A 111,442-nucleotide genomic window follows, 5' to 3' on the forward strand; every position below is an offset into this window, starting at 1 on the left:
AGTCGCCTATCGGTATCCGAGGGCGAAAGCGTACTGGACATTGGGAGTGGCCCGGGTTTCTTAACGACTGCCTTGGCAGAAGCGACGGGTCCATCTGGCAAAGTTGTTGGTGTAGACATTTCAAAGCAGATGGTTGACCGCGCTGCATCAAAATCAACCCAGCCGTGGTTGTCCTACGAGGTTGCTGACGCAACTGCATTACCATTTAAAGACGAGAGCTTTGATGTCGTCGTGAGCACCCAAGTCGCGGAATACGTGCCTGATATTGATGCTTTTTGTTCGGAGGTCTTTCGCGTTTTGAAACCAAGTGGACGCGGATTGATACTTGCGACAGACTGGGATGCAGTCTGTTGGCATAGCGAAAACCCTGAACGTATGGAGCGCGTCTTGAAAGCCTTTGCTCCACATTGCGCGAACAGCCGCCTACCCAGAACTCTCGCCGCAAGAATTAGGAAAGCAGGCTTGGTAGTCGATGAAGTAACCTATTTCTCTATCGTGAACGTCGACCGATATGAAGGTTGCTATGGAGCGATGGTCGTACCCTTCATCAAGGCTTACGTCAGTTCGCAAAATTCGGTGCCAGAAGAAGAATTGGAACAGTGGGCCGACGAACAAAGCGAACTTGACGCGCGTGGCGAACATTTCTTTTCAACTGGGAGATTTAGTTTCTCTATATCGATGCCTTGATAGTCCAATTTCGAGCGTTGCTAAAAACGCTCTGCCGACATTGGGGATCGGGTCATCACCTTTCAAACCTGACTTAAATCGTCGGATGACCGCAGAGAGCCCAGACTTACCGTTTTAGGTTTTTGGTAGTTTCATCATCATTTCATGCCACTGGACCCCGCCGTGGGCCGATGTAGATGGCTGAGTGTAGCGATAGCCAAACTTCTCATAAAGGGAAACGTGGTGCTCTTTGCACATGAGATGAATTGATTCTTTTTTGGATTCCGTCATGCGCCGAACGAACTCTGACATTAATTTAGTGGACAAACCGCGACCCTGATATGCTGGATCAACCACCACTGACATGATCACGACATTGGGGGCAGCGGGGTCATGTCCGATGAGTTCCTTGAAGTCTTCATCAGACATTTCAACCTCACAGGCGCACCCGCTGTTTATAAAGCCAACAATTTCTTTGCCTACTTCGAGGATCAAAAACCCTTGAGGATACTCAGCGATCCGCTTTGAGATCTTTTCTAGCGTTGCGGCTTCATCCTCATCGTAAGCTAACGTCTCTACATCAAAGCAGCGTTTTGCATCCGATGGCGAAGCATAGCGGAATTCACAGTCGTCCATCTTTTTTGCCCAATCTGCAAAACCATTAGAGTTCAAAGATATTCGATTGTTCGATCCAACGCCAGTATGTCGGAAACGGTAGCTGTCCGCAGAGCCGACCTTTGAGGCACCACCAATCTTGGCGCCAATACAAATTTAAGGACGTTCACATAAAACGCATTACCTGGCTTGCCGTTACCGAGACGGCGTAACTCTACCTTTTTTGCCACACGCTGCTCGCTAAGCGGCAGTTTTGACCCTGGGTTTGTGCCACCGGCAGAAAGGACCATTTTTGACCAGCTCACTTTCTTGAAGCAGCCATTGGCGCAGGGCAGCGAAATGGCGCTATGTCCCGCAGTCTGTGAATTCGACTTCTGAACCTTGCTGCACTCTGCACGAATGGCTGGTTTTCCCGCTACGCGGCAGCACCGTATTTTGCGCTGACGCAGCATTTTCCACGCTGGGAGTGCACTCAGCAGGAAAACCGAACTCACAGAATGGGCTCAAAGCGGACATACACACTGCACAGGCGCATTGCCTCACCTTCCAAAATCCCGTCCGTCCCTTGAAGCAACACTCACCTTGACCCCATCCAGCAAAATCCCGCTTATGGCTGAACGCCGCGCTTGGCAGACATGCGAGGCGCAGCTATCCCAATTTTCATGATACGTGCATTTCTCATCCTCATGCTGCTGGCCCTGCCCGCCTGTTCAAGTTCCGCCCCGAAAGAGAGTGCGGAGCAGCGGCAGGCGATTCCGCTCCACCCGAACGAGACACCGGAGCTGCGCGTGCTCATCAACAAATACGCCGACCTCTACGAGGTGCCGCGCGCGCTTGTGCATCGCCAGATCATCCGCGAAAGCACCCATCGCCCCGAGGCGCGCAACGGTCCCTATTACGGCCTGATGCAGATCCTGCCCGCCACGGCCCGCTCGATGGGGCATCGCGGCTCGCCTCAAAGCCTGCTGGATGCGGAGACCAACCTGAAATACTCGGTCAAATACCTGCGCGGCGCGTGGCTGCTGTCCGATGGTAACTATGACGAGGCGGTAAAATGGTATTCGCGCGGCTACTATTACGAAGCCAAGCGCCGCGGGATGCTGGTCGAGACCGGCTTGCGGGCCGGCTAAGGGCCACGGCGAGCATCACCCGAGGCGCGTTAACCTTTTGACGCCTTGCCCGACATAGCCCCGTTCAATGCCCGACAGAAAGCCGACGCATCGCCGACGCTTTGCAGACAGCACAAAACCCCTGTGCAGCCTTGGTTAACGCAGGTCTCAACGGGTCGCGTCGCCACCGCTCGAAATCCACCGTTCACCATGTTAACCCTTGCCCCCATTCCGCCGTTCCCCTAAACGCGCCTCCTGAACCACAAGTCTCCGCTACCTTGTCAAAACGGAATTACATTATGACACGTCTTCTCCCCGGCATCCTTGCCATGGCACTCACCGTCGTGGCGTCCAACATCCTCGTCCAGTTCCTGTTCGGCAACTGGCTGACATGGGGCGCCTTCACCTACCCCATCGCCTTTCTAGTGACCGATGTGATGAACCGCCTCTACGGCCCGCAAGCCGCGCGGCGCGTTGTTTTTACTGGCTTTTTCGTAGGCATCGCCTGCTCCCTCATCGGCTCGCAAGTCATGCTGGAATACGGACCCGCCGTCCCGCTGCGCATCGCCGTCGCGTCCGCCATCGCGTTCCTGACCGCACAACTTCTGGACGTGTCCATCTTCGACCGCCTGCGACAGGGCGTTTGGTGGAAAGCCCCGCTCGCCTCGACCCTCATCGGCTCTGTTGTGGACACCGCGCTGTTCTTCACCATCGCGTTTTCGGCCTCGGTTACGCTATTTGGCGCGGGAAATGATGCAGCAATTTCATGGGCTTGGGAGGGTGTTCCGCTCTTGGGCCAGGGCACTGTATTACCGCTTTGGGTGTCCCTGGCAATCGCCGATTGGGGCGTGAAACTGGCCATCGCTTTGATCGCTTTGGTCCCGTTTCGCCTGGTCGTTGCAAAACTTTCACACAAAACTGCGTAGAAAACTCTTGAGTTATCCACAAGATGTGGCACCTTTCCATTGAACAGCAACCATTGAAAGGAGGTGTCCATGTCTAGAGTGATATTGGAGCAAGGTGTCAGGCAAGGTACGGAGGTGCGTGTCTAGGGGCAGCCCCCTAACCCACACCGAGGTATCGGTCACGGATCAACCTGACCCACCTCCATCAGATCTCGTCAAAGGGCGCCCGTGCTGTGGGCGCCCTTTGCTTTTCAAATCAGTCGTAGGCGGCGTCGACGATAATTTCGACCAGCAGTTCCGGCCGCGCCAACCGCGCCTCGCCACAAGCACGCGCAGGGGCGTGGCCTTCAGGCACCCACGCATTCCAAACCTCGTTGAGCCCTGCAAAATCAGACATATGCGCCAGCCAAACCGTGGCCCGCAGCATTTTTTCGCGTGAGGATCCCGCCAATGTCAGCATGGCATCTACGCGGCGCAGGCATTCTTCGGTCTGCTCCTTGATGCCATTCCCTTCACCAACCTGACCGGTGATATAAGCCACGCCGTTGTGCTTCACGACCTTGCTCGACCGCACACCTGTTTCAATTCTTTCGATCATTTCAAATGTCTCCTGTTGCTGTCGAGAACCCTATTCGCTGTGCCCTTTGAACGCACCCCCTATACAACAACGCCCAACCAGCGTATTGCCGCCCACTTGCGGTGCGCGCTCAGGGCACGGGCCGCGTTTGTGGCCAAATAGGGGTGGCTGCTTTTTCCTTTTTGCCCTGATCAGAAAGACGTGACCCGTGATACAATCCATTCAAGACGCGCTGACCGAGCGCGGCTACACCGACCTGACTCCAGTTCAAACAGCAGTAACCGACGACGAATACGGCAACGCGGACCTTCTGGTCTCGGCGCAAACAGGTTCTGGCAAGACAGTGGCATTTGGCCTTGCCATTGCACCCACCTTGCTCGGTGACGAGCTGAAATTCGGCCGCGCCGCAGCACCACTTGCCCTCGTGATTGCCCCAACCCGCGAGCTGGCGTTGCAGGTCAAACGCGAGCTGTCGTGGCTATATGCCAAGGCTGGTGCTGTCGTGGCGTCCTGTGTCGGCGGCATGGACATGCGCGACGAGCGCCGTGCACTGGACCGTGGCGCGCATATCGTCGTCGCGACACCGGGCCGCTTGCGCGACCACATCCAACGCAGCTCGATAGATCTGAGCGAAGCGCGTGCTGTCGTTCTTGACGAAGCCGATGAAATGCTGGACCTCGGATTCCGCGAAGATCTGGAGTTCATCCTGTCCGAAGCGCCGGAAAGCCGCCGCACCTTGATGTTCTCGGCAACGGTTCCGGCGTCCATCGCCAAACTGGCGAAGAGCTACCAGAAAGATGCGATCCGCGTTTCGACAAAAGCCGAGAACAGCCAACACTCTGACATTGAATACCGTGCGATGGCCGTAGCCCCGCGCGACGCAGAGAACAGCCTGATCAACGTACTGCGCTATTACGAAGCACCTACCGCGATCGTGTTCTGCAACACCCGCGCCATGGTGAACCGCCTGACGACCCGCTTCTCAAACCGCGGCTTCTCGGTCGTCGCTTTGTCCGGCGAGTTGAGCCAGAACGAACGCACCCACGCATTGCAATCCATGCGTGATGGCCGTGCGCGCGTTTGCGTGGCCACCGACGTCGCGGCACGCGGGATCGACCTGCCCAATCTTGAGTTGGTCATCCACGCCGAACTGCCAAACAACCACGAGACCCTGTTGCACCGGTCTGGCCGGACGGGCCGTGCTGGTCGCAAAGGCGTCAGCGCGATGATCGTGCCTGCTAAAATGCGCCGCAAAGCCGAGCGCCTTTTGCAGGGCGCGAAGGTAAAGGCCGAATGGGGTGAAGCCCCATCTGCCGATGACGTAAACGCGCGGGATGAAGAACGCCTGTTCAACGATCCGGTTTGGGTCGATACGGCTACAGATAGTGAGGCCGGTCTGGTCGCAAAGCTGGTCGAGCGTTTTTCCCCTGAGCAAATCGCAACCGCCTACACCCGCCTGTTCCGCGAGCGCCAATCTGCACCAGAAGATCTGGCTCCATCAGGCTCCGACGCTCCGAAAGCCCGTCCAGCCTTTGGCGCAAGCGTTTGGTTCTCGATCTCGGTCGGGCGCAAGGACAATGCCGAGCCTCGGTGGTTGCTACCGGCCATGTGCCGCGCGGGCGATCTGACTAAAGACGACATTGGCGCAATCCGCATCCAGCAGAACGCAAGCTTTGTTGAAATCTTGAAGACCAGCGAAGAAGGTTTCTTGAAGGCTCTCGGTGACGGCATGAAGTTGGAAGACGGCGCGATAGTAACCCGTCTTGATAAGGCACCCGACTTTACCTCAATGCCACGTCCGGAGGGCGGCAAGAAGCCGTACGAGAAGAAATCGTATGACAAAAAACCTTACGAGAAAAAACCATACGATAAGAAGCCACATCGCGACAACTACGACACCCCGCCCCGCCCCGCTGCAACCGAGCAGCCTAAATCGGGCAAAAGCATCAGTGACGCGCGTCCCGAGGGTGCAGTAACGGGCCACAAATCGCGCCCTGCCGGCGATAAGAAACCGTATGAAAAGAAAGGCGATAAGCCTGCCTTCGACAAGAAACCCGGCGGCAAGAAACCTTTCAACAAGACAGATGGTGACAAACCATTCCGTAAATCTGAAGGTGACAAGCCTCGTTTCGACAAAAAGCCCAGCGGCAAAAAACCGTTCAACAAAGCGGATGGCGGCAAACCCGCAGGCAAACGCCCTGCTGCAAGCGCGAATGATACGTCCAAACGCTTCACGCCTCCGGGTGGCAAAGTGAAACCGCGCGTAAACAAGGGCGCTGGCGCCACACCAAAGCGCGGTAAAGGCAAGCCTTAATCCGGCGTATTCAATACGCGGATCATGGGGTATCAATGCCTCATGATCCGCGTGAACGACACCATTATCATTGAAGACTGGGAGTTGACCGAAAGCTTCACCCGCGCCCAAGGGCCGGGCGGGCAGAACGTCAACAAGGTCGCCACCGCAGTTGAATTGCGCTTTGAAGCCGAGCGATCCCCGAACCTGACTGCGCCGGTGAAGGCACGGTTGAAACGGCTCGCCGGACGGCGCTGGACGACCGAGGGTGCGTTGATCATCTTCGTGCAAGAGACGCGTTCTCAAGCCCGCAATCGCGAAATCGCAGAAGTTCGCTTGCGCGAGCTGATTCTGAAAGCACTGGAAACCCCAAAGCGAAGGATCAAGACCCGCCCCACTCTTGGGTCGCAACGCCGCAGAATAGCGGCCAAGAAACAGCGCGGAGAAGTCAAATCACTGCGCGGGAAGGTCAATGATGACGACTGATCTACTGGCACGCCGAGAGCGCCTGCTTGGCCCGAATGTTCCGATTTTCTATGACGAACCAGTCCATTTGGTACGCGGCGAAGGCGTGTGGCTTTGGGACGCGGATGGGAAGAAGTATCTCGATTGCTACAATAACGTCCCGCATGTCGGGCATTGCCACCCCCACGTGGTGGAAGCGATCACCCGTCAGGCCATGACACTAAACACCCACACGCGGTATCTGCACGAAGGCATACTGGATTACACCGAGCGATTGACGGCTACCCTGTCCCACGACCTGAGCCAATTGATCATGGTTTGCACGGGTTCGGAGGCCAACGATATCGCCCTCCGCATGGCACAGGCCATGACCGGAAAAACTGGGATCATTGCAACCGACAACACCTATCACGGCAACACGCTTGCGACATCGCAGCTATCTACTCGTCGCCCGCCAATCGGGGGCTATCCTCGCCATGTTCGTCTGGTTCCGGCACCTGATAGCGTCCGACCTGTCGGTGGCACGCTCGAGGGGCAATCGCAAGCATTCGCCGAAAACGTCCAGCGCGCGATTGAGGAATTGGAAGCCGAGGGATGTGGCTTTTCCGGCTTTATGCTGTGCCCGAGTTTCGCCAATGAAGGTATACCCGCTATCGCACCAGGATTTCTCGATCCGACTGTCGAAGTTGTGCGCCGTGCTGGGGGATTGCTTCTGTGCGACGAAGTCCAACCTGGTTTCGGCAGGATCGGAGTTAATTTCTGGGGTCACGACTGGCTGGGCTTTTCACCGGACGTCGTGACCGTCGGTAAGCCCATGGCGAATGGCCATCCGGCTGCAGCGGTCGTGGCGCGCCCGGACATCATGGCAACCTTCCGTACCGCTTTTGGTTACTTCAACACGTTTGGCGGCAACCCTGTCAGCTGCGCCGCGGCGATGGCGACAATGGATGTGATCGAAGCTGATGGGCTACAGGAAAACGCGCGGGTGGTAGGGGCCTACGCGCTCCAGAGACTCAAGCGTATCGAGCACCCACTAAAAGCAGAAGCCCGAGGCTTGGGACTTTTCTTCGGCATAGAGTTTGTCTTGGACGATGGAACACCCGCGACGGATTTCGCAGCACAAGTGGTGGAGCGTATGCGCGAGGGTGGCGTCTTGATGAACCGCATCGGGCGCGACATGAACACGTTGAAAATGCGCCCACCGATGCCCTTCGGGATCGAGCACGCCGACCTAGCGATGGACCTGTTGGAAGAAACACTTCGCGAGGTGCCATGTGACACCTGAACAAGCCACCGCAAAAGCAATCCTCGCCGCCGAAGTCTGGGGTGGTTTGGAAACGCCCCCACGCCTAATCAAGAACCGCGAAAACGCCGTGTTTGAGGTCAGGCTAATTCACGGCGGGCACGCCGCGTTGCGCCTGCACAGGATGGGCTATCAGCCCAAGGCCTCGATCGAAGGCGAACTTATCTGGACCGACCGCCTGCGCAGCGTAGGCTTTACTTGCCCGGCTCCGATACCGACCAAAGACAGCCAACTGACCGTCGAGTTACCTGATGGCCAGATCGCTTCCTGCGTAGCGTGGCTTGATGCAACGCCAATAGGCGAAAACGGAGTGGCCTTTGCTGGCAGCGTTCAGGAGCATTGCGCCCTCTACCATCGCGTTGGCCGACTTATCGCACAGCAGCATAAGGCAACCGAAGCAATCGACACGTCGGATATTCAACGCCCCGCATGGGATTGTGAGGCCTTGCTCGGAGACACCCCCCATTGGGGCCGGTTCTGGGAAAATCCGTCGCTAGAGCCAAACGAAGCGGTGTTGCTACTCGAAGCTCGCGACAATGCTGCTCGGCATCTCGCGGCTCTTAACCCGACGATCAATCTAATTCATGCTGACCTACTGCAAGAAAACATACTCGAAAATGAAGATGGACTTTGGCTCATCGATTTTGACGACGGGGGGTATGGCTACCGAGGGTATGACTTCGGGACGGCCCTTATTCAACATGCTGAATTGCCCTATCTCGACGCGTTGTCAGACGCCACTATAGAGGGCTATGAAAGCCTCTGCGGTCCACAACCCTCGCTAGCTGAAGCTTTGCCGTTGTTTATCATGCTGCGCAGCATGGCATCGTGCGGTTGGACGATCTCCAGAGCGAGCGCCGATGATCCGAGCCAACGGAGATACGCCGAGCGTGCATTACGTTGCGCCCGGCATTACCTTCAAACCACGACTTCGATGTCTTCCTGATCGCCGACGCCGAACACCCGCTTGTAGCGCTCGATCTCGGATGCTGGCCCCATGGCCTTGCGCGGGTTGTCGGACAGCTTAACGGTCGGGCGACCATTGGCGGACACCGCCTTGCACACCAACGAGAACGGCACGAGACCGTTATCGGGAACAAGCCCCCGGAAGTCATTGGTGAGCAATGTGCCCCACCCGAACGAGACGCGAACCCGCCCGCGGAACTGCGTCTGAAGTTCGATAATTTTGTCAACGTCCAGCCCGTCCGAGAAAATCACAAGCTTTTGCGTCGGATCTTCCCCGCGTGACTTCCACCAATTGATCGCGCGTTCCGCGCCCTCGGCAGGATCACCACTGTCGATGCGCATGCCAGTCCAGCCTGCCAGCCAGTCGGGTGCCTCGGCAAGGAAACCGTCAGTGCCGTAGGTGTCTGGCAAAATAATTCGCAAGTTTCCCTCGTGCTCTTCTTGCCAGTCAGCCAGAACGTCGTAGGGGGCTTGTCGCAGGGCCTCATCGCTCTCAGCAAGCGCCGAGTAGACCATGGGCAACTCGTGCGCATTGGTCCCGATCGCTTCAACTTCGCGGCGCATGGCGATCAAGCAATTCGAAGTGCCGACGAACTTGTTGCCAAGCCCCTCCTGCATCGCCTGCACACACCAATCCTGCCACATGAAGCTGTGACGGCGGCGCGTGCCGAAATCTGCGACACGCAGATCGTCTACACCTTGCAGCTTCTCGACCTTTTCCCAAAGCCGCGTCATGGCGCGGGCATAGAGAACCTGAAGCTCGAAGCGGCCCATGTCTTTCAACACAGCCCGTGACCGCAGCTCCATCAAAATGGCCAGCGCGGGAATTTCCCAAAGCATGACCTCGGGCCATTTGCCCTCGAAGGTCAACTCGTACTGGCCGTCACGTTTTTCCAAATGGTAGGCTGGCATGGAGACATTTTCGAACCACTCCATAAAGTCCGGGCGGAACATCTGGCGTTTGCCATAGAAGGTATTACCACGAAGGAACGTGCTTTCGCCACGCGATAGCGACAGTGACCGGATGTGATCCAATTGCTCACGCAACTCGCCCTCATCCACCAAATCTGCCAGCCGGATATCCTTGCTACGGTTGATCAGGGAGAACGTGACATTGGTATCGCGATTGTTGCGAAACACCGACTGGCACATCAGAAGTTTGTAGAAATCGGTGTCGATCAGGGACCGCACAATCGGGTCGATCTTCCACTTGTGGTTATAAACCCGCGACGCAATATCAACCATTGAGCTGCACTCCAGCATCAGTCATTCCAAGAAGGGCAGCCTCTAGCGATCCGTCCAGATCAATTGCGCGGCACAGGCTTTGGTCAACACTCACGTCAAAGCCCAGCTTCGCGCCATCCACTGCCGAAAAGTTCACGCAGAAATCCAACGCCAAGCCCACCATAGTCAGTTTTTTGACCCCACGCGTGCGTAGATAACCTTCAAGCCCCGTTGGCGTGACATGGTCATTCTCAAAGAAGGCCGAATAGCTATCGACGGCGGGATTGAACCCCTTCCGCACGATCATCTGCGCAGAATCGGCATGCAGGTCTTGATGAAATTCAGCGCCATGGCTTCCCTGCAAACAATGATCCGGCCACAACACTTGTGGGCCATAGGACATGTCGGTCACAGAAAACGGTTCTAGCCCGTCATGAGAAGACGCAAAAGACGAGTGCCCCGCAGGGTGCCAATCTTGGGTTAAGACAACAATCTGGAACTGACTCATCAAGCCATTGATCGCTCCGACAATTTCGTCGCCTCCTGCCACAGCAAGCGCCCCGCCCGGACAGAAATCATTCTGTAGGTCGATGACAATTAGGGCCTCATCGGCTGCGCGCATATCTCATCCTTTCAGGATTTCGCCTAAACTTGCTAGGCGCATGCCCGCCTTGCGTCAACAGCCCGCACTTGATCCTGCTTTTGCACGGTCGTAAAGCGTCACCATGTTTACAGTTGCAGCACTCTACCATTTCACCCGTTTCCCCGACCCAGACAACCTGCGTCCCGCCTTGGTCACCCTGTGCGAACGCGAGGGCATACGCGGCACCTTGCTGGTCGCCAAAGAGGGGATCAATGGAACTGTGGCGGGCAATCGTGCGGGCATTGATGCCTTGCTTGCTCATCTACGCGCTCTGCCCGGCTGCGCTGACTTGGAGCATAAGGAATCCGTCGCCTCCGAGATGCCGTTCAACCGTATGAAAGTTCGCCTGAAGCGCGAGATTGTGACGATGGGCCAACCCGACGTCGACCCGCTGGCGCGCACCGGACACTATGTGAAACCCGCCGATTGGAATGATCTGATACAAGCAGGCGACGTTGCTGTAATCGACACCCGCAACGACTACGAAGTGGCAATCGGCACATTCGAAGGTGCCATCGACCCGAAAACCAAAAGCTTCGGCGAGTTTCCTGCTTGGTGGGAGGCCAACAAAGACCGTTTCCACAACAAGCGCGTCGCCATGTTTTGCACTGGCGGTATCCGCTGCGAGAAATCAACCAATTACCTCCTCGGGCAAGGCGTTGAAGACGTCTATCACCTGCAAGGCGGCATTCTAAAGTATCTAGAGGAAGTGCCCGAAGCCGAGAGCACTTGGAACGGCGAATGCTTCGTCTTCGATGGCCGAGTTTCCGTGGGTCATGCGCTAAAAGAAGGCGATCTTAAGCTATGCTACGCATGTCGCCGCCCCCTGCAGCCAGAAGACCTGCGCCGCGACGAATACGAGCTTGGGGTTAGCTGCCATCATTGCCTGCAGGAAACATCCGCTGACGATCGCGAGCGATTTCGTGAACGCCAAAAGCAAATTAAGCTGGCGACCAAACGAGGCGAAAAGCACATCGGTTAACGTCCGCGTAACGCTCTGCTAATCTTACGAGTTATCGATTGCGCACCACGGTGCAATATCATGCGAGCGGAGAAATCATTTCTGAAGAAGCGCAGCAATTCCTCTGGCGACAGAGTACGCATTCGCGCGACGGATCGGTCCCAATCTTGGGGGGTGTAGGCAGCGGCGCGGCGGTTCGCTTCGAACCCAATACGGTATTGCAAGGCCAGCTTACGACGGACCATTCGCTCCCAACGCCTTAGCGCATCCGGTGACCCGTCCCCCAAGGCAGCACCTAAATTCCGTCCCTGTTCGATGCAGATTCGGATACCCTCACCCAATGTTGGAGTTGCCATATTTGCGCTGTCGCCAACACGCACAACACCGTCGAAAACTAGGTTAGATGTGAAAGGAATGGACGGTAAAATTCCTGCATTCACATGGAAGTTTTCGGGCTTAGGGAGCTCCATCTTTTCCAACGCGCCACCCTCAAGAAGCCCTTGCATAAGGGTTTTGGGTGATTGGTCAGAATCCGGCTCGATCACCCCCACGCCGAGCCGTAAATTCCCGGAAGTTGTTGGGAAAGCCCAGCCATAGCCTGTCGGCGTAGCAGAACCAAAGAAAAGTGCCGCACGGTTTGGATCATGAAATGGGGCTGCGAATTCATATTCGATCCCGATGCCGCGCCTGTCGGGCGGCGCCCACAAACCCAAGTCTTGCAACACGGCGCAGTGCCAACCGGAAGCATCCACAATGATGCGTGAAACCACTTCATACTCTTCCCCGTTTTTGCGCAGCCGGGAAACGAACTGCCCGCCTTTCCGACACGTTCCCAGATATTTGGTCGCACAGCGGATGTCCGCGTTGGATTGCACCGACAACCATCGGTAGAGATCAGTGACATTCAAAACAGCCACGGGATCTGACGACATATCGACCGTCAGATGTTCGTTGTCCGAATAGATATCCGCATGGTTTACCGGATGAGCAAACTCAGGTGGAAGTCCCAGCGCGTCAACGTCCCGCATCCAGCAGCCGCCAGACGTACGAACCGGCTTACCGATTTCGCGATCTTGGTGCACCAGAATGGCTGAAACGTGGTCTGGTAGTGTTGACGCAACTGACAAGCCCGCCGGGCCACCACCAACAATTAGAATTTCTGTATCGACACGTTCCAGCATACCCTACTTCTGACACAGCTTGCTGCTGCTATGCCACGGAGAAAACGGCACCTACTTCTTGAGTTCCGCTACATAGGCAGCTACCTGCCGCGCGGTTTGACCCCGCAACCTGCGCAATGCTTCAAGTTGCGATGCAGTCGGCAAGTCGATCAGGTGCTTTGCAATCAAAGCTGGATGCTGTGCCAATATATCTGCCGCTTTTTCCTGCGGTGGGTCGACTTGTGGTAGCGCTGATCTTTCAGCTGCCTTACGTGTCATCCCAGTTGCGGCGGTCTGTTGCGGTTCAGCCAGCCGGCGAACCAGATTCGCCAGCGCCCTGCTCATATCAGGGGGCGTAGAGTTCTGCCCCAACGGTCGAACTGCAGTTCTGGCAAGGTCTTTAAAAAACGGGTGCGCGGATGTTTTGGCAAAGTCCGCCCCCAGCATTGAAACAAGCATTCGGGCTTTCTTGATCTGGGCGAACGTCGGTGACGCCCCGTTTTGCTGAGGTGTTGAAGGCAATGGCTGGGCTGGGTGGGGCATCTACATATAACTCCTTACAAGGGCGCTAGAGATCAGGCTCCAGCCGTCAGCAACGACAAAAAAGGCAAGTTTGAACGGTAATGACACGATAGCGGGCGGCACCATCATCATCCCCATCGACATGAGCACCGCAGACACCACTAGATCGATAATCAAAAAAGGCAGGAAAACCAAAAAGCCAATTTGAAATGCGCGCTCGATCTCGCTCAACATGAAAGACGGGATCAAAAGCGACAATGATGCATCGCTTGGGGAACCGCCCCCGGCCTGCGCTGGTCGAAGCTCTGCCAGGGTTAAGAATGTGTCCATATCCAACCGAGCAGACATAAATCCGCGAAACGGCTCCAGCGCTTTGGGTATGGCCTCTTCTATCGTCAGCAGACCATCGTTCAGCGGTTTGAGCCCTGTTTCCCAGCTAGCTGTAAAAACAGGGTCCATTACAAAATACGTCAAGAAAAGCGCAAGGCTTACGATCAACATATTGGGCGGCGCAGATTGCAAGCCAATCGCCTGTCGCAGAATGGATAGAACGGTCACGACAAACGGGAAGCAAGTGATCATTATCGCAATGCCCGGGGCGAGGCTTAGAACGGTCATCAACGCAATTAGCTGCATCGCCCGCGCGCTCAAGGATGCATCATCCCCAAGAGAAATTGACAGGTCTTGGGCGTCCGCGGGTATCGCCCAAAGTGATCCGGCTGACAGGACCAAAACCGCCAAAAAACAACGTAAGAACGGATTTATCATTTCAATCCAGTCGTAGGATCGCCAACCGCAGTAAGGCGTACCGAAAGGCTGCCATCTTCAGAATCCGCAGGCGTTTCCAGAAATCCAGTGGCAATAAGTTTTTCGCCGACATAAAGCTCCACCGGATCGTCAATTTGAGTATTCAGCGGCAACACCGAGTCTGGTCCAAGCTCCATTAGATCCTTGATCGTAGGGGACGCAGACCCAACGCAAACGCGCAGATCAACACTCACACCCTGCAGCAAATCTTCTTTCAGGTTTGTCGGGTCAGGCATGCTTGGCCTCCATCAATTCGGGTGTTTCAAAGAACGCGTTTATGCTGTCGCGCAAAGATTGGAGCGTTTCATCCAGATCAATGCGCGCCTGCCCGTCATCGAGGTGCAAGATCGCCTGTGACGTCGTCAAAGTCGTTTCGGGTTCTACAGTCACTGGAAATTTTATGGTGTTCGCAACCAGTTCCCGAAGCATCTCAACGCTCTCAGGCGCACATGCTATCGTAACCGAGGGCTCTCTGCTTTCCGCGACTTCATCAAGCACTTCGACGACCCGCCCTCCCAAGCTCTTTGCCAATAGCTGTGGTAAGACAGCTTCGACCATCGCTTCCAACACCGGACGTACCGATTGCATGGTGTGCTGCCTTGCCTCAAAATACGTGAGGTTCAGCGCTTGAAGGGCCGAAGACAGCGACTCTCTGACTTCGCGATCTTGATCTTCAGTTGCGGCAGCCGCATCCTGCCAACCGCATTTGTAGCCTTCATCAAATGAGGCGCGAAGTGCGCTCGCGTCTGTACCAGCCACTTGTTTTGATGAGGGCGGGCGCGCATCAGCTAAAGAAAAGTCCTCAAAAAATTGCGAATGCGTCATTGTGCGGTCATTTCCGGTGCCTCAATCCAGCTTTTCAAAACCTCGACAGTCTCGTCCTGCCGTTCATCAATGAGAGCCTTCAGGCGTTCCACGGGATCCTCACTGGGCGCAGGTGCGCTCAAGCTTTGAGGCGTAAGCTGGGTTAGGTCTTGCGAACCTGCATTTACCCGGGTTCGCGACATCGGCTCGCCGCCTGGCGCATTCGTCAAAGCCGGAAGAGCTTGAGGACCCGAAATGAGATCGGTTGGAGGCATGTCATTTAGCGGGCGTTCAGCAGTTTTTGCAGCCAGCACAATGGGGCGAATAACAAATAGGCCAAGAGCCAATGCAACAAAGGCTGCGACGCCAATTTGCGTCAGTGCCATGACATTCAACGGACGAGACGTCACCCATCCATTCTCCGGAGTCTCGATCAGAGACGGATCTGGCGACAAATCCATTGAGCGCAGAGTCACAGAATCCCCGCGCGCTTCATCATACCCAATCGCGGACTTGACCAAAGCCTCCAGCGCGCGAAGCTCATCTTCACCCCGAGGCTCCCAAACCTCTAGGCCAGCGTCATCCACACGCCTCGATCCATCCACGAGTACCGCGACGGTTACCCGTTTGATTGAACCTGCGACCCGTCGGATCTCTCGTGTCGTTTCGGAAATCTCGTAGTTAACGATTTCTCTGGTGTCCGAGTTCTGACCAGATTGCTCGCTACCGCCCTGACCGTTCCCTTCAGGTAGATTGCTGGCGACCGTTACATCACCGCCGCCCTGATTGCGTGAGGAACTTGATGTTTCTTGTGTGTTCGTGCTGATTGCCACGCGGCTTTCAGGATCTACTTTCCGCTCAACGATTGTTTCGGCATCTGTCAGCGTATCGACATTCACCTCGACGACCGCCCCACCCATACCAGTTCGCGCTAAGATCAATCTCTCGACGTTTTGCTTCAGGCGCTCGCCATGCGCTAATGCAGTGCGCGCAGGCGTTTCTTTGCCTGATTGGGCCATCACGACTCCAAGGTCTGCGTTGATGATCGATACATCCTCCGGTCGAAGTCCGGCCACAGCAGATGCAACAAGGAAGCGAATGGCCTCTGCGGCGGGATTCGGTATTTGGCTACCATCACCGCGGATAGACACAGAGGCAGTCGACTCGGCGGAACGACGAAACGGGCTTTGGGTGGACTGCGCGATATGAACTCTCGCCGCGCTCACTTGTGGATTGGCGACAATCGTCCGAGCAAGCTCGCCCTCTTTGGCGCGCAAGTATGCAGCGTCGAACATCTGCGACGTAGTACCGAATCCGCTTAACTCATCAAGCAGTTCGTAGCCGTCGCCACTATTGGCAGGCAAGCCTTCCCCGGCAAGCGTTAACCGCAACTGATCGCGGCGCATTTCGTCAACGTAAATCGCGCCCCCCCTAACCTCGAACGGAACACCTTCCGCTTCTAGTTGCGCGATAATTTCACCCGCCGCGTTAGGAGCCAGACCACTATAGAGAAGGCCCATATTTGGTGTCGCAGCCATCCGGGTCAGGAACAAAACCCCCAACATGACGAGAACCGCCGACCCGACAACTATCACGCGTTTCTTCGCATCCAAGGCGTTCCAAATATCCTGGAATTGCTGCACGTCTGAACCTCTCACAATCACGAGTCGTTCTAACCCGCTGAACACCACTTAAAGTGATGAGCCTTAACAATCAGTTAGTCGGTTGAGCTGTATAGCTGAAAAAAATCTGTGAGAATCAAATGGCCGACGATACCACTATTGAACCCCAAGAAGAGTCTAAGAAAACAAGCAAAATGGGGCTGGTGATTGGGCTAATACTGGCCTTAGCCGGCGGCGGTGGTGCGTTCTTTGCGATCTACTCCGGACTAGTATTTGCGCCAGGCGCTATTCAAGAGACGAAAGCTACACACGAGGAAACTGAACCGCTTCCAGCAATCAGCTTCGTCCCGATTTCTCCAATCGTCGTTACCGTGGGGCGCGCAGGGTCACGCCAACTTCGCTTCCGCGCCGAGCTGGAAGTCGACCCAGAGCGAACCGAAGACGTCTCTCTCCTGATGCCGCGTATCTTGGATGTTCTGAACGGGTATCTACGGGCTGTTGATCTTGCCGAACTTGAAAACCCGGCGTCCCTTATCAAGCTCCGGGCACAAATGCTGCGCAGGGTGCAAATTGTGACAGGCTCCGGTCACGTTCGCGATCTCTTAATCACTGAATTTGTATTCTCGTGAGGACAAAAATTGAATTTTATATCTGATATTCTCCTTGGCTTCGGCGCGATCGCCGCCGCAGTCTATTGCTTTGTGCTGTCCCGGAAACTCTCCAAACTTAAAGGCTTGGATCAGGACTTGGGGTCCGCCATTGCTATCCTGTCACGGCAGGTTGACGAGATGACCAAAGTTCTTTCGTCGGCCCAAGACGCCACCAACAATTCGGCATCTGAACTGGAGAACAAAACTGAGGTCGCAGCAAATGTCGCTGAACGGTTAGAGTTGATGATTGCTGCACTTCAGGACTTGCCCGAAACGGAACTCGATGCTGATGCCCGGCTCCTTGAAGAAGCAAATGCCGAACGGCCGGATGTAAACCTCTTCGTCCGAAATGCGTCTCGGAGGGCGTCTTGATGAAAGCTACACAAAAGGGGCGTTCCCCGCGGGGAATACTGGCGTTCGTCGTCGCCATGCTACTTCTGTCAGGCAGCCTTAGACTTGGCTCCATTGGGATCGCGGTCGCATCAAGCACAACGGATGTCGATCCAAAACTAGGAAACGTCGAGGCAGTCTCAGAATGCGTAACCGATGCCGAAACCCACGAGTTGATGGAGCTCCTCAAAGCACGGTCTGAGCAGATCTCTGCCTTAGAAGCCGAGCAAGAGAAACGACAGATCGAACTCGCCAACGCTGAAGCCACTATTCTGGAAAATCTCAGTAGAGTTGAGGAAGCCGAAACCCGTCTGTCCCAAACCATTCAGCGCGTCGACGGGGCTTCGTCGAAAGATGTCAACAAGCTGACCTCCGTGTACGAGTCGATGAAGCCAAAAGACGCGGCCCTTCTTTTTGAACAAATGAGCCCCGACTTTGCAGCCGGATTCCTTGCGCAGATGTCGCCGTCGGCAGCAGCTGGAATTCTCTCAGGCCTGACATCCGAAAAGGCCTACACCGTGAGTGTGGTTCTAGCCGGCAGAAACGCCAACGCCCCGAAGCAGTAACCTGCGCTTATTGCGCGATTAATGGAGCATCTGGAAATGGTGGGAATAGTTGGCATAGTGGTGGTCTTCGTGATGGTTTTTGGCGGCTATCTTGCCGCCGGCGGGAAGATGGGAATCATTCTCAAATCTTTGCCATTTGAGGCCACCATGATCATCGGCGCGGCAGTCGGCGCATTCCTGATTAGCAACGACTTCTCTGGCGTCAAACATACGGTCAAGGACATCGGGAAGGTCTTCAAAGGACCGAAATGGGTAAAGCAGGATTACCAAGACCTTCTGTGTCTACTTTCAGAACTTCTACGTGTTGCGCGTCGCAGCCCGGTAGAGCTAGAGCCGCATATTGAAGCACCAGAAGAGTCGTCAATCTTCGGAAGCTATCCAAAAATATTAGCTGATGAGGAGTCGGTGAACTTGATTTGCGACACTTTGCGATCAGCAGGGATGAACTACGACGATCCACACCAAGTCGAAGAAGTTCTCGAAAAGCGAATAGAGGGCAATGCGCACCACGCCATGCATTCAAGTCACGCCATGCAAACTATCGCAGACGGGTTGCCGGCGTTGGGTATCGTCGCCGCCGTTTTGGGGGTCATAAAAACCATGAGTTCAATTGATCAACCTCCTGAAATCTTGGGCAAACTCATTGGCGGCGCATTGGTAGGAACGTTTTTAGGGGTTTTCCTAGCGTATGGCTTCGTTGGTCCATTTGCTGCGAAAATTAAAACTGTCATCGAGGACGAGAGTCACTTCCAATCCCTTATCCGTGAAATACTGGTCGCCAACCTTCACCAACATTCAGTCAACATGTGCATAGAAGTCGGGCGACAGAATACACCAAGCTTTCTTCGCCCAACCTATTCCGAGTTAGAAGAGGCCCTGAAGGGCGCGCGGAAAGACGCGGCTTGAGGGTAGTTTTTCTAATATCCGCACTCCTCGTCGCCGGTTCAGTTTGGGCAAAACCTGCGTTGATAAAGTCGGGAGAGCACGAACGCTTCTCTCGGCTGGTCTTGTACACAGGCACCGCGCAGACATGGTCGCAAAGCCGCGCCGCAGATTTGGTAACCATAACTATTTCTGGGTGGTCACTTGGCTTCGACACCTCGCAGGTTTTCAAAATGATTCCCCCGGATCGGATTGCCAAACTGGAAGCGACCAAAACAAGTTTGAAGGTCACTCTTGGCTGCGATTGCCCAGTTGAAATTCAAGCGGTTGATCAGATTGGCCTAGTGATCGATGTCCTGGATGAGCGCCTGCCGGTTGATGTCCCAGATCAAATCACCCCTCCCACTCATTATTGGCCTGAACCTGAGGGGTTCGTTCGCAACAGTCAAAACCTGGCTGCCGTGGCTGCATTTAGGAAGAATCTTTCAGAAGGTGTTGGGCGGGCTGCGACCCAGCAGTTGTTGGACGTTGCTAAAACAATCGAAATACTCGGGCCAGAGTCTTCAGAAAAACCCAGAACTCACGATCCAATAGTACCGGTAGCTAGGTTTCGAACCACATCCGCCTCAGAACGCGCTGCACGACGTGACCAATACACTCTGCCCGAAGAACTGGCCTGCCCGCCCCAGAATTTAGGCGATATCGAAAACTGGGGCTCCGCATCCCCGTTCACCGAACAGCTTGGAGACATCCGCAATTCTTTGATGGGTGAATTCGATGCTTTGGACAACACTGAAGCCCTACGCCTTGCACGGCTCTACGTCCACTTTGCAATGGGAGCCGAGGCATTAGCGACAATAGGTACGCTGGAACAAGCTGGTTACGAGGCCCAGTTTTTGAAACCAATAGCCAAGCTTCTAGATGATGCGGATATGCAAAAACCGGCCATCGAGCTTCCAACCAATGGGTGCTCCGGAACACATGCGATCTGGGGTGCATTGCTAAGTAGCGATCCGGAAGCCATCACCGAAGCTCAGGCCAAAACAATCACCGAAAGTTTCAGCCGCCTCCCCCAACACCTTAAGTCAATACTAGGCCCCAAACTCATGGCCCGTTTGAACCAGGACGGCAAAGAAATCGCTGCCAGTGTCGTACGAAACTCAATTTCAAGCCATCACGACACGCGTCAAACACCACCCCTAGAACCCGCAGATTTGGCAAACCTGTCCGAACCGGAACTGAACGATCTGATCGCAAAAAGTAATAGTCAGACACCTGCGGCCCTCGTCGCGCTACTAAAAATGAAAATCAAACAAGGTGCGCCCATCAGTGAGACATCACGAGACGTCGCTAGGTCATTCGCGATTCAACAACTTGGCGATCCAGTTTCAATCGAGCTGGAAACCGTTCTAGCACAAGACGCCGTCCTTCGGGGCGACTACTCGGAGGCTTTGGATACAGCTCTCGACCCCGAAACGCGCGTTGATACATCAACAATCGTTTCATTCGCAGCCCGGCGCCTGCTTGACAGCGGTAGCGACACAGACCTTGCAAAATTTGCGCTAAGGTTAGGTCATGATCTGGGCGCGAAACATCTACCCAAGAATACAATTTTGACCATAGGTAAAAAGTTGCAATCGGTAGGATTGGACGAGCTCGCGACCGCGTTTTCCGGACGCCCCCCGGAGAAGGGCGCGATCAAGCCTGAGAACAGACAACAGGTCTTGGGCAGAGACATCAGCCTATCGCAGTCTTTCAGCCCCCCTCCTCCAACTCTGGGCGCAGCCAAGACCATTCTGGATGCGAGCCGAGACACACGAAGGCAAATATCACGAATACTCGGCAACTCAGGTAGTTCAGGCGTCCAGTAATCCTGCTTCGGTTAACCGTCCGTTATCGCATGTGAAATTAAGCTGCCATGCGAGATACTTCCAATACCTACCAGGATCAGTTTGGTTTCCCAATGAAGATGCTTTTTCAGCCAACTGTCATTCTAGCCGTGGCGCTAATGGCAATTATTGTAATGATGATTTTGCCGATGCCAGCATGGGTACTGGACCTTGGCCTCGCGGCCTCGTTCGGACTGGCCATACTGATGTTCACAACAACCCTATTCCTGGAACGGCCACTAGATTTTTCGGCGTTCCCAACAATTCTGTTGGCGTCTTTAATGCTTCGTTTGTCATTAAATGTTTCGTCGACAAAACTGATAATTGGAGAAGGACACACCGGAACAGGTGCGGCTGGAAATGTGATAGAGGGGTTCGCTAACTTTGTAATGGGCGGGAGCGTTTATCTTGGCTTGGTAGTATTTTCTGTCCTGCTGATCGTGAACTTCATAGTTATCACCAAAGGGGCAACCCGCATGGCTGAGGTCGGTGCGCGCTTTGCATTGGACGGAATGCCGGGCAAGCAACTGGCGATTGACAGCGATATGTCTGCTGGGGCCATCGACCACACAGAAGCCAAGTCGAGGCGAGAGCGCGAACAGGCAGAAACTACCTTCTTCGGGTCCCTTGACGGCGCTTCCAAGTTTGTAAAAGGAGACGCCGTTGCGGGCTTATTGATTACGATGCTCAATCTGGTGATGGGCCTTATCATCGGCGTGGCGGCTCATGGAATGCCGATGGGATTAGCTTTCGAAACCTACGCCATCCTAACCGTTGGGGATGGGTTGGTAACTCAAATCCCTGCGGTTATCATTTCGATTGCCACTGCCTTGCTGTTAGCGCGAGGTGGCACTAGTGGCGCCACTGATATTGCCATGGTGGAACAAATTGGGCGGCACCCTTCGGCTATTGCCACTGTCGGTGTACTTATGGTCTTTTTTGCCTTGGTCCCCGGTTTACCCTTTGTTCCGTTCGTGATCGGTGCCACGGCATTGCTTACGTCGGCCTATTATTTCAAGCGAAAAATTGACCTTACACCGGACGTCGTTGCCCCCATTTCGATCGAGCGCGTGCCGGAAAAATCCATGGGAGACATCCTCGACTTGGACGAGATCCATGTCGAGTTTTCCCCTGACCTAGTTATGATGGCGCTTGATCCAACCACCGGGCTCGAGACGCGAATTGCAAACATGCGCAGCCACGTTGCAAGCAACTTTGGTCTGGTTCTTCCAGAGATTAGGCTGACAGATGATGCTTCTCTGGAGTCAGGTGTGTACCGGATACGAATCCACGGGGTTGTGAAGGCCGAAGACAAACTGCTTCCGGACTCGGTGCTTGCTCTGTTGCCCCCGGAATCTCCGAACGCGATCGAAGGCGAAACCGTCAAAGAACCGGTTTACGGAGCACCCGCAAAATGGATGAGTCGCAAATATAAGGAAGACGCCGCTTTAGCAGGCTGTACCGTCGTGACACCGCCGGAAATTCTCGCCACGCACCTTCTAGAGGTTGTCAAAAACAACTTCGGCCGGCTGCTAAGTTTGAGGGGATTGCGCCGAATACTGGATGAATTCACCAATCTTTCAGACCCGAAACGCAATGAAGCGAACCGCAAGATTTTGGCAGAGCTCATACCCGAAAAAGTGTCGCTAGAAACACTCCTTCAAGTGCTTAGACTTCTCTTGGAAGAGCAAATTTCGATCAGAAATCTACCCGTTATCCTTGAGAGCATTGCTGAAGGTCGTTCCATCCACTCCACGGCTGACGGGCTGTGCGAACATACCAGGCAACGCCTTGGCGCCCAACTGTTCGCCGAACTCAAGCGAGACGACGGCTCTCTTCCATTGGTTCAGCTTTCGCCTGATTGGGAGGAGCTATTCAGTAAGTATTCAAGCCCGGAGGCAAAGCTATCCGACATCGCTTTACCTCCAGAAGACTACGCCCGCTTGGCGGAGGGGATAACCCAAAAACTCTCACACCTAAATGACAATGGCGTGTTTCCAGGTGTCGTCACATCGGTCCAACGTCGTAGATTCATCCGCTTACTCTTGGCAAACAGAGGTATCAACACGCCAATTTTTTCCTACGAAGAGATTGCACAAGATAGTCGACCGGCCATCGTTGGGATGGTCTCGGCGTGATGTCGGACGTTTTCGCCGCAATCCCCATTACTCCAGATCACATCTGGGCAGTTTCGCTGGTCGTATTTCGCGTAGGTGCTGCAATGGCATTCCTACCGGCATTCGGCGAACAAGTTGTCCCCATGCGGGTGAAGCTCGCCGCTACTCTGTCGTTTTCGGCGATTCTAACGCCCATCATTTGGCCAGCCATTGAACACGTAAATTCACAACGCGAATGGTTTGCGTTAATCGGCCCTGAAGTCGCCTCAGGTCTAGTTGTAGGGTTTGTATTTCGGCTATTGGTTTTCGCGCTACAGGTGACAGGTACCATAGCAGCACAGTCGACTTCTCTTTCGCAGTTCTTTGGTGGCGGTTTGGGCGCTGACCCTCAAACCGCATTTAGTACGTTGTTTGTGGTCTCCGGTCTATGTTTGGCCGTCATGCTTGGGCTGCACATTCGTGTGGTCGAGCTACTGATCAGCTCGTACGAAAGTTTCCCTATTGGCGTTTGGCCGGGGAGTGGCCCAACAGCTGAGTGGGCCATCACGAAAATCAGTACAATGTTTGGGTTGGGGTTTACGCTTGCAGGTCCGTTCGTTTTGGCGTCGTTGATCTATAATCTGGGCTTGGGCGCAATCAACAAAGCAATGCCCCAGCTTATGGTCGCCTTTGTTGGCGCACCCGCCATCAGCTTTGGCGGATTGCTTCTGTTGTTGATGTCCAGCCCGATCATCCTGACCGTTTGGGGGCGCACGTTTATTCGGCTAACCAGTCCGGTCGGGGCAGGGTTCGAATGACAGATGCACCAGAAAGCGGAGAAAAGACACACGACCCGACTCCCAAAAAGTTGCTGGACGCGCGGAAGGAAGGGCAAGTTCCAAAGTCTACCGACCTTTCAGCGTCGGCGGCATTTCTCGGGTTGATTCTTGCGCTCACGATCTTGGGGCCGACATCTCTATTGGATGCCGCAGCAAAACTAAGCCATTTCCTTGCGAGACCGGAAAACTTTGTCAGCAACTCGTCCTCCCCGGATGGCACCTCTATTTCCGGACTTCTGGGCGCAATCGTCATTGGGTCGTTGTTGCCACTGTTCGCCATTCCAGCAATCGCAGTTCTTCTCAGCCTGATAGTGCAGCAGGCGATCACATTTGCACCCAGCAAAATAAAGCCAAAGATGAGCAAAATATCTCCGGTCTCATCTGCAAAGAACAAGTTCGGCGCAGCTGGTCTTTTTGAGTTCGCTAAGTCCACTACTAAGCTCATCATCGTAAGCCTGACTATGGTGTGGTTCCTAAAAGCGAGTCTGCCTGAAATATTGCAAACCGTGGATCTCCAGCCTCCACAAATGACCGGCATACTCGGGGGACAAATTCTCTCGTTTCTGACTTTAATATTTGTTGTCACTCTTCTTGTCGGAGGTGTCGACTACTTATGGCAACTAGCGGAGCATCAACGCAAAAACCGCATGACCAGAAAAGAAGTCGAAGACGAAAGCAAAGAGGCAGAAGGTGACCCTCATCACAAGCAAGCGAGACGTCAGCGCGGGCTAGAAATTGCGATGAACCAAATGCTATCCGATGTGCCAGACGCAACCGTCGTTATTGTAAACCCCACACACTACGCAGTTGCGCTAAAATGGGATGACAACACAGCAGCCGCTCCGATATGCGTCGCTAAAGGTGTGGATGAAATTGCGGCTAAAATTCGCGAGATCGCTCACAGCTCATCTATTCCAATCCACAGTGACCCATCTACGGCCCGCTCACTATTTGCGCGCATAGAGGTTGGGGGTGAGATATGGCCGGACGACTACCGTGCCGTCGCAGCGGCCATTCGTTTTGCGCAATCTGTAAATGACATCTCGAAGCAAAGTTCATGAAGGCAAACGCGCTGGTTCAAGTTCTAGGCAGCGTCTATCACCAAGATCTGGCGAAATTTACCGAGCTTAAAACTAGACTTGCCGCCCTAGAAGGAAAGCGCGCTGAACTCCTTCTTCCGCCAAAGCGTGACCCAGGGGCTTTGAACAGTCTCGAATTTTCTACGGCAGCTAGCAAATATCTTTCGTGGCGGCAAAGCGAAGCGCGCAAGATCTCACGCATGATATTCGAGCTTAAACCTGAGGTCATAACAGCGAAGAAAATAGTAACGAAATCATTTGGCCGCCTCGAGGCAATGAAAGAACTGATTGCACGTGGGAAAATTTAGATATCTTGCCGAATAATATCCGTAATCAAAACGTCAGAGATAGTAGGCCCAGCAATTTTTCTAGCACTAGAGAGAAGTGATCTGCGTAGCGTATCCATTGCCGGTGGCGCTGTATAAACGCCATCAAATCCACCCAAATAGGCGTGGTCAAAGAGGACTTGTAAAAACGCGTCCCGCAGCTTGGGTTCGCGATCGTACACTGCACTCGTTTCCGAGGCCAACGTTTCCAGACTAAGCGAAAGGACAACCAATGCTGAAACTCGATCTTGCTTGATGACCGGCACGACAAATTGATTGTTTATCTTCACATAGCTTAGCTCACTTTCTGGTGTTTTAGAGACGGCTTTCATCTGTGAATGCTGTTCGGAAACATCAACGTCTGTGCTATCGTCAACAGGCGGAATTGGGCGCAAGGCAAAGCCTGCTCCAATGCCCGCACCAACGCCGAGTATCAGCAAGACAACTGGCAGCACTGCGCCCATATCAACCTCCTAAAATGGCAGCAAAATATCAGCGACTTGCTGGCCGTAGCGAGGCTGCTGTACATCAGTAATCTGACCGCGCCCACCGTAGGAAATACGCGCCGCTGCAATGCGGTCGTATGACACTTCGTTCTTTCGGTTAATGTCGGCGGGGCGCACATACCCGCTAACCAGTAGTTCGCGTAGTTCAAAATTCACCCGAACTTCCTGCGACCCTTGAATGCTAAGAACTCCATTCTGAAGCACATCTACGACCGTCGCGGCGACACGGATCGAGAATTTCTCTTTCCGCCGGACAGACCCGTCGCCCGAAGAAGAACTCGAAGAGTTAGTTGAAACCGCGGAGTCCAAGCTGGCACCGTCTGGGAGACTATCATTAATCTTTTGCGGGATTCCAAACAACGATGGGATCCCCAGTGTTTCCGAACCGGTCCGTCCTCGCGATGTACTGTTCGATATTTCTGCGCGCTCGTCGATTTCGACCACGACTGTAACTATGTCACCGATCTGCTCTGCTCGTTGATTGCCAAGCAATGAGTTGCGGCCAGAGTCCCACAAGGATGCACTATCAGACACCAGTTTTGGCGCCGATGTTTTGGGAAGCGGAACCCGCATCATCGCGTAATGTTCGTTGGTATTTGTGACCGGACTAATCTCCGGCACCCTCCCAACATTCTCTAAACGCCCGCATGCGGACAACGCTGTCAGCATCAAAATAATGTGTGCGCTGCATACCATTACTCTAGTCATCACACTTCCTATTCATGGCCCACAATGACCTCACCGGCTTCGCTAATACTGCCTACGACAGTATTTCTTGATGAAAGGTTAAGTACCTTCACCCTGTCGCCTGCCGCACCACGCCCAAGCGACCGCCCTTCCGTTGCTATATTGAGTGTTCCTGCTCGATAGATCAGTGTCACAATCTCGTTTCTCTCTACGCGTGCAGGGGCACCGACGTCGCCCTCGCGAATGGGCCTGCCCCTGTACAACACGCGCTGCGCCTCAAACCCCAGAACTTGTGAGACATCCGAGAATGCCCCACGCATCCCCACCTCCGAGAGTTGCACATCATGGAGTGAAATAACGTCCCCAGGTCGAAGAGTATGGGTGGGTACAACGACCTGTGCGAAGCTGGCGCCGGTGCTGAAAATCCAAGCCGCTAGTGTGACGATGAGACCAGCGTTAAGTGTCATCGAATCTGCGTCGTCGCGCTCAGCATCTGATCTGCTGCGGTAATTACTTTGGCGTTCAGCTCATAGCCTCTTTGGGCTTCGATCAGTTCGGTAACTTCGCGAACGGCATCGACAGAAGAATCCTCCAGATAACCATGCCGAAAGCTGCCCAATCCACTGCTCCCGGCGGTGCCAACCACGGCACTACCAGACGCACCAGTTTCAACAAATAGGTTACCGCCAATCGCCTCCAGCCCCTTTTCGTTCGCAAATCCCGCGAGGGTCAATTGTCCCAGTTGTTCGGGCTCAACACGGTCAATGAAGTACGCAAACACTTCACCTTCAGGATTCACTGAAATCGACCTCGCATCTTCTGGGATAGTAATATTTGGCACGATCGGAAAACCATCCGACGTGACCAAAAGGCCATCACCGGTTCGCTTCAATCCGCCGTCGCGGGTGTACCCGGAAATGCCTGAGGGCAAAGTCACCTCCAAGTAGCCGCGACCCTCAATTGCCAGATCAAGGTCTCCGCCGGTACGAGACAACGCACCCTGCTCGACGTTTACTGAAACAGCTGTTGGCCGAACGCCCAGGCCCATCTGAACACCCGCAGGCACTACAGTACCATCAGCAGCATTGATGCTGCCCGCGCGCGTAAGTTGCTGGTAATGAAGGTCAGCAAACTCGGCACGCCGGGCGTTGTAGCCGGTAGTGGACATATTCGCCAGATTGTTTGAAATCACGTCGACGCGCGCTTGTTGCGCTGCCATCCCAGTGGCCGCAATTTTTAGTGCATTCATTTTGTGGTCCTTTCTCTAGCGACCGCCAACGAGGGTCATGATCGAACGCAAACGCTCATCTTCTTTTTCAAGGAACGATTGCCCCATTTCATAGGATCGCTGAACTTCGATCATCCGCGCGATCTGCTGCACGGCCTCAACATTTGAAGACTCCAGAAACCCCTGACTAACTGTGGCGTAATCTGCAGGGAGCAATTCAGATTCCGTTTTGAACTTCACCCCGTCTTCTCTCACCAGAGAGTCACGATTGGCCGGAACGACAAGACCAATCTGTGCAAGCGGATTGCCATCAGCCGACAGAGTTCCGTCGGCCGAGATGCTGATTTGATCTGCATCGAGAGGTGCAAATATCGGCGAGCCTCCAACATCCAACAGATTAAACCCCTCTGGTGAAACTAACTCCCCTGCGGCATTCGGACTAAAAGCACCCGCCCGTGTCAGGCGCATTCCGGCAGGGGTTTCTAGTTGAAAAAATCCGTCACCGTTGACACCCAGATCGAAGGTCCCTCCAGTCCTTGTCATTGCGCCCTGCTGAAAGCTGGTCACATGGGCATTGGCTCTCGCCATCGACATGCTGCCCTCACTCACACCCAGCGGAATAACAAACTCCGAAAAGATTGCGGATTCTGCTCGGAACCCAGTCGTGGCTAGGTTTGCGATATTGTTTGCGACGACACGCATCTCATTCATGAGACCCGATTGGCGCGTGATCGTCGTGTAGACAGTGTTTCCCAACTCTAGCCCCCCGCGATCAGTGGAACTATCGTATCGGACCAGAAGATAGTCAGATGTCGGGTCATAAAGCTCATGGAAATCCAAAACGTCGCAAGGATCGCTCCCACCTTCGGAACGAAGGTCAAAGTCATTTCCTGAATAGAGGTCAAAGCCTGGAACAAGCCAACGAGTAGGCCGACCCCAAGAGCGACGGTCAAGATTGGGCCTGAGATCACGACGGAGATCCAAAGCCCTTGACGCAAGACGTCGAAGAATTCGGACTCGCTCAGCATCAAACCGGCATCCGAAGAATTTCTTGATAGGCTTCCACGACTTTATCACGAACACTGACCGCAGTTTGAATCGCCAGTTCCGACTGCGTAAGTGCCTCGACCAGACGGTGCGGATCCACGTTGCCAGTCATTGATGCCATCGCAACGCTCTCTCCCTCCGCAACTATCTCAGAGAATTTTTGCGCCGCGTTTCCCATCCCCAACTCTATTGAAGGCTTTGTCGCTGGTTTTGCGGCACCATAAGCGCGTTGTGCAAGTGTCGTAGAAATATCCATTCTGGATTATCCTTATTATGGAGAATAACTTTTATCGCCGCAGCAAGTCCATTAAAGCTGTGGACATTTTTCGAGCTTGCTCGAACATTTTCAAGTTGGCGTCATAACTTCTCTGAGCCTCGCGTGCGTCTGCAATTTCGATCATTAGGTTCACATTTGAACCCTGATAGTATCCATCCGAATTGGCTAATACATGAGATGGATCATAAATTTTGGGTAACTCCGTTCGATCCAAATGGGTCTTCCCATTACGCACCAAACCTGTTTCAACGCCTCCGCTGAAGACTTGCTCAAATGACGCAACTTTCCTGTGATATCCAGGTGTATCCGAGTTCGCCAAATTTTCCGAGGTGAGGCGAAGCCGTGAAGATGTCGCCCTCATACCGCTTGCAGAAATTTCCAGACTTTTCGAAATATCGCTCATTCTAGATCAACGACCTCTACCGATTGACATCTTCAAAAGATCAACTGAGTGTTGATAGACTGTCAGTGCGCGCGAGTGCTGGCGCTCCATTTCGATAGAAATCATCATCTGCTCTTCAATGGAAACCGTGTTTCCATTGGGTTTCAAAGAGAAATTATTCTCAACAATTTTCCACGGCTTTCCGTCTGTTGATGCCGATCCGGCATGACCGGATCGCGTCACGCGAACTTCTGAATCCGATTCATAAGATTTCATCGAATCTGAGAATTTGGAAAAGCCTTTTGCCTTATAGCTGGGAGTATCGGCATTTGCGATATTTTGAGACACAATCCTTTGCCCGTGGGTCGCATGCCTCGCCATCGAACCGGCCACGCGCATAATAGGAATATTTTCGAACATCAGGGCTTCTCCCGTCGACGGCATACACAATGTTTTAAGAGTGATTCCTTTAGAAATGGTAATCAGAACTGGAAGGTCGAAATGCGCTTACAAAATTTCAACGCTTTACTATCCACCATCAATGACATTCCTCGAGTGAAGCGGGATGGATCAGTGACGTCGACGTCATCAAATCTTATTCAGGTGCGGGGTCTGTCCAGCTTCGGCCAAGTCGGTGATCTCGTAATGGTACACCCAACATCTGCGGCCCCCGTTTTCGGCGAAGTTCTTGCTCTTAGGGAGTCCATTACAGATGTCCTACCCGAGACTGGGAGCAGAGGTATTGCCCTAGGTGATCGTGTTTCACACCTTGGCCCGACACGAATTATGCCCGACACTAGTTGGCTCGGCCGCATAATCGACCCGCTTTTGCGCCCTCTCGACGGAAAGCCGCTATGCAATGGTGCTACTGAGGTTTCTTTAATGGCAGCGCCGCCTGTTCCATCGACAAGGAGACGCCTTGGCGACCGGCTCTCTACAGGTCTCGCGGCGTTTGACACACTCATCCCGATCGTGAGGGGCCAGCGGCTAGGCATTTTCTCCGGTTCGGGCGTAGGCAAATCCACTCTGCTCGCGGATCTTGCCAAAGGCGTCCAGGCGGATGTGGTCGTCATTACCCTGATAGGTGAACGCGGTCGTGAGCTAAGGGACTTCGTCGAAGACACATTGGGCGCCGAGGGACTCAAACGGGCGGTAGTGATTGCGGCTACGTCAGATCAGTCAGCCATGCTCAGGCGAAGGTGTGCCTGGATAGGGATGGCAGTCGCCGAGTACTTTAGAGACCAGGGTGCGCACGTTCTTCTACTCGCCGATTCAGTGACACGGTTTGCCGAAGCACACCGGGAAATTGCCCTGGCATCAGGAGAGACCGCAAGCTTGCAAGGTTTTCCACCCTCAACGTCACAAGAGCTCATGGCGCTGAGTGAAAGGGCTGGTCCGGGTAAGATTGGATCAGGGGACATCACGGCGATATTTTCAGTCTTGGTTCAGGGTTCTGACATGGAAGGTCCGATTGCGGATATAATGCGGGGGGTGCTCGATGGCCACGTCATTCTGTCGCGTGAAATCGCGGAGCGCGGCCGGTTCCCCGCAATTGATGTATCAAAATCAGTATCTCGTAGTTTACCAAACGCGGCGTCAGCGTCAGAGTTCAACACTCTTTCCGAGGCCCGCCAGGCCATTAGCACTTATGAGGAAACAAAAATTCTAATCAAGTCCGGTCTTTATGAGTCTGGTACCAGCGCCGCGATAGATCATGCCATTTCTGTCTGGCCAAAAATCGAAGCGTTCCTTTCTGGCAGACACGGGTTCTCCATAGAAAAAAACTTCGAAATGCTAAATGATTGCTTGACGAGTACTAAATCGTAAATTCAATTGCGCGAGAAATTCCGACTTCTCTCTCAACTAGATTCATCGCTCCCTGAGGCGCTTCTTGTCGATTTATGTCACCAAATTACCTACGAATTATTCTATAATTATTGAAGTTAAAATCGCAGCGTCGCGTTTCCTTCAAGTAAGCTAAGCGCAGTAGACGCGCCATCTAAGATGCCGCTTTGCGTCACTTGAGAGGCTAGTAGAAAGTTAGTTCTGACCTTATTTCGAATTTCCAAATCGAGAAATCTGTCAAAATTTTCCACGTCAAACTTTGTAGACGACATGCCCTTTAGAATATCTACTTGTTGATCTATCTGCAGATTTCCAAAGCTCGACGGCAAGAACAACGATTTCTCTATGATCGACTTGAGGGGCGCGTTGCCCAAAACTTCAAACCACTTTGCGGTATCGCTGATTTTCTTTTCGGCGATTTCTAGAATTTCACGATCGAAAGATAACGCGAGCCTCAAGTCTTGATCTTGATCACCAACTGCAGCTTCAAATTTTCTTAAACTGTAGGCAGTCAAAATCTCATCAGGAAAATCGCTGAGCTGTGTCCTTGGAACATCGAAGTCACCAAAACCGAAAGCCTTTGACAAACTGAGGTAGCGCTTATCCGAGAACCGGTTGGCAAGTGCATCAGGTGACACTGTTCCGTCCTCCAAGACCTTTCGAATGAGAAACAGATTGTCAATATCCGCTTCTAAGCCAAACGCCGTCAGCGCCACGGAAAGTAAGCTTCGGTCCTTTACCAAGTCCTCTGCTGATCTGATATTTGAGATTCGCTCCCGAAAAGCCTCTGCATCACGCTTAACCGGTTCCGATTTATCAAAGCTGTCTTTCTGCGCCTCCATCGTCGTTGACAAAAAGGTCCACCCTTGTAGCCCTGATAGCGGTACTATCGGAATAAAAGTCATTCCGCGTGAGCTGCCATTAGTCTAGTTTCTCGTGCCAACAACAATCGAAGAGATTTGAGCCCAGGGTAGAACTGGTCCCTGACTACGTAGTCTGTCGACGTATCAAGGATACGGCGGCTGTCAGCGTCCCAGAATGCATGGCTTAGCTGTTCTATGCCATTGATAACCTGTCGCTTTCCGTCACCAAAATTTGCGTCTCCTGACAACATGAGCTGAAGGATATAGCAAACTCTGCGCACTGGAGTTGTCACCTCATCTGGGTGAATAGCATCCTTCAACCTCAAGATTTTGGCATTAGGAGTCAAAATTTGCACTCTACCTCGGCGCTCCCCATTCTCAACGACTACGCCGTTGATAAGGAGTCTTTCTTTCGGCGCTAGTTTCAATACAAGTCCAGCCAAAGCTAGTGATCCCCCGTGTTCAAGCCGCGCATTATAGCCAGGTTTATATCGGATAAAGCATCAACAGATGCATCGCCCATAAGTACTTTTTTGGAGTGTTCGCTTACAAACTCAGACAAGTAGAAAATCTGAGCTCGGACTCCTTGAGGTAGCTTATTTCCTGGGTCCGCCACATCAATCGCTAACGCGGTCCACAATTGTCGATTCGAATGTACCGCTTCTGCTAGTTTTGGAAATTCTAGCGCGCCTGCTTCGACTGCCGCCGTTAGGGCGCGCGTGACTTGGGCAAATACTTCAAATTCGATTCCTCTATCAGTACGTAGCGGCGTGCTACGTTTCCCGTAGGCGGAAATCGCCCGCAATGTTACATTCATATGATCACCTTACAATAAATCTGAACGAGCGAGACGCTATCCTAGCGACTCGCTCGTGATGTGGCTTAGCGGAAGAGCGATAGAATGCTCTGCGGAGCCTGATTTGCGATCGAAAGGGCCTGAACACCAAGTTGTTGTTGTACCTGAAGCGCCTGAAGACGAGCCGAAGCTTCTTCCATATCGGCGTCCACAAGCGTGCCAATACCCGACTTTAGAGAGTCGGTCAGCTTACTTACAAAATCAGATTGGGTCTCAATCCGACCTTGCGCCGACCCAAATTCTGCGGCGGCGTCAATTGAGTTCTGGATTAGAACCTCAACGTTACCCAACGCAGCTTCGGCTCCCTGGTTAGAAGTTACGTCAATACTCCCAAGCCCGAACAATCCACCTGACGCTGTTCCGCCTTGCGCGCCGACAGCAGTAAAGGTGGCAATCGCCGACGTGCTATCGTTGTCGATCTTTAGCACCTGCTCGCCGTTGTCATTGGTTGTCACTCGGGTCGAAATACCGTCGATGCCAGCTGAATCGATTGCAGTTTTTAGGCCGTTGGCCACATCTTCGAATGTTTCTCCTTCACCAGCAACATAGGTCGCCACATCTGATCCAAGAGTAACTCGATAGCCGTCCCCAGCATTCACTTTAGAAACCGCAGAAAACGTTACGTTCTCCGCTCTTTCGGCAACAGTGGCAGTGCCATCCGAAACCGGCGATCCTGAAAACGCCAAATCAACTGTTTCAAAAGCACGGGTGGAAGTAACTTCTAGGTCGCTACCATTCCGTGCGGCGCTGATACCCTCCAGCCCCAATGCGTTGATTGCCCCCGCGATCTGATCAATCGCCAGTTCCTCAGTGTCCGTCGCAAGGAATGTTCCTGCAGCAAAGTTCAAGGTCGATCCTGCAACAGTGATTTGGAAGTCGTCGCCCGACATATCAGCGCTGTTTGCAAAAGTAATCGCTTCTGTACTGCCAGTGTCCGCTATCGGGCCAGCGGACGCTGTAGCGTTTGCCGTCAACGAAACACCAACACCATAAGTCCCCGCACTGTCGGACAGATCAGCTCGTGAAATCGAAATATTTGAAGCAGTAACCGAGCCATCCCCAAGGCGATCCAGAGAAGACAAGATATCTACAGATTCTGTGCCTTTCAGCATGTTCAGTCCGTTGAACTGCGCTGCTCCGACGACAGAGTTAATCTGGGACGTCAGAGCATCGATATCTGTCTGAATTTTCTCCCGATCTACATTCTCCTCCTGAGCGGAAACGACTTTTCCCTTAATTTGCGTTAGAAGATCAGTGACAGTTTCCGCACCCTGCCTTGCCACCGCTACAGTCGACTCCCCTAATGACAAGCTCTCTGAAATTGCGTTAAACCCTTTGACATCGGACTCCATGACCTTGGAGATCGCCCATAGCGCCGAATTGTCTTTTGCAGAAGCTACCGATTTTCCGGTAGAAATCTCGGACTGTGCCTTTAGCAAATCAGAATTAATAGATTTGAGGGTTTGTAGCGCAACCATTGCGCCGTTGTTGGTTAGAATGCTGGACATGTGTTTTTCCTCTTTTACGGCGACTTCAACGCCGAATTGACATCACTCAACGTGACTGAAGAGTCGTTTTGACTTTTGCTCGCCGGATTTTCCGTAGCTTGCGCCATCCAATTCTCAGGATGCTCGTTTTTTTGAACTCACATTCGCTAAGGGGTTCCTAAGTTTCCGAAAAACAGTTAGAAAAATTTTACCTATCCCGATTAAGCAATCTTTTCTTGCAAAATTATTGGCGCGCCATTATTTTTTTCCGTAACATTATAGGTACTTAAACCGGAACCTAATTGCCGCAGAGATTGAACTCGCTGTTGGGCGGACCTCATTCCCGCTTGAGCTGATGCGTATAGTTTTTGGACGTCAGAACAACTAGTTGCGAGGTGCCGCAATTCGGATTCTTGTAATTTCTCTCTAACTTTAAATATTTCCCTGAAGATACGCTCTTTTTTATTTATCACCTCTACGAGCGCATCTGTGTCCCCAGTCGTAAGCGCGTGACGCTCTTGAGAAATTACTTCAAGGGCACTTTTCACTTTGGATTTTGTTCGAAAAAAATTCATGCTATGATTCTCCAAAACTGGCTACAAACTGCTCGGCCAATCCGAGCCCACCACTCTCAACAATGAGCTCGGCATGTTGTTGGCGTAGAAATGACTGAAATTGATCCTCCCCAATTCCTCCTCCGAATTCAGAGGACATTCCCTTCATTCCAATGAACGACAGCATCTCCGAGACGAACGCGACTTCGAGCTTTTTGGCGATGTCTTGATTGCGATTCATTCCACTCCTGACCGCAACTTCCCGGAGTGAATTTGACGTATTTATGGGTTCCATTTACTTCCTCGTCTTACCCTCGCCAAACGACAAATATTCGGCAGTGGTAAAGATTGAGTAACCCCTTCATGCCAAACCTCCGTCGAACTGTGAAGGATTTTGCATGACCATTTCGACAATTCAAATTGCGTGCAGCGCTCTTACGGAGGCTGGAGCACAGGCACACGCAAGTAAATCCACGTGCGCGGACACAGACGCGAGAACTCGAGAAACCGGCTTTGGTGATGCACTAAGCGAAGAGGCCGGAAGCGAAATTGCCCAGTTCAAAGCGCTTAGCCCCGACCGAGAAGGGGCAGGTTTTGGCTTTGAGTCAGAGGCATCAAGTGACAGAATATTCTGGGACAAAAGTGGAACCAGTTCTCTCAACGTCCCAACCGACCCTCACCCACAGAGCGTCATACTTAGAACGTCCGAATTTGCGGCAGTGAGTGATGATCAAATACCAACCACTGAAAGCGCCAAGATCGCGGATACGGCTTGGGGGCCTCATGCCTTGTTAAGCAACGCCGCTCAGACGCCACTCATTGCTGACAGCGGAGAAATTCCCGAAGTAATCTCTCAAACGCCAACAGGATTGAATGTTGGCGGCGAACCTGACAGCGGTCTCTTGAATGCTCAAAAACAGTACTCAATCATCGCGTCTAAAATCACGCCTGAGTTATCAAACGGCGCTCCGATCGCTCAAGTCAGCAACTCGAATGCGACCGCTATCGCCACCGTTCCTGCCGTGCTTTCTGGCAGCCAGCCCACCGAGAATAACCAAGCTTCGGCAACAGACCTTGATGTAGCCCAAAATCCGCTAAACGAAGGTAAAGCTACGGAAGAACAGGCTAGGGCCAATTCGCTTGATCCAACATTTGCTCGCACCCATTGTAGTCAGCCTTCCAAAGTAGAATCGGTTTTCGAAAAAAATCGGCCGGTTGCCCAACCTGCTGTAGAACAACTCCAGACACCCAATTTGATACCGACTGCGCTTGGAGGTACCTCAGAAATTGCGGAAAACCCGCCGAAGCCTGTGCATTCAGACCATCCGCCACCAGCGCTACCAAGATCAGAAGTTCTCGTGACCTCAACGTCAGCTATGCCCGGGAATAAGCCGAAGTCGGCACCAACCCCAACGAGCGTTTTCAATCCACTGGAAGCCACAGAACAACTGCGCATGTTGCCGCGACACGACCTCGAAATTACAGGTGGCATTACACCATTTACCAACACCGGCTCACCGGCCTCAACTAACGCAGTTTTATCAGCGCCCGCTCAACTACCGACACAACTTCCGCAACATATCAGCACGCAAATATGTAACGCACTTGAAACCAGTGTAAATCAAGATATCGAAATCCGGCTGGACCCAGAAGAACTAGGACGCGTCCGCATCGTTCTTTCACCCAGAGAGACCGGAATGAATGTTGTCGTATTTTCTGATAGGCCAGAAGTTTTGGACCTGATGCGTCGCAATTCGGATATGTTGGAAGCGGATTTTTCCGACATTGGCTACGAAAGCTCAAACTTCTCGTTTGAACAGGAGCATGACGACAAACCCACGCCAACTCAAAATGCAAACCAACACTTGGATATTGAGATGACGACTGACTTGCCTATTTCGCAACAGACAACCGGGGACACCACTCGGCTAGATTTGAGAATGTGAGGATTATCCATGGATGCAATATCTCCCAGCACTACTTCGTCTCAATCCAAATCACCCAGCACGACGAAACAAAGCGTCATCAGTTCAGATTTCGAGACCTTCCTCGTCATGTTGACCGCCCAGATGGAAAATCAGGACCCACTAAACCCGTTAGACTCTCAGGACTTCGCCACTCAGCTCGCGACATTCTCAGGGGTTGAGCAGCAAGTAAAAACCAACGACCTTCTCAGCGGGTTGAACACCCAGCTTCTCGCCTCCGGCATGGGAGACATGGCCAGCTGGGTCGGGATGGAGGCCCGAGTGGCGGCACCTGCCTACTTTGATGGCGCTCCCATTGAAATCGCTGCGAACCCTCCCAGCTTTGCGGCGCGGGCGGAACTCGTGGTAAAAGATGAAACCGGATCAGAGATACAGCGGATCAACATACCCGTCTCTGACGATCCGTTCGACTGGGCCGGAGTAACAAGCGGCGGTCAACCATTTGCCCATGGGATATATAGTTTTGAGGTCGAAGCGTACTCGAATAACGAAGTAATCGATAGCCACGTCCCGGATATTTTCGCGCGAGTCTCGGAAATTCGCACGATTGATAGCGCTGCTGTCGTAGTGCTTGAAGGCGGTGAAATTTACCCGGCCTCCTTGGTCACCGGATTAAGATAGCAGCGTCCATGCGCAGAACGCCACTACCGCCACCGCGAGACCAGCAACAAAGCCAATTACGCGGTTCTGGGCATGCTTAGGTTGGGCAGGTTTCGCGTCTCGACTGCTTCGCATCAATGCGTCTTCCATTAGCTGAGGGAGCTTCGGACCGAACCGACCCAGAACCTGCGCAGTCGAAACCAAATCGCGCAGCAATGCTCTTGGACCAATATTTTGCTTGATGTAGTCCTCGACAACCGGCTGCGCGACCTCCCAGATATTGATCTGAGGATACATAGTGCGCGCGACTCCCTCGACGACAACCATCGTTCGTTGAAGCAAGATCAGCTCGGTACGGGTCTCCATTCCAAAGCGTTCGGTGACTTCGAACAGGTATGCCAGAAGATGCCCCATCGACATCTGCGTCGCGTTCATGCCGAAGATCGGTTCCCCAACGGCCCGCAAAGCTTGCGCAAACTCGTCTATGTCACGGTCTGCTGGCACGTAGCCTGCCTCGAAATGAACCTCGGCTACACGCCTATAATCCTTCCGAATAAAGCCAATCAGGATTTCAGCATAGACGCGTCGCGTATACTCGTCGATCCGCCCCATAATACCAAAATCATAGGCAATGATGTCACCTGCCGCGCTGACCTTCAAATTCCCCTGATGCATGTCAGCGTGAAAGTAACCGTCATTCAGTGCCTGGCGTAGAAACAGCTGCAAGACGCGCTCCCCGAGAGCCTTCCGGTCGTGACCGGCAGCGTCGATCGCATCGACATCGCCAAAAGCAAGCCCCTCGGCCCACTCCATCGTCATCACGCGCTTGGCCGAGTGGAAGAAGTGGGTTTTAGGAACGACAAAACCTACATCGTCCACGGTTTTTGCTGCGTACTCACCCGCTGCCGCCGCTTCCAATCGCAAATCCAATTCGCCTTGAACGACACCATCGAAGTGTTTGATCACATCGGAAGGGTGCAATCGGCGCGAAGAGGGCGAGATGAACTCAATAAGTGACGCTGCGAAATAAAATGCGTCGATATCCTTGCGAAACGCCTTCTCGATTTTGGGTCTTAAAACTTTGACCGCAACCTCTTGGTCGGTCTCCCGCAAACGCGCTTTGTGCACTTGCGCGATGGAGGCTGCGGCTACCGGTTCTGAAAACTCCGAAAACACCGCATCAACCGACTCGCCCAATTCTTCCTCAACCGTCGCCTTTGCATAGCTTGTCGGGAAGGGTGGTAGCTTATCCTGAAGGATCCGAAGCTGCAGAGCAAGCTCGTCCCCAACCATGTCAGGCCGCGTCGAAAGCACCTGACCGAACTTGATATAGGCAGGGCCCAAAGCCGTAAGCGCCCGCGTCGCCGGCGGCATATTCGGATCCCCCTTATGCCCCAGCCATTTAAACGGCCAAGCCGTCACCCGCGCCACCATACGAAGCGATGGAGGGGCGTCAAACGCATCGAGAACTAACTTCATCGCGCCCGTACGCTCCAGCGTTGCGCCCGTACGAATAAGGCGCCAGACATTGTGTGGACCGCGCATCTAGATTTTCCAGCCTGAATGCAGCGCGGCCACGCCAAGCGTCATATTGCGGTAACTCACATTCTCAAATCCGGCCGAGCGGATCATCCCCGCGAAGGTCTCTTGATCAGGAAACTTGCGGATAGACTCCACAAGGTACTGATAACTCTCGCTATCTCCTGCGATCACCTTGCCCATTTTGGGTATGACATTGAACGAATACAGATCATACGCCTTCTGCATCATCGGATTCGGCAGCTGGGAAAACTCAAGCACCATCAACCGGCCGCCGGGACGAAGCACGCGGTAAGCCTCTGACAATGCGTCTGCAATGCGTGTGACGTTCCGGATGCCGAAGCTGACGGTGTAGACGTCGAAGCTGTTGTCTTCAAAAGGCAAGGCCATCGCATCACCAACGACCCAGTCCAAGCTATCAGCGAGAGACGACGCTTCGGCGCGTTTGCGGCCCTCGACCAACATAGATTCAGTCATATCCAAGACGACGGCTTGCGCCTGACCCGCCCGCTTCAAAAACCGAAAGGAAACGTCGCCGGTGCCGCCCGCCACATCCAGAAGTCGCTGGCCAGAGCGCGGAGCCAGCCAATCCATCATCGCATCTTTCCAAATGCGGTGAATCCCGGCGGACATTACGTCGTTCATAATGTCATATTTCGAGGCCACATTCGTGAACACACCATGGACCATCCCAGCCTTCTGGTCTTCCGGAACGTCAGTGAACCCGAAATGGGTAGTTTTTTGCGAATCTTTAGCCATCTGTTCTTGCGGTCCTTACAGTCTCACCCTTCTTATAGGTCGAGCTTGTCGGGTTACAATGCGACCCGAAGGACCAATGGAGGACCGCGTGCCAGAACTACCAGAAGTTGAAACGGTAAAACGAGGTCTCCAGCCCGTGATGGAAGGACGTGTAATCGCACGGGCCGACGTTCACCGGCCCGATTTACGGTGGCCGTTCCCCACCAACATGGCCGAGCGACTAAGTGGTCGCGCGGTAAAGATGTTGCGCAGGCGTTCAAAATACATACTTGCAGACCTCGATAACGGTGAAACCTTGATCATTCACCTTGGCATGTCAGGCCGGATGCAGATCGATCTCGCGGATACCGCAGAATTTCACCAAGCAGCGCCGATCTTGAAAAAGCACGATCACGTCGTCTTGCACATGCAAGACGGCACGAGAATCGCCTTCAACGATGCCCGCAGGTTTGGCGCAATGGATCTGACCGACACAGCCAGTGTCGAGCGTCACTGGCTAATTGATAAGTTAGGGCCAGAACCTTTGGGCAATGAGTTTGATGAAACTTACCTCATTGGGGCCTTGAAAAAGAAAGGCTCCCCAATCAAAACCGCCCTACTGGATCAGCGCATCATAGCTGGCCTTGGCAATATCTACGTGTGCGAAGTGCTGTTCCGCACCGGGATTTCACCGAAACGGAAGGCTTCGAACCTGAGTGCCGCGCGTGTTGCCTCGCTCGTTCCGGCAATTCGCGAGGTACTGACGGAGGCGATCGAATCTGGCGGTTCATCCCTGCGTGATCACCGGCAAACCAATGGAGAATTGGGTTACTTTCAACATAATTTCGCTGTTTATGACCGAGAAGGTCAGCCCTGCACGACCGGCTGCGGAAGCAAGATATTCAGGGTCGTTCAGTCCGGACGATCCAGCTTTTACTGCCCCAAATGTCAAAGATGAATTGAACCTTTTTGCGAACATGATACGTCTCATGCTCTGACATCAATGAGGGTTCACCATGGCATTCAAGACAATTATCGTGGAAATTGAAGAGCATATAGCTCTCATCAAGCTGAATCGCCCGGACGCTTTGAACGCGTTAAATGCGACTTTGTTGACCGAATTGTCCGAAGCCCTGACCGACGCAAACAAGAACAGCAAGGTTCGATGCATTGTCCTCACAGGGTCAGAAAAAGCATTTGCAGCTGGCGCAGACATTACGGAAATGGCGGACAAGTCCTTTGTGGACGCCTTTGGAAACGACTTGTTCTCAGAATTTCCAAATGCGTTCCTCCGTATCCGCAAACCTATCATCGCAGCTGTATCCGGCTATGCATTGGGTGGCGGGTGCGAATTGGCAATGATGTGTGATTTCATTATCGCCTCCGACACGGCCAAATTCGGCCAGCCAGAAATCAATCTTGGTGTCATGGCCGGCCTCGGGGGGTCGCAAAGACTTACTCGCTTTGTCGGGAAATCCAAATCGATGGATATGAACCTGACCGGTCGTTTCATGGACGCTGAAGAAGCCGAGCGGTCCGGATTGGTCAGTCGCGTAGTTCCAAGTAAAAAACTGCTCTCTGAGACGATGTCCGTCGCGGCCAAGATCGCCGAAAAGTCCGCTCTGGCAACAATGGCAGTAAAGGAGTCGGTGAACCGCAGCTACGAGTCGTCACTCAACGAGGGGTTGCTGTTCGAGCGCCGTGTATTCCACTCGCTTTTCGCCACTGAGGACCAGGTTGAGGGCATGGCGGCGTTTATGGAGAAACGGGAACCTCAGTTCCGCGACAAATAACGCCATTTAGGGCGTTGACTTGGCTGTGAGTCGGTCCTAGAAGCGCATTCTCAGATTTAAACACCGAACCATCGGGGTCCTTAAGTATGGCTAATTCGCCTCAAGCTAAAAAGCGCGCGCGTCAAACAGAGCGCCGCACCGAAGTGAACAAAGCGCGTCGCTCGCGCATTCGCACCTTCCTGCGCACAGTGGAAGAAGCGATCACCTCTGGTGATTCTTCAGTCGCAAAGGACGCATTGAAGTCCGCGCAGCCAGAGTTGATGCGCGGCGTGTCCAAAGGTGTGATGCACAAAAACACCGCAGCGCGCAAAATTTCGCGCCTGACGTCGCGGGTCAAAGCCCTCGGCTAAGCTGTTTGCTCACGCAGCAAACCAAGTACTAGAAACGCGCCTTTCAAAGGCGCGTTTTTTTTATGTTCAGTTGCTTAGATGACGCCATCCACGGCGGTCTAGGATTCGGGATTGAACTAAGTATGAGTCAAGCACGAAGATAAGTTGCGAGACGCCCCCTGCAGTCGCTATCCCTAGTGAGCGATTCACTTCGTCTCGGGGGGACATGGAATGAGCACGGACACAGGTCCGGCTGTGCAAGAGTTGCTGCCAACTCAAGCATGGGGCCTTTTGGAAAGTAGCCCAAACGCTGTGCTCATTGACGTCAGGACAATGGCCGAATGGTCATTTGTAGGAAAGCCTGACCTGTCAAACCTTAGCCGAGCGGTCATTACGATCGAATGGTTAAGGTATCCAGATATGTCCGTTAATCCGCGGTTCGTTGAAGAAATGAATGAAGCTTTGGGCGACAGTAAGCCGTCACAAATCTTGTTTATTTGCAGGTCAGGCGCACGCTCCATGAGCGCTGCGTTGGCAGTTCAAGCGTCTCTGGCTGGAGATACGCTCTGTCCCGATCTGTTCAACGTGACCGAGGGCTTCGAAGGCGATTTGGATCCGAAGAAACATCGGGGGGGCCTGAACGGTTGGAAGGCCCACGGATTGCCATGGCGGCAATCCTGATCTGCGGAACGGGTAAAAGATGACAAACGACACTTGGGGACAAGCACGTGAAACACTGCAAACAACAATTGGTAAGAACAACTTCCAAACCTGGATTGAACCGCTAACTTTTGTCTCCTGCGAGGGCGGCGTTGCCGAATTCGGAGTACAAACCAGCTTTCAAGGTGATTGGGTCTCACGAAACTTCGGCGACGAAATTCTGAGGCAGTTTGAAAAGCTAGGTGCGCCAGTTGATCGACTGAAATTTTCCGTTCACGCCAACCGCCCCGCCAGAGTCGCACCGTCCGCCCCAGCACCAGAAACCTTCGTGTCGAAGCCTACCAGAGCCGCAGCGTTTTCCGACGACACTGTCATCGGCGCCCCGTTGGACAAACGATTCACCTTTGATCGCTTTGTCGTCGGCAAGCCCAACGAATTGGCGCATGCTGCCGCCCGCCGTGTCGCAGAAGGCGGGCCTGTCAGCTTCAACCCGCTCTTTCTTTATGGCGGCGTTGGCCTCGGCAAAACCCACCTGATGCACGCGATCGCGTGGGAGCTGCAAACGCGCTCGCCAGAACTTAAGGTCGTATACCTGTCTGCTGAACAATTCATGTACCGCTTCATACAAGCACTGCGTGATAAGCAAATGATGGACTTCAAAAGCCTTTTCCGGTCGGTCGATGTTCTTATGGTTGATGACGTGCAATTCATTGCGGGCAAGGGCAGCACGCAAGACGAATTCTTCCATACGTTTAATGCCCTGATTGACCAGCAAAAGCAGATTATCATCTCGGCCGATCGCGCCCCGGGCGAGATTGACGGCTTAGAAGAGCGAATTCGCTCCCGCCTGCAATGGGGTTTGGTCGTTGACTTACACCCGACCGATTACGAACTCCGTCTTGGAATTTTGCAGCAAAAAGTCGAGCAGTATCGCGCCCAATATCAAGAGCTGAAAATCACCGATGGTGTGTTGGAATTCCTTGCGCACCGCATATCCAACAACGTCCGCGTCCTAGAAGGCGCGTTGACACGTCTGTTTGCGCTGGCATCGCTGGTCGGTCGCGAAATCACATTGGAAATGGCTCAGGAGAGCCTCGCCGACATTCTGCGCCAGTCTGATCGCAAGGTCACAATGGACGAAATCATGCGTAAGACTTGCGACTACTACAACGTGCGCATGTCCGACTTGTTGTCACCCAAGCGGTCGAGAAATATCGCACGCCCGCGCCAGATGGCAATGTGGCTGGCTAAGCTGTTGACACAACGCTCTTATCCAGAGATCGGCAAGCGCTTCGGCAATCGCGACCACACCACCGTGATCCATGCTGTTCGCAAGATTGACGAGCTTAAGGCACAAGACAGCCAAGTTGCTGAGGATGCCGAACTCCTTCGCCGGATGCTCGAAGCCTAATTGGCTTGACGGCCCCGCGATAAAAGCGGACTTTTCAACAAAATGTTTGCATAAGCGGGCGGAGAGGATACCTTCTCCGCCCCAGCTATCTTCCAAAGAGGGACGGATATGAAAATCAGTGTCGAGCGTAGCGCCCTGCTCAAGGCTGTGAGCCAAGCCCAATCGGTTGTCGAGCGCCGCAACACCATACCGATTCTTGCGAACGTCCTGATTGAGGCTGAAGGAAACGACGTCACCTTCCGCGCCACGGATCTCGACATCGAAGTGGTAGACAAAGCGCCCGCACAGGTCGAGCGCCCCGGCGCGACGACCGTATCAGCAACAACCCTGCATGAAATCGTCCGCAAACTGCCAGATGGTGCGCTGGTTTCTCTGACCGATGACGGGACATCCGGTCGACTGACTGTCGAAGCGGGCCGGTCCAATTTCTCCTTGGCTACGCTGCCAAAAGAAGATTTTCCGGTTATGGCGACATCCGAATATCAATCCAATTTTTCCGCCCCTGCTCCGGTTTTGCGTCGGCTGTTCGACAAGTCAAAATTCGCTATTTCCACAGAAGAAACAAGATATTATCTGAACGGCGTCTACATGCATGTGTCAGAGGCTGATGGTAGCAACGTTCTGCGCTGTGTGGCGACCGATGGCCACCGGTTGGCACGTATCGACGCCGAACTGCCTGACGGCGCGGCTGATATGCCCGGCGTCATCGTTCCTCGTAAAACAGTTGCAGAGCTTCGCAAACTTCTCGAAGACGATGATATGCAGATTGCGGTGTCCGTTTCCGAGACCAAGGTGCGCTTTGCAACACCCGACATCACCCTGACATCAAAGGTGATCGACGGCACGTTCCCAGATTACACCCGCGTGATCCCTCAGGGAAACACGCGCAAGTTGGAAGTTGATGCGACCGAGTTCGCCAAAGCAGTCGACCGTGTCGCGACAGTGTCATCCGAGCGTTCGCGTGCGGTGAAACTTTCGCTAGATGAAGATCGCCTGATTCTTTCAGTAAATGCGCCCGATAGCGGTGCGGCTGAAGAAGAACTGGCCGTAGCCTATAGCGACGAGCGCTTAGAGATTGGTTTTAATGCCAAGTATCTCCTCGAAATTGCAGGACAAGTGGATCGCGAAAATGCTGTGTTCATGTTCAACTCGGCGGGCGATCCAACTCTGATGCGTGAGGGCAATGACCAGTCGGCCGTCTACGTCGTGATGCCTATGCGCGTTTAACGCGCGCTCATGGCGGGGCTGTATCTCTCTGCGTTAACACTATCTCACTTCAGGTCCCATCGTCGGGTGGAGCTAGCGCTTGATGATCGCCCAATAGCAATTTTCGGCTCCAACGGATCTGGGAAAACCAACATTTTAGAAGCGATTTCAATGCTTTCACCCGGCCGCGGTTTGCGACGGGCAAAGGCAGATGAAATCGCACGCATGCCTGAATCGGTGGGCTGGAAAGTTTCAGCGCTCGTGCACAGCTTGGGCCAATCCCATGAGGTTGAGACGCGGGCTGAGAATGGCAGCAATCGAACGGTTGGCATTGACGGAAAGGCTGCGCCTCAATTGGCACTTGGTCGCGTGGCGCGCGTGGTCTGGTTGGTCCCTGCGATGGACCGGCTGTGGCTTGAGGGGGCAGAAGGCAGACGGCGTTTTCTGGACAGAATTACTTTGAGCTTTGAACCTAAACATGCAGAAATTTCAGTAACTTATGAAAAGGCCATGAGAGAGCGGAACCGGCTGCTCAAGGACATGGTTCGCGATGCAATGTGGTACGGCGCGCTAGAGGCGCAGATGGCCGAAGCGGGTGCTCAGATCATTGCTAACAGAGCGACTTCTTTGGGGCGACTGCAAGTGGCGATGGAGAATGCGCAGACGTCATTTCCGACAGCTGAACTATCTATCGAAAATCCCGAAGACGCTGATTTTATTGATAACTCCGATGCGTTACTCGCCGCCCTTCAAGCGTCGAGGCAGACCGACCTTCGTGCAGGACGAACTCTCGTGGGCCCACACAGAGCCGACATGAAGGCAATCTACAAAGCCAAAAATATCGAAGCAAAGCAATGCTCTACCGGCGAGCAGAAGGCGTTGCTCTTGTCTTTGATCCTCGCCAACGCCCGTGCGCTTTCCGAAGATTTCGGAGCCGCGCCCATTATCTTGCTAGATGAAGTCGCAGCACACCTGGATGCAGGCCGTCGCGCGGCACTTTATGATGAGATTTGTGCATTAAAAGCACAGGCTTGGATGACGGGAACGGGGGCTGAGTTGTTCGCTGAACTGGGCGACCGTGCACAGCATTTCGAGGTGTCGGACGACGAGGGTGCGTCTGTGGTGAACCTGCGATGAAAACGTACACTTCGTACACCACGCACATCGTATTGTACGGAGTGTACAAATGACTATTACCCCGATCGAGCTGCTTTTCTACGCAGGCGGGCTTTTCATCCTGTTCCTGACCCCCGGCCCCGTTTGGGTCGCGCTTTTGGCAAGGGCCATGTCGGGGGGATTCCGCTCGGCATGGCCCTTGGCGTTCGGCGTGGTCGTAGGCGACGTCATCTGGCCGCTCATAGCAGTCCTTGGCGTCACTTGGATCGTCGATCAGGCCAGTTGGTTCATGGATGTGCTGAAATGGGTCGCAGTGGCGATGTTCATCACCATGGGCATCCTGCTGATCCGCCACGCGGATAAAGAGTTGTCGGAAAACTCCAGCTTGACTCGTCCCGGCATGTGGGCGGGGTTCATCGCGGGTGTCGTGGTGATCATGTCCAACCCCAAGGCGGTCCTGTTCTATATGGGCGTACTGCCCGGTTTCTTCGATCTTACGCGGGTTACCGGCTGGGACATCGCCGCAATTTGCTTTCTGAGCTTCCTCGTACCGCTCTTGGGCAATCTGGTGCTCGCCGCCTCCGTGGACCGCGTCAGAGGGCTCCTGAAGGCCCCCGGTGCGGTGCGTAAGATGAACGTGGTGGCAGGATGGTTGCTCATTGGTGTTGGTGTGGTGATTGGGCTGAGTTGAGGACTCGTTTCATCAGGGACTGATGTGCGGGGATGAGCAGAGGATAGCGGATTGAAACCGCACCCCACGTCGCGGTGGTGTTTGGCACAATATCTTGCGTCATTTGCGTGACATCCCCCCCCCAAACGCCTATATTTCGCGCAACTTAAGCGGGAAATACCTCATGGCCGACGAGCAAGAAAAACAAGCTGAATACGGCGCAGATTCTATTAAAGTTCTCAAAGGCTTAGAAGCTGTGCGAAAACGCCCGGGCATGTATATCGGTGACACCGATGACGGGTCAGGCTTGCATCACATGGTCTACGAGGTCGTGGACAACGGAATTGATGAGGCATTAGCTGGTCACGCCGACGCAGTGAACGTAAAAATTCACGCTGACGGCTCTGTCTCGGTCAGCGACAACGGGCGCGGGATTCCGGTAGGAATCCACGAGGAGGAGGGCGTGTCGGCGGCGGAAGTCATTATGACCCAGCTGCACGCCGGCGGTAAATTCGACAGCAACTCCTACAAAGTATCGGGTGGTCTGCACGGCGTGGGCGTGTCCGTGGTGAATGCGCTGTCGGACTGGTTGGAATTGCGCATTTGGCGCGAAGGCAAAGAACATATTGCGCGCTTTGAAGGCGGCTTTACGGTGAAGCATCTTGAAGTTGTCGGCCCGACCGACCGCACAGGCACCGAAGTGCGCTTCATGGCATCGACCGAAACCTTTTCGAACCTAGATTACGTCTTCGAAACGCTGGAAAAGCGTCTGCGGGAACTGGCGTTTCTGAACTCCGGCGTGCGCATCATTCTGGAGGATGAACGCCCCGCCGAAGCCTTACGGACCGAGTTATTCTACGAAGGTGGTGTTAAAGAATTCGTGAAGTATCTGGACCGCTCCAAAACGTCGATCATGCCGGAACCGATCTATGTGGTTGGCGAAAAGGACGATATTGGCGTGGAAGTCGCGATGTGGTGGAACGACAGCTACAACGAGATGGTGCTACCGTTTACCAACAACATTCCCCAGCGCGATGGCGGCACCCATATGGCGGGCTTTCGTGGCGCGCTGACGCGGACGATCAACTCTTACGCGCAAACCTCCGGGATAGCGAAGAAAGAGAAGATTTCGTTTACCGGAGACGATGCCCGCGAAGGGCTCACCTGCGTGCTGTCGGTCAAAGTGCCGGACCCGAAATTCTCGTCCCAGACCAAGGACAAGCTGGTGTCATCCGAAGTGCGCCCGGCCGTCGAAGGACTGATGAACGAAAAACTGGCAGAGTGGTTCGAGGAGAACCCCAACGAGGCACGGATCATCGTGTCGAAGATCGTCGAGGCTGCTCAGGCCCGCGAGGCAGCCCGTAAGGCGCGCGACCTGACGCGGCGCAAAAACCCGATGGACATGAACTTCTTGTCGTCGAAACTGAAAGACTGCTCCGACAAGGACCCATCCAAGACTGAAATCTTTCTTGTGGAGGGTGACTCGGCGGGTGGATCCGCCCAAACGGGACGGGATCGGCAGACACAGGCAATTCTGCCTCTGAAGGGTAAGATTCTGAACGTGGAGCGAGCGCGGTTCGACCGGATGCTGGGCAGCCAAGAGATCGGCAACATGGTAATGGCGCTTGGTACGGGGATCGGGCGCGACGAGTTCGATATCTCCAAGCTGCGCTACCACAAAATTGTTATTATGACGGATGCAGACGTGGATGGTGCGCACATCCGCACGCTGCTTCTGACGTTTTTCTACCGCCAGATGCCCGAACTGATCGAGCAAGGGCATCTGTATATTGCGCAGCCACCGCTTTACAAAGTGGCGCGTGGCCGGTCCGAAGTTTACCTGAAAGATCAAGCCTCTATGGAGGATTACCTGATCGAACAAGGCGTAGACGGTGCAGCGCTGAAGCTGGCAACGGGCGAGGAAATCATAGGGCAGGACTTGCGACGCGTTATCGAAGAAGCCCGCACAGTGCGGCGCATCCTTCAAGCGTTCCCGACCCATTATCCGCAGCACATTCTGGAGCAATCCGCAATTGCGGGTGCGTTCGAAGCTGGTCAGGTCGACGGTGATTTGCAGGCCGTCGCCAACACCGTGGCCCAACGTCTGGACCTTATTGCACTAGAATATGAAAAAGGCTGGCAAGGCCGTCCGACCCAAGACAAGGGCATTCGCCTATGGCGTGTTTTGCGCGGTGTGGACGAAGTACGTGTGCTGGACGGTGGCGTTCTACGCTCAGGCGAGGCACGACGCCTTGGTCAATTAACCAAAAGTCTGCAGGAAACCTACGGCAAGCCCGCAAAGCTGGTCCGTAAGGATCGCGAGCAGCCGGTTTATGGTCCGATCGACCTTCTGCAATCTATCCTCGAAGAAGGCGAAAAGGGCTTGTCCCTGCAACGCTACAAAGGTCTGGGCGAGATGAACCCCGGCCAACTGTGGGAAACCACCCTTGATCCCGATGCACGCACACTTCTGCAAGTGAAGGTTGAGGATATGGCGGAGGCCGACGACATATTCACCAAGCTGATGGGAGACGTGGTCGAGCCACGCCGCGAGTTTATCCAAACCAACGCTTTGAGCGTCGAGAATTTGGACTTTTAGGTTTTGGGGGAGCGCTGGTTGGCAGAACTTTAGGTTAACCGGCGCTCTTTATTGAACTATGAACTCAGCATGCAGGGCACCTGCCGCCTTAATGCTTTTTAGAATATCGATCATATCCATCGGCGTAACTCCGAGTGCGTTTAGGCCGGAGACTACGTCTTTCAGCGTCGTACCAGGCGCAATTTCGGCTAGCCCCGTTCCCGGATCCTCGGCGATGGCGGCCGTGCTGCGCGGCACCACCACGGTTTCTCCGTCGCTGAAGGGGCTTGGTTGAATGACGACCGGGGCTTCTTCAATGGTCAGTGTTAAATTGCCCTGCGCGACTGCGACTCTTGATATTCGGACGTTCTCGTCCATGACAATTGTGCCAGATCGTTGGTCAACCACAACACGCGCGCGCCGTTCGGGCTTGATGATGATGTTTTCGATCCGGCTCAGGACATGAGCCGGTGATCGCATTCCTGTCGCGTCTATATCCAACTGGACGGTGCCCGAATCCAACATCAACGCTACCGAACGGCCAAGAGCCGAGTTGATTGCCATTTCAATCTTTTCCGCCGTGGAAAAATCAGGGGTACGTAGCGCCATTCGCAAACTGGACAGCGTCGAGAACTCAAACTCGACTTCGCGCTCAATCCGGCCACCCGAGGGCACAATCCCTGAAGTTGGCACACCGTGTACGACACGAGCGGCATCACCCTCTGCAGCAATTCCGCCAGCAATGACTGTGCCCTGAGCGACTACATAAACATCGCCATCTGCGGCGTTCAATGGTGTCATAATCAAAGTCCCGCCAAGCAGGCTTTTCGCATCTCCAATAGCCGACACCGTAACGTCGACCTTGCTGCCCCGCCGGCTAAATGCCGGCAGGGTAGATGTCACTAGCACAGCAGCAACATTCTTTGGGCGAAACTGCTCTCCGCCGACGTTTACCCCCAGCCTCTCCAGGATATTCACCATCATTTCTTCGGTAAACGGGGAATTCCGCAACCCGTCCCCCGTGCCGTTTAACCCGACGACCAAGCCATAGCCCACCAGATCGTTGCCCCGAACTCCGTCGAATTCGACGAGATCCTTCAGCCGAACGCTCGAAGCAGAGGCCAACGCTGGCAAAAAAGCCAATATGACGAAGAGTGCTAAGCGGATCATCTCAAATAATCCGACAATCGAAGTTGGGACGTACGGGCGGTCAGGACGTAGAGCGTCTCTATCTGGAACTGCACGGCTTCCAACGCACTTGCTGTCTCGTAAGGGTCCGCTGATGTAATTTTTGAGCGGGCCATTTCTAAAATACCACGCTCGACACGACCCGCAACATCCGCATCCGTAAGCAGGTTTTCGGAGACACCCGTATCGCGTTGCATCCCGATCAGCGCCTGCTCGGACGCGATCAAACCCTGCCCTGCCTGCGAAAGCACGTTTCGCTTCTCTGCCTGCGTAACCGTGATGACGCCTTCGGAGATAGCGGTCGCAATTGCCAAATCCTGCAAGATTGCGCGGAAGGCCGGGTCGTCGCCTTTCAATGGCAGGTCGATCCGGCGCTGCTCCGAAATGGCGATACCTGATTGTGGCCGGGTGCTGCCACCATAAGCAAGCGTCTCGAAACCACCGCCGCTATCGTGGAACCATGCGCTGACCTGTGTGGTGAAGTCGGTGACATCCGTCGCAACTGTCGCGATTGCATTGATGTGCGACATGATTTCGTCAGCCTCGATAAGTGGCTTCTGTCCGGTTGCAACGCCTGCAAACAAAAACTGCCCTGACACCTGAGTGTTTAGGTAAGACACAACTTGGCTTAATCGTCCCGAGGCACTGGCAAGTTTTGCGTCCAGAACATCCGGCTGCTCCAACGATGCTGCGGCTGTTAGGTCGGTACCGAAAGTGGAGATGGTGTTTTGCATCGCGGCCAAGCTGGTTTGCATCCCAGAGACGCGCAGTTGCAGATCGGATCGCCCTGAGGCAAAGCCATCCAGCCTCGTCAGAGTACGCTCCAATCCCGCCAGCGGGCCGAAATCCCCACGGACATGGCTGCTGAGGTTTTGTCGATCTCCGGTTGTTAACTCGGTCGTCAGTCGCGCCAGAGTCGTTTTTAGTCCTGCTCCCTGCCGGCGTAGCATCATGTTTTGGCCGAGATCACTTAGACTGCCATAGTTCATCTTATATCCTCAGCAATGATTGAAGCATTTCGTCGACCGCCTGAATGATCTTGGCGTTTGCCGCGTAGTTCCGCTCGATCAGCAACAGTTTTTGCATCTCTTGGTCTGTGTCGACGCCACCGGCTTGCTCTACGTCCCGAAATGCCTGAACACGCATAGCTTGAAAGCTTTGGCGTTGCTCGGAGGCATGCCGTTCCTGTCCGACTTGAGACAGAAAATCACCAATCAGGGCGGAGCTTGATCTCGCGCCGGCAAACACTCCGCTTACCGGCAACCGGCCGCTTGAAAACACTTGCTCGTAGGCGTTCAGCAGCGTGTTGTCAGACGCAGCACCTTGGACGGCGGCATTTATCCCGTCGCGCAACCGCCACGGGGCGTTGCCTGTCGAGGACTGAATCGCCGAGTTCACGGAAAGTCTGGAGGCAAGTCCAGCTTCGGCCAGCGGATTTAAAGCGCCGTCCGCGTCGGTAAACAGCCCTACCTGCCCGGGTAGCAACGTCGTGTCTGCCTCTGCTGCGCGGATCATCAGATCGCGCGACAAAGCATCCAAATTTGCCTGAACTGCGGGAATATCTTGATCGCGAAGGGCGAATGACGCCGCCAAAGAGCCGCCGGAAACAGCCTCAATGGCTGAGCCGCTAACGCTGGACGCCCCGAAGATTTGAAGACTGGACAGCGCACCGCTGGACAAGGTCATATCTGGTGTGATCACGCCGGTCGGGTTGAATTCGAACTGCGCGGCTTGATAATCAACGAGCGTCGTCCCGTTGGGCGTAACCAGCGCGATCTGCCCATAGTCACGACTGACCGCCTGAACGGGAACGATAGAACTAATGGTATCTACAATCGCTTGGCGTTGATCCATCAAGCCTGATGGATCTCCTCCTGAGTTCACTTGTCCGCGGATTTCTCGGTTCAGCCTGTCAACATCCGTCAACGCAGAATTCAACTGAACGACCTGCGCTCCGATTGAGCTGTCTGCGACCTCGCGCGCACTAAGCAGCCGCTCAGAAATCTCGTTAATCTTCGCAGTCAAACCCGTCGCGCTATCGACAACCGCACTTAGACGAGAGTTGCTCGAAGGCGTAGCTGACGCAGCGATCAGGCTTTGGTCAAACCTGTCCATGTATCCAGACAGGGACGAGGCCACATCCGGAGTGCCAATGGCCTTCTCAACAGATAGGAAAAAGCTGGCGCGAGTGTCGTGGTAACCAAGCTCCGCTTGCGCCAGGCGGCGATCCGCGATGGCGGTTTGGTTCACGACCCGCTCAACCCCCGAAATCTGCACACCCGCACCTTGGCCACCGACAGTTGCCGCGCCAAGAGACAGCTCCCGGCGCCCGTAGCTTTCGGTCATGGCGTTCGCGACATTAGCAGACACAAGTTCCGCCGCACGTGACACCGCCGTTAAACCGGAGACCGCATTGGACAGAGACGCAGAAAGGCTCATTCGGGAATCCTTACTCTAGATTAGCGTTTTATATTGGTGGTTTCCTGCAACATCTCGTCCACTGTCTGGATGACCTTGGCGTTGGAGGAATAAGCCCGCTGCGTTTGGATCAATGCGGTCAGCTCGCCTGCTACATCAGTTGTGGATTCCTCAAGTGCGTAGCCAAGAATGTCACCGGTCGGACCATCGCCTGCATCCCAGAGGAAGAACGACCCACTGCCGTTTGACGGGACATAGGTTTGGTTATCCATGGCGGTCAACCCGTTCGGATTCGGAAGATCCACAAGCGGGATTTGGTAAATTGTGCGGGTAATCCCGATATCAAAGGTCGCCTGAACGTAGCCGTTCGCATCCACGTCAACCGAGGTCATGTTACCAACAGGTGAGCCGTCTTTCGTAATCTGTGTTGGGGCAAAACTATCTGATAGCTGTGTCACGCCTGTACCAGATCCCAACTCGCCAATGGTGATATCAAGCGGTCCGCCATCAAGCGTCACCGGAAAGCTGCCAGTTAACGGATCGTAGTTCCCACCGACTGCAGACGTGCGCACAACTCCCGCCAAAGTGCCCCCGCTGCCGCGCGTGTCATCAAAGGTCAACGTGTACTCGCCTACTACTGCCCCACCGCTGGCAGAATCTCGCATTTCCATTGTCCATTGATTGGAGGCGCCAGAGACAGGAACGACGGGCGTATAAGTCACGAACAGGTTTTGCGAGGTGCCCAAATTGTCAAAATACTCAACTGACAACTCCAGTGAATCACCACTTGCACCAGCTTCCGTTTCAGTCGCAGGCAAGTTCACCCCAAGGCCCATTCGGGTCGTCGGCTCCCCTGCGAACTGGTTGACGTTGATCTGGATCGGTCGAAGCCCATCTGCCGTATCGCGCGGGAATGTCGGAACAGTCCCGTCAGAGTCAGCTGGCCAACCCATTAGGACCATGCCTGTATCTGTGGTCAGGAACCCTTGTGAATCAGTGCGGAACGACCCCGTCGTCGCCAGTCGAAACGGGATATCGCCACCTTGCAGGTTTACCGCAGATTCCGTTGTGATCGGCAGGAAGCCGCGACCACGAACCGCTAGATCAGTTGAATTCGTGGTCGTCAGAAGCGCCCCCGCCTGATCAATCAGGCGCTGAGAGGTCACGCGAACACCTCCTGCGGAGTAGCTGCCCTGACTGTTTGAGATAACCATCGAGTGGAACTCGGTTTCGGCACGCTTGTAGCCATTCGTTCCAGAATTCGCGATATTGTCGGAAATTGTCGACAGACGGCTTGCGTTGGCAGCCAGACCCGCGACGCCGGCATTGAGTGAAGAGGAAATCGTCATAATGCGCCTTTCTGAAGCATTCGTCTTGTGGGTCACCATGCGGTCGGGGCCTTAACATCGCGCTAACAGATAAAATTGGACCTAGATTGGTCAGTTATCAGCGCATCGAGCGCAGCAAAGTCACCTCAAGCCGATTGTTTCGAGGTGCCATCGGGTTATTAAGCAAGGGCTTGCTTTGGCCATAACCCGTCAGACGCTCGAACCGGTGCGGGTCCATGCCGTGGCCATCCATCAGGTCACGAGTCACATGCGCGCGATTAGTCGTCTCGTCCCATGCCGGGTTATCTATCAACACGCTTGGATAGGCTCTCGAATGGCTGGAGATCGCAACGCGGTTGGTAACGGTCGAGAACACATCCACCAGCATCTTCGATATCTCGCGCATCACCGCAGTTGGTTGACCCGATTTCGGATCAAACAAAGGGGCCCCCTCAAGGTCGAATATCTCAACCACCAAGCCTTCGTCGGTGACGTCAGTAATGATGTGTTCGAGGGCGAGTTCCTTGATCAGGCTGTCGCCGCCTTTCCCCAGAATACCGGTTGCAAGCTTCGCTAACTTGGCCTGATCTTCCGCTGCCAACGCACCGTCAGGGGAGTTTTTCGATATTGGCGCGTTGGGCAACCCTCCCTGCCCTGATTGCGGCAAACGGGTTTGCACAATAAGGGAGTCCCCGCCGAAAGCACCCGCTCCGCCGCCAGATACGCGCGCCACGGCGATCGTAGGGGTGAAGTAGTCTGCCAGACCTTTGCGTTGCTTTTCTGTCGTGGCATTCAGCAGCCACATCAGCATGAAAAACGCCATCATCGCCGTTACAAAGTCGGCATACGCAACCTTCCACGCGCCGCCGTGATGCCCACCACCACTGATAACTTTCTTGCGTTTGATGATAATCGGCCGAACGGCTTTGTCGCTCATGATGGTCCTCGCAGAATGTTGCGGGTGGACTAAAGCAGGTGCGGCTAAAATGTCGGTTAACAACTAAAATTGTATCGGGATTTCGCGGTTATCCTCTGGCACGATCCAACAACAGTGAGGTCTCGCTGCCCGTCACCCCTTGCACTTCGCGTACTTGACGCAAGACACGGTCAAAATCCGGTAGGCTGACGGTTTCAATTTGTGCGACCAGATCCCAGACGCCATTCGTCGTGTGCAAATCCACGATCTCGGGCATACGCTTAAGCTGCCTGATGACCGAAGCGGTTTGCGCGCCTTTAACCTCGATCATCATGATCGCGTGGATCAAATCATCGAACCCGACCTGACCCAGTTCGATGGTGAAACGCCGGATCGTGCCGTCACGGCGCATACGATCCAAACGGGTCTGTACGGTCACGCGCGATACTTCAAGTATACCCGCCAAGGTTGTCACCGAAGCCCTGCCATCTTGTTTGAGAAGCGCGACTAGTTTTTGATCTGTTGTGTCCATACACTACAAATACACGACAAATTATAAAACGAACATAACATTATGATAAATTAAATATCCATATTTGCCATACTGATTATCGCATATGTCAGATCACCCAACTACTCTACGGCAACCCTTCAGGAGAGCGAAATGACCTCGAAATCATGCACACTTATTGGCGCGCCCGTGCAATCCGGTGCCAGCCAACCCGGTTGCGTCATGGGACCAGATGCGTTTCGCACGGCCCGTTTGGCAGAAACCCTGGGTGATCTGGGCCACAGCGTCCGCGACATCGGCAACGTCACTGCAAGCGATTTGCCAGACGTGACCCACGCCAACGGGGCCATTCACGATCTGGCGCAGACCGTCGCGTGGGCGAAAGCTCTGGAGAGCGCCGCGTTTGATGCCGCTCAAAGCTCCGACATGCCCATTTTTCTGGGCGGTGATCATAGCCTGTCCATCGGAACCGTACCCGGCATCGCGCGCCACTGGGCGTCGAAAGACCGCCCGCTCTTCGTGCTGTGGCTGGATGCACACCCGGACTTTCACACGCTAGACTCGACAAGCAGCGGCAACCTGCACGGCACCCCTGTCGCGTATTTCAGCGGGCTTCCGGACTTCGACGTCTACCCGCCGCTGGCGGCACCTGTCGATCCGGCGAACCTGTGCATGCTGGGCATCCGCTCGGTCGACCCAGCAGAAAACGCCGCACTGGCGGAGCGCGAGGTGGATGTCAGCGACATGCGCGCGATTGACGAGCATGGCATAGCCGCCCCGTTGCGTGCGTTCCTAGAGCGCGTACGCAAAGCCGACGGCGCATTGCATGTGTCGCTTGATGTGGACTTTCTTGAGCCATCCATCGCCCCCGCCGTCGGCACCACCGTGCCCGGAGGTGCCACTTTCCGCGAGGCGCATCTGGTGATGGAAATGCTCTGCGACAGCGGGCTGGTGACCTCGCTTGATATGGTCGAGCTGAACCCGTTCCTCGACGAACGCGGCCGCACCGCCAGCCTTATGGTCGACCTCTGCGCCAGCCTAATGGGCCGCAAGGTTCTTGACCGCCAGACAAAACGCTTCTGAGAGGAAACACTATGACAACGCCTTCAAAACTCGCCCTCGTCCCGTTCGTATCGGTCGACAACATGATGAAGCTGGTCAACAAAATCGGCCCCGCCAAGATGATCGCGGAGATCGCGGTTTACATCGAAGCCGACTTCAAGCGCTGGGAACTGTTCGACAAAACGCCACGTGTGGCCGCCCATTCCGACGAAGGCGTGATCGAGTTGATGCCAACCTCGGATGGTGAGACCTACGGGTTCAAATACGTCAACGGCCACCCCGCTAACATGGCGCGCGGGTTCCAAACCGTGACGGCTTTCGGCGTGCTGGCGCGGGTGGATAACGGCTATCCGGTGCTGCTATCGGAAATGACAATCCTGACGGCCCTGCGCACAGCCGCAACCTCGGCCTTGGTAGCAAAGTACCTTGCCCCCAAAGGCTCCAAGGTCATGGCGATGATCGGCAACGGCGCACAGTGCGAATTCCAAGCGCTGGCGTTCCAAACAGTCGTCGGCATTGACACCGTGCGCCTGTACGACATTGACCCAGAGGCCACCGCGAAGGCCGCCAAGAACCTCGCCACCACCGGCCTGAACGTGATCTCCTGCACATCGCCGGAAGAAGCCGTCGCAGGTGCGCAGATCATCACGACCTGCACCGCTGACAAGCAATGCGCCACGATCCTGACCGACAACATGGTCGGCAGCGGCGTCCACATCAATGCCATCGGCGGTGACTGCCCCGGCAAGACGGAGCTGCACCGCGACATTCTCCTGCGCTCCGACATCTTCGTGGAATACCCGCCGCAGACGCGCATCGAGGGCGAGATCCAGCAACTGGAGCCAGACCATGCGGTGACGGAGCTATGGCGCGTGATGACAGGCCAAGCCGAAGGCCGCCGCGACGCGCAGCAAATCACACTTTTCGACAGCGTAGGCTTCGCGACCGAGGATTTCTCCGCTCTGCGCTACATTCGTGACCAACTGGCCAACCATGGCACCTTTATCGAGCTGGACATGCTGGCCGACCCCGACGATCCGCGCGATTTGTTCGGCATGGTCGCACGTGCCGCTTCGTAAGACGCATTTGCGCTTGCACCCTGAAGGACGGCCCTCCATCTTGGGGCTGTTCTCAGGGCGGGGCGGAATTCCCCACCGGCGGTAAACGGTTCACTCCGTAAGCCCGCGAGCGCCTTTGCTTTGGCAAAGGGTCAGCAGATCAGGTGCAACTCCTGAGCCGACGGTCATAGTCCGGATGAAAGAGAACGAGCATATGGTCCCCTCTCGGGGTCTGTCTGCCCGTGATCGCCTTGGGTGACGTGTCTGTTGCAGAAGGAGAGATCATTATGACACCCACCCGATACGCGTTCGTTAAAGCTAACTGGCACTCGGATATTGTAGACCGAGCACTGGAAGGTTTCTGCGAATTAATACCCGCGTCCCAAGTCGATGTGTTCGACGTACCAGGCGCGTTCGAGATGCCCCTGCTGGCCCGCGATCTGGCGTCGACCGGAAGCTACGCCGCCGTGGCCTGCGCCGCTTTGGTTGTGGACGGAGGCATCTACCGCCACGATTTCGTGGCTCAAGCGGTCGTTGACGGGTTGATGCGGGCCGGCATGGATACCGGCGTACCGGTCCTGTCAGTGTCCCTGACCCCGCATCATTTCCAAGAAACCGAACATCACATGGCCATCTACCGCGACCACTTCGTCATCAAGGGCCGAGAGGCCGGGCAGGCCGCGCTGATGACAGGCAAAACGCGTGCAGCGCTGGCGGCTTAAGGCGGAAAGTTGCATCCGGGAGGACGTCACTTCCTCCACGGTTCGCAATGACCGGCGAGACGGGATACTTTACTCGGATGCCTCTCCATCCTCGACCACGCTGGCGGGCATTGCAACGAGGAGTTCGCCAAGACCTAAGCCAATTTCTGCGTGTCCCCGCAGACCGAAATCGCTTGCCCTGAAATGGTCCTTCCCCGATGCGAGGCAAGGAACAGGCACTGGTCGGCGATTTGCTGCGGGGTCACGTAGTCCTTAATGGAAACGTGGGAAAACGCCTCTGCTTCGGTGGCTTCATAAGACTGCCCAAGACGTTGCGCCTTGGCCTCCAAAACGCGGCGCTGGCGGTCGCCTGCGACCAAGCCCGGCAGGATCGCGTTTGCGCGGATGCCGTGGGGGCCAAGCTCCAGCGCCAGTGACTTGGTGAAGCCGATCACACCCCATTTCGCCGCCGCGTAGGGCGAGCGCAGTGCGAAGCCAACACGCCCCGCCAGCGACGACAGGTTGATGATCGAGCCATTGGCACTGGCTTTCAACGCCTCAACCGCGCAGCGTGTTGTGTTGAATTGCGAGGTCAGGCAGATGGTCAGCGTGTCGTCCCAGCCGTCCGGCGGGATGTCCTCCACCGCGCCTGTCGGGCCCGCGATGCCTGCATTGTTCACAAGACAATCCAGCCCGCCCATGTCGTCTATTGCTTGCGCCATGAAGCGCCCGACCGCGTCCCGGTCGGACACATCGACTTGCGCCGTGGACATACCTTTGACCCCCGCCAAAGCCTCCACGTCTATGTCACACACCGTCACCACCGCACCCTCGTCGCGGAAGCCTTCCGCGATCGCACGGCCAATCCCACTAGCCCCTGCGGTGACAATCACGCGGTGACCTGTCAAACCCAAATCCATAGTGACCCCTTCCCTGAAACTCGATCCTCAGACAGTATCAGCGAAAAGGAGACCCGCAATGCCCGATCCCGTCATCGTCACCGCCGCCATCACAGGTGCCATCCACACACCGACCATGTCAGACGCCCTGCCCGTCACACCAGAACAGATTGTGGACGCTGCCGTTGGTGCCGCAGAGGCAGGTGCGGCCATCGTCCACCTGCACGCCCGCAATCCCGAAAACGGCGCACCCGACCAAAGCGCGGAGGCGTTCGAGCCGATCCTTGGCGCGATCAAGGCGCGGTCGGACGTGGTCATCAACATCACCACCGGCGGCGCGCCGACGATGAGTGTAGCCGAGCGCGTGCTACCCGCGCAGCATTGGCAGCCGGAGCTGGCGTCACTCAACATGGGGTCGATGAATTTCGGGCTGTTCGGGATGCTTGGGCGCTTCCCTGACCTGAAGCATCAGTGGGAGGCGGATTACTTGGGCAACCGCGACATCATCTTCCGCAACACCTTCCAAGACATCGGCTTCGTCCTGGACACCCTACGCGACAGCGGCACGCGGTTCGAGTTCGAATGCTACGACACCGCGCATCTCTATAACCTTGCCCATTTTCGCGATGCGGGCAAAGTCGAAGGCCCGCTGCTAATCCAGACCGTGTTTGGCCTACTGGGCGGCATCGGGGCGCATCCCGATGATGTGGCGCATATGAAACGCACGGCGGATCGGTTGTTTGGCGATGACTACGTCTGGTCCGTGCTGGGCGCAGGGCGGCACCAGATGCCGCTGGCAGCAATGTCGGCGGCGCAAGAGGGTAATGTCAGGGTCGGTTTGGAGGATTCGCTTTGGCTGGAGAAGGGCGTCATGGCCCCGTCCAGCGCTGCACAGGTCGCCCGCGCGAAGGAAATTGTCGAAGGCGTGGGCCGTCGCCTCGCCACACCGGATGAGGCACGGGCAAGGCTGGCGCTAAAAGGCGGTGACAAGACCGCGTTCTAGATCACTGCCCGTTCGACGAAGCTTTCCTGCGCCAAAATCCGCTCCACCCCGAAGGGCGACAGATCCAGAGAGCGGTATTCGCCATAGGTGATCCACTCTGCCACGCCGCGCCCGATGGCGGGGCTTTGCTGAAGGCCGTGGCCAGAGAAGCCGTTGACGAACAGGAAGTTCCCCAACTCGGGCGACGGACCGACAATCGCGTTCTGATCGAAGGCGTTGTAGGCGTAATGCCCGACCCACGAGTTCACCAGCTTGACCGACTCGAAGGCAGGCACGCGAGTGGCAACGGCGGGCCAGACCTTGTTCTCCCAAATTGAATGATCCTCAACGAAGTCGTCATAGGCCACGGCAGGATCGTCGTCCGGCGGGGAGCCCGCCATGTAGTATTTCCCGTCGCTGCGCATATGCACGCCGGACGGGTCGATGGTCAGCGGCAGGTCGCGATCCAGCGGGGTTTTCGCATCAAAAATGAACGTGTAGCGCTTGCGCGGTTCGACCGGAATATCCAGCCCCGCCATCTGCGCCGTAAGCGCCGCGCGTGGGCCGGAGCAATTCACCACCGTGCCACAAGTGATGACCTCTCCCGACGCCAGCGTGACACTTTCAATCTTGTCACCCGCACTGTTGCGGGTGATGGCACACACCTCGTTATGAACGTATTCCGCCCCCTGCGCACGGGCCTTGCGCTTCCACCAGTCAAAGATGGTGCCGCCGTCGAAATAGCCCTCGTTAATCAGGTTGTGATTGCCGCCGATGATATCGTCCAGGTTGTAGAACGGATAGGCCGCCTTGATCTCATCGGCCGTCATATACTTGGTGCCAGCGCCAAGGCGCTGTTGGATCTGCTGGCTTTCGCGAAGGGTCTGCGCGAAGGCGTCGTTATCCGCCAAATACATATATCCAAAGCTCTGCAACACGATATCAGGCGCGTCGTCGTCCTGCATGAAGTCCTTGAAGCCGTGGATAAACTCGGTTCCAAACTGGGAAATTTTGATGTTCACCTCCGCCGAGAACTGCTGCCTGATGCAGCTGTTCGTGTGCGAGGTCGAGGCAAACTCGTAGGTCGGGTCACGTTCCACCACCAAGATGGAGCCGCCGAAATCAGGGGTGCGTGACAGCCACCACGCGACCGAGGAGCCATACATCGCCCCGCCGATAATCACCACGTCGTAACTTGCCTTTGACGGTGCCTGCATGAGCCTGTCCTCCTCCCCTGCAATTCGGGCATCAGACATATCGCAAAGCGATTTGGCAATAGCTTGTGAACTACCCGCGCGGCTTGCTTAATCCCGTCAGGATCGGGCAGTCGGGCCGCCCGTCACCGGCACAATCGCGCACCAACCCCGCCAGCGTGTCACGCATGGATTTGAGGTCGGCGATTTTGCGGTCGATTTCGTCCAGATGCTCCCCCGCGATTTGCTTCACGTCGGCGCTAGCGCGGGAGCTGTCCTCCCAAAGCGCCAGCAACGCGCGGCAGTCTTCGATGGTAAACCCAAGCGCCCGCGCACGGCTGAGAAAAGTCAGCTTGTGCAGGTCCGCCTCGCTGAACGCGCGGTAGCCGTTGGCGTCACGGGCGGGGCGTATCAGCTTGATGTCCTCATAATAGCGTATGGTTTTCGCGGGCAATCCGGACCGCGCGGCAACTTCACCGATGTTCATTCACCTACCCCCATTCGCCGCAATCTGAGTGCGTTGCTGACCACAAACACGCTCGATAATGCCATCGCACCAGCCGCGAGCATGGGAGATAGAAGTATGCCCCATATCGGGTACAAAACGCCTGCTGCGACGGGGATCAGAGCCGTATTGTAAGCGAAAGCCCAAAACAGGTTCTGGCGGATATTGCCCATGGTTTTGCTGCTGATATCAACAGCCCGTAGAACGCCCGACAATTCCCCCGACATCAACACCACATCTGCGGTCTCTATCGCCACATCCGTTCCGGTTCCCACCGCAACACCAACATTGGCAGCAGCGAGCGCCGGCGCGTCGTTGATGCCATCCCCAACAAAAGCGAGCATTCCGCCGGCTTTCAGGTCTGTCACAGCGTCGGCCTTGCCGTCTGGCATGACACCGGCAACAACCGTTTCGATCCCCAGTTTCCGTGCCACGGCATTCGCCGTGTGGACGGTATCGCCTGTAATCATGGCAACCTGTACATCGCGTTGGGCAAGGTTAGACACCAAATCCGCCGCTTCGGGTTTGATCGGGTCCGCAACGGCAATGACGCCTGCAATCGCCCCGTCGATCGCTACGAAAATCGGGGTTTTGGCCTCGCTTGCCCACCGCTCTGCAAGGTTAGCGAAGTGGTTCAACGCAATACTCTCGCGGTCCATCAACCTGTCAGCACCGATAAGTACGTCCTTAGCATCAACCTGTGCCCTTAGTCCCAAACCGGTGATCGAGACGAACTTGGATGCGGTCGGGATAGTCAGACCGCGCGCGTTCGCCTCACGTACGATAGCGACGGAAATCGGATGTTCCGACAACGCCTCGACCGCCGCCACACTTGCCAGAACCGCGCCCTCGTCATGCCCATCCGCTACGGCAATATCCGTCAACTCCGGCCGACCCATCGTCAACGTACCCGTTTTGTCAAAAGCGATGGTTTTAACCTGTGACAGGGTCTGCAACGCCGATCCCTTGCGGAACAGAACGCCCAACTCCGCGGCGCGCCCGGTGCCGACCATGACCGAGGTTGGCGTCGCCAATCCCATCGCACACGGGCAGGCGACAATGAGAACGGACACGCCCGCGACAAGAGCGTGGCCAAGCGTAGGACCAAAGATCAGCCAGACCAGCACGGTGACGCCAGCTGCAAGCAAGACAGCGGGCACGAACCACCGCACGACCTGATCCACGACGGCCTGTATGGGCAGCTTGGCACCCTGCGCCTGTTCAACCATACGCACAATTCCCGCCAGAACCGTATCGCCGCCAACGGCGGTGGCCCTGACTTCCAGGGCACCAGTTCCGTTGACCGTGCCACCGATGACGGCATCCCCTGCATGGTGATCGACTGGAACGGGTTCGCCCGTCACCATGCTTTCATCCACGAAAGAGCGGCCTTCGACAATCTCGCCATCGACCGCAATCCGCGCGCCGGGGCGCACCAAAACCACGTCGCCCTCAACGATCTCGGTGAAAGAAACTTCCTGCCAATCCCCACCGCGTCGCACATCGGCAACCGAGGGCTGCAAGCCCAATAGCGATTTTATCGCCGAGCCTGTTTGCGCCTTCGCGCGCGCTTCAAGCCAGCGGCCAAACAGGATCAATGTCACGATCACCGCTGCCGCCTCAAAATACACGGCTCGGCTTCCCGCAGGCAGCAACATTGGCGCAAACAAAGCGACCGAAGAGAATAGCCAAGCCGCCGATGTGCCAAGAGCTACGAGGGCATTCATTTCCGGCGCGCCGCGCAGCAATGCCGGAAATCCTTCGCGCAAAAACCGCCGCCCGGGCCAAAGTAATACGATGGTTGCGAGAACCCATTGCAGCATCCAGCTGGTCTGTTGACCTATGGTCTGCGCAACCAGATTAGCCATGCCGGGGATGAAATGCCCCCCCATCTCAATGACGAACACCGGTAGGGTCAGAGCCGCCGCGATCAACGTATCACGCCGCAACGTATCCACCTCGGCCTCGCGTTTGTGGCCCACGGTCGGGGCGGGGCCTTGCACATCAAGCGGCGTTGCCGGGTAGCCTGCTTGTGTGATGGCACTGGCAATATCATCTGGCGAAAGCGCCTCTTTCAGCCATGTCACTGAGGCCGTCGACGTGGCCAGGTTGACTGATGCTTCGACAACACCCGCCAAGGCCGAAACGCCGCGCTCCGCCCGACCCACACAAGATGCGCAGGATAAGCCCTCTACGGAAAATCTCGCGCTTTGTGTAACCGCTGGGTAGCCTGCGGTTTGCAACGCGGTCACAAGAGATGTCGCCTCAATATCGCGCGCGTCAACATTGGCGCGGGAGGTTGCCAAGTTCACGCTTGCCGAGACGACGCCGGGCAAGGCCTGCAAGGCGCGCTCCGCACGCCCGACGCAAGACGCGCAGGACAGGCCTTCGATCTGGAAATTTAATACGCTGGAGTTTGCCATGATCGACGCCTCGGATGAGCTTCATTCTCCCCCCATATAGGGGTTCCATCTACTGGAAGGTCAAGCTTTCTGTGCTCTATTTTAAACTCACAAAATCGTGCTTGGATCCTCTGGCAACTAGGAGTTGGAAAAACAGGGGCAGAGCACCTATTTTACACTCACGACATACCAACGAGAGGATCCGCGCCATGAAATACGCCAAAACAGACGAAGCGCTGGCAAAGCTGAGCCCCGAGCAGTTTCGGGTAACGCAGGAAAGCGGCACGGAGCGCGCCTTCACGGGTGAATTGACCGACAATAAGGCCCCGGGCATTTATGTGGACATCGTCTCGGGCGAGCCGCTGTTTGCGTCGTCTGATAAGTTTGAGTCCGGTTGTGGATGGCCCAGCTTCACCAAGCCCATCGTCACAGATCACGTGACCGAACACCGTGACGCATCGTTCGGGATGACCCGCACCGAAGTACGGTCCACGCATGGTGACAGCCATTTGGGCCATGTCTTCCCTGACGGCCCCGCCGATCGCGGTGGTCTGCGCTACTGTATCAACTCCGCCAGCCTACGGTTCATCCACCGCGACGAGATGGATGCGGAAGGCTACGGCGAATTCTTGGATCAAGTGGAGGAAATCGAATGACTGAACGCGCTGTTCTTGCCGGTGGCTGCTTTTGGGGCATGCAGGATCTAATCCGTAAGATGCCTGGTGTGGTGTCAACACGCGTAGGATATACTGGCGGCGACGTGGAGAATGCGACCTACCGCAACCACGGCACCCACGCCGAAGGGATCGAAATCACCTTTGATCCCGACGCAACAAGCTACCGCAAGTTGTTGGAATTCTTCTTCCAGATTCACGACCCAAGCACACCAAACCAACAAGGCAATGATCGCGGAATGTCTTACCGTTCTGCGATTTACTATTTGGATGAAGCCCAGAAAGAGGTGGCGCTGGACACGATAGCCGATGTTGATGCGTCCGGCCTCTGGCCCGCCAAGGTGGTCACCGAAGTCGAACCCGTGGGCGACTTCTGGGAGGCCGAGCCGGAGCATCAAGACTATCTGGAGCGTATTCCAAACGGCTACACCTGCCACTTCGTGCGCCCCGACTGGGTACTGCCAAGGCGCGCCGCAGCCGAATAGTCACTCCCCGCTCCCGCGTTTGCGCGGGGGTGGGTCGCGGTTTCACCCACGACACCCCGTCAGAACAGTTTGAATAATTTCGTTCGGTCAGCTGAAGCCGTCTGGACGTCACATGCAGAATACGAAAAATGGTCTTCAAACGAAGACCCATCGCAGTATTGTCTCAGACGTTGTCTAATCGGTTCGTTGGGTAGGTAACGCCTTGGTTTGAACGTCACCATGTTTGACGATCCGGTTCGTCTTGTGTTTGAATGTGGTGCCTCAGCCTGCAAGCAAAGCGTCTTGAACGGCGTCATCCCAGCCTAGATACAACCTATCTTTATCGCGTATGACTGGACGGGCCATGACCTTCGGGCGGGCGGATATCTGCGCCTCTGCCTCCGAATTTTTTAACCAGTCGTTAAGCGCGCGGTAGTCATTGGATGTGCGATCCACCAGCCGATCCCCAAATTCTACAATCAACTCGGCCAATTCGGCCTCACTCAAAGGATCAGCCCGAACATCGCGAAAGCTGACCTCCTTGCCCTCTGCCTCCAACGCCTTGCGCGCCCGTTGACAAATTGCACAAGTGCTCAATCCATAGATCATCATGTCGCAATCTCCTTCAGCGATGATCGCTGTAATCTCACGCATCGCCCTGTCCAACGCAACCATATTGAATTCTAGGCCAAAATTCGCTATCCGTATGTATGGAAACCATTCCTCTTGCATTTTATGCGGTCATTTGCGGATTGCTAAGTCTCGCCGCACCTAGCTTCGGCGGCGTACTGCCGCGTGTAGCGATCGGCGCAATCGTAGGCGCAAGTTCTGCGGCTGTTTTGCCAAGCCTCATCGCATTAATGTACTGAAACGCAGCTCAAAGACCCGTTACTGAAGATGAGGCCTCAAACACCGGTATCAATCAGGTGTATTGGAGATATTTGCGCTCTGTCGGGTTATAAGTGCTGCCTAAAGAGAGACCAATAACGCCGGAAAACACACTGCAATTCGGGTATCCTGACTGATGAGTGGATAGTTAACGTCAGTCACGATGACAGTTCATCAACAGAAACCCGATCTCACTCAATTTCGTAATGCGCAATAAATTCGCGATCGGGTTCCACGCCCAGACCGGGGCCGCTCGGGATCGCAACGAAGCCATCCTTCGCTTTCACCTGACCTTGAATATCAAGCGGCTCCTTTAGCAAATTGTCTCGGAACTTGTTGTCGGTGGTATCAAACTCCAACATCGGCTCCCATGGGTGCAAACCACCCGGCAAGGCGGGCATTGCGGCCAAGAGTTGAAGGTTTGTTGCGACAGCAATTGCGGAGCCCCAGACGTGGTTTATCACAGGTGTGAAATGCGCATGGCAAAGGGCCAGAACGCGAAGATATTCCGAAATGCCCCCCAGGGCGCAAACCTCTGGCTGAGCAATATCGAGGCCACGGTTTTCCAGAATTTGACGCCAGCCCCAGCGATTGAACTCGGCCTCACCGCCGGAGATATTAACTCTGAGGCCCGCTCGCAATTCGCGATATCCGTCGTGATCTTCCGGGGCGACGGGTTCTTCGAACCAGTAAGCGCCTAGGTCATCCAAAGCGCGACCCACATAAAATGCGTCTGACGTTGTGTAGCAGTGGTTTGCATCGACCATAAACCGTGCGTCCCCCGCGCCAGCCGCAACGGCTTCGCACAACCTGACGTCTTCGCGCGGGCCGAGGCCGACTTTCATTTTGGTGGCCGTGAAGCCCATTCCGGTGATCGCAGCAGCCTCATCCTTGAACCGAGCGACATGGTCATCGACGCTTTCGCGCTTCAGCATCATGCCGTAGCCATAGGCCCGAACCTCCGTGCGATGCGCCCCGCCGATCAGCTTGTGCACCGGCAATCCCGCAACCTTCCCGGCAATGTCCCACAGCGCGATATCGACGCCAGACAACGACTGCATGGGCATACCTTTCTGGCCGTGATCGCGCAGCAAGTTATAGACCTTGTGCCAGATCACATCGCGGTCGAGCGGGTCATCGCCAAGGATCATCGGCTGGATGACCTTTTCGACAATGCCTTTGTTGGCCAATGCGACATTCCCCGGCCCGAAACATTCGCCCCAGCCCGTGATGCCTTCATCCGTCTCCACCTCGACCAGATGGGCGGTACGTTTGGAGTAATATTGCTGGGAGTATCCCAGCTCTTCTGGCAAATCATATCCCAGCACGTGGCTTGTGATGCGGGTAATTTTCATGCGTTGACGCCTCCAAATCCAGTTGTATCGAGCGCGCGAGTGATCCGTTTGACCACCAGATAGTCATGAAGAGCAAGCGACGAGCAATCATGCCCGATCCCCGACTGTCCAATACCACCATGCGGCAGGTCAATGTCGTATTTCACGCCGTTTATCTGAATTTCACCGTAGCGCAGCGCGGCCGCGTAATATTCTGCCTTCGACAAGTCACGGGTGAAAATATAGGCGGTAAGCCCGCCTTCTTCGCAGTCATTGGCCATTTCAATCAGGCGCTCTTCGCGATCGAACGGTATGAGGCTGACGATCGGGCCAAAGGTTTCTTGCTGGTAGACATCCATCGTTTCGCGCACATCGCCCAAGACCGTGGGTGCAAGGTAGTGGCCAGCGTTCAGGTCCGTCGGTCTGTCGCCGCCAGCCAGCAGCTCTGCCCCCTCTTCCACCGCTGTATCAATCAGGCCTTTCAGTCGCGTCCAAGCGCGGCCATCGATCACCGGGCCGGTCTGAATATCTGCGTCTTTGTCGAACCCTACCTTTGCGGCCTTCGCGCGGTCTACGACCTTTTTCGTAAACGCCTCACGAACGGCTTCCGCCACGAAGACCCGATTGGGGGAGACGCAAATCTGACCGGCGTTACTGAATTTGACGCCTGTGACAACGTCCGCCGCCAAGTCGAGGTCGGCATCCTCAAACACCAGTACCGGCGCGTTGCCGCCCAGTTCCATCGAATAGCGCTTAATCGAGGTCGCCCCTGTGCGCATGATGTGTTGTCCCGTTTTGTTCGACCCGATCAGCGTGATCACCTGCGGGATGGTGGATGCGGTCAAGGCATCGGCGACGTCATAGCTTTCCGTAGCGAGGATTTGCACAACGCCTTTTGGCAGGCCGATTTTTTCGCACAATGCGCCGATAGCGTAGGCCGAAACCGGTGTTGCGTCAGAGGGGCGGATGATAAGCGGGCAACCGGCCGCCATGGCAGGTCCGAGTTTGAAGGCAAGGTTTAGCAAAGGGAAGTTCCACGCCAGAAACGCCAATGCGACGCCTGCGGGTTCATAAACCATGCGGTGCGTGTGCGTGCCTGCGCGGTCGACGAGTCCTGTATCATGGAACCGTGCAATTTCCTCGGCGTAGAAGTTTAACGACGCAACGACGCGGTCCCAGTCTTCTTCGGTTTGCGCCCACGGTTTGCCCATCTCGTGATGCACACAGGTTCGCAGCCAGACTTCATTTGCAACCACCTCGTCACGCAGTTTGTACATCCAGCTTTGGCGCTCGGCGACCCACTCTAAGGCCATATCACATTGATTTTAAAAACTACATTGCCTCCCTAATAGAGCAGCACCCCCAACTACACCCCCAAAATGAATTCCAAGACTGCGTACAGATACCAACGAAAACTAGTTTCAAACGAAAAATGTACGTCTATTTCACGCGATCAAAGGGAATTCCCGCGAGATGTTTAAGCCCATTAATATCCATACGATCATACTAGTGTTTGAACGAACAAATCTTCGGTCTTGGAACGAAACGCATGACATTTGCAACAACTCGGCCGAGCCAAGGTGATATGGCTGGTGCATATTTCCGGTGCGAAATGTTGGGCTGTTCTTAGGTGCTAGGGCAGGGTCCTCGATACGCGCCGCGCCGCAACAACCTACACTAAGGGCGGAGAGCTGCCGTTCGCTGCAAGTGCTCGGATCATACTTCTGTAAGGCGAAAGCAGCCGGTCATTGACCAAAGTAACAGGCTATTCTCGCTGCAAAAGGCACTTAACGAAACATCCAGAACTGAAATTTTTGCAGTTCAAAGAGCCTACCATGGTCGCATAATTCTGAAACAGAGCGCGGTCGGATCGACCTATGCTCTCATTCTTTCGTCTGGCAATCAGCTGCTATCGCCTATTGCGGGGCAGTCGCGAAAGGGCGACTGCCAATGTCGAATAGACGACCACGAGAACTATCTGCGTTTGAATTGCACCGGCAACATCCCGCGCCGATGCGCCCATCTGATCTACCGCGACAAAGGCGGAAATGGCCGTCGATGATGGAACAAGCAGCGATAGAGTCCGCAGATGGTCAGGTATCATTTCGACTGGCCAAGAGATGCCCGAAAGAAAGAACAGTGGCATCCCGATCACCACAAGTAAGAACACAACCCCTTCGCGCCAGGGAATGGCCATCGCGATGGCAAATCCCATTGCGATACAGGCACAGATAAATGGCACGGAGATCAACAGCAGCGTGGCCAGGTCGCCAGTGCGCGGAATACTGTAGAGATAGGGGATCAATATCTGCGTGAATGCAACCCAGACCATATACAGGGCAAAGTAGGCAGTAATCGTGGCCCACAAACGCTCGCCCGTTGGTGGCCTGCGCCCCGCATGCAGCAGTCCGATCCCCATCAATAACGTCTGCTGCAAGATCAGGACAAAAGCCGCCGGAATAACATAGCTGGCATAGCCGCCCTGTGGATTGAAAACGGCCACATTGGTTACAGCTACAGGCGATAGCATCGTTCGCGCCACGCCATCATCGACGCCCAGTGCGGTGAGACGCGCATAATTTACCTGCGCCCCCATTGTCCCTGCAACCGTGGCGACGGCCCGCATTACATTGGAGTAGATCAATAGATAGCTACCGTCACTATAGGCGGCCACGGGCGCGGGACGGCTGGCAAGGATGTCAGCCTCGAAGCCCGCCGGAATAACGAAGATCCCGTAGACATCGCGCCGGAAAAAGGCATTCCGTGCAGTTTCCATATCCGGCGCGGACATGGTCACATCGACTAAGTCTGTCACGTCAATTTCACGCACAAGGGTCCGACTGGCGGTCGAGTTGTCTTGATCGATCACTACCACAGGAACATCGCGCAGCACCTCGCCCACATAAGGTTGCGGGTAAAGAACGCTGTAAATCAGAATGCCAACGATCATCGTAGACTTAGCACTGTCGTCGGCAAAGAGCGTCCCAATGACCCCGAATACCTCGACAAGGAAATGGCGCAGCTTTCTCATGGCTTACTCTCTTGAGTCTTGACGGTAGCGTTTTCAGAAACCGGTATTTGGGCCATTGTCTTGCGCGTCATGACCCACAACAGGGCTGAGAAAACCAAAAGCTGGGCGAAAAGCCACCCCATTGTCGGCAGAGAATACTCTAAGGGCGCCCCACGCAGGGTCTGATCTGTCCGCAATTGCAGGTATGGGGTCAGCGGTATGATCGCACCCCAAATTTGGGAAAAGAGCGTCATCCCGAAACGGGGAAAGCTAACACCAGCAAACCCGAAAGACGGTGCCACGATTAGCCCCATCATCCCAAGGGCACCCGTCGTGTCCTTGGCAATCAGGGCGATAAGCGCACCCATGGCCTGACACGTTAGGACAAACATGAAACCATTGAGGAAAAACACAAAGACGTTGCCACGAAAACTGGCATCAAAGACGTTAAACAACAACACATCCCCAAGCAGCAAAACGAACGTGCCCACGAAGGTGTAGGGGAGCAGCTTTCCCAATATTGCGCGGGTTGGCGATAGTGCAATGCGCTGAAGGCGTGGCATGCCGTTTGGGGAATGGTGATCGCGTGAAAACGAGAGAACCGCAGTGGCACAGATGAAAATCTGCAAGACTGTTGGCATGATCGCCGTAAGCAGAAACTGGATGTAATCGAGTGAGGGGTTGAACAACGGGCTTTGCTGTACGGGAATTGGCGTGATCAAATCCATCGCCCGATCGGAATCGACCCCTTGGGCCTCAAGCAAACGCAACGACACACCCGCTGAAAAGGTCGAAACTGTCGCACTTAGGCTGCGCCCGACAATGCCACCTGCCGTCAAGAACTGGCTGTTGGAAAACACCACAACTTCGGGCCCTTGCCCCAACAAGATATCATGTTCCAGACCAGCGGGGATCAATAACACCGCATAGGCACGCTGTGCCACGAGCGCCTGTCGCGCCTCGCTAAGCGATGCAAGCTGCTCGACAACCTCAACATCAGCTGCCGCGTCGGCCATTCGCACGATCTGGCGCGACACCGTCGAACCATCAAGATCAACAACAGCCACGGGAAGATCGCGCGGCAAACCCGGCGCAAAAATCACTGCCAGCATAAGAAACAGGATCAGTGGCAGCGGCACCAACATAAAGGCAAGCGAAGGCCGCGCCGCAATCTGGCGCAACTCGCGACGCCAAATCCGTCGAAAACCGGGGGGAAGATGCGAGGGGGTCACAGGATCATTGACCGCTACGCACTGTAGAGGGCCAATCCACCAAAACGCTCATCCCGGGGCGTAATCCCGCGACTGCCACAACAGGGTCAGCTCGCAGAGAAAAAGTCCGCAAATCAAAGTCCCCCGTCGCTTTGGTGGCGCGCCAATTGGCATAACTGCCTTGGACATTTATCGATGTGATCGTCGCATCAATCAGGGCGGCATCATCGCCCAAAGCAGGAATATGGACTTTCAAGGGCTGGCCAACCTCCAGCCCCTCCAAAAAGTCTTCGCGCAAGTTAAATGTGAACCATGCGTGGTCCACATCCACGATGGAAATCAGGGGTGCACCTGCACTAAACAGCTTGCCCAATTCTGCAGTACGTGTCGTCACCTCACCGTCGATGGGGGATGCCACGATCATTTCATCCACGCTGGCTGTGGTCTGCAAAACGGATGCTTCAGCTTGCCTTACTTGGGCATCAGCCACGGCTTTTTGTTCGGGGCTTGCGCCATTACGCGCCTGATCAAGGCTGGCCTGCGCTGCAGCTTGGGCTTGAATTGCAGCAGTCAGGTTGTTGGCCGCCTGATCAAGCGATGCCTGCGACACAACCGAGTCGCCTTGCAGTTGGTTTACTCGGTCGAAGTTGCTTTGCGCCAGCGTAACGCTTGAACGCGCCGATTCTAACTGGGCTTCAGCGGCGGCAATCGTTTCTGGGCGGGTGGAGTAAGTAAGGTCGCGGTTGGCCCGCGCAACGTCAAGCGCCGCGCGTGCTGCGGCAAGTTGCGCATCCAGTATCGCGCTTTCCATCCGTACAACAACATCTTCGGCGACGACACGGTCCCCGATATTGACGGGCGTTTCAGAAACACGCGCCGAAATCATCGCAGACAAATCTATGCGTGTCGCTTCTACTTCGCCTTGCACAAGGTAGGTCGCGGGTTGGCTCAGTGTCCAAACCAGATAACCTGCCGCCGCAGCAACGGCGATCACTGAGACAGCCACGGTTTTGTTCAGTTTCATCGGGTATCCTTGACGTCGGTTTTATTTGGAAAATCTCAGTTTTCTAAATTTATTATCGACACTATGTCAATATCGAAATCCGTCATTCAAGACTTCGTGATGCGCGTGTGGAGGAGGCATTGCGCTTCGCTCTTGATTTATGAAAATTTCCGTTTTTATAAAGCGAGTGAGGAGCGGCGATGACAGAACAGAAAACGACCGAAGTAAAGCGGCCTCGCGGTCGTCCCTCTCTGCGTACGGAGCAGGAAACGCGCGCACTCTTGATCAAGGCGGCGGCCGAAGTGTTCCTTAGCGAAGGATATGCAGGAACCAGTATTGAAGCCGTCGCCCGTAGGGCGGGCATGTCGACCAGAACGATCTATAGAACGGTTTCAAACAAGGCGAGCTTGTTTCGATTGGTCGCAGACGACGCTATCGAGACAGGCATTGCGCATCTCGATACGCCTTCAAACGTGACAACAGTTGAAGGCGCTGTTTTGGCACTGGCGCGTGCTTATTCCCACCTCGTTCTAAGTAATGGGGGCGTTTTGAATGCGCGAGCCGTGTTTGCAGAACAATCGCAATTCCCGGAGTTCCGCGATAACTACCTATCTTCGATCGACACAGTGGCAGAGGCATTTGACCGCCGTTTCATCGCGATCCTTTTTGACTGCACGTTTCCGGATGATGTTAATCTCTACGAAGCGGCAACCCTGCTGCGCAGCATGATTAACGGCGCGCAAAGGGAAGCCGTACTCAACCCTAGTTATGATGGCACGGCCTCTGCTATATTTGATTGGTCCGACAAATGTACGAACTTCGCCATAAAGGCGATGCGATTTTCGAAAGCGGCGGGCAATTAGGTTTCCTACGAAAAGAAAATCTGGTGGCAGTCGAGATTGAACATACGCATTTTTTTCGTCGCGATCTGGCCCCTTCCTACACTGCAATTGACAAGTGGCTTACCCTTTCGAACTCGTATTCTTCGCCAAACTTTAACCGTTCGAGTGTCGACCAGATTGACGTGCTACGCGTTCTGTAAATTCGCGCCGTCACCGACGTCATAGTCGTGGCGAACGTCGGGAAAGCGGATTGCAGCCGTAGCATTTCGATGTTGCGCCAATGTCGGCTAAGGGCCGCCCTTACGAGCGGCCCGTTTTGTCAAACTTCTATCGCCTCGGAGATCGCTGATGCATCTTCGAGCTCAACCCCTAGATATCTGACCGTACTGTCCATTTTAGTATGTCCCGGTAACAGCTGAACAGCGCGCAGGTTGCCTGTCTTTTTGTAGATCTGCGTTACCTTGGTCCGGCGCATTGAGTGGGTACCATAAGCTGTTGCCTCAAGGCCAATCGATGTGACCCAATCCCGAACGACCCGCGCATACTGGCGTGTCGAAATATGGAGGCGCTCATGAAAGCGGTCGGGCCAAAGGAATTCCGGACCGACCATGAGAGGGTCTTCCATCCATTTGCAACAGACGCAGGTGTGCTTTCTGAAATCTCGAACCTGACTGGTTTCTGCGTCTTACTTTGCAACACAGAAGCACGTTCTTTGATCTGCCCGGACGCCATCACATCCACAACCTGCATGCGGCAAAGATCGCAGCCTCGCAGTTTGCTATCGATGGCCATGTTGAAAAGCGCGAGATCGCGATGGTTTTCGGCAAGCTCAAGTCGAACCCTGATCGCCCAGACATGCTTGGGCTTGAGCGGGCGTTTCTGCCCAACGATACATCCTTTGTTCCAAGCGGAGCGAAGTGCGCGAATGGCAGCAACGGCCAAACAACAGACATTCGCGGCAAACTGAATATCGCCGATCCTACGAATCAGATTGATTTCTTAGAGCACGACGACGCAACCATCGAAAATTAGAAATGAAGCGCGCTTGAAGCTGTAGCGGTTGGCATTGTGTGCGGGGTTTCAACGATCCGTTCATCTTCAAAGAACTGGTCAACCATCATCAAAGTGATTGGCGAGGTCCAAACCGATTATTCTCGCCAATCATTGAGACGCCAAGCGTCGTTGAAGATAGGTACCAATTTCTATCTTGATCAAATCGATGCATTCGGACTTCTTGCGGATTGCAAGCCTCATACATGTTTGTGAAAGGCTTCAATGCCTGCCTGCGCGACGGCCATGTCTTGATCCGGAGTGCCTGAACTTACCCCGATACCCCCGACAGCCTTGCCATCCACAAGAACTGGGTAGCCGCCGCCGACAACCATCAATCGCCCGCCAATGGCAGACGCGATCCCGTATGCGGGTGCGCCCGGTTGGCTGGCGATCCCGTATTCATGCGTCGCTTTCTTCGCGCCTGCTGCGGTAAACGCCTTGTCGATTGCAATGGTCGTTGACGTCACTTTGCCGCCGTCCATCCTACAAAATGCCATCAATTGGCCGGCCTCATCGGTGACGGCAATACACATTGGTACGCCTAAGGCGTTTGCCTTTGCGACCGCTCCGCCGATGAGAATGTCGGCATCCGAGATATCTAGTCGGGTCACTGAGATCATGTGGTTTCCTTTTTTTGCGGCACACCTGAGACGTAGGTTTGCGCGATTGCGCGGTCATCGCCCATCATCTGGACGACGAACAATTCATCCGACAGGCTTTCGGCGCGCTCCATGCGTACATCCATTGCAGCAGTGGCACGCGCGTTGATAACGACGATATCGGCTTCTGTCCCTGCATCAAGTGTGCCGATCTTATTGGCCATCCCCAACACTTCTGCGTTGCCCCGGGTGATCCAGTGAAAGGCGCGCAGCGTGTGCAGTTTCTGATCTTGAAGTTGCAGGATTTTGTAACCCTCGTTCAGTGTTTGAAGCATGGAATAGCTGGTCCCCGCGCCGATATCCGTGGCGATTCCGTTCTGGATGCTGCGCGCGCGCAGGCCTGCGTCATCAAACAACCCGCTGCCAAGAAACAGGTTGGATGTGGGGCAGAACACCGGATGGGCACCGGTCTCGGCCATCGCGCCGATTTCGCGGTCCTTGAGGTGAATGGCATGTCCCAACAATGTGCGCGGACCAAGCAGCCCGTTGCTTTCGTAGACATCGAGGTAGTCGAGCGCCTGCGGATAGAGCGTGGCCGTATAGGCAATCTCGTCATGGTTTTCGGACAGGTGGGTCTGGATGTAGCACCCGGGATGCTCGGCTGCCAAAGCGCCCGACATTTCGAGCTGCTCAGGGGTCGAGGTGATCGCGAAGCGCGGCGTGATCGCATAAGCAGCGCGGCCCGTGCCGTGCCACCGTTCAATTAACGCTTTGCTGTCGTCATAGCCCGATTGTGCGGTGTCCAACACGGCGTCGGGGGCATTGCGGTCCATCATGGTTTTGCCGGCAATCATCCGCATATTGCGATCATCGGCTTCCGAGAACAGCGCCTCGGCGGATGCGGCATGAACCGAACAGAACGCCACAGCCGTCGTTGTGCCATGATCCGTCAGAAGATTGCAGAACCGCCCCGCCATGGCGCGGGCGTGTTGGGCGTTGGCGTATTCTGCCTCAGCCGGAAAGGTGTAACCGTTAAGCCAGTCCAGCAGCTGGCTGCCCCAACTGGCGACGATCTGAACCTGGGGGAAATGGATATGCGTGTCGATGAACCCTGCCATCAGCAAATAGGGACGATGGTCAATGAGTGTCGCATCACCTGCGCCGGCTGCAACGCTTTCATAATCGCCCGAGGCTACGATCAGACCATCACGCATCAACACACCACCGTCTTCGATGTAGCTATAGGCGTCCGTGTCCTCAGGGCCAGCGGGTTCTTGATGAAACGTCAAAACGCGACCACGCAGAAGTGTGTCAGTCATTGGAAAACTACTTATTATTGGGGGTGATAAGCGAGGCAGTCCTGTGACCGCCTCGCCAAATCGTTTTGTTAGCGCACGTCGAGTGCGGGGGAATCGTCGTCGAGAAGATCAGGCTCGTCAGGAACAATGATGCGATGCTCAAGGTCTTCCTTGGGCGCGATCATCGGATAGATCAGCATAAAGGCACCGATGATCAGATAGCCGACGGTGATCCCGTCAAATTGTGGCATCTGCAACGTGTAGCTGTGGATGATCCCGATGGATGACATCACAGCCGCCGCAATCGCAAATCCGCCTGCATGCTTGAACCGCCCGTCAATCACATCTGCCGCGATCGCCCCCCAGACAAGTCCGGTGATGATTGCGCCTTGTGACAAGGCGAGGTGGCCTTCGTAATGCGCGCCTTCCATGAGCAAAGCCGCCGTGAGGTCGCCATCACCCAAACCGGGCAATCCTTCGACGCCCGCGTTACGCAAAGCGTTCATCAGCGATCCCCATTTGGTCACGAGGAAGTTCGAGATATGTGGCAGAATGGCAAAGGCGACCGCCGCCATATGCGCAGGTTTCACCGCGTATCCGGTATTGGTGATCAGGCTCACGGCCACAAACACCAGAACAGGGGCCGCCGCTGCAATCGGGATCAATCCTGCAAGGAATGACAGAAAGCCAAGGAACGCAGCCGCCGCAATCACAAGTGCCACACCGATGATGTAACCCGCGCGGGCATCCATGCGTTTATAGGCAGGATGGCCGATGTAAACTGTCGTCGGGAAAGGCGATCCGAACAAGGCACCGATCATCGTGCCAGCACCATCCGTCACCTGACACAGCGCAACCGGATAGTTGTCGCCAGCGGCTTCTGCGGATTCAACGTTGTTCATCGTTTCAATGAAGTTGTAGATTTGCACCGGGATCAGCACGAGGAACAACTCGGGATTGGCAAACAGATACTGAATACCGATGAGCATGTCGCCGAAATACGGAACAGGCGCGTAAAAGCCGATGCCGTCTGTGTTGAAAGACGACTGTCCAAGGAAAATCGCGATGATCGTGCCCACGCCAATCGCCACCAGACCGGCAGGCAGATTATACGGCAAACGGAAGCGGCCAATCAAACCCCAAAGGATAAACAAAAGCGACGTAAAGCCGATAAGCGGATGTTCAAAGATGGTGGCCAGTGGAACCGATCCGATAAACACCAGCGCGATACCGCACAAAGTGCCCAGCATACCCGCACGCGGTGTAATCCGTTTCAGGAATGGACCAACAATCGCGCCGAACGCGGCCACGATGCCGCCCATGAAGCCCGCACCAATGCCGACCTGCCATGCCAGCAGTGAATCGCCTGTTGCCCAGTAGATCGGGCCAATGACACCAAAAAGGTAAACAAACATAACAGGTGTCGAGATGCCATATGGCAGCGCTGTGACGTCTTTGCCTTGTTTATTGGCGACCCATTTGGCCATCAATGTGTAGACAACAACGCCCGCAAGGATCGCCACAGCGGCCCCCGGCACGATGCGGCCAAACACGATTTCGGCGGGCATTTGAAAGACGAACTGACAAACGCCTGACAGGATCAGAAGATTGACAAGGTTGTCGGTGAATAAGGCCCAGAAAGCGTTGAAATCGCTCCTGTTGTATAGCTTGTAACTGTAGGCTGTATCGGACATTTCGGGTTTCCTCCCATTAGTATTGCCCCACGCCGCCCTCCTCAGGCGATCTTTGTGGGATTTGGTTCTGTTGGTCTGTTCGGCTGAATGGGCCGCCTGCCGGAACGGTCAGGCGGGTCATAACTTCGGCGACGACAAAGGCCGCGATGACCTCAGGGCGCTTGTCGCCACTTTGTGTCGGCCCAATAGGGCAGGTCAGACCCGAGGTGTCTTTCCCGGCCGAACTGGTGGCGTGAAATCGGGTAAATTTGACCCGTTTAGTGGCAGAGCCGATCAGGCCGACATAGGCCGCATCGCGCCGGTCCAGCGCCTCGGATGTCAGCAAGAAATCAAGCGCGTGATCATGGGTCAGCACGATGAAGGCACTGTTTGGCGGGGCGTTGCGAATGTCGGCCTCAGGCAGTGCAGACAGGCGGGTTTCAACGTTGGCATCACTCAGCGATAACTCTTCGTGCCGCCCGTCAATCAAGACGCATTGCACCGGCAAGAATTGAAAGAAGCGCGCCAAGGCCCGACCGACGTGACCCGCGCCAAGAATATAAACATGCGGGCGTTGTGCAGTGTCTTGCGCCTCGGCCTGACAGGCGGCTTGTCGGTCAGCCTCTGTCATCTGCGTCAGCATGACCGCGACGCGGCCCCCGCAACATTGACCAATTTCCGGTCCGAGCGGCACGTCCATATCTTCGGCCACACGCCCGGCACGCAGCATCGCGCGGGCCTTGTCGATGGCCATATATTCCAGCTGCCCGCCCCCGATTGTGCCATGCAACCCGTCAGCGCTGACAAACATCTGCGCACCCGCGTCACGGGGTGATGAGCCGCGCACATCTGTCAGGCGAATGTGCACGATGTCTTTGTGTGTTGCGAGAAAGCGGGCCAGCGTCATGCGATCAGCCCTTCAACCGCTCGACAGCCATCAACACACGCTCTGGTGTGGCTGGCGCGTCAAGACGCGGGCATTCGCGGTAATTGGCAACGCTGGCGACTGCATGCGACAAAGCCTCGAACACAGAGATGCCGAGCATGAACGGCGGTTCACCCACTGCCTTGGACCGTTTGATTGTGTGTTCTTTGTTCTCGGACCACGTCGCAAGTTTGGTGTTGAACACACGCGGACGATCCGACGCCAGCGGGATTTTGTAGGTTGAAGGTGCGTGGGTGCGCAACTGGCCTTGGGCGTCCCACCACAGCTCTTCAGTCGTCAGCCACCCCATGCCCTGAATAAACGCGCCCTCGACCTGACCGATATCAAGGATCGGATTCAGGGACTTACCTACATCGTGCAAGATATCCGTACGCTCGACGCGGTATTCGCCTGTCAACGTGTCAACGGAGACTTCCGAACAGGCCGCACCATAGGCGTAGTAATAGAACGGGCGGCCTTGACCTGTGTCGCGGTTCCAGTGGATTTTGGGCGTTTTGTAAAACCCTGCTGCGGACAGGTGGACACGGGCCATATAGGCCTGCTTGATGAAATCAGAGAAGGAGATCACCTCGTCGCCCACCTGTACCGCATTGGGCAGGAAGCGCACCGCATTGGCATCGATTTTCCAATGCTCTGCGGCGAACGCCACCAGCCGTTCCTTGATTTGTCGCACCGCGTCCTGCGCGGCCATTCCGTTCAGGTCAGACCCCGATGAGGCCGCCGTCGCAGAGGTGTTGGGCACCTTCTCAGTCGTTGTCTTGGTGATCTTGATTGTGTCGAAATCCACCTGAAGTGCGTCAGCCACGACCTGCGCGATCTTGGTGTTAAGACCTTGACCCATTTCAGTGCCGCCATGGTTCAGATGGATCGACCCATCCGAGTAAATATGCAGCAGCGCACCAGCCTGATTATACCATGTGGCCGTAAACGAGATACCGAACTTCACAGGCGTCAGCGCAATTCCCTTGCGGATCGTTCCACCCTTGGCGTTCCAGTCCAGAATGGCTTGGCGGCGGGTGCGGTAATCTGCGCTGTCTTCCAGTTCCTGACAGATGCGTGGTGCGATATTGTCTTCGACGGTCTGGTGGTAGGGCGTCACATCGCGCCCGTTATCACCGTAAAAATTGCGCTTGCGCACTTCAAGGCTGTCCAGCCCACGATGATAGGCGATCTCCTCCATGATGCGTTCAGCAACGATCACACCTTGCGGTCCACCAAAGCCGCGAAATGCTGTGTTGGACACGGTGTTGGTCTTCATCGGGTGCGAATTCAGCAACACGTTCGGGTAGTAGTAAGCGTTGTCGGCATGAAACAGCGCGCGGTCGGTCACCGGGCCTGACAGGTCGGATGAAAACCCGCATCGCGCCGCGAATTCACCGGTCACGGCCTCAATCACGCCCTCGTCGTCAAAGCCCACTTCGTAATCGATCACGAAATCATGCCGCTTGCCGGTCGCGGACATATCGTCATCGCGATCAGGGCGGATTTTTACCGCGCGGTTCCATTTCTTTGCGGCCACCGCTGCGACTGAACAGAACAGGTTCATCTGGGTTTCCTTGCCCCCGAACCCGCCGCCCATACGGCGCACATTGATGGTCACCGCATTAGAAGACACGCCCAAAACATGCGCGACCATGTGCTGTGCCTCAGACGGGTGCTGTGTGGAGGAATGCACCATGACGTCATCATCCTCGCCTGGGATAGCGAACGCGATATGGCCCTCAAGATACATGTGATCCTGCCCGCCAACGCGCAGCTTACCTTTGATGCGATGGGCCGCGTTGCTCATCGCGCTGTCTGCCGCGCCGCGTTTGAGGGTCAACGGGGGCGTCACATACCCCATGCCAGCCTCTTGCGCAGCTTCCGGGTCCAACGCGTGGGGCAGGTCTTCGTAGGTCACTTTTGCCAGTTTGGTCGCACGGCGGGCCGCATCGCGCGTTTCAGCAACGACGGCAAACATTGGCTGGCCCCAAAATTCCACCTTCTCGGTGGCGAAAATCGGTTCGTCATCGCGCCCCGTCGGAGAGACGTCGTTGACGCCCGGAATATCCTCTGCCGTCAGTACTCCGACAACGCCGGGGGCAGTGCGCACGGCGCTTAGGTCCACGTCGCGCAGCAGCGCATGTGCCTTTGTGGACAGACCCAGATACGCATGCAGTGTGCCGATTGGTTCAGCAATATCATCGCAGTATTCAGCGCGGCCGGTGACGTGTTTGATGGCGCTGTCGTGGCGCAGATCGGTATTTACGCCACCTTTGATCGGGGCATTCGCAGGTTTTTGAACATTCATGGCAAATCTCTCCCTTACGCGCTGATGCGGGTTGTTGTTGTGTCGCTTTGCTGGTCCATCCAGAATTTCTGGAACAGGTTTTTGGACACTTGCAGGCGGTAGTCGGACGACGCGCGCCAATCGCTGAGCGGGCTGAAATCGTCGCCCAATTTTTCGGCGGCTGCGATTAGCGCGGCCTCGGTCCACGCGGCGCCCACAAGTGCGGCTTCGGCGTGTGCGGCCCGTTTGGGGGTCGCTGCCATGCCGCCAAACGCGATCCGCGCCGAGGTGATCTTGCTGTCTTCAACTGTGATATTAAACGCGGCACACACAGACGAAATATCTTCGTCGCGGCGTTTGGAAATCTTGTAAGCGGCGTGAATGGCGTCTTTGGCTGGGCGTGGGATGCGGATGCTTTCCAGAAATTCGCCCTTGGCCATGTCCTGCTTGCCGTAATCAATAAAGAAATCCGCAATCGGGATAGTCCGACGTTCACTGCCTTTGCGCAGCGTAATCGACGCATCAAGGGCGATCAGAACCGGTGGTGTATCGCCGATGGGCGACCCGTTGGCGACGTTGCCGCCAATTGTGCCCATGCTGCGGATTTGCCAGCCTGCGATCCGGTCCCAGAAGGGGCCAAGATGCGGATAGTCTTCGGTCATCGCCGCGCGGCTGTCGGTATAACTGACACCGGCGCCAATCGTGATGGCGTCGTCTGTGACGTCGATCTGACGCAACTCATCCAGATGGCTCAGGAACACGACAGGGGAAATATCGCGCAGGAACTTGGTCACCCACAGGCCAACATCCGTCGCGCCTGCGATGAGTGTTGCATCAGGGGTTTCCAGCAACACATCCGCCAAATCGTCGACCGATGCGGGCAGGATGCAGCGGCTTCCTGCATTTGAAACCTCGACCCGCTTGCCATCCCGTAATTTCGCCAGCTTGGCGGTCATCGCCGCACGTTCATGCGTCAGTGCGTCATCTGCAGAGCTGCCAAGGGCTGTCACGGCTTTCGCTGCCTTGATAATCGGTTCGTATCCCGTGCAGCGGCAAAGGTTGCCCTGAAGCGCGGTTTCAATCTCTGTTTCTGAAGGGTCTGGGTTCCCCATCCAAAGCGCATAAAGCGACATCACAAAACCGGGCGTGCAGAACCCGCATTGGCTTCCGTGGTGATCCACCATCGCCTGCTGGACCGGATGCAGCTTTCCGCTCGGGCCGGACAAATATTCAATGGAAACGACGTGACAGGCATCCAGTGATGCCGTCAGACGGATGCAGGCGTTCACCGGCTCGTAGCGCAGGACGCCATTTTGCAACCGCCCTACTAGAACTGTGCACGCGCCGCAGTCGCCCTCGGCGCAGCCTTCCTTGGTGCCTGTGAGGCGACGATCAATGCGCAAAAAATCAAGCAATGTGTCACTGGCGCTGACGCGGTCCAAGGTCACGTCACGGTCGTTTAGCACGAAGCGTATTTCAGATCTGGCTGTCATATGTCCTCCCTTGCCGCAGTGGGGAATCTACGGTCTCCTTCCTTATGACCCAGTTAACTATCTTGAAATACGGCGCAGTCGGGTATGCTCTTTCAACGATTCGTAGATAATCAGAGGTGCCGGTGCCCTATATTGAAAGCCTGAAAGTATTCGTGAGAGTGGTGGAACTCGGCAGTATTACCGCCGGCGGGCGTGACCTGCGCCTGACACCAGCGGTCGCTAGCAATCGCATCAAAGAGCTGGAGCGCCGGTTGGATGTGCGCCTGTTCAACCGCACAACACGCAAGCTGTCCCCCACCGACGTGGGCCAAACCTTCTACGACCACGCCCGCCAAGTCGTGCAATCTCTGGAGGATGCCGAGGCCGCGATCTCTGGCTATTCTGAGAAACCGCACGGCATTGTACAAGTGACAGCGCCGCTTGGCGTCGGCAAGCGGTTGGTCGCGCCGCTCATTCCCGAGTTCGTTGACATGTATCCGGATGTGTCGGTACGGCTGCGTCTGTCGGACCGCAAGGTGGATCTTTTGGAAGACGGGCTTGATGTGGCATTGTTCATCGGCCAGCCACCGGATTCAAATCTGAAATTGCGCAAAATCATGGACACTCCGCGCATCCTATGCGCCGCGCCCTCCTATCTTGAAAAACACGGCATGCCTCAAACCCCCGATGATCTGAAGCGCCACAACTGCCTGCTTCTGCGCTATCCGCGATCGCCCGAATGGTTCTGGACGTTGTCAACGTCGGAGGGACCCAAGCGAATGGACGTCTCGGGCAGCTACGATTCCGATGACGGAGATGTTTTGACTGGGTGGGCTTGCGCCAGTCGTGGCATCATAAACAAGCCGCGTTTCGATGTCGTCGAACACCTCAAGAGTGGGGCGCTTGTCGAAGTTCTGCCCGAAACACCGCCCGAACCCGCGATGTTTGGATGCCTCTATCCGCACCGGCGCCTGCAAGACAACAAAGTCCGTCTTTTCATTGAGTTCGTACTTGGGCGCTGTCGTGAGAAGCTGTCCCTGACATAAATCCAGCGAGGTCTCTCTTGGCGCAAAAACGGACTTCACAGACACTGGCTGGGATGGCTGCTTAGTCCCGTGTAGCAGCCCCTCCAACTCACGCACATTCCCGCCACTACCCTCATGTCCTCCACAACACTAGTTGACGCGGCCCCAGCCTGCTATATGGGACAGCTATGGCACAGATCGAAGTCCTCACAGAAGATGCCCGCTGGACCGATGCGGGGCTGCCCGCGCTGGCGGACCTTGCGTGCAACGCGGCCCTTGCGGAGCTGTCGCTGGACGCCGACTACGAGATCAGCCTTCTGGCGTGCAGCGATGTCCGCGTGGCGGAGTTGAACACCGAATTTCGCGGCAAACCGACCCCCACGAACGTGCTGTCATGGCCCTCGGAAGAACGTGCGGCGCAAATCCCCGGCATGATCCCTCGGCTGCCTGATGGTGCGCCGCATGAGATGGAACTGGGTGATATCGCCATCGCCTTCGAGACGTGCGTTCGCGAAGCCGAGGAGGCGGACAAGTCCTTAAAAGACCATGTGACGCATCTTTTGGTCCACGGAACCCTTCATCTGTTGGGGTTTGATCACATAAATGATCCAGATGCCGCCTTGATGGAGGGTTTGGAGACCAGAATTCTTGCAAAACTAGGTATTGAGGACCCATATAGGGTGTAAGGCTCGAGTATGGGGCCGTTTTTATTGGAAAAGGACCGATGGGCGCAGAACAAGACGGCTCGTCTACCGCAGCGCAAAGCGCGCAGGACATAGACACGAACCAGACCGAAGTCGCGATTGGCGACGAGACGGAACCTGGACTTTTCTCACGCGTGATCGCCGCCTTCCGTGCGCCCGATTCCGACGACGAAACCTCCGACAGTAACGGCAGCGGTAGGGCTATGCTTGGCCTTGGTAATCTGCGCGCAAAACGTGTGGAAGACGTTGTCATTCCACGCGCCGAAATCGTGTCAGTGCCGAAAACGATCAGCTTGGCAGAATTGGTGGAAATCTTCCGCGAAAGCGGAATGACGCGCCTGCCGGTGTTCGAGGATACGTTGGACACGCCAATTGGCATGATCCACCTGAAGGATCTGGCCCTGCGCCACGGCTTCAACGGCAAAGGCCCCAAGTTTGACCTCGAAGAAATGGTGCGCCCGGTGCTTTTCGTGCCACCCTCGATGCCGATCGGGGTCTTGCTCGCCAAAATGCAGACCGAGCGCAAGCACATGGCGCTGGTGATCGACGAATATGGCGGTGTCGACGGGCTGGTGACCATCGAAGACCTGATCGAGCAGGTCTTGGGTGAGATCGAGGACGAGCACGACATTGACGAAGCCGATCTGTGGAAAATGGAAAAGCCGGGGATTTATCTGGCACAGGCCCGCGCCCCGCTGGAAGAGTTCGAGGCCGAAATCGGCCAGCGTCTGTCCGACGACGAGATGGACGAGGAAATCGACACGCTCGGTGGCTTGGTATTCATGCTGTCTGGTCGTGTTCCGGCGCGGGGCGAGGTGGTGGAACACCCTTCCGGCGCCGAGTTTGAAATTCTGGACGCCGATCCACGCCGCATCAAGCGCCTACGGGTTTTGATGCCCGTCGCACAAGCAAGCTGACAGCAATGATGCGCCGCGCGTTCCGGCCCGCCGCGCGGCCTAGCTGGGCGCACTTTGCCTCTGCTGTCGGGTTCGGCGCGCTTGGCGCGTTGGGCCAAGCACCATGGTCGCTTTGGCCGGTTGCGCTATTGGGCTTCGCGGGGCTGATCTGGCTTTACAAAAATGTAACCTCCGCGCCAAAGGCCGCATGGGTTGGTTGGGCCGGCGGTGTGGGTTATTTCGCCGTAGCGCTGTTCTGGCTGGTAGAGCCGTTCCTGGTAGACATCGCGCGACACGGCTGGATGGCCCCGTTCGCCCTGTTCTTTATGGCGGGCGGGTTGGCGCTTCTATGGGCGACGGCTTTCGGAGTGGCACGCCGAATTGGTGGCGTTATTGCGCTGATTGTCTTGTGGACCGCGATGGAAATGCTGCGCAGCGTGTTGTTCACGGGCTTCCCGTGGGCCACCATCGGCCACATCTGGTCAGATCACCCGATCATTCAACTTGCAGCACTTGGCGGAACCCCTGTTTTGACCTTCCTGACCTTGGCCATCTCCGCAGGGCCAAGCGCGCGAAAAATCCATGTGGGATTGATAATCGCAGTCGTTCTCCTGCTTGCAAGCTGGGGCTATGGGGCGCAGCAACTGGCAACAAATGCTGCGCAGAAAACCGGTAAAATCGTACGCCTGATCCAGCCGAATGCTGCGCAGCATTTGAAATGGGATCCGGAGCATGTTGGAGAGTTTTTGCAACGTGCGGTAGATCTCACCGCAGCCCCGGCGGACACCAAGCCTGACTTGATCGTCTGGCCCGAGACATCTGTGCCCTATCCGCTAAACGAGGCTCCCACAGTGCTTGAGGCTATTTCGCGTGCCGCGGGCGGGCAGCCGATCATAGTGGGTGGCAACGACAGGGTCGAAGATGGGTGGCGCAACACGCTTACGCTGCTTGGACCCGATGGCGGCCGGGTGCAAACCTATCACAAATATCACCTTGTTCCGTTCGGCGAATACATCCCCTTCGGCGAAACGCTGTCTCAATTTGGCATTCGCGGTATGGCCTCTCGCGACGGTGGCGGCTTCTCGAAAGGCTCCGGCCCTAAACTGATCGAACTGCCCGGCATTGGCGCAGCACTGCCGCTGATCTGTTACGAGTTAATCTTCCCACGCAGCTTTCGCGGTCTCGCGCGTCCTAATCTACTGCTGCAAATCACCAATGACGCATGGTTCGGCAACATCTCCGGCCCCTATCAGCATCTGGCGCAAGCCCGCATCCGTGCGGTCGAGCAGGGTTTGCCGCTGATCCGGGCCGCCAACACGGGCATTTCAGCCGTGATCGACCCGTGGGGCCGGATCACTGCGCATACCAAGCTCAACGAAGCCTCTTATTTGGATGCAAACCTTCCTGCGCCAACGCAGCCGACATGGTATAGCCGCCTGCACGACTGGCCGGTGCAAGCCCTGTTGACCCTGTTGCTTATCTGGCGCATCGCCGCACGACGCCGTGTTTCCATTGACCACGCAGCGCCGCAAGAGTAGGGCAAGTCAATCATTCACCGCCACAACGGCTTCCTGACGTGGCGGGGCAACAAAGCGGAGCACTTCCCAATGGCACGACAGAACTACCTCTTCACATCGGAATCCGTATCCGAAGGGCATCCTGACAAGGTTTGCGACCGTATCTCCGACGCTGTTCTAGATGCGTTCCTTGCGGAAGAGCCAGAAGCCCGCGTCGCCGCAGAAACCCTTGCCACCACCAATCGCGTCGTCATTGGCGGCGAGGTCGGCTTGTCCGACAAAACCAAGCTGCACGAATACATGGGCCGCATCGAGGACATCACCCGCGAGTGCATCCGCGACATCGGCTACGAGCAGGACAAATTCCACTGGAAGACCGTCGAGGTTACCAACCTGCTGCACGAACAATCCGCCCATATTGCCCAAGGTGTCGACGCGGCGAGCGGCAAGGAAGAGGGTGCCGGCGACCAAGGCATCATGTTCGGCTACGCGTGTGACGAGACGCCGGAGCTGATGCCAGCGCCCATCCACTACGCCCACGCCATTCTGCGTCGCCTGGCCGAAGTCCGCAAAAACGGCACCGAGCCGACGCTTGGCCCCGACGCCAAGTCGCAGCTGACCGTGCGTTATGTCGACGGCAAGCCTGTCGGGATTTCCTCGGTCGTGCTGTCTACGCAGCATCTGGACGAAAACATGACCTCCGCCGACGTGCGCGCGGTGGTCGAGCCGTATATCACCGAAGTTCTGCCGCAAGGCTGGCTGACCGGCGACACCGAATGGTGGGTCAACCCGACCGGCAAGTTCGTCATCGGCGGCCCTGACGGGGATGCTGGCCTGACAGGCCGCAAGATCATCGTCGACACTTACGGTGGCGCGGCCCCCCATGGCGGCGGTGCGTTCTCGGGCAAAGACCCGACCAAGGTGGACCGCTCGGCGGCCTATGCCTCGCGCTATCTGGCGAAAAACGTGGTGGCCTCGGGCCTCGCGAAACGCTGCACGATCCAGCTGAGCTATGCCATCGGCGTGGCCAAGCCATTGTCGATCTATTGCGACACACATGGCACCGGCGAAGCCCCTGATGCGGCTATTGAAGCCGCTGTGGCGGGCCTGATGGACCTGACCCCGCGCGGCATCCGCGAGCATCTGGGCATGAACCGCCCAATCTATGCCCGCACGGCAGCCTATGGCCACTTTGGCCGCGCACCGGAGGCCGACGGCGGCTTCTCGTGGGAACGTACCGATCTGGTCGAGGCGCTGAAAAAAGCGGTTTAATCCGACCTCACAGATTTAGCGCAAAGGGCGTGCCACCGGCGCGCCCTTTTTTTGTGACTTAACCAAGCAACAAGATGTCCGACCCACCCGCACTGCGCCGCAATGCATGGACGTCGACCAGCTCCGGGTCATTCGTCCATGCAAGCGCCGCGTCCTTGTCGGGAAAGCTCAACAATGCCGCGACGTTTGGCTCGGTGGGCGTGCCGTCGAGCACGGTAAATTCGCCTGACGCGGATTCGACTTTGCCGCCATGCTTTGCCAGCGCCTCGCCCGCGACGTCACGGTATTGGGCCAGTGCGTCGGGGTTGCTGATTGTGAGATGTGCGAATGCATATACCATCGGGAAACTCCTGTTTTGATGTGATGACCGCAGCTTAGCCACAGCTCGATTGCGCGAAAACGCGTGTCTTTGCATCCGATCCGTGCGAAAACGCATGTATGGATATGACATGGGACGACCTTCGTACCGTCATGGCGCTTGTGCGCCACGGCTCGCTCGCAGGGGCGGGCGCGGCGTTGTCGGTCAACTACACCACAATCGCCCGCCGCATTCGCCGGGCCGAGGAAGCGTCGGGCGAGGTATTGTTTGAACGCCTTTCCGACGGCTACCGCCCGACAGACGCAGCGCTGCTGATCGCCGAACACGCCGAACAGATGGAGCAGGCCGAGCACGGGTTGATGCGTCGCCTGAAAGGGGCCGAGACGCATCTGTCTGGCATCCTGACCATCACCGCGCCGCAACTTCTGATCGCCAGCTTCCTGTCGCCGGTCTTGGACCAATTCACCCGCACCCACCCCGACGTAGAACTGCGCGTTCTGGCAACAAACGAATTGCTGGACCTGTCACGGCGCGAGGCCGATCTGGCCATTCGCGTAAGCCGCGCCCCCGGCGATGCGTTGACGGGGCTTCGCTTGCTCTACCAAGACAGCGCCAGTTTCGCCAACGCGGACTGGGCCGCGCGTATCGCGCGAGACCCGCAAACACAGATCAACTGGGTGGCCTACGACAGCTTTCCGGATGTCCCCAAAGGTACCAATCCCGATTACCCGAACCAGAAGGTGCGGTTCCGCTTTGACGACATGGTGGCAATGGTCGGCGCGGCGCAGGCCGGTTTGGGGATCGTTCGGATGCCGATGTTTTTGGGCCGGACCAACGCAGGCTTGCAGCAGGTTCCGGTACTTGCCCCGCAGCCATACCCCGAAATTTGGGTGGTCGGGCATCCCGACGTCTGGCCCTCGGCCAAGCTCCGCGCCTTCCGCGGCGTGCTGATAGCGCACTGCAAAGCCCACAAGGCGCTGTTCGTCGCATAAGCGCCCGTTGCACCCGCCGCGCCGCACGGCTACACCGCCGCGCATGAGCACATCAGACACAGACCCCACGACGCCCCGACGCAACTTCTATGGCCGTCTGAAGGGCAAGACCCTCAACGCGCGGCAGCGGCAGGACTTCGACGAGGTGTTGCCCGACTTTCTGCTGGACGGGGTCAGCCGCGAGGACAATCCCGAGCGGGTGATGCTGGATATCGACGCAATCGCGCAGCGCAAGCCTTTGTGGCTGGAGGTGGGGTTCGGCTCGGGCGAGCATCTTGTCCATCAGGCGAAGGCCAACCCGAACGTGCAATTCATTGGGTGCGAAATCTACGTCAACGGTGTGGCTTCCCTGCTGGGCAAAATCCGCCGCGAAGGGGTGGAGAACATCCTGATCCACGCCGGTGACGCGCGGGACTTGCTGGATGTGTTGCCCGCGAACAGCTTGGACAAAATGTTCCTGCTCTACCCCGACCCGTGGCCCAAAGCCCGCCACCACCGCCGTCGTTTCGTGACGCCAGAGCATCTGGACCCGCTGGCTGCCAAGTTGAAGTCGGGGCATGAGTTCCGCGTCGCCACCGATATCGAAGACTACGTGCGCCAAACGCTCGAAGAAGTTCCGCGCGCGGGCTTCACCTTGACCGAAGCGCCTGAAGATTTGAGCACGGCTTGGGAAGACTGGTTCTCTACCCGCTACGAGCAAAAGGCCCTTCGCGAAGGCCGTTCGCCGCATTACATGACGTTCATACGCGATTAACTTTCAACGGGATCATCTGCCATGACATCCAAGACACGCATCGTCCTTTCCAGCGACCACGCTGACATCAAGCTGCGCCAGACCATCGCCGCACATGTCGCAGGTCTTGGCTACGAGGTCGAAGACATCGGCCCGATGACCTCGGAAAGCACGCCCTATCCCCAACACGGCGAAGCCGCCGCGCGGCGTGTGGCGTCCGGCGACTGCGCGTTGGGCATCATCGTCTGCGGCACGGGGCAGGGCATCATGATGGCGGCCAACAAGGTGAAGGGCATTCGCTGCGGCGTCTGCTCCGACACGTTCTCTGCCCGCATGATCCGTCAGCACAACAACGCCAACATGCTGTCCTTGGGCGCGCGGGTGATCGGTGAAGGGCTGGCGCTTGATATCGTGGACGCCTTCTTGAGCGCCGAGTTCGAGGGTGGTCGCCACGCGACGCGAGTGGATATGATTACGGCGATTGAGGGGTAGCGTTCGGAGCGCAAGCAGGGCGGTCGGCGGACCGGGGGTGGGCGATATTTCTTAGCAGTTTGGCAGTTTATTTCTGCCAAGTTCATCTTCCCTCACAAGCCGGTGCGCCCGTTGCAAAATCGCCGACCCGTGGGACGGTCCGACGATCGCCCGGCGCCTACGGCTTGATTCCGGGCAAGGGTGTGGCGAGTGGTAGGGTCTGGCTTAAGCCCATAGTTACGAATGCTGCAAATGGGATAAATGCCTGCTTTTGTTGTCGGATAAGTCGATGGACCCAGTCCTTAAACGGAGTGGGCAGTGGATGCCTCCGCGATCCGTTCCATATGCCTCATGTCGGTGCCGCAGCATCCTCCTAAAACGCGAATGTGCGGAAACTGGCGACGGATTTGTGACAATTGGTTTCCAAGCTCATCCGGATCACCGTCGTCCAACTCTTCAGCTTCATCCAACTCAGCGTGACTGCAACGCGAAGCATTTGCAACAATCCCTTTTATCCGCTGCATCCAAGGCCCGTCTGCAAGGACCTGCTCAAAATGGTCGGGGTGAGCACAGTTGATCATAAAGTAAGCAGTGTATCCGTCCGTTCCGTCATCCACCTCAGAGATTGCTGTTTCCAACGTGGCTCCCGTCGGTAGTTTCCCGTTGGTCTCGACCGTGAAGGCGATCACAACAGGCAATCCAAAACGCCGAGCCGCCCGGACGAGGCCTATCGCTTCGGCGCTATAAGCAAGAGTGTAACCGCTCACGACATCAACGTCAGTCTCAGCCAAGGCCGAAATTTGTTCAGAGTGATATTGCTCAGCTTCATCAGCACTCATTTGATCACTGGGTGCGTAAGCATCGTCACGCGGGCCAATGTTTGCGCTGATCACTGTCGGGACATCACCATGATCTGAACGCACTTCTGACATCAGCGCGACAGCGTGTTGGTTCAACTGCATAATTTTCTCGGGAGCGTAGCCAATCGCGGACCCACGATCTCGGTTCGCAACCCATGTTGGGCTCTCAAGAATAATGCCCACGCTCTTTTCTCTACCCAATGCAATCATTCCTGCGAAATACTCTTTGAGAAGTGCGCGGCCTTTCTCTGTTTCTAAGAGCGGATACGAAGCAAAGCCCGGCAAATCGATGCCACGGTTGAATAGCAAGTCGGTTTCCATTCCGACATAGGCCAAGAACAATTCGGCTTCGATGTTTGGAAAGTTGCTTCGATGAACGGCCAAAACGAGATGCTCCAGTGCAATGCTCCGAGACAACGTTAACACTTCAGGGGTCTACCGGCCACTCACCGATAACAAGCAGCAATTCTCAATAGGTGCTTCCAAAGCCGACCTTGGCGAAACCGCAGCTAACGACCGCTTCGCCCCGCAAAGCGGACCTAGCTCTCAATAAACCAAGGGCTGCTCTAAGTCAGCAGGGAGAGTAGTATCTCGAAGGGCCTGCAGGAATTTTATCACCTAGTTAAATTCGCATAAGCTTCATCATGTTAAAATGAGCACCTAACCAGTAGAGCTTCGCAAACAGCGGACCGCAGCGATAGTTTTTGGCATTGAAACGCACAAGAGAGAGATTTCCCGAACTATCGTGCTAGGTAACACGGATAGTCAGTGCATTGCTCCTCCACTTGATAAATGCTGCTCTGCACTAGATTTGGATGTAGCAGAAAAAGGCGGGGCACAGCTTGCTTGCAGCAAACGAGGACAATCGAGATTGCACAATACGGAATGCCCTGCGCGTCCATACTGAGGATGTTCATCAGCGACTTCATCAGCATTCGCATTTTGTGGCCCTTTTTGATGGCACGATATGTCGATCCCAATACAGGGAATTGATGCGGTCCTTCCACGGCTTTTATGCCCCATTGGAACAGGCTATTGATGGAGCTGTTTCTCAGATGTCCGTTTGTCAAGACAACTTTAGCTATACAAAGCGGTTAGACTTTCTAGCGCAGGATTTGGCCAGTCTTGGGTATAGCTCTGAAGATATCGATCGTAATCCTCTGTGCGCAGAGATAACGGATGCAGTGACACCGGCGGCATTGGGCGGAGTGCTATATGTGATCGAAGGTTCAACATTGGGTGCTGCGCTAATAGATCGAGCCGCGCAAAAAATTCTAGGCAGCGATACAATACATGGGCGAAGTTTCTGGGCATGGTCGCGCGCGCACAACAAGGCGCGTTGGGCAGCGATCAACGCCTATCTGGAACATCTGGAAAATGATGATCCTCGATTCTGGGCCTCTGGGATTTCGCTGGTGGCCCATATGCAAAATCCCCACGCGCCTGCGGTCCACATGAACACACGCATGTTTTGGACACCTCACCCCGAGCGGCGTCCTTGGCTTTGCGGGCCTGCGCCAAACTCACATCCGGATAGACCCCGATAGAAAGCAGCCCTTCCTTTCCATCTAATCGATACTTGAGCTGCCAAAGCTTCGACCCGTTCACCTTGACCAGAACAAACAGCCCTTCGAAATCGGACACTTTATACGCTTTATCGCGAGGCTTTAGGTTTCTGATCTGAATATCTGACAAGGGCATGCTGGGGGGATCGCATCAAACGCCATCACACAGCGCTGGACAAAGAAATTTCGCAAAGCCCTTATAACATAAGGGTTTTTGGATGCCTTTGGAGCTTATCGGAATGGTGAAGTGGTGCCTCAAGAGGGACTCGAACCCCCGACCTTGTCCTTACGAAGGACCTGCTCTACCAGCTGAGCTATTGAGGCGACACACGATGAGCATTTAAACGGGCCAACATTCGTTGTCTAGCATCCGTTCCCGCACATTTGAATATTACCAAATCACGAGTCAGATAGCCCACCGGTCACGTGAAAGTCACTCAAGGACTACAAAATCTCCGCAAGCTTCAGTCGTTGAATCTTGCCGGACGGGCCTTTGGGCAATTCGGGTAGAAAATGAACATGATCCGGCGCTTTGAACTTGCCCAGCTTTTCAATGCAGCTGGCGATAAGGTCCTGCGCAGTTAAGGCTGACCCATCGCAGAGCCGAACAGCTGCCTCGACCCGTTCTCCGTAGACCGTGCAAGGACGAGCGAAGGCTGCGGCCTCTACGACATCGCTGTGGGCGTACAATGCCTCGTCGATTTCGCGCGGGGCGATGTTCTCGCCGCCTTTGATGATCAACTCTTTCAGCCGTCCGGTGACGAATAGATACCCCTCGGCATCTTTGCGTCCAAGATCGCCTGTGCGCAGCCAGTCACCATGAAACGTCGCTTCCGTCGCTTCGGGGTTTTTTAGATATTCGAGCATCACATTCGGACCACGAATGGCAATTTCACCCTCTACATCCGGCGGGCATTCGCTGAGGTCGGCAGCGAGTATCGCCACCTCGTTGCCATATGCGATACCGGGCGAGCCGATTTTGCGGGTACCGGGGGGAAGGGGATTGGACAGGATTTGCGCTGCGGTTTCGGTCAGCCCCATGGTTTCGATGATAGGAATGCCAAAGCGCGTTTCAAATGCCGTTTGCACGTCAGGCGCAAGAGCCGAGGACGCGGACCGCCCAAAGCGCAGCCTCTCTTTGCTTGGGGCGTCGGAATCGCCGTCGCCATGTAGTAAGTGTGAAATGATTGTCGGCACGACTGAGAACCAAGTGGCTTTGGTGTCCTCGACCTGAGTCCAGAACCGGCTGGCAGAGAATTTTTCGGCCATGGCGACGGACCCGCCGGACACCAACGCCCCCATCACGGTCACGCACAGCCCGTTGATATGACAGATGGGCAAGACGCAAAACGCGCGGTCCTGATCGGTAAGCTTGTGCGCGATTGCCGGAGTCCAGCCCCCGGCAAGCAGGCTTGACTGAGTATGCACTACCCCTTTGGGGCGTCCTGTTGTGCCGGACGTGTACATGAGCAGCGCATGGTCCGCTGGTGTGACGTCATGCAAGGCAATGTCGGCGTGAATGGTGAACACTGACAGACGCTTCATGCCTTCCGGACGCACGCTTTCGTACATGTCCGCGACACTATCGTGAACCATTCCGATACGCGCCTCGCAATGCTCAAGCGCGTAGGCCATGGCATCACGCCCAGCAGCGAGGTTGACCATCGTCGCCCTAAAGCCACCATAAACCGCGCCATAGAACGCCAAAACACCTTCGCGACTGTTAGGTTGCAGTATGGCAATGCTTTCGCCCTTCGCGATCCCCTGGGCGGTCAGGGTTCGGGCAATCTGTCGGGCCTCATCGCGCAATTCAGCCCAGTTCAGAGCGGGGCTTCCATCTGTAAAGACAATGGCTACGCCGTCGCTTTCAGCCCGAAAATCAATCCAGTCGCGAACAGTTCCTTGCGGTGGGGCGTCGTGGGCTAGCTTCATTGACCGGCGGCTTCCCAATAGTCGGCAAAGATGTCTTCGACCTTTGGCTCGCGGGGCGGAATTTCGCGGATGATCTTGGTGGTCTGCATGAAGTGCTTCCAATGGACGTTGTCATCAATGGAGTTCCCGCCCCAAGAGCCGCATCCCATCGACAGCGAAAATGGCATGCCGTTGGTAAAGGAACCTCCGGTGGCGAAGGTATGCGCCTGATTGACGATGACGCGACACGTTGGGATCACCATACCGAGGCGCAAGGCGCGATCCGGATCGGCGGAGTGCAGGCCAACGGAATGACCCGCCCCTTGGAACGCCATGATTTGGGAGGTGGTTTTGAGAGCGTCATCGAAGTCGCGGACACGGTAGAGCGCTGCGACACGGGAGAGTTTTTCGCCCGATAACGGGTGATCCGGGCCGATACCCTTCGTTTCGACGGCAAGGAATTTCGTATCCGAAGGTACGTCACCCTCCATGCCCAGTGCTTGCAGCATCTTGTCGGCATCCTGTGCAATGACGGATCGGTTTAAGTGCCCGTCAGGCCAAAGTTTGCTTACAATTGCGGCTTCGTCTTTGACCAATGCGCCGCCTGCTTTGGCGAGGGCCGCCACGAAGTCATCGTAAATTGCGTCCACCACGACAATCGAGTTTTCGGACGAGCAGGACGTGGCATTGTCGAAGGTCTTCGACGCCGTGATCTTTTCGGCGGCGGCGGTCAGATCGCATGTTTCGTCGACGATCACGGAGACATTACCAGCACCCACGGCTAGCGCGGGTGTCCCTGATGTGTAGGCCCGTTTGACGTTGTTTTGTGATCCGGTCACGACAATCAGGTCGCTGATCTCAAGCAGGCGATGGGTTTTCTCTTTGCTGCCACGGCCCGGCACCATCTGCACCAGATTGTGGTCTTCTCCGATCTTGTCGAACTCGGCGTGGATGTAGCCCAGCAAAACCTCGCAAGCAGGCACGCCCTTGGGCGACGGGGACAGCACAATCGCGTTGCCGCATTTCAGCGCGTTAATGATATTGTTGGCAGGGGTCGCCGCCGGATTGGTCGAAGGCACAACAGCGCCAATCACCCCGATGGGACGGGCGATCTCGGTTATGCCAGTCTCTGAATTATCGCTGATGACGCCATAGGTTTTGGCGGTGGCAATGTCGCGCATCAGGCCCAGCGTCTTGCGGTGGTTTTTGGTGATCTTATCCGCCACATTGCCAAGGCCGGTTGTCTCGACGGCCAGTTCAGCAAGGTGCGTATTGCGTGCGGGTTCCATAATCGCCCATGCGGCCGCTTGGGCGGCGCGATCATAGCGGGCTTGCGAGCCTTGCGTCTCGAAGCGAATTTGTGCGGCGCGGGCGCTGGCAACGGTTGCTTCTACTCCGGCAAGATCATCATGGATTGTCATTTCGAGGGGTGTCCTAATGTCGGTTGGGTGACCCCCACCCATGTTCGGGGTGAGGGTCTGATTGAGTGAAGGTGTCTTAAAGACCGGCCAGCAGTTCTTTAAGTGTTTCTTCGCGTGCGGCCCACATGGCCAAAACTTCGTCGCGAGTCATGACGTGCATTGGCGAACCGCCAGCTTTCATCTTGCCTGTAACGCGCGAGTTTTCGAACATCATTGGCACCGTCGCGGCCAGTTTGTCGATGATGCCTTGTGGTGTGCCTTTAGGCACCATGACACCGCGGAAGTTGACCGACGCATTGTCAACATCAAGCCCCGCCTCTTTCATGGTTGGCACGTCTGGAAGAAACTCGTTGCGCTCCAGATCAGCCACGGCGAGGATTTTGACGTTGCCAGCCGCTGCTGCGCGATAGGCGTCAGACAGGTTGTTGATGCCCGCCATTACGTCACCCGCAATCACGGCCTTCATCGCCGCCGCACCGCCACCTTTGGTGGGGATATAGGCCATTTTCATGTCGCCTGCTTTTTCCATTTGCAGGGCGGCAATGTGGTGACCCACAAACAGACCCGCGCCGGATGTTGTCAGCTTGCCGGGGTTTGCCTTTACGAAGGTTACGACATCTTCCAGCGTGTTGAATTCGCTGTCTTTGCCAACAACCAGAACCGCAGGGTCTGCGCCCCAGTTGGCGATTGGCTCAAACGAGTCAGCGCTATATTCGACACCGCCCTTGATGGATTGCGCGATGAAGTGAGGGACGTTGTACGCCCCAAGGGTGTAGCCGTCAGCCTCTGCCTGACCCGCCAACCAGTTCCAACCTACGCGACCACCAGCACCGGGTTTGTTCAGAATGGCGATGGGCATGCCCAACGCATCTTCGTTGCCCGCTGTCATGGTAACAATCCGGGCTTGGAAATCGGTTGCACCACCCGCGCCATAGCTGACCATCATCATCATGGGCCGTTCAGGATAGTTGGCGTGCCCATCAGCGGATGCTGTTGTAGTCAAGCCCATCAGGGCAATGGCTGCCCCTGCTAGTAACTTCTTCATTGTAGTTCCTCCCTAGGTGAGTTCTGCCGCTAATGCGGTTCAGAAAAATATCTCTCGCGGTGTGTACACTTTCAGCAGTAGTGCGAAGAGACCGTACATAACGGCCATGAAACAGGCCGTCGTGATGATGCGCTTGCCCCATGATTTCAGCGCCGTGTGCGGGGCCGGATCATACAGGCTAAGCAAGATGAAAAATGCGATTGTCGTCGCTGTGTAGAAGCCCAGACCTTTGGCGGCCCAGAAGATATAGATCAGGGCGATCGCAAGGCCGGGGGCAAGGTTTTTGAACTGGGTGAAGGAGATGCCGTTGCCGACTTTGGTCCACCCAAGGCACGCCTTGACGAATGTCCAAAGCGCCAGAACCACGAAAACGCTCGCGATCAGGCGCGGGAATAAGAACGCCTCGGAGGGTTGCTGGGTGTAGCTGATGTAGCAGACCGATACGCCGACAGCGGCGACGATGCCGGAGCCGATGATGTGCTGAAGCCGTGGCAGGGTAAGGGTGCTCATTCCATGATCTCCTCTTTGGAGGTGTAGCGCCGCGACCGAAGTTCCATGTAGCCAGAGTAGAGGATCGACGCGATCACGACGGCGATCAGGAACAGGTTCAACGTCCCGGTCAGGAAGTAAGGTGCCATGCCATCTGTGGCACTTGCGATCATGCTGCCTTGGATGAAGTTCGATTCTGCGATGGGTCCAAGGATTAAACCAAGAACCAGCGGTGCCGCGGAAAACCCGAACCGCTCCAGAAAATACATCATCACCCCGAGAGAGGCCATGACATAGACGTCCCCCATGCTCGACTGCACGGAATAGCTGCCAAAGACGGCCAGCCCCAGCACGATAGCGGCCATCATGGATTGCGGCACCTGCGCGACTTTTGCGGCCATCCCCGCCACATACAGCCCGAAGATGCACATCAGGATCTGCCCGATCAGCATCGAATTGATGAAGGTCCACGCCACATCGGGGTGATTGTCAAAAAGGTCGGTCCCGGGGAAAATCCCATGGATCAGCAAGCCGCCCAGAAGCACCGCCGCCGTGGGGGAGCCGGGAATGGACAGCGTAAGAAGCGGCACCAGAGACGGCCCCACCATGGCGTTGTTGGCAGACTCAGCAGCGATCAATCCTTCGGGGTGGCCGGTGCCGAACTTGTCGCGATCAGGGCTGAATTTCTTGGACTGGTCATAGGCCACCAACCCTGCGATCTGCCCGCCAACGCCGGGGATAAGCCCAATGATAGAGCCCGTAAGTGTGCCAATGCCCATCGCGCGTTTGTTGCGCAGCAGTTCTGTTATGGCCCCTTTGATCGGATGCTTTTGCACTTGGATGGCTTCGGCCCCGTCGTCCTTACGGCCCTTGGCGAACATCGTGATAACCTGCGGGATCGCGAACAACCCGATCAGCGCGGCGATGATGTTAATCCCGCCTCCGAGCGATGGATGAAAGATAAAGCGCTGCGCCCCCATGATGTCGTCAAACCCGATGGTGGCCAGCCAAAGGCCGATACACCCAGACAGCAATCCTTTGACCACGGAATTCGAGTCGAGCGACCCGATAACCGTGACGCCCAAGATTGCCAGCCAGAACAGGTGGCTCGGCCCGAAGGCCAGCGCCCATTTGGCCAGAACCGGCGTCAGGAAGATGAGCAACAGAACACCAAATACGCCGCCCACTGCCGAGGACAGGAAAGAAAGCTGCAACGCCTTGGCCCCTTCGCCCTTCAGCGCCATGGTGTGACCATCCAGCGTTGTGGCAATATTGGCCGGTGCCCCCGGTATCTTGAGCAAGATCGCGGATACCGCGCCTCCTGCAACCGTTGACGTGTATGCCGCGCCAAGCAAAATGAGGCCTTGTGCGGCCTCAAGTTGGAATGTGAACGGGATCAGCAGCGCAACAGCCATGGTTGGCGAAAGCCCCGGTGTCGCGCCAAGGATAAGACCGCCGATCGTGCCCAGCAAAAGCAGGCCAAAGTTGATCGGCGTGAAAACGTCACCAAAGTAGTAGATGAATTCCATTGTCAGTTATCCAAGCCAATGACCCAAGTTGACTATTTAGGTTAGGTGATGAAAATAGTAATGCAAATGTTTTCATAAAATGACTGATAATGGCGTCTAAATGGCTGATAATAATAAAAATAAGGTTGATATTTTTGCGGTAGCGAGGCGTGCGAAAGTGTCCATCTCGACCGTCTCTCGAAGCTTCAATCACCCTGAGCAGGTCAATCCGGCGACTCGTAAGAAAATTGACGCGGCGGTCCGAAACCTCGGATATATCCGCAATCGCGCGGCTCAGACTATGCACGGTATTCGCAGCGGAACGATTGGTTTGGTGGTCCCCACAATCGACCACGCCATTTTTGCCGAAGTCATCCAAGCCTTTTCCGACAGCGTGGATGAGCACGGATTTACCATACTCATCGCTTCGCACGGTTACGATCTAGAACGGGAATACGCCGTTTTGCGAAAGTTCCTTGAGCATCGGGTCGACGGCTTGGCGCTCATCGGACAAGATCACTCCGAAGAGACCTATAGCCTGATCGAGCGTCAGAACATTCCTGCAATCTCTATCTGGAGCTATAACGACGCCTCTCGCCTGTCCTGCGTTGGCGCGGACAACACAAAGGCGGGCTTGCTCGCCGCCGAGCATCTTGTTGATCTCGGCCACCGCGAAATTGGCATCTTATTTCCGCGAACCAATGATAACGACCGGGCGCGGGATCGGCGTACAGGCGTTCAATCTGTTCTGTCGAAAGTCGGCATTTCAATTCCTTCCCAGTGGGATATCGAAAGCCCGTACAGCATTGCGGAAGCCAAGGAAGCCGCGTTCCAGATGTTAGAAGCCACGCACCGTCCGACGGCTATTCTATGTGGAAATGACGTGTTGGCGATGGGCGTTCTGTATGCTGCGAGACGCTGCAATCTGAGGGTTCCCGAAGACTTGTCTATCGTTGGGATTGGAGACTTCAAAGGCTCCAAAGACATGGAGCCCGGCTTGACCACCGTCCGCCTGCCCGCCCGTAAAATTGGCCGCCTCGCTGGTGATCATCTTAGCCGTTCGATCGTCGGCGAGTTGTCAGGTCAGCGGCGCGTTACCTGTGATATCGAGTTGATTAAACGCGACACCTGCAGGCGCATCGTCTAACAGCCAACGGTCGCTCCATCAGTTTGAGCTTCTAGAGTTCACCGCGGACAACCGCATCATCGGAAAAGAGCTAGTTAGCCCTTTGCCGCCTCCGCGTCCTCGACAGGTTCATCATCAAGCTTCACCACGATCACTTCGTGATCCGGCACAATCTCGGCGTCCTCTGCATCAACGGCTTCGGATTTGTCCTGCAAAGCCCCAACGATCAGTGGCAGCATCGCTGTTCCGGCAGGCATAGACACGGACGTCTCGGGCGCCTCGGTCCAGCTGAGCGTATCGAGTGTTCCACAGCCCGCGCAAGTAGGCGCCCAAGCGGCATGCACCGTCTGGCACTTCTGACACACCCATTGCGGCCCACGCGGGGCGGAAAGGGCACGGGTCAACCAGCCACGCACAACAGCATCGTCGGAACCTTCGCCGCGCTCGATCGCGGCCATAATCGTCAGCACACGCGCGGTTGGATCTGTTTCAGCCAAGCTCCCTACAGCACGACGCGCAGCGGGGAAATCCTCGGCGGCGATGTTCAACTCTGCCAACAGCGTCTTGGTCTCAGGATGATCCGGCGACACCCGCGTCAGCACCGTGAACCTCTTGATCCTCGCTTCCGGGGATTCATCAGGCGCAATCTCGGCAAAGGCCGCGGCCAGATCGGGATGCGGTTGCGCTGCCCACGCTTTCTTAAGAACACGGGTGGCGTATTTAGGTTTCCCCTGCTCGATATACCCTAGGGCCGCAAGCACGGCGGCAGGGATCAGATCAGGCGACAGGCGGTTTGCTTCAATTGCGGTCTCCCGCGCTTCGATGCTGGAACCTTCGGCCATCACCTCTTTCGCCTCGGACAATGCCAGAACTGCGTCTCGGCGGCGGTGAATGTCGCGCGGCAGATTGCCATGCTTCAACTTGGCGTTCAGCGTCTTGCGCGCACCCGACCAGTCTTCGGTCTCGGCTTGCAGCTTAAGCAACACATCTTGCGTTTCTTCGTGCTTTGGCTTTAGCGAAAACGCCTTTTCAGCCAGCTTCAACGCGGTGTCCGTGTCACCTTCGGCCAGCTTTTGCTTCATAATTCCGCGGACACCCACAAAGCGGGTCCGCTCATCCGTCAGCAGACGTTTGTAAACCTCTTGCGCCTTCTTGCTATCACCTGCGGATTCGGCCGCTTGAGCAGTCAGCAAGTTGGTCAATTCAGGGCGGGCCAAATACTTTTCTGCCTTCGCAGCCTTGGCCATTGCGGTGCGCCCTTCGCCCGACGCCAACGCCATAAGACCATCCGCTAGCGCCTCAAAACCCTTCCGTTCACGATTGCGGGTGAAGTAGCGGCTGATTGCCGTCTCGTCGCCATTGAGGAAGTGGAAGGTCGCACTCAGCAAGCCTAGGACTTTCAGCAAAATCCAGAAACCAGCCAGTAAGGCCACAAGGCCCAAAATAGCCATCAACGGGCTTAGGGTGAATTCGGTATTTGCCACCGAGACGCGAACCCCGCCGCTGGTTTCCAGCAACATGCCCAAGCCCAAAGTGACCGCCACGATGACGCCAACAAACACCAGAATTTTTACGAGAGACCAAAGCATATAACTATCCTAATTCGCGTTCAGAGTGTCTGAGAGGCTGTCAAAAGCGGCAAGTGCGTCGCGTCGCGTCGCAGCGGCGCTGGCCCAGTCCTGAAGCTCGGCCTTGCCAGCGTCCGGCAGGGCGTCAATTGTTGTCAAAGCTGCGTCCAGATCACCCGCCTTGATCGCCGCCTCGGCACGCGACAACACCGCATCGGGGTCATCCCCTTCACGAGGTGTCAAAGATCGCGCCCCAAGCTGGTCCTTGAGAAAGAAGGTCAGCCGTTCCGTCGGACTGTCACCTGCGGTTGCCTTTAACGAGGCCGACAACGCCGCCCGCGCACCGGTCGCGAACTGATCTTCCAGTGCCTTACCTGTCGGAACGCCAGTATCAGCATTGGCGGCAAGCGCCTCCGGCACATCCGTCGCCGCTGCAATCTCCGGCACGATCGGCGCATAAGGGGCGCCTGTCGTCAACGCGGTGCGCAACGCATTCAACGCCCCGCGCGCCTTGGCACGGGCTTCAGCCTGCGCGGCACTTTCCTGCTGTGCTTGCGCGGTCGCAATCTGGCCCTGCGTCAATTCACGCATCTTGTCCAAACTGGCTTCCAGCGTCTCCATCTCGGCCCGCTGCGCGTCCAGTTTGGCCTGCACATCAGCAGGCAGCGGCGCAACCTCTTGCGCCGGAATCTCGTCGATGCGGGTACTCAGCGCGGCGCGTTCCTCGGCATTCGCGGCCTGCGCTGTATCCAAAGCACTCTGCAAATCCGCTATTTTCTTGGATTGCTCGGCGAATATCGCGTCAAGATCAGCACCACCGCCAAAGACAGGCCATTCAGCCGCCTTGAAATATATCGCGCCACCAAATCCGATCACTGCGGCCAAAGCGCCGCCCAGCAGGGCCGACCAAAAGCCGCCCCGTTTCTCAACCACGGTAACCGGAGCAGAAACGGGTACAGGCTCCTCCGCAATCGTCTCGACCTCGGGTTCGTCCACCGGTTTGGCATCTTCGCCATCATCGGCGGCACCCTCGTCGACAACCTCACCATCAACCACCACTTCGCGGTGGGTTTCCACGGCTGGCAACTGGTCCGATGCCTCATCGTCTGGCGCGTCACTCTCGCCCATGCGCACACCTTCAGCCTTGGTATCAGCCATCGCGGCATCCAACTCGTCAAACTCGGCGTCTTTCACGACGCCGGATATAGCGCTGGCTTTTGACGAGCCCGGTTTTGAATCGGTCGTGGAGGTCTTGGACGGAGTGTTCTTCTTGCGGGCCAAGCGCGTATTCCTTTTCGCTTCAATCGCGGGGCGACTCTATTTTACCTACCGCCACGCCCGACCTTAGACCAACAGCTAACCCACGCTCAAGCAGAACACCTAATCGCGTGCACGTTCAATGGCGTGTAACATCGCCACGGCATCCGGCGCATCCGCAACACGTGCCACATGCAACCCCGCGTCCTGCGCCACCTTTGCCGCGGAGTCGCTGATGACTATGACGTCCAGCGTCGCAATTTCCTTACCGGTCAACTGTTTCGCAAACAGCGCTGCACTTCGCGGGGAAAACAGCGGCACGATCAACTTGTGTGCCCTCCCCAACGCCGCCCGCGCCTCGTCCGACAGCGGCACCGCGCGCTGCTCATAGACGGTCAGGGGCACCGCCCCCATATCTACATCCCCCGCCACATGCCGCCCTCGCGCATGGGCCAGTCGCATCCCCTGCGCGCGATCCGCCAGCAAGGTATTCAGGTCGCGCAAATCACCATCCGCGCTTTCGGCGTCAAACCCAGCGTCCCGCGCTTCCTGTGCGGTACGGTCACCTACGCAAAACGCCCGCCCGCGCCATTCGCTACCCCGCACGAACCCGCGCACGCCATTTTCCGAGGTGAACACCATCGCGTCAGGTGCCTGTTCCAATGGCTCAAAGTCCAGAAACACCGTCTCCATCAGCGGCGACAAGATCACTGGCGCGGCCAAGTCAGCGGCAAAGCGCTCCCCCGCGGCTTTGGGGCGGGTCAGTAGGACGGTGGCTGGGATTGTCTGTGTCATGGCAAAGGTGTTACCCCTTGCCAAAGCCCCGCACAACAGGCCCGACCCTTGGCGCAAACCCTCACCATCCTTGGTATCGAAAGCAGCTGCGACGACACCGCCGCCGCCGTGGTGCGCCATACTGACGGCCAGCCGCCGGAAATCCTGTCAAACGAGGTCTTCGGCCAGACCGACCTGCACGCCGATTTCGGCGGCGTGGTCCCCGAAATCGCCGCCCGCGCCCATGCCGAGAAACTGGACGTCATGGTGGAAACCGCCTTGGCCACCTCCGGCTTGACCCTCGCGGATATGGACGCCATAGCCGTCACCGCAGGCCCCGGCCTGATCGGCGGAGTCATGTCCGGCGTGATGTGCGCCAAGGGGCTGGCCGCTGGATCGGGCAAGCCGCTGATCGGGGTGAACCACCTTGCAGGCCACGCCCTGACCCCGCGCCTGACGGATCAGCTAGAGTTCCCCTATCTGATGCTCCTCGTCTCCGGCGGGCATTGCCAGTTCCTGATCGCCCATTCTGCCACCAAGTTCCAACGCCTTGGCGGCACCATCGACGATGCGCCGGGCGAGGCGTTCGACAAGGTGGCAAAGCTCATCGGCCTGCCGCAACCCGGCGGCCCATCCATCGAGCAGGCCGCAAAACACGGCGACCCCAAATCCCACAAGCTGCCCCGCCCTCTGCTGGACCGCGAAGGCTGCGACATGTCTTTCTCCGGCCTCAAAACCGCTACTCTGCGCGCCCGCGATGCACTGATCGCGGCACAAGGCGGGCTGCATCCACAGGACCAAGCCAACCTGTCCGCCAGCTTCCAAGCCGCCGTGACGGACGTTCTGACCGAGAAAACCCGCCGCGCCTTGGCGCAATACCTCGCCTTGAAGCCTGCACAACCGGCCATCGCCGTCGCCGGTGGCGTCGCCGCGAACCAGTCCATCCGCGGCAGCCTTTCCAACTTGGCCGACCAGCATAACGTCCGCTTCACCGCCCCGCCGCTAAAGCTGTGCACCGACAACGCCGCGATGATCGCTTGGGCGGGGATGGAGCGCTTCCGCCTTGGCTTGATCGACGATATGACCCTCACCGCGCGGCCCCGCTGGCCGCTGGACGCCGCCGCCCCTGCCATGCTGGGCTCTGGCAAAAAAGGAGCGAAAGCATGACCAAGATCACCGTCGCAGGCGCAGGTGCATTCGGCTCCGCTCTAGCCGTCGCCTTGGACATGGCTGGCCGCGAGGTCACGCTGGTGGGCCGCAACGTCGACGCCTTCCAGACCAGCCGCGACAACCCGCGCCTAAAGGGTGTGCCAATTCCTGAGAACATCACCCTCACCACCGAGCTAAACGTCACCCAAGACGACCTGCTGCTGCTCGCCGTTCCGATGCAGGCCATGTCGGGTTATCTGGAAGACACCAAGCCCAAGCCAAAGGCCGCCATCGCGTGCAGCAAAGGCGTGGACCTCGCCACCGGACGTGGCCCGACGGCAATCATCAACGACCTGCTAGATGTGCCATCTGCGATCCTCACCGGACCCAGCTTCGCTGCCGACATTGCCCGTGGTCTGCCCACCGCGCTGGTCATCGCCACCGAAAGCGATATGGGCGAGGCATTGCAGGAGGCCCTGTCCACCGACACCCTGCGCCTTTATCTGTCCCACGACCCCATAGGCGCGGAGCTTGGCGGCGCGTTGAAAAACGTCATCGCCATCGCCTGTGGCATCTGCATCGGCGCGGGCCTCGGCGAAAGCGCGCGCGCTGCGCTCATGACACGCGGCATGGCCGAAATGTTGCGCATGGCCGTCGCCATGGGCGCCAAGCCCGAAACCCTTGCCGGCCTCGCTGGTTTCGGCGATCTGGCGCTCACCTGCACGTCCGAGCAATCGCGCAACTTTACCTTCGGCCTGTCCCTTGGTGGAAAAGGCCCAGCGCCCACCGCCACGACCGAGGGCCGCCATACCGCCCGCGCCATCGTGAAGCTGGCCGATGCCAAAGGCGTGGATATGCCCATCGCCAAAATGGTCGCCGGGGTGGTAGAAGAGAAACTGACACTGGAACAGGCGGTCTCGATGCTGCTGTCCCGACCGCTGACAAAGGAATGGCCCTATGCTTATCGCCCTGATTTGCACCGATAAACCCGACCACCTCGATACCCGCAAGGCAAACCGCGACGCACATGTGGCGTATCTGAAAGCCTCCGACTGCGTCTTGCAGGCTGGCCCGTTCCTTAATGAGGTCGGCGATATGTACGGCTCGCTTATCGTGCTGGATGTGGAAGACATGGACGCCGCCCACGCTTGGGCCGCCGCCGACCCCTACGCGCAGGCTGGCCTGTTCTCCGAAGTGCGTCTTGAGCAGTGGAACAAGGTGATCGGCTGATGCGCTACTGGTTGTTCAAATCCGAGCCGTCCACTTGGTCATGGGACGATCAGGTCGCCAAAGGCGACGCGGGCGAGGAATGGGACGGCGTGCGCAACTATCAGGCCCGCAACTTCATGCGGGAGATGAAACTCGGGGATCGCGGCTTCTTCTACCACTCCCAAAAGGACCGCGAGATCGTCGGCATTGTCGAGGTCTGCGCCGAGGCGCATCCTGACAGCACCACGGACGACGACCGATGGGAATGCGTGGACATCAAGGCGGTCAAGCCCTTGAAAACAGGCGTCACGCTGGGCCAAATCAAAGCTGACGGGCGCTTCGACGAAATGGCGCTGGTCAAAAGCTCGCGCCTTTCGGTTCAGCCCGTGACTGCACAAGAATGGGCCATGATATGCGACATGGGCGGCCTTTAGCTGACTAGGTGGCTCTCCAGTGCTTACTCCGGCAAACAAGGCGCGAGCGTTTTGATATACGCCGTGCCCATAGTGACAGCGAGACTTCGCGAGCGGTGGATTAAACGAGGCTTCTGGTATATTTTGCCCCAGTACGAGAGCGAGAAATCGGTATGTCACAGTTCACAAATTTAACCGAGCGCCGCACCAGCATCGACGATATCTTCGACACATTGCACGAGGACATTGTCACGCTAAAGCTGATGCCCGGCACGAAAATCTCCGAGGCCGAGATCGCCAATCAGTTTTCGGTCTCCCGCCAGCCAGTCCGTGACGCGTTCTCTCGCTTGGGCAATCTCGGGCTGCTGCTGATACGGCCTCAGAAGGCGACAGTTGTTCGCAAGTTTTCAATTCCCGAAATATTCCACGCCCGTTTTGTTCGCACCGCGATCGAGGTCGAGGTCCTGCGCACTGCGGTCCTCAAATGGTCCGACACCGACACAACACCCATTCGCGAAAACATGAAGCAGCAGGTTGCTGCGGTGAAGGCCCAAGACACCGACCGTTTCCACGGGTTGGACTATGAGTTCCACAAGCTGCTCTGCGCGGCGGCAGGCTTCGAAATGGCGTTCGAGACGATTGCCGAAATGAAAACCAAGGTCGACCGCCTGTGTCGCCTCTCGCTTGAAGAGCCGACCGAAATGAAAGTTCTGCTCGAAGATCACGAACGCATCCTCTCGGGGTTGGATAGCAATGACTTTTCGGCGTTGGAGACAGTAATTCGGACCCATCTCGCGCGGCTGGACTCTGTGGTCGAAAAAGTTCGGCTACAGCATTCAGAGTACTTCGAATAACGGCACCCATCAAAAAGTTGGGCGCTGACTGACTTCGCTGCTACCCTTGCCGTACAACTGGGTTGGAGGAGCATATAATGGGATTTCTATCAATTATCGTCGCCGCAATTGCTGGATTCGCTTTTGGCGCGGTTTGGTACATGTCACTGGCCAAACCATGGGTGGAGGCCGCAGGCATCAAAACCGGCGCTGACGGAAAGCCAGAAAACAACTCGATGACCCCGTTTCTGATGGCCGCCGCTGCGATGGTCATTGTCGCAGGCATGATGCGCCACACCTTTGCAGCCTCTGGAATAGACACCGCGATGTCGGGGCTGGTCGCGGGCTTGGGCATCGGTCTGTTCTTCATCTCGCCGTGGATCATGATTAACAACGGATATGGCGACCGTCCGTTCAAGCTGACGTTGATCGACGGCGGCTATGCCACGTTCGGCTGCGCGCTGATGGGCTTCGTGCTGGGCCTGTTCTAAAGCCGCAAACCCGACGCAAAAATGAAAAGAGGGTCCCGACCCCCCGGAACCCTCTTCTACCCCACGTGTTTGGTTACTCGCACCACGTGTCTTGAAAACTGGATCCGGCCATACTGGCTCGGTGTCTTAGGGGTAGCCGCCTCAAACGCGCATTGCAAACAAACTATCCGCGCAATTCGATGCCCATTTCTTTCAAATTTTTCAGACTTATAGGGCAATCATAAAAAACGCCCGCTCGAAAACGGGCGGGCGTTTTGAATTTGCACAAGAGCAGTAGGGCTTAGCCGTACACCGCCTCTTTGTTGAAATGCTTGGTCAGCATGTAATACACCACAGCGCGGTACTTGTTGCGCTCGGATTTGCCATAGGTTTCGATCACCGAGTTGATGGCTTCCATCAGCTGCGGGCTGTCGGACAGGCCCAGCTTCTTAATCAGGAAGTTGTTCTTAACGGTTTCCAGCTCTTCCGGCTGGCTGCCAGCAACTGTCGATGCGTCGGCATTGTAGATCGCCGGACCGCAACCGATAGTGACCTTGGTCAGCAAGTCCATGTCTGGCGTCATGCCACATTTGTTTTTCAGATCGTCCGCATAGACAGCGATCAGCTCGTCACGTTTTCCCATTGAAATATCTCCCACCAATGTTCGGGCACATCAGGCCCCGTTTCAGACCTCTAAAAGGTCTTAAGGCGAACAATACTGGCTAAATCAGCCAATCCAAAGGAAAAATGCCGATACTTTTCCCCGCAGGCGGCATCAAGCCTAGCGGCAGGTTCCCCAGCCATTATTCTGAAAGTGAAAATGGTCCGCATGAAGCGCGTTATACTCTGGTCCCAGCACCGTCGAGAACCATTGGCAGCCCGTGTCGCGCAGGTCACGAAGGAAGGATTTTTGTGCAGGAGTTCCGTCCCAGTCCGCAAGCAAATCCATCCGCGTTCCATCCACAAGAACCACGCCGCGAATATCGATCGACGCCGCTGTGGCATGGGTGCTCATCCGGTTGCTTGTGCCTCGGATAGGCCGACAATTGTAGCTTCCGATATGCCGGATTTCACTAACTCCCTGGCCAAAATTCTTTTGTGCAGCGGGCTGCACCCCGTGCTGCTCCCACATGGTGAGCCGAAGGGCAGTTTCGCATGCCGTCTCGATTTTGCGCAGCTTGGATGCGCCCGCGTAAGTAAGTTCCACACGATTGGCGATGCCGCACCGCTCTCCACCTAGCAACGGGTCCATCGCCCGAAACTGCGCCGCTTGCGCCAAAACACGCAAACACGCCTCTGGCTCGTCCAGTACACGACGCAGTTTGAAATGAGTCACTGGCGTCACAGGATCGGACAACACCAATTCACGCAGCGGGTTCCATTCGCGCGGCACAGGGCTGCGCGGATCGGTAAACGCCCAGTAAACGCCAAACGCCACCGCAGCAAAAACCGCGGTGGCGCTCAGAATACTCAGCAAGATGCGAAAGGTGGCGATAGTGTCGCCCCCTTAATAACGATAATGCTCTGGCTTGAACGGACCGTCAGGCGACACGCCGATATAGGCGGCTTGATCTGCGTCCAGTTTCGACAGCTTCACCCCGATACGATCCAGATGCAGGCGGGCGACTTTCTCGTCCAGATGCTTGGGCAGGATGTAAACGTCGTTCTTGTAGGCCTCGGTATTGGTCCAAAGCTCCATCTGCGCCAGCACCTGGTTGGTGAAGGATGCGGACATCACAAAGGACGGGTGGCCGGTGGCGTTGCCAAGGTTCAACAAACGGCCTTCGGACAGCAGGATCAAGCGGTTGCCCGAAGGCATCTCGATCATGTCGACCTGTTCCTTGATGTTGGTCCACTTGTGGTTCTTCAGCGAGGCCACCTGGATCTCGTTGTCGAAGTGGCCAATGTTGCCGACAATCGCCATGTCCTTCATCTCGCGCATATGCTCGATGCGGATCACATCCTTGTTGCCGGTGGTGGTGATGAAAATATCGGCGGAAGATACAACGTCCTCCAGCAGCACCACCTCAAAGCCGTCCATCGCAGCTTGCAGCGCGCAGATCGGGTCAACCTCGGTGACCTTCACCCGCGCACCAGCACCACGCAGGGAGGCGGCAGAGCCTTTGCCCACGTCGCCATAGCCCATGACCACAGCCACTTTACCGGCCATCATGGTGTCGGTGGCGCGGCGGATGCCGTCGACCAGAGATTCCTTGCAGCCGTATTTGTTGTCGAACTTCGACTTGGTGACAGAGTCGTTCACGTTGATCGCAGGGAACGGCAGCTCGCCCTTCTTCACT

Annotated in this window: 114 protein-coding genes, 1 tRNA gene, 4 pseudogenes and 2 riboswitches (2 of these 121 only partly in view); of the genes and pseudogenes, 54 read left to right on the forward strand and 65 right to left on the reverse strand. The window is 55.9% G+C overall.

What is annotated here, in order from left to right:
* On the forward strand, positions 1–687 hold the 3' portion of the coding sequence (locus BCF46_RS14520; protein WP_170157945.1) for a methyltransferase domain-containing protein. 84 nt of this gene lie to the left of the window's left edge; the window shows 687 of its 771 coding nt (coding positions 85–771); its start codon lies off the left edge, out of view; the stop codon is at positions 685–687.
* 114 nt (positions 688–801) lie between these two features.
* On the opposite strand, the gene BCF46_RS14525 is transcribed toward BCF46_RS14520, so the two are convergent.
* Positions 802–1,302 carry a GNAT family N-acetyltransferase gene (locus BCF46_RS14525; protein WP_121025759.1) on the reverse strand — a complete coding sequence of 167 codons (501 nt, stop codon included), beginning with the start codon at positions 1,300–1,302 and terminating at the stop codon, positions 802–804.
* A gap of 641 nt (positions 1,303–1,943) precedes the next feature.
* Here BCF46_RS14525 and BCF46_RS14530 point away from each other — a divergent pair.
* Positions 1,944–2,411 (forward strand): lytic transglycosylase domain-containing protein, encoded by a 468-nt coding sequence (locus tag BCF46_RS14530; RefSeq protein WP_121026575.1) that lies wholly within the window; start codon positions 1,944–1,946, stop codon positions 2,409–2,411.
* A gap of 278 nt (positions 2,412–2,689) precedes the next feature.
* Entirely contained in the window at positions 2,690–3,316 is a 627-nt protein-coding gene (locus tag BCF46_RS14535; RefSeq protein ID WP_121025762.1) for a queuosine precursor transporter, read from the forward strand.
* Positions 3,317–3,551: 235 nt separating this feature from the next.
* On the opposite strand, the gene BCF46_RS14540 is transcribed toward BCF46_RS14535, so the two are convergent.
* Positions 3,552–3,893 carry a RidA family protein gene (locus tag BCF46_RS14540; protein WP_121025765.1) on the reverse strand — a complete coding sequence of 114 codons (342 nt, stop codon included), beginning with the start codon at positions 3,891–3,893 and terminating at the stop codon, positions 3,552–3,554.
* A 187-nt stretch (positions 3,894–4,080) separates the two neighbouring features.
* On the opposite strand from BCF46_RS14540, the gene BCF46_RS14545 reads away from it, so the two are divergent.
* Genes BCF46_RS14545 through BCF46_RS14560 form a run of 4 tightly spaced genes read left to right on the forward strand, consistent with a single transcriptional unit; the run spans position 4,081 to position 8,879 of the window.
* Complete coding sequence (locus BCF46_RS14545; protein WP_121025768.1) at positions 4,081–6,186, forward strand: DEAD/DEAH box helicase; 2,106 nt, start codon at positions 4,081–4,083, stop codon at positions 6,184–6,186.
* 42 nt (positions 6,187–6,228) lie between these two features.
* A complete protein-coding gene (gene arfB, locus BCF46_RS14550) occupies positions 6,229–6,651 on the forward strand; it encodes an alternative ribosome rescue aminoacyl-tRNA hydrolase ArfB (RefSeq protein ID WP_121025771.1) in 423 nt (140 codons plus the stop codon).
* Positions 6,641–7,915: an aspartate aminotransferase family protein gene (locus tag BCF46_RS14555; protein WP_121026578.1), complete on the forward strand. Its 1,275-nt coding sequence runs from the start codon at positions 6,641–6,643 to the stop codon at positions 7,913–7,915. The genes arfB and BCF46_RS14555 overlap by 11 nt, the downstream gene beginning before the upstream one ends.
* Entirely contained in the window at positions 7,905–8,879 is a 975-nt protein-coding gene (locus BCF46_RS14560) for a phosphotransferase enzyme family protein (protein ID WP_121025774.1), read from the forward strand. Before BCF46_RS14555 ends, BCF46_RS14560 begins: the two co-directional genes overlap by 11 nt.
* Here the strand turns inward: BCF46_RS14560 and pncB are convergent.
* Together pncB and pncA are read right to left on the reverse strand one after the other, a co-directional pair.
* Positions 8,852–10,144: a nicotinate phosphoribosyltransferase gene (gene pncB, locus BCF46_RS14565; protein WP_121025777.1), complete on the reverse strand. Its 1,293-nt coding sequence runs from the start codon at positions 10,142–10,144 to the stop codon at positions 8,852–8,854. The genes BCF46_RS14560 and pncB overlap by 28 nt on opposite strands.
* Positions 10,137–10,745: a bifunctional nicotinamidase/pyrazinamidase gene (gene pncA / locus BCF46_RS14570; RefSeq protein WP_121025780.1), complete on the reverse strand. Its 609-nt coding sequence runs from the start codon at positions 10,743–10,745 to the stop codon at positions 10,137–10,139. The genes pncB and pncA overlap by 8 nt, the downstream gene beginning before the upstream one ends.
* Before the next feature lie 103 nt (positions 10,746–10,848).
* Here pncA and trhO point away from each other — a divergent pair, with 103 nt between their 5' ends.
* Positions 10,849–11,748 carry an oxygen-dependent tRNA uridine(34) hydroxylase TrhO gene (trhO, locus tag BCF46_RS14575; RefSeq protein ID WP_121025783.1) on the forward strand — a complete coding sequence of 300 codons (900 nt, stop codon included), beginning with the start codon at positions 10,849–10,851 and terminating at the stop codon, positions 11,746–11,748.
* Here the strand turns inward: trhO and BCF46_RS14580 are convergent.
* The 6 genes from BCF46_RS14580 to fliF all read right to left on the reverse strand — a co-directional run bounded on the left by BCF46_RS14580 (position 11,745) and on the right by fliF (position 16,678).
* Positions 11,745–12,908, reverse strand: coding sequence for an NAD(P)/FAD-dependent oxidoreductase (locus BCF46_RS14580; protein ID WP_121025786.1), 1,164 nt, complete (start codon positions 12,906–12,908; stop codon positions 11,745–11,747). The genes trhO and BCF46_RS14580 overlap by 4 nt on opposite strands.
* 51 nt (positions 12,909–12,959) lie before the next feature.
* A complete protein-coding gene (locus BCF46_RS14585; RefSeq protein WP_147436002.1) occupies positions 12,960–13,430 on the reverse strand; it encodes a hypothetical protein in 471 nt (156 codons plus the stop codon).
* Positions 13,431–14,177: a flagellar type III secretion system pore protein FliP gene (gene fliP / locus BCF46_RS14590; RefSeq protein ID WP_121025792.1), complete on the reverse strand. Its 747-nt coding sequence runs from the start codon at positions 14,175–14,177 to the stop codon at positions 13,431–13,433.
* Entirely contained in the window at positions 14,174–14,452 is a 279-nt protein-coding gene (locus BCF46_RS14595; RefSeq protein ID WP_121025795.1) for a FliM/FliN family flagellar motor switch protein, read from the reverse strand. Before BCF46_RS14595 ends, fliP begins: the two co-directional genes overlap by 4 nt.
* Positions 14,445–14,975 (reverse strand): FliH/SctL family protein, encoded by a 531-nt coding sequence (locus BCF46_RS14600; RefSeq protein ID WP_170157946.1) that lies wholly within the window; start codon positions 14,973–14,975, stop codon positions 14,445–14,447. The genes BCF46_RS14595 and BCF46_RS14600 overlap by 8 nt, the downstream gene beginning before the upstream one ends.
* Positions 14,976–15,037: 62 nt before the next feature.
* Positions 15,038–16,678, reverse strand: a complete 1,641-nt coding sequence (gene fliF, locus BCF46_RS14605) for a flagellar basal-body MS-ring/collar protein FliF (protein ID WP_245990160.1) — start codon at positions 16,676–16,678, stop codon at positions 15,038–15,040.
* Between the two features lie 104 nt (positions 16,679–16,782).
* Between fliF and BCF46_RS14610 the strand changes: the two genes are divergently transcribed.
* From BCF46_RS14610 to BCF46_RS14650, 9 genes are read left to right on the forward strand one after another with little or no spacing between them, the layout of a single operon-like run.
* Positions 16,783–17,271 (forward strand): flagellar basal body-associated FliL family protein, encoded by a 489-nt coding sequence (locus tag BCF46_RS14610; protein WP_121025803.1) that lies wholly within the window; start codon positions 16,783–16,785, stop codon positions 17,269–17,271.
* A gap of 9 nt (positions 17,272–17,280) precedes the next feature.
* Entirely contained in the window at positions 17,281–17,664 is a 384-nt protein-coding gene (locus BCF46_RS14615) for a hypothetical protein (RefSeq protein WP_121025806.1), read from the forward strand.
* Positions 17,664–18,248 carry a MotE family protein gene (locus BCF46_RS14620; protein ID WP_121025809.1) on the forward strand — a complete coding sequence of 195 codons (585 nt, stop codon included), beginning with the start codon at positions 17,664–17,666 and terminating at the stop codon, positions 18,246–18,248. Before BCF46_RS14615 ends, BCF46_RS14620 begins: the two co-directional genes overlap by 1 nt.
* Before the next feature lie 36 nt (positions 18,249–18,284).
* Entirely contained in the window at positions 18,285–19,154 is an 870-nt protein-coding gene (motA, locus tag BCF46_RS14625; RefSeq protein ID WP_121026581.1) for a flagellar motor stator protein MotA, read from the forward strand.
* Entirely contained in the window at positions 19,151–21,001 is a 1,851-nt protein-coding gene (locus BCF46_RS14630; RefSeq protein ID WP_121025812.1) for a hypothetical protein, read from the forward strand. Before motA ends, BCF46_RS14630 begins: the two co-directional genes overlap by 4 nt.
* 47 nt (positions 21,002–21,048) lie before the next feature.
* Positions 21,049–23,157 (forward strand): flagellar biosynthesis protein FlhA, encoded by a 2,109-nt coding sequence (gene flhA / locus BCF46_RS14635; RefSeq protein ID WP_245990162.1) that lies wholly within the window; start codon positions 21,049–21,051, stop codon positions 23,155–23,157.
* A complete protein-coding gene (locus BCF46_RS14640; protein WP_121025815.1) occupies positions 23,157–23,933 on the forward strand; it encodes a flagellar biosynthetic protein FliR in 777 nt (258 codons plus the stop codon). The genes flhA and BCF46_RS14640 overlap by 1 nt, the downstream gene beginning before the upstream one ends.
* Positions 23,930–25,015, forward strand: coding sequence for an EscU/YscU/HrcU family type III secretion system export apparatus switch protein (locus BCF46_RS14645; RefSeq protein ID WP_121025818.1), 1,086 nt, complete (start codon positions 23,930–23,932; stop codon positions 25,013–25,015). Before BCF46_RS14640 ends, BCF46_RS14645 begins: the two co-directional genes overlap by 4 nt.
* Positions 25,012–25,341 carry a hypothetical protein gene (locus BCF46_RS14650; RefSeq protein WP_121025821.1) on the forward strand — a complete coding sequence of 110 codons (330 nt, stop codon included), beginning with the start codon at positions 25,012–25,014 and terminating at the stop codon, positions 25,339–25,341. The genes BCF46_RS14645 and BCF46_RS14650 overlap by 4 nt, the downstream gene beginning before the upstream one ends.
* Here the strand turns inward: BCF46_RS14650 and BCF46_RS14655 are convergent.
* The 9 genes from BCF46_RS14655 to BCF46_RS14695 are packed head-to-tail and all read right to left on the reverse strand — an operon-like array spanning position 25,338 to position 29,906.
* The gene (locus tag BCF46_RS14655) at positions 25,338–25,823 is read right to left on the reverse strand and encodes a flagellar basal body-associated FliL family protein (protein WP_121025824.1); all 486 of its coding nucleotides are present in this window, start codon (positions 25,821–25,823) and stop codon (positions 25,338–25,340) included. The two genes, BCF46_RS14650 and BCF46_RS14655, sit on opposite strands and share 4 nt — an antisense overlap.
* A 9-nt stretch (positions 25,824–25,832) precedes the next feature.
* Positions 25,833–26,534, reverse strand: a complete 702-nt coding sequence (flgH, locus tag BCF46_RS14660; protein WP_245990164.1) for a flagellar basal body L-ring protein FlgH — start codon at positions 26,532–26,534, stop codon at positions 25,833–25,835.
* Positions 26,535–26,581: 47 nt separating this feature from the next.
* Entirely contained in the window at positions 26,582–27,019 is a 438-nt protein-coding gene (gene flgA, locus BCF46_RS14665; RefSeq protein WP_121025831.1) for a flagellar basal body P-ring formation chaperone FlgA, read from the reverse strand.
* A complete protein-coding gene (gene flgG / locus BCF46_RS14670; protein WP_121025834.1) occupies positions 27,016–27,801 on the reverse strand; it encodes a flagellar basal-body rod protein FlgG in 786 nt (261 codons plus the stop codon). The genes flgA and flgG overlap by 4 nt, the downstream gene beginning before the upstream one ends.
* Before the next feature lie 15 nt (positions 27,802–27,816).
* Complete coding sequence (locus tag BCF46_RS14675; protein ID WP_121025837.1) at positions 27,817–28,536, reverse strand: flagellar hook-basal body complex protein; 720 nt, start codon at positions 28,534–28,536, stop codon at positions 27,817–27,819.
* Positions 28,537–28,538: 2 nt separating this feature from the next.
* Positions 28,539–28,808, reverse strand: a complete 270-nt coding sequence (locus tag BCF46_RS14680) for a flagellar biosynthetic protein FliQ (protein WP_121025839.1) — start codon at positions 28,806–28,808, stop codon at positions 28,539–28,541.
* A complete protein-coding gene (gene fliE, locus BCF46_RS14685) occupies positions 28,808–29,083 on the reverse strand; it encodes a flagellar hook-basal body complex protein FliE (protein WP_121025841.1) in 276 nt (91 codons plus the stop codon). Before fliE ends, BCF46_RS14680 begins: the two co-directional genes overlap by 1 nt.
* A gap of 31 nt (positions 29,084–29,114) precedes the next feature.
* Entirely contained in the window at positions 29,115–29,507 is a 393-nt protein-coding gene (gene flgC / locus BCF46_RS14690) for a flagellar basal body rod protein FlgC (protein WP_121025843.1), read from the reverse strand.
* 6 nt (positions 29,508–29,513) lie between these two features.
* Positions 29,514–29,906, reverse strand: coding sequence for a FlgB family protein (locus tag BCF46_RS14695; protein ID WP_170157947.1), 393 nt, complete (start codon positions 29,904–29,906; stop codon positions 29,514–29,516).
* 81 nt (positions 29,907–29,987) lie between these two features.
* Between BCF46_RS14695 and BCF46_RS14700 the strand changes: the two genes are divergently transcribed.
* On the forward strand, positions 29,988–31,313 hold the full coding sequence (locus tag BCF46_RS14700; RefSeq protein WP_121025847.1) for a FliI/YscN family ATPase: 1,326 nt from the start codon (positions 29,988–29,990) through the stop codon (positions 31,311–31,313).
* Between the two features lie 116 nt (positions 31,314–31,429).
* Here the strand turns inward: BCF46_RS14700 and BCF46_RS14705 are convergent, their stop codons facing one another.
* From BCF46_RS14705 to BCF46_RS14730, 6 genes are all read right to left on the reverse strand, one after another.
* On the reverse strand, positions 31,430–32,236 hold the full coding sequence (locus BCF46_RS14705; RefSeq protein WP_121025849.1) for a DUF1217 domain-containing protein: 807 nt from the start codon (positions 32,234–32,236) through the stop codon (positions 31,430–31,432).
* Positions 32,233–32,637 carry a flagellar biosynthesis repressor FlbT gene (gene flbT, locus BCF46_RS14710; protein WP_121025852.1) on the reverse strand — a complete coding sequence of 135 codons (405 nt, stop codon included), beginning with the start codon at positions 32,635–32,637 and terminating at the stop codon, positions 32,233–32,235. Before flbT ends, BCF46_RS14705 begins: the two co-directional genes overlap by 4 nt.
* A 2-nt stretch (positions 32,638–32,639) precedes the next feature.
* Positions 32,640–33,011 (reverse strand): flagellar biosynthesis regulator FlaF, encoded by a 372-nt coding sequence (flaF, locus tag BCF46_RS14715; RefSeq protein WP_121025855.1) that lies wholly within the window; start codon positions 33,009–33,011, stop codon positions 32,640–32,642.
* Between the two features lie 65 nt (positions 33,012–33,076).
* Positions 33,077–34,558, reverse strand: coding sequence for a flagellin (locus BCF46_RS14720; protein ID WP_121025858.1), 1,482 nt, complete (start codon positions 34,556–34,558; stop codon positions 33,077–33,079).
* 200 nt (positions 34,559–34,758) lie between these two features.
* The gene (locus BCF46_RS14725) at positions 34,759–35,112 is read right to left on the reverse strand and encodes a hypothetical protein (protein ID WP_121025861.1); all 354 of its coding nucleotides are present in this window, start codon (positions 35,110–35,112) and stop codon (positions 34,759–34,761) included.
* A 1-nt stretch (position 35,113) separates the two neighbouring features.
* Positions 35,114–35,332, reverse strand: a complete 219-nt coding sequence (locus BCF46_RS14730; protein WP_245990167.1) for a rod-binding protein — start codon at positions 35,330–35,332, stop codon at positions 35,114–35,116.
* Between the two features lie 157 nt (positions 35,333–35,489).
* On the opposite strand from BCF46_RS14730, the gene BCF46_RS14735 reads away from it, so the two are divergent.
* Both BCF46_RS14735 and BCF46_RS14740 read left to right on the forward strand, forming a co-directional pair.
* Positions 35,490–37,037: a flagellar hook-length control protein FliK gene (locus tag BCF46_RS14735; protein ID WP_121025867.1), complete on the forward strand. Its 1,548-nt coding sequence runs from the start codon at positions 35,490–35,492 to the stop codon at positions 37,035–37,037.
* A gap of 9 nt (positions 37,038–37,046) precedes the next feature.
* Positions 37,047–37,697, forward strand: a complete 651-nt coding sequence (locus BCF46_RS14740; protein ID WP_121025871.1) for a flagellar hook capping FlgD N-terminal domain-containing protein — start codon at positions 37,047–37,049, stop codon at positions 37,695–37,697.
* Here BCF46_RS14740 and ubiB read toward each other — a convergent pair.
* Together ubiB and ubiE are read right to left on the reverse strand one after the other, a co-directional pair.
* Entirely contained in the window at positions 37,689–39,221 is a 1,533-nt protein-coding gene (gene ubiB / locus BCF46_RS14745) for a 2-polyprenylphenol 6-hydroxylase (protein ID WP_121025874.1), read from the reverse strand. The two genes, BCF46_RS14740 and ubiB, sit on opposite strands and share 9 nt — an antisense overlap.
* Complete coding sequence (gene ubiE / locus BCF46_RS14750; protein WP_121025877.1) at positions 39,222–39,974, reverse strand: bifunctional demethylmenaquinone methyltransferase/2-methoxy-6-polyprenyl-1,4-benzoquinol methylase UbiE; 753 nt, start codon at positions 39,972–39,974, stop codon at positions 39,222–39,224. It lies immediately after the preceding gene.
* An 88-nt stretch (positions 39,975–40,062) separates the two neighbouring features.
* Here ubiE and mutM point away from each other — a divergent pair, with 88 nt between their 5' ends.
* From mutM to gyrB, 9 genes are all read left to right on the forward strand, one after another.
* Positions 40,063–40,911, forward strand: coding sequence for a bifunctional DNA-formamidopyrimidine glycosylase/DNA-(apurinic or apyrimidinic site) lyase (gene mutM, locus BCF46_RS14755; RefSeq protein ID WP_121026587.1), 849 nt, complete (start codon positions 40,063–40,065; stop codon positions 40,909–40,911).
* Positions 40,912–40,969: 58 nt separating this feature from the next.
* Positions 40,970–41,746 carry an enoyl-CoA hydratase gene (locus BCF46_RS14760; protein WP_121025880.1) on the forward strand — a complete coding sequence of 259 codons (777 nt, stop codon included), beginning with the start codon at positions 40,970–40,972 and terminating at the stop codon, positions 41,744–41,746.
* Positions 41,747–41,832: 86 nt separating this feature from the next.
* Positions 41,833–42,096 (forward strand): 30S ribosomal protein S20, encoded by a 264-nt coding sequence (rpsT, locus tag BCF46_RS14765; protein WP_121025883.1) that lies wholly within the window; start codon positions 41,833–41,835, stop codon positions 42,094–42,096.
* Positions 42,097–42,306: 210 nt separating this feature from the next.
* Positions 42,307–42,756 (forward strand): rhodanese-like domain-containing protein, encoded by a 450-nt coding sequence (locus tag BCF46_RS14770; protein ID WP_121025885.1) that lies wholly within the window; start codon positions 42,307–42,309, stop codon positions 42,754–42,756.
* A gap of 19 nt (positions 42,757–42,775) precedes the next feature.
* Positions 42,776–44,146 (forward strand): chromosomal replication initiator protein DnaA, encoded by a 1,371-nt coding sequence (dnaA, locus tag BCF46_RS14775; RefSeq protein WP_121025888.1) that lies wholly within the window; start codon positions 42,776–42,778, stop codon positions 44,144–44,146.
* Positions 44,147–44,254: 108 nt separating this feature from the next.
* Complete coding sequence (gene dnaN, locus BCF46_RS14780) at positions 44,255–45,373, forward strand: DNA polymerase III subunit beta (protein WP_121025891.1); 1,119 nt, start codon at positions 44,255–44,257, stop codon at positions 45,371–45,373.
* Between the two features lie 9 nt (positions 45,374–45,382).
* Positions 45,383–46,489: a DNA replication/repair protein RecF gene (recF, locus tag BCF46_RS14785; RefSeq protein WP_121025894.1), complete on the forward strand. Its 1,107-nt coding sequence runs from the start codon at positions 45,383–45,385 to the stop codon at positions 46,487–46,489.
* Between the two features lie 49 nt (positions 46,490–46,538).
* Positions 46,539–47,159, forward strand: coding sequence for a LysE family translocator (locus BCF46_RS14790; RefSeq protein ID WP_121025896.1), 621 nt, complete (start codon positions 46,539–46,541; stop codon positions 47,157–47,159).
* Between the two features lie 163 nt (positions 47,160–47,322).
* On the forward strand, positions 47,323–49,737 hold the full coding sequence (gene gyrB, locus BCF46_RS14795; protein WP_121025899.1) for a DNA topoisomerase (ATP-hydrolyzing) subunit B: 2,415 nt from the start codon (positions 47,323–47,325) through the stop codon (positions 49,735–49,737).
* A 48-nt stretch (positions 49,738–49,785) separates the two neighbouring features.
* Here gyrB and BCF46_RS14800 read toward each other — a convergent pair whose 3' ends face one another.
* The 6 genes from BCF46_RS14800 to BCF46_RS14825 form a co-directional block, all read right to left on the reverse strand.
* Positions 49,786–50,886, reverse strand: coding sequence for a flagellar basal body P-ring protein FlgI (locus BCF46_RS14800; protein WP_121025902.1), 1,101 nt, complete (start codon positions 50,884–50,886; stop codon positions 49,786–49,788).
* Positions 50,883–51,893, reverse strand: coding sequence for a hypothetical protein (locus BCF46_RS14805; RefSeq protein ID WP_121025905.1), 1,011 nt, complete (start codon positions 51,891–51,893; stop codon positions 50,883–50,885). Before BCF46_RS14805 ends, BCF46_RS14800 begins: the two co-directional genes overlap by 4 nt.
* Position 51,894: 1 nt before the next feature.
* A complete protein-coding gene (flgK, locus tag BCF46_RS14810; protein ID WP_121025908.1) occupies positions 51,895–53,343 on the reverse strand; it encodes a flagellar hook-associated protein FlgK in 1,449 nt (482 codons plus the stop codon).
* Positions 53,344–53,363: 20 nt separating this feature from the next.
* The gene (locus tag BCF46_RS14815; protein WP_121025911.1) at positions 53,364–54,671 is read right to left on the reverse strand and encodes a flagellar hook protein FlgE; all 1,308 of its coding nucleotides are present in this window, start codon (positions 54,669–54,671) and stop codon (positions 53,364–53,366) included.
* Between the two features lie 97 nt (positions 54,672–54,768).
* Complete coding sequence (locus BCF46_RS14820) at positions 54,769–55,587, reverse strand: flagellar motor protein MotB (RefSeq protein WP_121025914.1); 819 nt, start codon at positions 55,585–55,587, stop codon at positions 54,769–54,771.
* Positions 55,588–55,675: 88 nt separating this feature from the next.
* Entirely contained in the window at positions 55,676–56,098 is a 423-nt protein-coding gene (locus tag BCF46_RS14825; RefSeq protein WP_121025917.1) for an Lrp/AsnC family transcriptional regulator, read from the reverse strand.
* Between the two features lie 132 nt (positions 56,099–56,230).
* Between BCF46_RS14825 and rocF the strand changes: the two genes are divergently transcribed.
* From rocF to BCF46_RS14840, 3 genes are all read left to right on the forward strand, one after another.
* Positions 56,231–57,160, forward strand: coding sequence for an arginase (rocF, locus tag BCF46_RS14830; protein ID WP_121025920.1), 930 nt, complete (start codon positions 56,231–56,233; stop codon positions 57,158–57,160).
* Between the two features lie 11 nt (positions 57,161–57,171).
* Positions 57,172–58,218: an ornithine cyclodeaminase gene (locus tag BCF46_RS14835; RefSeq protein ID WP_121025923.1), complete on the forward strand. Its 1,047-nt coding sequence runs from the start codon at positions 57,172–57,174 to the stop codon at positions 58,216–58,218.
* 44 nt (positions 58,219–58,262) lie between these two features.
* Positions 58,263–58,409, forward strand: a riboswitch (FMN riboswitch).
* Positions 58,410–58,484: 75 nt separating this feature from the next.
* Positions 58,485–58,919, forward strand: a complete 435-nt coding sequence (locus BCF46_RS14840; protein ID WP_121025926.1) for a 6,7-dimethyl-8-ribityllumazine synthase — start codon at positions 58,485–58,487, stop codon at positions 58,917–58,919.
* A 134-nt stretch (positions 58,920–59,053) separates the two neighbouring features.
* Here BCF46_RS14840 and BCF46_RS14845 read toward each other — a convergent pair whose 3' ends face one another.
* Positions 59,054–59,818, reverse strand: a complete 765-nt coding sequence (locus BCF46_RS14845) for an SDR family oxidoreductase (protein WP_121025929.1) — start codon at positions 59,816–59,818, stop codon at positions 59,054–59,056.
* 58 nt (positions 59,819–59,876) lie between these two features.
* Here BCF46_RS14845 and kce point away from each other — a divergent pair, with 58 nt between their 5' ends.
* The gene (gene kce / locus BCF46_RS14850) at positions 59,877–60,800 is read left to right on the forward strand and encodes a 3,5-dioxohexanoate:acetyl-CoA acetone transferase (RefSeq protein WP_121025932.1); all 924 of its coding nucleotides are present in this window, start codon (positions 59,877–59,879) and stop codon (positions 60,798–60,800) included.
* On the opposite strand, the gene BCF46_RS14855 is transcribed toward kce, so the two are convergent.
* The 3 genes from BCF46_RS14855 to BCF46_RS14865 all read right to left on the reverse strand — a co-directional run bounded on the left by BCF46_RS14855 (position 60,797) and on the right by BCF46_RS14865 (position 64,900).
* The gene (locus BCF46_RS14855) at positions 60,797–61,996 is read right to left on the reverse strand and encodes an NAD(P)/FAD-dependent oxidoreductase (RefSeq protein WP_121025935.1); all 1,200 of its coding nucleotides are present in this window, start codon (positions 61,994–61,996) and stop codon (positions 60,797–60,799) included. The genes kce and BCF46_RS14855 overlap by 4 nt on opposite strands.
* A gap of 70 nt (positions 61,997–62,066) precedes the next feature.
* On the reverse strand, positions 62,067–62,459 hold the full coding sequence (gene cueR, locus BCF46_RS14860) for a Cu(I)-responsive transcriptional regulator (protein ID WP_121025938.1): 393 nt from the start codon (positions 62,457–62,459) through the stop codon (positions 62,067–62,069).
* Positions 62,456–64,900: a heavy metal translocating P-type ATPase gene (locus BCF46_RS14865; protein ID WP_121025941.1), complete on the reverse strand. Its 2,445-nt coding sequence runs from the start codon at positions 64,898–64,900 to the stop codon at positions 62,456–62,458. The genes cueR and BCF46_RS14865 overlap by 4 nt, the downstream gene beginning before the upstream one ends.
* Before the next feature lie 188 nt (positions 64,901–65,088).
* On the opposite strand from BCF46_RS14865, the gene msrB reads away from it, so the two are divergent.
* Positions 65,089–65,535 carry a peptide-methionine (R)-S-oxide reductase MsrB gene (gene msrB, locus BCF46_RS14870; RefSeq protein ID WP_121025946.1) on the forward strand — a complete coding sequence of 149 codons (447 nt, stop codon included), beginning with the start codon at positions 65,089–65,091 and terminating at the stop codon, positions 65,533–65,535.
* Positions 65,532–66,038: a peptide-methionine (S)-S-oxide reductase MsrA gene (gene msrA / locus BCF46_RS14875; RefSeq protein ID WP_121025949.1), complete on the forward strand. Its 507-nt coding sequence runs from the start codon at positions 65,532–65,534 to the stop codon at positions 66,036–66,038. The genes msrB and msrA overlap by 4 nt, the downstream gene beginning before the upstream one ends.
* A 261-nt stretch (positions 66,039–66,299) precedes the next feature.
* Here msrA and BCF46_RS14880 read toward each other — a convergent pair whose 3' ends face one another.
* From BCF46_RS14880 to BCF46_RS14905, 6 genes are all read right to left on the reverse strand, one after another.
* Positions 66,300–66,629, reverse strand: a complete 330-nt coding sequence (locus BCF46_RS14880; RefSeq protein WP_121026591.1) for an arsenate reductase family protein — start codon at positions 66,627–66,629, stop codon at positions 66,300–66,302.
* Between the two features lie 467 nt (positions 66,630–67,096).
* The gene (locus BCF46_RS14885; protein ID WP_121025952.1) at positions 67,097–68,260 is read right to left on the reverse strand and encodes a mandelate racemase/muconate lactonizing enzyme family protein; all 1,164 of its coding nucleotides are present in this window, start codon (positions 68,258–68,260) and stop codon (positions 67,097–67,099) included.
* On the reverse strand, positions 68,257–69,552 hold the full coding sequence (locus tag BCF46_RS14890; RefSeq protein ID WP_121025954.1) for an aldehyde dehydrogenase family protein: 1,296 nt from the start codon (positions 69,550–69,552) through the stop codon (positions 68,257–68,259). The genes BCF46_RS14885 and BCF46_RS14890 overlap by 4 nt, the downstream gene beginning before the upstream one ends.
* 596 nt (positions 69,553–70,148) lie before the next feature.
* Positions 70,149–71,270 (reverse strand): ABC transporter permease, encoded by a 1,122-nt coding sequence (locus tag BCF46_RS14895; RefSeq protein ID WP_121025957.1) that lies wholly within the window; start codon positions 71,268–71,270, stop codon positions 70,149–70,151.
* Positions 71,267–72,481, reverse strand: coding sequence for an ABC transporter permease (locus BCF46_RS14900; protein ID WP_170157948.1), 1,215 nt, complete (start codon positions 72,479–72,481; stop codon positions 71,267–71,269). The genes BCF46_RS14895 and BCF46_RS14900 overlap by 4 nt, the downstream gene beginning before the upstream one ends.
* Before the next feature lie 4 nt (positions 72,482–72,485).
* Positions 72,486–73,484 (reverse strand): HlyD family secretion protein, encoded by a 999-nt coding sequence (locus tag BCF46_RS14905; protein WP_121025963.1) that lies wholly within the window; start codon positions 73,482–73,484, stop codon positions 72,486–72,488.
* A gap of 179 nt (positions 73,485–73,663) precedes the next feature.
* On the opposite strand from BCF46_RS14905, the gene BCF46_RS14910 reads away from it, so the two are divergent.
* Positions 73,664–74,326, forward strand: coding sequence for a TetR/AcrR family transcriptional regulator (locus BCF46_RS14910; protein WP_121025966.1), 663 nt, complete (start codon positions 73,664–73,666; stop codon positions 74,324–74,326).
* Positions 74,327–74,624: 298 nt separating this feature from the next.
* Here BCF46_RS14910 and BCF46_RS14915 read toward each other — a convergent pair.
* Positions 74,625–75,097: pseudogene (locus BCF46_RS14915) on the reverse strand (tyrosine-type recombinase/integrase).
* On the opposite strand from BCF46_RS14915, the gene BCF46_RS19960 reads away from it, so the two are divergent.
* Entirely contained in the window at positions 74,996–75,337 is a 342-nt protein-coding gene (locus BCF46_RS19960) for a hypothetical protein (protein ID WP_245990197.1), read from the forward strand. The pseudogene BCF46_RS14915 and the gene BCF46_RS19960 overlap by 102 nt on opposite strands.
* A gap of 218 nt (positions 75,338–75,555) precedes the next feature.
* Here BCF46_RS19960 and BCF46_RS14920 read toward each other — a convergent pair whose 3' ends face one another.
* The 6 genes from BCF46_RS14920 to xdhA all read right to left on the reverse strand — a co-directional run bounded on the left by BCF46_RS14920 (position 75,556) and on the right by xdhA (position 83,636).
* Positions 75,556–75,978: a GlcG/HbpS family heme-binding protein gene (locus tag BCF46_RS14920; RefSeq protein WP_121025969.1), complete on the reverse strand. Its 423-nt coding sequence runs from the start codon at positions 75,976–75,978 to the stop codon at positions 75,556–75,558.
* On the reverse strand, positions 75,975–77,276 hold the full coding sequence (gene guaD / locus BCF46_RS14925; RefSeq protein ID WP_121025972.1) for a guanine deaminase: 1,302 nt from the start codon (positions 77,274–77,276) through the stop codon (positions 75,975–75,977). The genes BCF46_RS14920 and guaD overlap by 4 nt, the downstream gene beginning before the upstream one ends.
* 68 nt (positions 77,277–77,344) lie before the next feature.
* Positions 77,345–78,949 (reverse strand): xanthine/uracil/vitamin C permease, encoded by a 1,605-nt coding sequence (locus BCF46_RS14930; protein ID WP_121025975.1) that lies wholly within the window; start codon positions 78,947–78,949, stop codon positions 77,345–77,347.
* A gap of 16 nt (positions 78,950–78,965) precedes the next feature.
* The gene (xdhC, locus tag BCF46_RS14935; RefSeq protein ID WP_121025978.1) at positions 78,966–79,835 is read right to left on the reverse strand and encodes a xanthine dehydrogenase accessory protein XdhC; all 870 of its coding nucleotides are present in this window, start codon (positions 79,833–79,835) and stop codon (positions 78,966–78,968) included.
* 4 nt (positions 79,836–79,839) lie between these two features.
* Positions 79,840–82,164, reverse strand: a complete 2,325-nt coding sequence (gene xdhB / locus BCF46_RS14940) for a xanthine dehydrogenase molybdopterin binding subunit (protein ID WP_121025981.1) — start codon at positions 82,162–82,164, stop codon at positions 79,840–79,842.
* 14 nt (positions 82,165–82,178) lie between these two features.
* On the reverse strand, positions 82,179–83,636 hold the full coding sequence (gene xdhA, locus BCF46_RS14945; RefSeq protein WP_121025984.1) for a xanthine dehydrogenase small subunit: 1,458 nt from the start codon (positions 83,634–83,636) through the stop codon (positions 82,179–82,181).
* A 122-nt stretch (positions 83,637–83,758) separates the two neighbouring features.
* Here xdhA and BCF46_RS14950 point away from each other — a divergent pair, with 122 nt between their 5' ends.
* The 5 genes from BCF46_RS14950 to metK all read left to right on the forward strand — a co-directional run bounded on the left by BCF46_RS14950 (position 83,759) and on the right by metK (position 89,029).
* A complete protein-coding gene (locus tag BCF46_RS14950; protein ID WP_121026594.1) occupies positions 83,759–84,661 on the forward strand; it encodes a LysR family transcriptional regulator in 903 nt (300 codons plus the stop codon).
* Positions 84,662–84,828: 167 nt separating this feature from the next.
* Positions 84,829–85,326 (forward strand): rRNA maturation RNase YbeY, encoded by a 498-nt coding sequence (gene ybeY, locus BCF46_RS14955; RefSeq protein ID WP_121025987.1) that lies wholly within the window; start codon positions 84,829–84,831, stop codon positions 85,324–85,326.
* Between the two features lie 38 nt (positions 85,327–85,364).
* Positions 85,365–86,261, forward strand: a complete 897-nt coding sequence (locus tag BCF46_RS14960; protein ID WP_121025990.1) for a hemolysin family protein — start codon at positions 85,365–85,367, stop codon at positions 86,259–86,261.
* Between the two features lie 5 nt (positions 86,262–86,266).
* A complete protein-coding gene (lnt, locus tag BCF46_RS14965; RefSeq protein ID WP_245990170.1) occupies positions 86,267–87,778 on the forward strand; it encodes an apolipoprotein N-acyltransferase in 1,512 nt (503 codons plus the stop codon).
* A gap of 14 nt (positions 87,779–87,792) precedes the next feature.
* A riboswitch (SAM-SAH riboswitch) is annotated at positions 87,793–87,840 on the forward strand.
* Between the two features lie 7 nt (positions 87,841–87,847).
* Positions 87,848–89,029: a methionine adenosyltransferase gene (metK, locus tag BCF46_RS14970; RefSeq protein WP_121025993.1), complete on the forward strand. Its 1,182-nt coding sequence runs from the start codon at positions 87,848–87,850 to the stop codon at positions 89,027–89,029.
* 58 nt (positions 89,030–89,087) lie between these two features.
* Here metK and BCF46_RS14975 read toward each other — a convergent pair whose 3' ends face one another.
* Entirely contained in the window at positions 89,088–89,369 is a 282-nt protein-coding gene (locus BCF46_RS14975; RefSeq protein ID WP_121025996.1) for a DUF1330 domain-containing protein, read from the reverse strand.
* 98 nt (positions 89,370–89,467) lie between these two features.
* Here BCF46_RS14975 and BCF46_RS14980 point away from each other — a divergent pair, with 98 nt between their 5' ends.
* From BCF46_RS14980 to rpiB, 3 genes are read left to right on the forward strand one after another with little or no spacing between them, the layout of a single operon-like run.
* The gene (locus tag BCF46_RS14980) at positions 89,468–90,340 is read left to right on the forward strand and encodes a LysR family transcriptional regulator (protein ID WP_245990172.1); all 873 of its coding nucleotides are present in this window, start codon (positions 89,468–89,470) and stop codon (positions 90,338–90,340) included.
* A gap of 43 nt (positions 90,341–90,383) precedes the next feature.
* Positions 90,384–91,094 (forward strand): tRNA (guanosine(46)-N7)-methyltransferase TrmB, encoded by a 711-nt coding sequence (gene trmB, locus BCF46_RS14985; protein WP_121025999.1) that lies wholly within the window; start codon positions 90,384–90,386, stop codon positions 91,092–91,094.
* Positions 91,095–91,115: 21 nt separating this feature from the next.
* Positions 91,116–91,565, forward strand: a complete 450-nt coding sequence (gene rpiB, locus BCF46_RS14990) for a ribose 5-phosphate isomerase B (RefSeq protein ID WP_121026002.1) — start codon at positions 91,116–91,118, stop codon at positions 91,563–91,565.
* 281 nt (positions 91,566–91,846) lie between these two features.
* Here the strand turns inward: rpiB and BCF46_RS14995 are convergent, their stop codons facing one another.
* The gene (locus tag BCF46_RS14995) at positions 91,847–92,788 is read right to left on the reverse strand and encodes a homocysteine S-methyltransferase family protein (protein WP_121026005.1); all 942 of its coding nucleotides are present in this window, start codon (positions 92,786–92,788) and stop codon (positions 91,847–91,849) included.
* A gap of 458 nt (positions 92,789–93,246) precedes the next feature.
* Here BCF46_RS14995 and BCF46_RS20110 point away from each other — a divergent pair.
* Together BCF46_RS20110 and BCF46_RS20210 are read left to right on the forward strand one after the other, a co-directional pair.
* Positions 93,247–93,777: pseudogene (locus BCF46_RS20110) on the forward strand (biliverdin-producing heme oxygenase); the annotation flags it as partial.
* 6 nt (positions 93,778–93,783) lie between these two features.
* Positions 93,784–93,936 (forward strand): annotated as a pseudogene (locus BCF46_RS20210) (coproporphyrinogen III oxidase); the annotation flags it as partial.
* Here BCF46_RS20210 and BCF46_RS15005 read toward each other — a convergent pair.
* The 7 genes and pseudogenes from BCF46_RS15005 to BCF46_RS15035 form a co-directional block, all read right to left on the reverse strand.
* Positions 93,935–94,105: pseudogene (locus BCF46_RS15005) on the reverse strand (Arm DNA-binding domain-containing protein); the annotation flags it as partial. The pseudogenes BCF46_RS20210 and BCF46_RS15005 overlap by 2 nt on opposite strands.
* 112 nt (positions 94,106–94,217) lie before the next feature.
* Positions 94,218–94,293: transfer RNA gene (locus tag BCF46_RS15010), tRNA-Thr, on the reverse strand.
* A 120-nt stretch (positions 94,294–94,413) separates the two neighbouring features.
* A complete protein-coding gene (locus BCF46_RS15015; RefSeq protein ID WP_121026010.1) occupies positions 94,414–95,901 on the reverse strand; it encodes an AMP-binding protein in 1,488 nt (495 codons plus the stop codon).
* A complete protein-coding gene (gene sauS, locus BCF46_RS15020) occupies positions 95,898–97,301 on the reverse strand; it encodes an acylating sulfoacetaldehyde dehydrogenase (protein ID WP_121026013.1) in 1,404 nt (467 codons plus the stop codon). The genes BCF46_RS15015 and sauS overlap by 4 nt, the downstream gene beginning before the upstream one ends.
* Before the next feature lie 76 nt (positions 97,302–97,377).
* Entirely contained in the window at positions 97,378–98,346 is a 969-nt protein-coding gene (locus BCF46_RS15025; RefSeq protein WP_121026016.1) for a tripartite tricarboxylate transporter substrate binding protein, read from the reverse strand.
* A 39-nt stretch (positions 98,347–98,385) separates the two neighbouring features.
* On the reverse strand, positions 98,386–98,856 hold the full coding sequence (locus BCF46_RS15030) for a tripartite tricarboxylate transporter TctB family protein (RefSeq protein ID WP_121026034.1): 471 nt from the start codon (positions 98,854–98,856) through the stop codon (positions 98,386–98,388).
* The gene (locus tag BCF46_RS15035; protein ID WP_121026037.1) at positions 98,853–100,364 is read right to left on the reverse strand and encodes a tripartite tricarboxylate transporter permease; all 1,512 of its coding nucleotides are present in this window, start codon (positions 100,362–100,364) and stop codon (positions 98,853–98,855) included. Before BCF46_RS15035 ends, BCF46_RS15030 begins: the two co-directional genes overlap by 4 nt.
* 100 nt (positions 100,365–100,464) lie before the next feature.
* On the opposite strand from BCF46_RS15035, the gene BCF46_RS15040 reads away from it, so the two are divergent.
* On the forward strand, positions 100,465–101,490 hold the full coding sequence (locus BCF46_RS15040) for a LacI family DNA-binding transcriptional regulator (RefSeq protein WP_121026040.1): 1,026 nt from the start codon (positions 100,465–100,467) through the stop codon (positions 101,488–101,490).
* Positions 101,491–101,564: 74 nt separating this feature from the next.
* On the opposite strand, the gene BCF46_RS15045 is transcribed toward BCF46_RS15040, so the two are convergent.
* The 3 genes from BCF46_RS15045 to BCF46_RS15055 all read right to left on the reverse strand — a co-directional run bounded on the left by BCF46_RS15045 (position 101,565) and on the right by BCF46_RS15055 (position 105,089).
* Complete coding sequence (locus tag BCF46_RS15045) at positions 101,565–103,058, reverse strand: heme biosynthesis protein HemY (RefSeq protein ID WP_121026043.1); 1,494 nt, start codon at positions 103,056–103,058, stop codon at positions 101,565–101,567.
* Between the two features lie 9 nt (positions 103,059–103,067).
* A complete protein-coding gene (locus BCF46_RS15050; protein WP_121026046.1) occupies positions 103,068–104,318 on the reverse strand; it encodes a COG4223 family protein in 1,251 nt (416 codons plus the stop codon).
* Positions 104,319–104,417: 99 nt separating this feature from the next.
* Positions 104,418–105,089 (reverse strand): uroporphyrinogen-III synthase, encoded by a 672-nt coding sequence (locus BCF46_RS15055; protein WP_170157949.1) that lies wholly within the window; start codon positions 105,087–105,089, stop codon positions 104,418–104,420.
* A gap of 48 nt (positions 105,090–105,137) precedes the next feature.
* Here BCF46_RS15055 and tsaD point away from each other — a divergent pair, with 48 nt between their 5' ends.
* From tsaD to BCF46_RS15085, 6 genes are all read left to right on the forward strand, one after another.
* Positions 105,138–106,235, forward strand: a complete 1,098-nt coding sequence (tsaD, locus tag BCF46_RS15060) for a tRNA (adenosine(37)-N6)-threonylcarbamoyltransferase complex transferase subunit TsaD (protein ID WP_121026052.1) — start codon at positions 105,138–105,140, stop codon at positions 106,233–106,235.
* Entirely contained in the window at positions 106,232–107,203 is a 972-nt protein-coding gene (locus BCF46_RS15065; protein WP_121026055.1) for an NAD(P)H-dependent glycerol-3-phosphate dehydrogenase, read from the forward strand. Before tsaD ends, BCF46_RS15065 begins: the two co-directional genes overlap by 4 nt.
* Entirely contained in the window at positions 107,175–107,447 is a 273-nt protein-coding gene (locus BCF46_RS15070) for a YciI family protein (protein ID WP_121026603.1), read from the forward strand. The genes BCF46_RS15065 and BCF46_RS15070 overlap by 29 nt, the downstream gene beginning before the upstream one ends.
* Positions 107,447–107,860, forward strand: coding sequence for an EVE domain-containing protein (locus tag BCF46_RS15075; RefSeq protein ID WP_121026058.1), 414 nt, complete (start codon positions 107,447–107,449; stop codon positions 107,858–107,860). Before BCF46_RS15070 ends, BCF46_RS15075 begins: the two co-directional genes overlap by 1 nt.
* A 152-nt stretch (positions 107,861–108,012) precedes the next feature.
* On the forward strand, positions 108,013–108,693 hold the full coding sequence (locus BCF46_RS15080; RefSeq protein WP_121026061.1) for a GntR family transcriptional regulator: 681 nt from the start codon (positions 108,013–108,015) through the stop codon (positions 108,691–108,693).
* Between the two features lie 77 nt (positions 108,694–108,770).
* The gene (locus BCF46_RS15085; protein WP_121026062.1) at positions 108,771–109,163 is read left to right on the forward strand and encodes a DUF1761 domain-containing protein; all 393 of its coding nucleotides are present in this window, start codon (positions 108,771–108,773) and stop codon (positions 109,161–109,163) included.
* Positions 109,164–109,443: 280 nt separating this feature from the next.
* Here the strand turns inward: BCF46_RS15085 and BCF46_RS15090 are convergent, their stop codons facing one another.
* The 3 genes from BCF46_RS15090 to ahcY all read right to left on the reverse strand — a co-directional run.
* Positions 109,444–109,785 carry a DUF2853 family protein gene (locus BCF46_RS15090; RefSeq protein WP_121026065.1) on the reverse strand — a complete coding sequence of 114 codons (342 nt, stop codon included), beginning with the start codon at positions 109,783–109,785 and terminating at the stop codon, positions 109,444–109,446.
* A gap of 138 nt (positions 109,786–109,923) precedes the next feature.
* Positions 109,924–110,619 carry an extensin-like domain-containing protein gene (locus BCF46_RS15095; protein WP_121026067.1) on the reverse strand — a complete coding sequence of 232 codons (696 nt, stop codon included), beginning with the start codon at positions 110,617–110,619 and terminating at the stop codon, positions 109,924–109,926.
* 30 nt (positions 110,620–110,649) lie between these two features.
* Positions 110,650–111,442 carry the 3' portion of an adenosylhomocysteinase gene (gene ahcY / locus BCF46_RS15100; protein WP_121026070.1) on the reverse strand. Its footprint extends 593 nt past the window's final position, so only the last 793 of its 1,386 coding nucleotides appear in the window; the start codon falls outside the window, past its right edge — the gene reads right to left on this strand; it ends in the stop codon at positions 110,650–110,652.

This window comes from Litoreibacter meonggei, from assembly GCF_003663885.1.
Taxonomy (GTDB): domain Bacteria; phylum Pseudomonadota; class Alphaproteobacteria; order Rhodobacterales; family Rhodobacteraceae; genus Litoreibacter; species Litoreibacter meonggei.

Bases quoted from the DNA above. Each gene is read 5' to 3' on its own strand.
- fliP (WP_121025792.1), bottom strand. From the start codon at position 14,177: ATGATAAATCCGTTCTTACGTTGTTTTTTGGCGGTTTTGGTCCTGTCA.
- BCF46_RS14700 (WP_121025847.1), top strand. From the start codon at position 29,988: ATGCGCTTACAAAATTTCAACGCTTTACTATCCACCATCAATGACATT.
- BCF46_RS15080 (WP_121026061.1), top strand. From the start codon at position 108,013: ATGTCACAGTTCACAAATTTAACCGAGCGCCGCACCAGCATCGACGAT.
- BCF46_RS14740 (WP_121025871.1), top strand. From the start codon at position 37,047: ATGGATGCAATATCTCCCAGCACTACTTCGTCTCAATCCAAATCACCC.
- BCF46_RS14645 (WP_121025818.1), top strand. From the start codon at position 23,930: ATGACAGATGCACCAGAAAGCGGAGAAAAGACACACGACCCGACTCCC.
- metK (WP_121025993.1), top strand. From the start codon at position 87,848: ATGGCACGACAGAACTACCTCTTCACATCGGAATCCGTATCCGAAGGG.
- BCF46_RS14680 (WP_121025839.1), bottom strand. From the start codon at position 28,808: ATGCTGAGCGAGTCCGAATTCTTCGACGTCTTGCGTCAAGGGCTTTGG.
- BCF46_RS15045 (WP_121026043.1), bottom strand. From the start codon at position 103,058: ATGCTTTGGTCTCTCGTAAAAATTCTGGTGTTTGTTGGCGTCATCGTG.
- BCF46_RS14650 (WP_121025821.1), top strand. From the start codon at position 25,012: ATGAAGGCAAACGCGCTGGTTCAAGTTCTAGGCAGCGTCTATCACCAA.
- BCF46_RS14580 (WP_121025786.1), bottom strand. From the start codon at position 12,908: ATGCTGGAACGTGTCGATACAGAAATTCTAATTGTTGGTGGTGGCCCG.
- cueR (WP_121025938.1), bottom strand. From the start codon at position 62,459: ATGAACATCGGTGAAGTTGCCGCGCGGTCCGGATTGCCCGCGAAAACC.
- BCF46_RS14620 (WP_121025809.1), top strand. From the start codon at position 17,664: ATGAAAGCTACACAAAAGGGGCGTTCCCCGCGGGGAATACTGGCGTTC.
- BCF46_RS14845 (WP_121025929.1), bottom strand. From the start codon at position 59,818: ATGGATTTGGGTTTGACAGGTCACCGCGTGATTGTCACCGCAGGGGCT.
- BCF46_RS14540 (WP_121025765.1), bottom strand. From the start codon at position 3,893: ATGATCGAAAGAATTGAAACAGGTGTGCGGTCGAGCAAGGTCGTGAAG.
- BCF46_RS14895 (WP_121025957.1), bottom strand. From the start codon at position 71,270: ATGAGAAAGCTGCGCCATTTCCTTGTCGAGGTATTCGGGGTCATTGGG.
- ybeY (WP_121025987.1), top strand. From the start codon at position 84,829: ATGGCACAGATCGAAGTCCTCACAGAAGATGCCCGCTGGACCGATGCG.
- rocF (WP_121025920.1), top strand. From the start codon at position 56,231: ATGACCTCGAAATCATGCACACTTATTGGCGCGCCCGTGCAATCCGGT.
- BCF46_RS15055 (WP_170157949.1), bottom strand. From the start codon at position 105,089: ATGACACAGACAATCCCAGCCACCGTCCTACTGACCCGCCCCAAAGCC.
- lnt (WP_245990170.1), top strand. From the start codon at position 86,267: ATGATGCGCCGCGCGTTCCGGCCCGCCGCGCGGCCTAGCTGGGCGCAC.
- trmB (WP_121025999.1), top strand. From the start codon at position 90,384: ATGAGCACATCAGACACAGACCCCACGACGCCCCGACGCAACTTCTAT.
- BCF46_RS14840 (WP_121025926.1), top strand. From the start codon at position 58,485: ATGACACCCACCCGATACGCGTTCGTTAAAGCTAACTGGCACTCGGAT.
- BCF46_RS14610 (WP_121025803.1), top strand. From the start codon at position 16,783: ATGGCCGACGATACCACTATTGAACCCCAAGAAGAGTCTAAGAAAACA.
- BCF46_RS14805 (WP_121025905.1), bottom strand. From the start codon at position 51,893: ATGAACTATGGCAGTCTAAGTGATCTCGGCCAAAACATGATGCTACGC.
- BCF46_RS14835 (WP_121025923.1), top strand. From the start codon at position 57,172: ATGACAACGCCTTCAAAACTCGCCCTCGTCCCGTTCGTATCGGTCGAC.
- BCF46_RS15015 (WP_121026010.1), bottom strand. From the start codon at position 95,901: ATGAAGCTAGCCCACGACGCCCCACCGCAAGGAACTGTTCGCGACTGG.
- BCF46_RS15070 (WP_121026603.1), top strand. From the start codon at position 107,175: ATGCTTATCGCCCTGATTTGCACCGATAAACCCGACCACCTCGATACC.
- BCF46_RS14905 (WP_121025963.1), bottom strand. From the start codon at position 73,484: ATGAAACTGAACAAAACCGTGGCTGTCTCAGTGATCGCCGTTGCTGCG.
- arfB (WP_121025771.1), top strand. From the start codon at position 6,229: ATGATCCGCGTGAACGACACCATTATCATTGAAGACTGGGAGTTGACC.
- BCF46_RS15030 (WP_121026034.1), bottom strand. From the start codon at position 98,856: ATGAGCACCCTTACCCTGCCACGGCTTCAGCACATCATCGGCTCCGGC.
- BCF46_RS14960 (WP_121025990.1), top strand. From the start codon at position 85,365: ATGGGCGCAGAACAAGACGGCTCGTCTACCGCAGCGCAAAGCGCGCAG.
- msrA (WP_121025949.1), top strand. From the start codon at position 65,532: ATGACTGAACGCGCTGTTCTTGCCGGTGGCTGCTTTTGGGGCATGCAG.
- ubiB (WP_121025874.1), bottom strand. From the start codon at position 39,221: ATGCGCGGTCCACACAATGTCTGGCGCCTTATTCGTACGGGCGCAACG.
- pncB (WP_121025777.1), bottom strand. From the start codon at position 10,144: ATGGTTGATATTGCGTCGCGGGTTTATAACCACAAGTGGAAGATCGAC.
- msrB (WP_121025946.1), top strand. From the start codon at position 65,089: ATGAAATACGCCAAAACAGACGAAGCGCTGGCAAAGCTGAGCCCCGAG.
- kce (WP_121025932.1), top strand. From the start codon at position 59,877: ATGCCCGATCCCGTCATCGTCACCGCCGCCATCACAGGTGCCATCCAC.
- BCF46_RS14770 (WP_121025885.1), top strand. From the start codon at position 42,307: ATGAGCACGGACACAGGTCCGGCTGTGCAAGAGTTGCTGCCAACTCAA.
- flgC (WP_121025843.1), bottom strand. From the start codon at position 29,507: ATGAGCGATATTTCGAAAAGTCTGGAAATTTCTGCAAGCGGTATGAGG.
- BCF46_RS14825 (WP_121025917.1), bottom strand. From the start codon at position 56,098: ATGGACACAACAGATCAAAAACTAGTCGCGCTTCTCAAACAAGATGGC.
- BCF46_RS14655 (WP_121025824.1), bottom strand. From the start codon at position 25,823: ATGGGCGCAGTGCTGCCAGTTGTCTTGCTGATACTCGGCGTTGGTGCG.
- BCF46_RS14525 (WP_121025759.1), bottom strand. From the start codon at position 1,302: ATGGACGACTGTGAATTCCGCTATGCTTCGCCATCGGATGCAAAACGC.
- BCF46_RS14725 (WP_121025861.1), bottom strand. From the start codon at position 35,112: ATGAATTTTTTTCGAACAAAATCCAAAGTGAAAAGTGCCCTTGAAGTA.
- BCF46_RS14800 (WP_121025902.1), bottom strand. From the start codon at position 50,886: ATGATCCGCTTAGCACTCTTCGTCATATTGGCTTTTTTGCCAGCGTTG.
- BCF46_RS14855 (WP_121025935.1), bottom strand. From the start codon at position 61,996: ATGCAGGCACCGTCAAAGGCAAGTTACGACGTGGTGATTATCGGCGGG.
- flgH (WP_245990164.1), bottom strand. From the start codon at position 26,534: ATGCTGACAGCGTTGTCCGCATGCGGGCGTTTAGAGAATGTTGGGAGG.
- xdhA (WP_121025984.1), bottom strand. From the start codon at position 83,636: ATGACAGCCAGATCTGAAATACGCTTCGTGCTAAACGACCGTGACGTG.
- flhA (WP_245990162.1), top strand. From the start codon at position 21,049: ATGCGAGATACTTCCAATACCTACCAGGATCAGTTTGGTTTCCCAATG.
- BCF46_RS14880 (WP_121026591.1), bottom strand. From the start codon at position 66,629: ATGATGATCTATGGATTGAGCACTTGTGCAATTTGTCAACGGGCGCGC.
- trhO (WP_121025783.1), top strand. From the start codon at position 10,849: ATGTTTACAGTTGCAGCACTCTACCATTTCACCCGTTTCCCCGACCCA.
- BCF46_RS15090 (WP_121026065.1), bottom strand. From the start codon at position 109,785: ATGGGAAAACGTGACGAGCTGATCGCTGTCTATGCGGACGATCTGAAA.
- BCF46_RS15040 (WP_121026040.1), top strand. From the start codon at position 100,465: ATGGCTGATAATAATAAAAATAAGGTTGATATTTTTGCGGTAGCGAGG.
- BCF46_RS14555 (WP_121026578.1), top strand. From the start codon at position 6,641: ATGACGACTGATCTACTGGCACGCCGAGAGCGCCTGCTTGGCCCGAAT.
- ubiE (WP_121025877.1), bottom strand. From the start codon at position 39,974: ATGGCTAAAGATTCGCAAAAAACTACCCATTTCGGGTTCACTGACGTT.
- BCF46_RS14980 (WP_245990172.1), top strand. From the start codon at position 89,468: ATGGATATGACATGGGACGACCTTCGTACCGTCATGGCGCTTGTGCGC.
- xdhC (WP_121025978.1), bottom strand. From the start codon at position 79,835: ATGACGCTGGCCCGCTTTCTCGCAACACACAAAGACATCGTGCACATT.
- rpsT (WP_121025883.1), top strand. From the start codon at position 41,833: ATGGCTAATTCGCCTCAAGCTAAAAAGCGCGCGCGTCAAACAGAGCGC.
- BCF46_RS14705 (WP_121025849.1), bottom strand. From the start codon at position 32,236: ATGACTTTTATTCCGATAGTACCGCTATCAGGGCTACAAGGGTGGACC.
- dnaA (WP_121025888.1), top strand. From the start codon at position 42,776: ATGACAAACGACACTTGGGGACAAGCACGTGAAACACTGCAAACAACA.
- BCF46_RS14720 (WP_121025858.1), bottom strand. From the start codon at position 34,558: ATGTCCAGCATTCTAACCAACAACGGCGCAATGGTTGCGCTACAAACC.
- flgA (WP_121025831.1), bottom strand. From the start codon at position 27,019: ATGACACTTAACGCTGGTCTCATCGTCACACTAGCGGCTTGGATTTTC.
- BCF46_RS14930 (WP_121025975.1), bottom strand. From the start codon at position 78,949: ATGTCCGATACAGCCTACAGTTACAAGCTATACAACAGGAGCGATTTC.
- BCF46_RS14735 (WP_121025867.1), top strand. From the start codon at position 35,490: ATGACCATTTCGACAATTCAAATTGCGTGCAGCGCTCTTACGGAGGCT.
- flgK (WP_121025908.1), bottom strand. From the start codon at position 53,343: ATGAGCCTTTCTGCGTCTCTGTCCAATGCGGTCTCCGGTTTAACGGCG.
- gyrB (WP_121025899.1), top strand. From the start codon at position 47,323: ATGGCCGACGAGCAAGAAAAACAAGCTGAATACGGCGCAGATTCTATT.
- BCF46_RS14890 (WP_121025954.1), bottom strand. From the start codon at position 69,552: ATGGCCTTAGAGTGGGTCGCCGAGCGCCAAAGCTGGATGTACAAACTG.
- dnaN (WP_121025891.1), top strand. From the start codon at position 44,255: ATGAAAATCAGTGTCGAGCGTAGCGCCCTGCTCAAGGCTGTGAGCCAA.
- BCF46_RS14585 (WP_147436002.1), bottom strand. From the start codon at position 13,430: ATGCCCCACCCAGCCCAGCCATTGCCTTCAACACCTCAGCAAAACGGG.
- pncA (WP_121025780.1), bottom strand. From the start codon at position 10,745: ATGCGCGCAGCCGATGAGGCCCTAATTGTCATCGACCTACAGAATGAT.
- rpiB (WP_121026002.1), top strand. From the start codon at position 91,116: ATGACATCCAAGACACGCATCGTCCTTTCCAGCGACCACGCTGACATC.
- BCF46_RS15035 (WP_121026037.1), bottom strand. From the start codon at position 100,364: ATGGAATTCATCTACTACTTTGGTGACGTTTTCACGCCGATCAACTTT.
- BCF46_RS14730 (WP_245990167.1), bottom strand. From the start codon at position 35,332: ATGAATCGCAATCAAGACATCGCCAAAAAGCTCGAAGTCGCGTTCGTC.
- BCF46_RS14865 (WP_121025941.1), bottom strand. From the start codon at position 64,900: ATGGCAAACTCCAGCGTATTAAATTTCCAGATCGAAGGCCTGTCCTGC.
- fliE (WP_121025841.1), bottom strand. From the start codon at position 29,083: ATGGATATTTCTACGACACTTGCACAACGCGCTTATGGTGCCGCAAAA.
- BCF46_RS14695 (WP_170157947.1), bottom strand. From the start codon at position 29,906: ATGTTCGAAAATATTCCTATTATGCGCGTGGCCGGTTCGATGGCGAGG.
- BCF46_RS14920 (WP_121025969.1), bottom strand. From the start codon at position 75,978: ATGATCTCAGTGACCCGACTAGATATCTCGGATGCCGACATTCTCATC.
- BCF46_RS15025 (WP_121026016.1), bottom strand. From the start codon at position 98,346: ATGAAGAAGTTACTAGCAGGGGCAGCCATTGCCCTGATGGGCTTGACT.
- BCF46_RS14975 (WP_121025996.1), bottom strand. From the start codon at position 89,369: ATGGTATATGCATTCGCACATCTCACAATCAGCAACCCCGACGCACTG.
- BCF46_RS14790 (WP_121025896.1), top strand. From the start codon at position 46,539: ATGACTATTACCCCGATCGAGCTGCTTTTCTACGCAGGCGGGCTTTTC.
- guaD (WP_121025972.1), bottom strand. From the start codon at position 77,276: ATGACTGACACACTTCTGCGTGGTCGCGTTTTGACGTTTCATCAAGAA.
- BCF46_RS14815 (WP_121025911.1), bottom strand. From the start codon at position 54,671: ATGACGATTTCCTCTTCACTCAATGCCGGCGTCGCGGGTCTGGCTGCC.
- recF (WP_121025894.1), top strand. From the start codon at position 45,383: ATGGCGGGGCTGTATCTCTCTGCGTTAACACTATCTCACTTCAGGTCC.
- BCF46_RS14640 (WP_121025815.1), top strand. From the start codon at position 23,157: ATGTCGGACGTTTTCGCCGCAATCCCCATTACTCCAGATCACATCTGG.
- flaF (WP_121025855.1), bottom strand. From the start codon at position 33,011: ATGAATGTAACATTGCGGGCGATTTCCGCCTACGGGAAACGTAGCACG.
- BCF46_RS15065 (WP_121026055.1), top strand. From the start codon at position 106,232: ATGACCAAGATCACCGTCGCAGGCGCAGGTGCATTCGGCTCCGCTCTA.
- BCF46_RS14595 (WP_121025795.1), bottom strand. From the start codon at position 14,452: ATGCCTGACCCGACAAACCTGAAAGAAGATTTGCTGCAGGGTGTGAGT.
- BCF46_RS15085 (WP_121026062.1), top strand. From the start codon at position 108,771: ATGGGATTTCTATCAATTATCGTCGCCGCAATTGCTGGATTCGCTTTT.
- BCF46_RS14535 (WP_121025762.1), top strand. From the start codon at position 2,690: ATGACACGTCTTCTCCCCGGCATCCTTGCCATGGCACTCACCGTCGTG.
- motA (WP_121026581.1), top strand. From the start codon at position 18,285: ATGGTGGGAATAGTTGGCATAGTGGTGGTCTTCGTGATGGTTTTTGGC.
- BCF46_RS14760 (WP_121025880.1), top strand. From the start codon at position 40,970: ATGGCATTCAAGACAATTATCGTGGAAATTGAAGAGCATATAGCTCTC.
- xdhB (WP_121025981.1), bottom strand. From the start codon at position 82,164: ATGAATGTTCAAAAACCTGCGAATGCCCCGATCAAAGGTGGCGTAAAT.
- BCF46_RS15075 (WP_121026058.1), top strand. From the start codon at position 107,447: ATGCGCTACTGGTTGTTCAAATCCGAGCCGTCCACTTGGTCATGGGAC.
- BCF46_RS14885 (WP_121025952.1), bottom strand. From the start codon at position 68,260: ATGAAAATTACCCGCATCACAAGCCACGTGCTGGGATATGATTTGCCA.
- flgG (WP_121025834.1), bottom strand. From the start codon at position 27,801: ATGAATGCACTAAAAATTGCGGCCACTGGGATGGCAGCGCAACAAGCG.
- BCF46_RS14530 (WP_121026575.1), top strand. From the start codon at position 1,944: ATGATACGTGCATTTCTCATCCTCATGCTGCTGGCCCTGCCCGCCTGT.
- BCF46_RS14820 (WP_121025914.1), bottom strand. From the start codon at position 55,587: ATGAGCGACAAAGCCGTTCGGCCGATTATCATCAAACGCAAGAAAGTT.
- sauS (WP_121026013.1), bottom strand. From the start codon at position 97,301: ATGACAATCCATGATGATCTTGCCGGAGTAGAAGCAACCGTTGCCAGC.
- BCF46_RS14910 (WP_121025966.1), top strand. From the start codon at position 73,664: ATGACAGAACAGAAAACGACCGAAGTAAAGCGGCCTCGCGGTCGTCCC.